General features: G+C 70.5%; 108 protein-coding genes and 3 pseudogenes (1 of these 111 running past the window's edge). 49 read left to right on the forward strand and 62 right to left on the reverse strand.

The genetic code is table 11. The features are described from left to right. Nucleotides 1–300: 300 nt before the first annotated feature. Complete coding sequence (locus FHR33_RS00005; RefSeq protein ID WP_183641650.1) at nt 301–1203, reverse strand: LysR family transcriptional regulator; 903 nt, start codon at nt 1201–1203, stop codon at nt 301–303. A 188-nt stretch (nt 1204–1391) separates the two neighbouring features. Between FHR33_RS00005 and FHR33_RS00010 the strand changes: the two genes are divergently transcribed. Continuing rightward, nucleotides 1392–1697 (forward strand): DUF1330 domain-containing protein, encoded by a 306-nt coding sequence (locus tag FHR33_RS00010; protein ID WP_183641653.1) that lies wholly within the window; start codon nt 1392–1394, stop codon nt 1695–1697. Between the two features lie 1028 nt (nt 1698–2725). Here FHR33_RS00010 and FHR33_RS00015 read toward each other — a convergent pair. After that, on the reverse strand, nt 2726–3664 hold the full coding sequence (locus tag FHR33_RS00015) for a TerC family protein (RefSeq protein WP_183641656.1): 939 nt from the start codon (nt 3662–3664) through the stop codon (nt 2726–2728). 188 nt (nt 3665–3852) lie between these two features. Between FHR33_RS00015 and FHR33_RS51455 the strand changes: the two genes are divergently transcribed. The 3 genes from FHR33_RS51455 (at nt 3853) to FHR33_RS00030 (ending at nt 5460) form a co-directional block, all read left to right on the forward strand. Continuing rightward, complete coding sequence (locus FHR33_RS51455) at nt 3853–4146, forward strand: helix-turn-helix transcriptional regulator (protein WP_221240844.1); 294 nt, start codon at nt 3853–3855, stop codon at nt 4144–4146. A 61-nt stretch (nt 4147–4207) separates the two neighbouring features. Beyond that, the gene (locus FHR33_RS00025) at nt 4208–4582 is read left to right on the forward strand and encodes a transposase (protein WP_183641662.1); all 375 of its coding nucleotides are present in this window, start codon (nt 4208–4210) and stop codon (nt 4580–4582) included. A 299-nt stretch (nt 4583–4881) separates the two neighbouring features. Beyond that, nucleotides 4882–5460 carry a dihydrofolate reductase family protein gene (locus FHR33_RS00030; protein ID WP_183641665.1) on the forward strand — a complete coding sequence of 193 codons (579 nt, stop codon included), beginning with the start codon at nt 4882–4884 and terminating at the stop codon, nt 5458–5460. Here FHR33_RS00030 and FHR33_RS00035 read toward each other — a convergent pair. The 3 genes from FHR33_RS00035 to FHR33_RS00045 form a co-directional block, all read right to left on the reverse strand. After that, nucleotides 5442–6152, reverse strand: coding sequence for a helix-turn-helix domain-containing protein (locus FHR33_RS00035; RefSeq protein WP_183641668.1), 711 nt, complete (start codon nt 6150–6152; stop codon nt 5442–5444). The genes FHR33_RS00030 and FHR33_RS00035 overlap by 19 nt on opposite strands. A gap of 164 nt (nt 6153–6316) precedes the next feature. Further along, the gene (locus tag FHR33_RS00040; RefSeq protein WP_183641671.1) at nt 6317–6664 is read right to left on the reverse strand and encodes a hypothetical protein; all 348 of its coding nucleotides are present in this window, start codon (nt 6662–6664) and stop codon (nt 6317–6319) included. Nucleotides 6665–6693: 29 nt separating this feature from the next. After that, nucleotides 6694–7170, reverse strand: a complete 477-nt coding sequence (locus tag FHR33_RS00045; RefSeq protein ID WP_183641674.1) for a MarR family winged helix-turn-helix transcriptional regulator — start codon at nt 7168–7170, stop codon at nt 6694–6696. A 63-nt stretch (nt 7171–7233) separates the two neighbouring features. On the opposite strand from FHR33_RS00045, the gene FHR33_RS00050 reads away from it, so the two are divergent. Further along, nucleotides 7234–7764: a hypothetical protein gene (locus FHR33_RS00050; protein WP_183641677.1), complete on the forward strand. Its 531-nt coding sequence runs from the start codon at nt 7234–7236 to the stop codon at nt 7762–7764. Nucleotides 7765–7812: 48 nt separating this feature from the next. On the opposite strand, the gene FHR33_RS00055 is transcribed toward FHR33_RS00050, so the two are convergent. The 4 genes from FHR33_RS00055 to FHR33_RS00070 form a co-directional block, all read right to left on the reverse strand. Further along, nucleotides 7813–8349 (reverse strand): transposase, encoded by a 537-nt coding sequence (locus FHR33_RS00055; RefSeq protein WP_246452347.1) that lies wholly within the window; start codon nt 8347–8349, stop codon nt 7813–7815. A gap of 33 nt (nt 8350–8382) precedes the next feature. Further along, on the reverse strand, nt 8383–9492 hold the full coding sequence (locus FHR33_RS00060) for an S-methyl thiohydantoin desulfurase family protein (RefSeq protein ID WP_183659795.1): 1110 nt from the start codon (nt 9490–9492) through the stop codon (nt 8383–8385). Nucleotides 9493–9497: 5 nt separating this feature from the next. Next, nucleotides 9498–11075 carry a hydantoinase/oxoprolinase N-terminal domain-containing protein gene (locus FHR33_RS00065; protein ID WP_183641683.1) on the reverse strand — a complete coding sequence of 526 codons (1578 nt, stop codon included), beginning with the start codon at nt 11073–11075 and terminating at the stop codon, nt 9498–9500. A gap of 66 nt (nt 11076–11141) precedes the next feature. Continuing rightward, nucleotides 11142–12479: a purine-cytosine permease family protein gene (locus FHR33_RS00070; RefSeq protein ID WP_183641686.1), complete on the reverse strand. Its 1338-nt coding sequence runs from the start codon at nt 12477–12479 to the stop codon at nt 11142–11144. A 208-nt stretch (nt 12480–12687) separates the two neighbouring features. On the opposite strand from FHR33_RS00070, the gene FHR33_RS00075 reads away from it, so the two are divergent. Beyond that, nucleotides 12688–14796, forward strand: coding sequence for a hypothetical protein (locus FHR33_RS00075; RefSeq protein WP_183641689.1), 2109 nt, complete (start codon nt 12688–12690; stop codon nt 14794–14796). Between the two features lie 133 nt (nt 14797–14929). On the opposite strand, the gene FHR33_RS52340 is transcribed toward FHR33_RS00075, so the two are convergent. Together FHR33_RS52340 and FHR33_RS00085 are read right to left on the reverse strand one after the other, a co-directional pair. After that, nucleotides 14930–15928: a zinc-binding dehydrogenase gene (locus FHR33_RS52340; RefSeq protein ID WP_312895287.1), complete on the reverse strand. Its 999-nt coding sequence runs from the start codon at nt 15926–15928 to the stop codon at nt 14930–14932. Further along, on the reverse strand, nt 15913–17430 hold the full coding sequence (locus tag FHR33_RS00085; protein ID WP_183641692.1) for a sulfatase family protein: 1518 nt from the start codon (nt 17428–17430) through the stop codon (nt 15913–15915). The genes FHR33_RS52340 and FHR33_RS00085 overlap by 16 nt, the downstream gene beginning before the upstream one ends. A gap of 66 nt (nt 17431–17496) precedes the next feature. Here FHR33_RS00085 and FHR33_RS00090 point away from each other — a divergent pair, with 66 nt between their 5' ends. After that, nucleotides 17497–18090, forward strand: a complete 594-nt coding sequence (locus tag FHR33_RS00090; protein ID WP_183641697.1) for a TetR family transcriptional regulator — start codon at nt 17497–17499, stop codon at nt 18088–18090. A gap of 164 nt (nt 18091–18254) precedes the next feature. On the opposite strand, the gene FHR33_RS00095 is transcribed toward FHR33_RS00090, so the two are convergent. Then, a complete protein-coding gene (locus FHR33_RS00095; RefSeq protein WP_183641699.1) occupies nt 18255–18470 on the reverse strand; it encodes a tautomerase family protein in 216 nt (71 codons plus the stop codon). Nucleotides 18471–18733: 263 nt separating this feature from the next. On the opposite strand from FHR33_RS00095, the gene FHR33_RS00100 reads away from it, so the two are divergent. Then, nucleotides 18734–19966 carry an amidohydrolase family protein gene (locus tag FHR33_RS00100; RefSeq protein WP_221240845.1) on the forward strand — a complete coding sequence of 411 codons (1233 nt, stop codon included), beginning with the start codon at nt 18734–18736 and terminating at the stop codon, nt 19964–19966. 217 nt (nt 19967–20183) lie between these two features. Here the strand turns inward: FHR33_RS00100 and FHR33_RS00105 are convergent, their stop codons facing one another. Further along, nucleotides 20184–21122: a cyclase family protein gene (locus FHR33_RS00105; RefSeq protein WP_183641704.1), complete on the reverse strand. Its 939-nt coding sequence runs from the start codon at nt 21120–21122 to the stop codon at nt 20184–20186. A gap of 276 nt (nt 21123–21398) precedes the next feature. Between FHR33_RS00105 and FHR33_RS00110 the strand changes: the two genes are divergently transcribed. Then, a complete protein-coding gene (locus FHR33_RS00110; RefSeq protein WP_183641706.1) occupies nt 21399–21959 on the forward strand; it encodes a hypothetical protein in 561 nt (186 codons plus the stop codon). Nucleotides 21960–22107: 148 nt separating this feature from the next. Here the strand turns inward: FHR33_RS00110 and FHR33_RS49605 are convergent, their stop codons facing one another. Then, nucleotides 22108–22272 carry a WHG domain-containing protein gene (locus FHR33_RS49605; RefSeq protein ID WP_312895288.1) on the reverse strand — a complete coding sequence of 55 codons (165 nt, stop codon included), beginning with the start codon at nt 22270–22272 and terminating at the stop codon, nt 22108–22110. Nucleotides 22273–23091: 819 nt separating this feature from the next. Here FHR33_RS49605 and FHR33_RS00120 point away from each other — a divergent pair. Both FHR33_RS00120 and FHR33_RS00125 read left to right on the forward strand, forming a co-directional pair. After that, entirely contained in the window at nt 23092–23979 is an 888-nt protein-coding gene (locus tag FHR33_RS00120; protein ID WP_312895989.1) for an IS5 family transposase, read from the forward strand. A 133-nt stretch (nt 23980–24112) separates the two neighbouring features. Next, nucleotides 24113–25111 carry an IS481 family transposase gene (locus FHR33_RS00125; protein WP_183641713.1) on the forward strand — a complete coding sequence of 333 codons (999 nt, stop codon included), beginning with the start codon at nt 24113–24115 and terminating at the stop codon, nt 25109–25111. Here FHR33_RS00125 and FHR33_RS00130 read toward each other — a convergent pair. The 4 genes from FHR33_RS00130 to FHR33_RS00145 all read right to left on the reverse strand — a co-directional run bounded on the left by FHR33_RS00130 (nt 25108) and on the right by FHR33_RS00145 (nt 29857). Further along, a complete protein-coding gene (locus FHR33_RS00130; protein ID WP_183641716.1) occupies nt 25108–26937 on the reverse strand; it encodes a glycoside hydrolase family 15 protein in 1830 nt (609 codons plus the stop codon). The genes FHR33_RS00125 and FHR33_RS00130 overlap by 4 nt on opposite strands. Before the next feature lie 147 nt (nt 26938–27084). Then, on the reverse strand, nt 27085–27363 hold the full coding sequence (locus tag FHR33_RS00135; RefSeq protein ID WP_183641719.1) for an antibiotic biosynthesis monooxygenase family protein: 279 nt from the start codon (nt 27361–27363) through the stop codon (nt 27085–27087). Beyond that, nucleotides 27360–27935 carry a DUF2867 domain-containing protein gene (locus tag FHR33_RS00140; RefSeq protein ID WP_183641722.1) on the reverse strand — a complete coding sequence of 192 codons (576 nt, stop codon included), beginning with the start codon at nt 27933–27935 and terminating at the stop codon, nt 27360–27362. Before FHR33_RS00140 ends, FHR33_RS00135 begins: the two co-directional genes overlap by 4 nt. Then, the gene (locus FHR33_RS00145; protein ID WP_183641735.1) at nt 27932–29857 is read right to left on the reverse strand and encodes a fumarylacetoacetate hydrolase family protein; all 1926 of its coding nucleotides are present in this window, start codon (nt 29855–29857) and stop codon (nt 27932–27934) included. The genes FHR33_RS00140 and FHR33_RS00145 overlap by 4 nt, the downstream gene beginning before the upstream one ends. Nucleotides 29858–29913: 56 nt before the next feature. On the opposite strand from FHR33_RS00145, the gene FHR33_RS00150 reads away from it, so the two are divergent. Further along, nucleotides 29914–30516, forward strand: coding sequence for a TetR/AcrR family transcriptional regulator (locus tag FHR33_RS00150; protein WP_183641738.1), 603 nt, complete (start codon nt 29914–29916; stop codon nt 30514–30516). 13 nt (nt 30517–30529) lie between these two features. Here FHR33_RS00150 and FHR33_RS00155 read toward each other — a convergent pair whose 3' ends face one another. After that, nucleotides 30530–31150, reverse strand: coding sequence for a TetR/AcrR family transcriptional regulator (locus FHR33_RS00155; protein WP_183641741.1), 621 nt, complete (start codon nt 31148–31150; stop codon nt 30530–30532). 140 nt (nt 31151–31290) lie between these two features. Here FHR33_RS00155 and FHR33_RS00160 point away from each other — a divergent pair. From FHR33_RS00160 to FHR33_RS00170, 3 genes and pseudogenes are all read left to right on the forward strand, one after another. Beyond that, a pseudogene (locus FHR33_RS00160) lies at nt 31291–32199 on the forward strand (RNA polymerase sigma factor); the annotation flags it as partial. A gap of 23 nt (nt 32200–32222) precedes the next feature. Next, the gene (add, locus tag FHR33_RS00165; RefSeq protein ID WP_183641747.1) at nt 32223–33161 is read left to right on the forward strand and encodes an adenosine deaminase; all 939 of its coding nucleotides are present in this window, start codon (nt 32223–32225) and stop codon (nt 33159–33161) included. Between the two features lie 42 nt (nt 33162–33203). Further along, entirely contained in the window at nt 33204–34544 is a 1341-nt protein-coding gene (locus FHR33_RS00170; RefSeq protein WP_183641750.1) for an APC family permease, read from the forward strand. 96 nt (nt 34545–34640) lie between these two features. Here FHR33_RS00170 and FHR33_RS00175 read toward each other — a convergent pair whose 3' ends face one another. After that, on the reverse strand, nt 34641–35420 hold the full coding sequence (locus FHR33_RS00175) for an ABC transporter permease (RefSeq protein WP_183641753.1): 780 nt from the start codon (nt 35418–35420) through the stop codon (nt 34641–34643). Continuing rightward, nucleotides 35417–36343: an efflux ABC transporter ATPase subunit, DrrA-related gene (locus tag FHR33_RS00180; protein WP_246451538.1), complete on the reverse strand. Its 927-nt coding sequence runs from the start codon at nt 36341–36343 to the stop codon at nt 35417–35419. Before FHR33_RS00180 ends, FHR33_RS00175 begins: the two co-directional genes overlap by 4 nt. A 57-nt stretch (nt 36344–36400) precedes the next feature. Between FHR33_RS00180 and FHR33_RS00185 the strand changes: the two genes are divergently transcribed. Next, the gene (locus FHR33_RS00185) at nt 36401–36970 is read left to right on the forward strand and encodes a TetR/AcrR family transcriptional regulator (protein ID WP_312895289.1); all 570 of its coding nucleotides are present in this window, start codon (nt 36401–36403) and stop codon (nt 36968–36970) included. Then, nucleotides 36967–37803 (forward strand): NAD(P)H-binding protein, encoded by an 837-nt coding sequence (locus tag FHR33_RS00190; protein WP_183641762.1) that lies wholly within the window; start codon nt 36967–36969, stop codon nt 37801–37803. Before FHR33_RS00185 ends, FHR33_RS00190 begins: the two co-directional genes overlap by 4 nt. On the opposite strand, the gene FHR33_RS00195 is transcribed toward FHR33_RS00190, so the two are convergent. From FHR33_RS00195 to FHR33_RS00210, 4 genes and pseudogenes are all read right to left on the reverse strand, one after another. Continuing rightward, entirely contained in the window at nt 37779–38471 is a 693-nt protein-coding gene (locus FHR33_RS00195; RefSeq protein ID WP_183641766.1) for a class I SAM-dependent methyltransferase, read from the reverse strand. The genes FHR33_RS00190 and FHR33_RS00195 overlap by 25 nt on opposite strands. A 16-nt stretch (nt 38472–38487) precedes the next feature. Then, entirely contained in the window at nt 38488–40215 is a 1728-nt protein-coding gene (locus FHR33_RS00200) for a pyruvate dehydrogenase (protein ID WP_183641769.1), read from the reverse strand. A 132-nt stretch (nt 40216–40347) separates the two neighbouring features. Beyond that, entirely contained in the window at nt 40348–41247 is a 900-nt protein-coding gene (locus tag FHR33_RS00205) for a CocE/NonD family hydrolase C-terminal non-catalytic domain-containing protein (protein WP_376773273.1), read from the reverse strand. Next, nucleotides 41227–42095, reverse strand: a pseudogene (locus tag FHR33_RS00210) (CocE/NonD family hydrolase); the annotation flags it as partial. The gene FHR33_RS00205 and the pseudogene FHR33_RS00210, both read right to left, overlap by 21 nt. A 100-nt stretch (nt 42096–42195) precedes the next feature. Here FHR33_RS00210 and FHR33_RS00215 point away from each other — a divergent pair. The 5 genes from FHR33_RS00215 (at nt 42196) to FHR33_RS00235 (ending at nt 46808) form a co-directional block, all read left to right on the forward strand. Beyond that, nucleotides 42196–43005: an alpha/beta fold hydrolase gene (locus FHR33_RS00215; RefSeq protein WP_183641778.1), complete on the forward strand. Its 810-nt coding sequence runs from the start codon at nt 42196–42198 to the stop codon at nt 43003–43005. Between the two features lie 184 nt (nt 43006–43189). Continuing rightward, nucleotides 43190–43978, forward strand: a complete 789-nt coding sequence (locus tag FHR33_RS00220) for a putative protein N(5)-glutamine methyltransferase (RefSeq protein WP_183641780.1) — start codon at nt 43190–43192, stop codon at nt 43976–43978. Nucleotides 43979–44102: 124 nt separating this feature from the next. Continuing rightward, entirely contained in the window at nt 44103–44468 is a 366-nt protein-coding gene (locus FHR33_RS00225) for an STAS domain-containing protein (RefSeq protein ID WP_183641783.1), read from the forward strand. 111 nt (nt 44469–44579) lie between these two features. Then, complete coding sequence (locus tag FHR33_RS00230; RefSeq protein ID WP_183641786.1) at nt 44580–45923, forward strand: TrkH family potassium uptake protein; 1344 nt, start codon at nt 44580–44582, stop codon at nt 45921–45923. A 45-nt stretch (nt 45924–45968) separates the two neighbouring features. Then, nucleotides 45969–46808 (forward strand): universal stress protein, encoded by an 840-nt coding sequence (locus FHR33_RS00235; RefSeq protein WP_183641788.1) that lies wholly within the window; start codon nt 45969–45971, stop codon nt 46806–46808. Between the two features lie 12 nt (nt 46809–46820). On the opposite strand, the gene FHR33_RS00240 is transcribed toward FHR33_RS00235, so the two are convergent. Further along, the gene (locus FHR33_RS00240) at nt 46821–47741 is read right to left on the reverse strand and encodes a GNAT family N-acetyltransferase (RefSeq protein ID WP_183641791.1); all 921 of its coding nucleotides are present in this window, start codon (nt 47739–47741) and stop codon (nt 46821–46823) included. A 145-nt stretch (nt 47742–47886) separates the two neighbouring features. Between FHR33_RS00240 and FHR33_RS00245 the strand changes: the two genes are divergently transcribed. Next, nucleotides 47887–48309 carry a YciI family protein gene (locus tag FHR33_RS00245; protein ID WP_183641794.1) on the forward strand — a complete coding sequence of 141 codons (423 nt, stop codon included), beginning with the start codon at nt 47887–47889 and terminating at the stop codon, nt 48307–48309. A 5-nt stretch (nt 48310–48314) separates the two neighbouring features. Further along, complete coding sequence (locus tag FHR33_RS00250; RefSeq protein ID WP_183641797.1) at nt 48315–49550, forward strand: RNA polymerase sigma factor; 1236 nt, start codon at nt 48315–48317, stop codon at nt 49548–49550. On the opposite strand, the gene pip is transcribed toward FHR33_RS00250, so the two are convergent. Continuing rightward, nucleotides 49547–50494: a prolyl aminopeptidase gene (gene pip, locus FHR33_RS00255; RefSeq protein WP_183641800.1), complete on the reverse strand. Its 948-nt coding sequence runs from the start codon at nt 50492–50494 to the stop codon at nt 49547–49549. The genes FHR33_RS00250 and pip overlap by 4 nt on opposite strands. Nucleotides 50495–50540: 46 nt before the next feature. Further along, on the reverse strand, nt 50541–51488 hold the full coding sequence (locus tag FHR33_RS00260; RefSeq protein ID WP_183641802.1) for a helix-turn-helix domain-containing protein: 948 nt from the start codon (nt 51486–51488) through the stop codon (nt 50541–50543). A 70-nt stretch (nt 51489–51558) separates the two neighbouring features. Here FHR33_RS00260 and FHR33_RS00265 point away from each other — a divergent pair, with 70 nt between their 5' ends. After that, nucleotides 51559–51879, forward strand: coding sequence for a cupin domain-containing protein (locus FHR33_RS00265; protein WP_183641806.1), 321 nt, complete (start codon nt 51559–51561; stop codon nt 51877–51879). 9 nt (nt 51880–51888) lie between these two features. On the opposite strand, the gene FHR33_RS00270 is transcribed toward FHR33_RS00265, so the two are convergent. Next, complete coding sequence (locus tag FHR33_RS00270; protein WP_183641809.1) at nt 51889–52521, reverse strand: maleylpyruvate isomerase family mycothiol-dependent enzyme; 633 nt, start codon at nt 52519–52521, stop codon at nt 51889–51891. A 60-nt stretch (nt 52522–52581) separates the two neighbouring features. Here FHR33_RS00270 and FHR33_RS00275 point away from each other — a divergent pair, with 60 nt between their 5' ends. After that, a complete protein-coding gene (locus FHR33_RS00275) occupies nt 52582–53007 on the forward strand; it encodes a MarR family winged helix-turn-helix transcriptional regulator (protein WP_183641812.1) in 426 nt (141 codons plus the stop codon). A 129-nt stretch (nt 53008–53136) separates the two neighbouring features. Here the strand turns inward: FHR33_RS00275 and FHR33_RS00280 are convergent, their stop codons facing one another. After that, the gene (locus FHR33_RS00280; protein ID WP_183641815.1) at nt 53137–53763 is read right to left on the reverse strand and encodes a winged helix-turn-helix transcriptional regulator; all 627 of its coding nucleotides are present in this window, start codon (nt 53761–53763) and stop codon (nt 53137–53139) included. 80 nt (nt 53764–53843) lie between these two features. Between FHR33_RS00280 and FHR33_RS00285 the strand changes: the two genes are divergently transcribed. Then, complete coding sequence (locus tag FHR33_RS00285) at nt 53844–54728, forward strand: alpha/beta fold hydrolase (protein WP_183641818.1); 885 nt, start codon at nt 53844–53846, stop codon at nt 54726–54728. 335 nt (nt 54729–55063) lie between these two features. On the opposite strand, the gene FHR33_RS00290 is transcribed toward FHR33_RS00285, so the two are convergent. After that, entirely contained in the window at nt 55064–55855 is a 792-nt protein-coding gene (locus FHR33_RS00290; RefSeq protein WP_183641822.1) for a MerR family transcriptional regulator, read from the reverse strand. A 22-nt stretch (nt 55856–55877) separates the two neighbouring features. Then, on the reverse strand, nt 55878–56753 hold the full coding sequence (locus FHR33_RS00295) for an alpha/beta fold hydrolase (RefSeq protein ID WP_183641825.1): 876 nt from the start codon (nt 56751–56753) through the stop codon (nt 55878–55880). Between the two features lie 319 nt (nt 56754–57072). On the opposite strand from FHR33_RS00295, the gene FHR33_RS00300 reads away from it, so the two are divergent. Further along, complete coding sequence (locus FHR33_RS00300; protein ID WP_183641829.1) at nt 57073–57384, forward strand: hypothetical protein; 312 nt, start codon at nt 57073–57075, stop codon at nt 57382–57384. 2 nt (nt 57385–57386) lie between these two features. Here FHR33_RS00300 and FHR33_RS00305 read toward each other — a convergent pair whose 3' ends face one another. The 4 genes from FHR33_RS00305 to FHR33_RS00320 all read right to left on the reverse strand — a co-directional run bounded on the left by FHR33_RS00305 (nt 57387) and on the right by FHR33_RS00320 (nt 60705). Then, nucleotides 57387–58163: an SDR family oxidoreductase gene (locus FHR33_RS00305; protein ID WP_183659797.1), complete on the reverse strand. Its 777-nt coding sequence runs from the start codon at nt 58161–58163 to the stop codon at nt 57387–57389. 765 nt (nt 58164–58928) lie between these two features. After that, nucleotides 58929–59525, reverse strand: a complete 597-nt coding sequence (locus FHR33_RS00310) for a penta-EF hand family protein (protein WP_183641832.1) — start codon at nt 59523–59525, stop codon at nt 58929–58931. Between the two features lie 320 nt (nt 59526–59845). Next, the gene (locus FHR33_RS00315; RefSeq protein WP_183641835.1) at nt 59846–60022 is read right to left on the reverse strand and encodes a hypothetical protein; all 177 of its coding nucleotides are present in this window, start codon (nt 60020–60022) and stop codon (nt 59846–59848) included. Between the two features lie 224 nt (nt 60023–60246). Further along, a complete protein-coding gene (locus FHR33_RS00320; protein ID WP_183641837.1) occupies nt 60247–60705 on the reverse strand; it encodes a MarR family winged helix-turn-helix transcriptional regulator in 459 nt (152 codons plus the stop codon). A 66-nt stretch (nt 60706–60771) separates the two neighbouring features. On the opposite strand from FHR33_RS00320, the gene FHR33_RS00325 reads away from it, so the two are divergent. Beyond that, on the forward strand, nt 60772–61308 hold the full coding sequence (locus FHR33_RS00325) for an SgcJ/EcaC family oxidoreductase (protein WP_183641841.1): 537 nt from the start codon (nt 60772–60774) through the stop codon (nt 61306–61308). 24 nt (nt 61309–61332) lie between these two features. On the opposite strand, the gene FHR33_RS00330 is transcribed toward FHR33_RS00325, so the two are convergent. After that, complete coding sequence (locus tag FHR33_RS00330; protein WP_183641845.1) at nt 61333–61536, reverse strand: hypothetical protein; 204 nt, start codon at nt 61534–61536, stop codon at nt 61333–61335. Between the two features lie 198 nt (nt 61537–61734). Between FHR33_RS00330 and FHR33_RS00335 the strand changes: the two genes are divergently transcribed. Further along, nucleotides 61735–63162, forward strand: coding sequence for a WD40 repeat domain-containing protein (locus tag FHR33_RS00335; protein WP_183641848.1), 1428 nt, complete (start codon nt 61735–61737; stop codon nt 63160–63162). 82 nt (nt 63163–63244) lie between these two features. On the opposite strand, the pseudogene FHR33_RS00340 reads toward FHR33_RS00335, so the two are convergent. Together FHR33_RS00340 and FHR33_RS00345 are read right to left on the reverse strand one after the other, a co-directional pair. Further along, nucleotides 63245–63394: pseudogene (locus FHR33_RS00340) on the reverse strand (transposase); the annotation flags it as partial. Nucleotides 63395–63705: 311 nt separating this feature from the next. Beyond that, nucleotides 63706–64017 (reverse strand): DUF1330 domain-containing protein, encoded by a 312-nt coding sequence (locus FHR33_RS00345; RefSeq protein WP_183641851.1) that lies wholly within the window; start codon nt 64015–64017, stop codon nt 63706–63708. 74 nt (nt 64018–64091) lie between these two features. Between FHR33_RS00345 and FHR33_RS00350 the strand changes: the two genes are divergently transcribed. Together FHR33_RS00350 and FHR33_RS00355 are read left to right on the forward strand one after the other, a co-directional pair. Then, nucleotides 64092–64538: a MarR family winged helix-turn-helix transcriptional regulator gene (locus tag FHR33_RS00350; RefSeq protein WP_183641854.1), complete on the forward strand. Its 447-nt coding sequence runs from the start codon at nt 64092–64094 to the stop codon at nt 64536–64538. 484 nt (nt 64539–65022) lie between these two features. Further along, nucleotides 65023–65616, forward strand: coding sequence for an MBL fold metallo-hydrolase (locus tag FHR33_RS00355; protein WP_183641857.1), 594 nt, complete (start codon nt 65023–65025; stop codon nt 65614–65616). Nucleotides 65617–65736: 120 nt separating this feature from the next. On the opposite strand, the gene FHR33_RS00360 is transcribed toward FHR33_RS00355, so the two are convergent. From FHR33_RS00360 to FHR33_RS00375, 4 genes are all read right to left on the reverse strand, one after another. Continuing rightward, entirely contained in the window at nt 65737–66795 is a 1059-nt protein-coding gene (locus tag FHR33_RS00360) for a HAMP domain-containing sensor histidine kinase (RefSeq protein WP_183641860.1), read from the reverse strand. After that, nucleotides 66792–67466 (reverse strand): response regulator transcription factor, encoded by a 675-nt coding sequence (locus tag FHR33_RS00365; protein ID WP_183641863.1) that lies wholly within the window; start codon nt 67464–67466, stop codon nt 66792–66794. The genes FHR33_RS00360 and FHR33_RS00365 overlap by 4 nt, the downstream gene beginning before the upstream one ends. Nucleotides 67467–67476: 10 nt before the next feature. Continuing rightward, on the reverse strand, nt 67477–69171 hold the full coding sequence (locus FHR33_RS00370) for a serine hydrolase domain-containing protein (RefSeq protein ID WP_183641866.1): 1695 nt from the start codon (nt 69169–69171) through the stop codon (nt 67477–67479). 150 nt (nt 69172–69321) lie between these two features. Then, on the reverse strand, nt 69322–70014 hold the full coding sequence (locus FHR33_RS00375) for a VOC family protein (protein ID WP_312895290.1): 693 nt from the start codon (nt 70012–70014) through the stop codon (nt 69322–69324). Nucleotides 70015–70131: 117 nt separating this feature from the next. Here FHR33_RS00375 and FHR33_RS00380 point away from each other — a divergent pair, with 117 nt between their 5' ends. The 3 genes from FHR33_RS00380 (at nt 70132) to FHR33_RS00390 (ending at nt 73603) form a co-directional block, all read left to right on the forward strand. Next, nucleotides 70132–71337, forward strand: a complete 1206-nt coding sequence (locus FHR33_RS00380) for a YbfB/YjiJ family MFS transporter (RefSeq protein WP_183641872.1) — start codon at nt 70132–70134, stop codon at nt 71335–71337. A 26-nt stretch (nt 71338–71363) separates the two neighbouring features. Next, nucleotides 71364–72356 (forward strand): GlxA family transcriptional regulator, encoded by a 993-nt coding sequence (locus tag FHR33_RS00385; protein ID WP_246451540.1) that lies wholly within the window; start codon nt 71364–71366, stop codon nt 72354–72356. Between the two features lie 80 nt (nt 72357–72436). Beyond that, complete coding sequence (locus FHR33_RS00390; protein ID WP_183641874.1) at nt 72437–73603, forward strand: glycoside hydrolase family 1 protein; 1167 nt, start codon at nt 72437–72439, stop codon at nt 73601–73603. On the opposite strand, the gene FHR33_RS00395 is transcribed toward FHR33_RS00390, so the two are convergent. Beyond that, nucleotides 73600–75780: a glycoside hydrolase family 3 C-terminal domain-containing protein gene (locus tag FHR33_RS00395; RefSeq protein WP_183641876.1), complete on the reverse strand. Its 2181-nt coding sequence runs from the start codon at nt 75778–75780 to the stop codon at nt 73600–73602. The genes FHR33_RS00390 and FHR33_RS00395 overlap by 4 nt on opposite strands. Beyond that, the gene (locus tag FHR33_RS52345) at nt 75761–76387 is read right to left on the reverse strand and encodes a TetR/AcrR family transcriptional regulator (protein ID WP_312895291.1); all 627 of its coding nucleotides are present in this window, start codon (nt 76385–76387) and stop codon (nt 75761–75763) included. The genes FHR33_RS00395 and FHR33_RS52345 overlap by 20 nt, the downstream gene beginning before the upstream one ends. 122 nt (nt 76388–76509) lie before the next feature. On the opposite strand from FHR33_RS52345, the gene FHR33_RS00405 reads away from it, so the two are divergent. The 3 genes from FHR33_RS00405 to FHR33_RS00415 are packed head-to-tail and all read left to right on the forward strand — an operon-like array spanning nt 76510 to nt 80641. Continuing rightward, nucleotides 76510–78036, forward strand: a complete 1527-nt coding sequence (locus FHR33_RS00405) for an ABC transporter substrate-binding protein (RefSeq protein WP_183641879.1) — start codon at nt 76510–76512, stop codon at nt 78034–78036. A 2-nt stretch (nt 78037–78038) separates the two neighbouring features. After that, entirely contained in the window at nt 78039–78980 is a 942-nt protein-coding gene (locus FHR33_RS00410) for an ABC transporter permease (RefSeq protein WP_183641882.1), read from the forward strand. Next, nucleotides 78977–80641 carry a dipeptide/oligopeptide/nickel ABC transporter permease/ATP-binding protein gene (locus tag FHR33_RS00415; protein ID WP_183641885.1) on the forward strand — a complete coding sequence of 555 codons (1665 nt, stop codon included), beginning with the start codon at nt 78977–78979 and terminating at the stop codon, nt 80639–80641. Before FHR33_RS00410 ends, FHR33_RS00415 begins: the two co-directional genes overlap by 4 nt. A 40-nt stretch (nt 80642–80681) precedes the next feature. Here FHR33_RS00415 and FHR33_RS00420 read toward each other — a convergent pair whose 3' ends face one another. After that, on the reverse strand, nt 80682–81899 hold the full coding sequence (locus tag FHR33_RS00420) for an RNA-guided endonuclease InsQ/TnpB family protein (protein WP_221240847.1): 1218 nt from the start codon (nt 81897–81899) through the stop codon (nt 80682–80684). A gap of 86 nt (nt 81900–81985) precedes the next feature. Between FHR33_RS00420 and FHR33_RS00425 the strand changes: the two genes are divergently transcribed. Then, a complete protein-coding gene (locus FHR33_RS00425; protein WP_183641888.1) occupies nt 81986–82831 on the forward strand; it encodes an ATP-binding cassette domain-containing protein in 846 nt (281 codons plus the stop codon). On the opposite strand, the gene FHR33_RS00430 is transcribed toward FHR33_RS00425, so the two are convergent. From FHR33_RS00430 to FHR33_RS00470, 9 genes are all read right to left on the reverse strand, one after another. Beyond that, nucleotides 82780–84414, reverse strand: coding sequence for a family 20 glycosylhydrolase (locus FHR33_RS00430; protein WP_183641891.1), 1635 nt, complete (start codon nt 84412–84414; stop codon nt 82780–82782). The genes FHR33_RS00425 and FHR33_RS00430 overlap by 52 nt on opposite strands. Nucleotides 84415–84476: 62 nt before the next feature. After that, nucleotides 84477–85217: a glycoside hydrolase family 16 protein gene (locus FHR33_RS00435; protein WP_183641893.1), complete on the reverse strand. Its 741-nt coding sequence runs from the start codon at nt 85215–85217 to the stop codon at nt 84477–84479. Further along, entirely contained in the window at nt 85214–86716 is a 1503-nt protein-coding gene (locus FHR33_RS00440; RefSeq protein WP_183641896.1) for a hypothetical protein, read from the reverse strand. Before FHR33_RS00440 ends, FHR33_RS00435 begins: the two co-directional genes overlap by 4 nt. A 20-nt stretch (nt 86717–86736) precedes the next feature. After that, nucleotides 86737–87432 carry a hypothetical protein gene (locus FHR33_RS00445; protein WP_183641899.1) on the reverse strand — a complete coding sequence of 232 codons (696 nt, stop codon included), beginning with the start codon at nt 87430–87432 and terminating at the stop codon, nt 86737–86739. A gap of 11 nt (nt 87433–87443) precedes the next feature. Then, nucleotides 87444–88433, reverse strand: a complete 990-nt coding sequence (locus tag FHR33_RS00450; RefSeq protein WP_183641902.1) for a MinD/ParA family ATP-binding protein — start codon at nt 88431–88433, stop codon at nt 87444–87446. Nucleotides 88434–88457: 24 nt separating this feature from the next. Continuing rightward, complete coding sequence (locus tag FHR33_RS00455) at nt 88458–89873, reverse strand: hypothetical protein (RefSeq protein WP_183641904.1); 1416 nt, start codon at nt 89871–89873, stop codon at nt 88458–88460. 14 nt (nt 89874–89887) lie between these two features. After that, entirely contained in the window at nt 89888–91669 is a 1782-nt protein-coding gene (locus FHR33_RS00460) for a hypothetical protein (RefSeq protein ID WP_183641907.1), read from the reverse strand. 24 nt (nt 91670–91693) lie between these two features. After that, a complete protein-coding gene (locus tag FHR33_RS00465) occupies nt 91694–92875 on the reverse strand; it encodes a DUF8094 domain-containing protein (RefSeq protein ID WP_183641910.1) in 1182 nt (393 codons plus the stop codon). Nucleotides 92876–93269: 394 nt separating this feature from the next. Beyond that, the gene (locus FHR33_RS00470) at nt 93270–94229 is read right to left on the reverse strand and encodes a helix-turn-helix transcriptional regulator (protein WP_183641913.1); all 960 of its coding nucleotides are present in this window, start codon (nt 94227–94229) and stop codon (nt 93270–93272) included. Nucleotides 94230–94292: 63 nt separating this feature from the next. On the opposite strand from FHR33_RS00470, the gene FHR33_RS00475 reads away from it, so the two are divergent. From FHR33_RS00475 to FHR33_RS00495, 5 genes are all read left to right on the forward strand, one after another. Further along, nucleotides 94293–95546, forward strand: a complete 1254-nt coding sequence (locus FHR33_RS00475) for an epoxide hydrolase family protein (RefSeq protein ID WP_183641916.1) — start codon at nt 94293–94295, stop codon at nt 95544–95546. A 34-nt stretch (nt 95547–95580) separates the two neighbouring features. Next, nucleotides 95581–96675 (forward strand): winged helix DNA-binding domain-containing protein, encoded by a 1095-nt coding sequence (locus FHR33_RS00480; protein WP_183641918.1) that lies wholly within the window; start codon nt 95581–95583, stop codon nt 96673–96675. A gap of 102 nt (nt 96676–96777) precedes the next feature. Beyond that, nucleotides 96778–97134, forward strand: a complete 357-nt coding sequence (locus FHR33_RS00485; RefSeq protein WP_183641921.1) for a MerR family transcriptional regulator — start codon at nt 96778–96780, stop codon at nt 97132–97134. Between the two features lie 97 nt (nt 97135–97231). Then, nucleotides 97232–97858, forward strand: coding sequence for a GNAT family N-acetyltransferase (locus FHR33_RS00490; RefSeq protein ID WP_246451542.1), 627 nt, complete (start codon nt 97232–97234; stop codon nt 97856–97858). A 199-nt stretch (nt 97859–98057) separates the two neighbouring features. After that, nucleotides 98058–98504, forward strand: a complete 447-nt coding sequence (locus FHR33_RS00495; RefSeq protein WP_183641924.1) for a tautomerase family protein — start codon at nt 98058–98060, stop codon at nt 98502–98504. 6 nt (nt 98505–98510) lie between these two features. Here the strand turns inward: FHR33_RS00495 and FHR33_RS49615 are convergent, their stop codons facing one another. Further along, nucleotides 98511–102083 (reverse strand): discoidin domain-containing protein, encoded by a 3573-nt coding sequence (locus FHR33_RS49615; protein WP_183641926.1) that lies wholly within the window; start codon nt 102081–102083, stop codon nt 98511–98513. Nucleotides 102084–102380: 297 nt separating this feature from the next. Here FHR33_RS49615 and FHR33_RS00505 point away from each other — a divergent pair, with 297 nt between their 5' ends. From FHR33_RS00505 to FHR33_RS00525, 5 genes are all read left to right on the forward strand, one after another. After that, nucleotides 102381–103445 carry a sugar ABC transporter substrate-binding protein gene (locus FHR33_RS00505; RefSeq protein WP_183641929.1) on the forward strand — a complete coding sequence of 355 codons (1065 nt, stop codon included), beginning with the start codon at nt 102381–102383 and terminating at the stop codon, nt 103443–103445. Nucleotides 103446–103507: 62 nt separating this feature from the next. Continuing rightward, nucleotides 103508–104482, forward strand: a complete 975-nt coding sequence (locus FHR33_RS00510) for an ABC transporter permease (RefSeq protein ID WP_183641931.1) — start codon at nt 103508–103510, stop codon at nt 104480–104482. Continuing rightward, nucleotides 104479–105255 carry an ATP-binding cassette domain-containing protein gene (locus FHR33_RS00515; RefSeq protein ID WP_183641934.1) on the forward strand — a complete coding sequence of 259 codons (777 nt, stop codon included), beginning with the start codon at nt 104479–104481 and terminating at the stop codon, nt 105253–105255. Before FHR33_RS00510 ends, FHR33_RS00515 begins: the two co-directional genes overlap by 4 nt. 35 nt (nt 105256–105290) lie before the next feature. Further along, a complete protein-coding gene (locus FHR33_RS00520) occupies nt 105291–106172 on the forward strand; it encodes a sugar phosphate isomerase/epimerase family protein (RefSeq protein ID WP_183641936.1) in 882 nt (293 codons plus the stop codon). Next, nucleotides 106169–106858: a nucleoside/nucleotide kinase family protein gene (locus FHR33_RS00525; RefSeq protein ID WP_183641939.1), complete on the forward strand. Its 690-nt coding sequence runs from the start codon at nt 106169–106171 to the stop codon at nt 106856–106858. Before FHR33_RS00520 ends, FHR33_RS00525 begins: the two co-directional genes overlap by 4 nt. Before the next feature lie 73 nt (nt 106859–106931). On the opposite strand, the gene FHR33_RS00530 is transcribed toward FHR33_RS00525, so the two are convergent. The 6 genes from FHR33_RS00530 to FHR33_RS00555 all read right to left on the reverse strand — a co-directional run. After that, nucleotides 106932–107729 (reverse strand): class I SAM-dependent methyltransferase, encoded by a 798-nt coding sequence (locus tag FHR33_RS00530; RefSeq protein ID WP_183641942.1) that lies wholly within the window; start codon nt 107727–107729, stop codon nt 106932–106934. Beyond that, entirely contained in the window at nt 107726–108367 is a 642-nt protein-coding gene (locus tag FHR33_RS00535) for a maleylpyruvate isomerase family mycothiol-dependent enzyme (RefSeq protein WP_183641944.1), read from the reverse strand. The genes FHR33_RS00530 and FHR33_RS00535 overlap by 4 nt, the downstream gene beginning before the upstream one ends. Nucleotides 108368–108393: 26 nt before the next feature. Further along, complete coding sequence (locus FHR33_RS00540) at nt 108394–109650, reverse strand: RNA polymerase sigma factor (RefSeq protein ID WP_183641946.1); 1257 nt, start codon at nt 109648–109650, stop codon at nt 108394–108396. 5 nt (nt 109651–109655) lie between these two features. Next, on the reverse strand, nt 109656–109985 hold the full coding sequence (locus FHR33_RS00545) for a YciI family protein (protein ID WP_246452363.1): 330 nt from the start codon (nt 109983–109985) through the stop codon (nt 109656–109658). 312 nt (nt 109986–110297) lie between these two features. Then, nucleotides 110298–110969: a winged helix-turn-helix transcriptional regulator gene (locus FHR33_RS52350; RefSeq protein WP_183641952.1), complete on the reverse strand. Its 672-nt coding sequence runs from the start codon at nt 110967–110969 to the stop codon at nt 110298–110300. Between the two features lie 9 nt (nt 110970–110978). Continuing rightward, nucleotides 110979–111215: the final stretch of an alpha/beta fold hydrolase gene (locus tag FHR33_RS00555; RefSeq protein ID WP_183641954.1), read on the reverse strand. It continues 462 nt past the right edge of the window; 237 of the gene's 699 nt are visible here — the last part of the coding sequence; its start codon lies beyond the right edge, outside the window; the stop codon is at nt 110979–110981.

Genomic DNA, 111215 nt, shown 5'->3' on the forward strand with positions numbered 1-111215 from the left:
CCAGCAGTGCCAGGCGGCCCAGGCTCGCCAGCCAGGAGGAGACCTCCGGCCGGAGCTCGAGTTCTTCGGCGCTTCGCAGCCCGGCCCGCCGCATCCGCGCGGACTCCGCGTAGTCGCCGGGCCGCGGTGTACGACTCGGATCGGACCTGGGGCCATCATCGGATGCTGATCGGGCGGCGTAGCGAGGTCGTGTCGGACATTCAGCAAGACCGCCGTCGTCGTCATCACCGCGAAGTCCGCCGGGCGCAAGGTCTTCGGCCTCGCCACCGCAGGCGTCCGTCTCGCTTGACCTCTTGCGCGTCAGTCCGGAAGCCAGTGCAGCTCGTGCGCCAGGGTTTTGGCGACGGCACGGATGCGGCGGTGTAGCGGCGACTGCTCGCGTGGGAGGACCAGGTGGATCGTCAGGCTGGGCGCGCCCCGCAGCGGTCGCCAGGTGAGACCGGCCGGTGCTGCCGTGACCGCGGCTTCTCCGGCCGGGGCGAGGGTGACCCCGTCGCGCAGGTCGCGCTGAGACATGTCGAAAGAGACTGCGGGCGTGTGGAATCGGGGGTGTGGTCGGGTGTCTCGGAACAGTCCGGACAGCTGATCGTGGATCACGGGGTTGGCCGCACGGTCCGGGAGTCGCAGCGGATACGCGGCCGCGTCGGCGATCTCGATCTCCGGGTATTCGGCCAGCGGATGGTGCTGCGCCAGCTGGACCCCGACGCGCATACGCCGCAGCAGGAACCGGCGCACGCCACGGCCCGGCTGTTCACCGCGGGTGATCCCGGCATCGATGCGGCCGTCGGCGACCGCGGGGGAGATCTCCGGTGTCGCCATCGGGACCGCGCCGACCTCGAGTCCGCTGTTGCCGCGAATCAGTCTGTCCACCAGGGCCGGTGCCGTCTCGGCCCCGGCGCTGAGGCTGTATCCGATGCGCACCGTGCCCAGTTCACCGGCCGCCGCGCTCCGGGCGGTGTCCCATGCCCGGTCCAGCGCCGCCAGCGCGGGCGGCGCGGACTCCGCCAGAGCCGCACCGGCCGTGGTCAATACGACGCTACGCGTGTTGCGGACCAGCAGGGCCGTACCGAGTTCCGCCTCCAATCGGCGCATCCGGGCGCTGAGTGCGGGCTGTGCGATACCGATCCGTGCGGCCGCGCGGGTGAAGTTCAACTCCTGCGCCAGCACCAGGAAGTACCGCAAGCTCACCGTATCCGGCGCCACGTGCCCTCCCTGCCGATTGATAACGATCCGTTCTGAGTCTATCCCGTACCGATCTTTCCCTCGACCGCACATCAAGCCCTAACCTGCGCATATGACGATTCAACTGACCGCAGTACCCGTCGCCGGGATCGATCGATCTGAGTGTCAATTCGAAGTCGGACGTGTCCGGCCCAACACAGGAGGTTTCCATGGCTAAGGGTTACTGGGTCAGTGTCTACCCCGCCATTTCCGACCCTGAGAGGCTGACTGCCTACGACAAGCTGGCCGGTCCGGCTGTCCAGGCTGGGGGCGGGCGCGTCCTGTCCCGGATCCCGTCCCACGGCGGTCGAGTCGTCGCCCACGAGGCCGGAATCACGCAGCGCGTCGTTCTGATCGAGTTCGACAGCTTTGAACAGGCCGTCGCGGCATACGAGAGCGAGGCATACCAGAAGGCGCTGGTGGCCCTCCCCGGCGGCGTCGAGCGCGACTTCCGCATCATCGAAGGCATCGACTGACCGGCGGGCCCAGCCATCGCTGAGCATCCGTCACCTGATACGTACACGGTGCTGAACGACGACTCACGAGACGAGTTCGAAGCCATGCCCCGCGTCCCAGTTCGTCGTCGACGTCCTCGACGGCCTGATCCCTGTCGGGCGGATCGAAGAAGCGACGCGACGTCCGGGCCAGCTGGACTGTCTCGCTGACCTCGTCGACGAAACTCATCCTCGCCCGAAGCGAACCGCGAACCGCTTCTCACACGACAGATCGGTCCAGCGAGCACAAGGCTTCGATGATCAGGGGCGCATCCTGCATCCATCTGCCGTGTGCCCCGTCGGGACTACTCAGAGTACTGATATTCAGTTTGAAGAACCGCAGGTCAAGTCCTCTTTCGAGGGGTTTCGATCTGCGGTTCTTCTGTTGTTGAAGTAGCCCAGGGGCGCGCCTGGCTGCGCCAGGATGGCGCACTGGAGCCGGCGACGGCGTGGTGCGGTGCGGTGGGCCAGCACCCGCGCCGACCTGCCCAGGGTGCGGGTGTGGATCGGCCCCTACAAGAATCTGCATGGGGTGGTAGAGCCCACCATCCAGTTCAACGACTCCTTCGAGAACGACGGCCAGGGCAAGGACGCCCGATCGGCGAGCTGGCCTCGAAGGGCTCCCGCGACATCCTCGCCAGATGCTTGGCCAACCGTGAGGAGGAAAGCCTATGACGCCGACTTCTTGACGACGAGGAAGACATCGGCGCACTGCGGACGTGCGGAGAGCCCCATCCGACCATCCCCCTCGGGGACTACGGGTACTGCACGCGCTGCCCCTCCACCACGCCCCACCACGTCCATCAGACCGTCAGGGGCGCCCAATGGACCCGCAGCGGGTCCTGACTCCGGGCCCGGCCCGCTACGCGGTCGGCAGGTCGGTGAGGTCGAGGCGCCGGTCCGTGCGCAGCTGGATCTCGCCGTAGGGCGTCATGTTGGTGTGGAACAGCGGGGTGAGGCCGGCTGCTCACCTGACGGAAGGATCGGGCTCGAGCCCGACCCCTTCCGTCTCAACGCTGCAGCTCTCGCCTTTCCGGCGCCGGCTCCCGGGTGGAGAGCCAGCCGGCGGCGACGGTGACGGAGAGGATGGCGGCGACCACCGCCAGGGAGACGCCCGTGGGAATCTTGTAGATCTCCAGCAGCAACATCTTCACGCCCACCCAGACCAGCACCAGGGCCAGGCCGAGCTTGAGGTAGGGAAAGCGGTGCATGAGCCCTGCGAGCATGAAGTACATCGCGCGCAGGCCCAGGATGGCGAAGGCGTTGGAGGTGAAGACGAGGAACGGCTCCGACGTGACGGCGAAGATCGCGGGGATGGAGTCCACGGCGAAGATCACGTCGGTCACCTCCACGAGCACGAGCACGGCCAGCAGCGGCGTGGCCATCCACCTGCCGGCCCGGCGCACCAGGAACCGCTGCCCGTGGTAGTCGTCGGTAACGGGCATCACTCGGCGCAGGAGCCGCAGGGTCAGGCTGCGCCCAGGGTCGATCGTCTCGTCGCGGTGCCTGGCCATGCGGATGCCCGTCAGCACCAGGAAGGCGCCGAAGACGTACAGGATCCACGAGAAGCTCGCGATGAGCACGGAGCCGGCGGCGATGAAGACGCCGCGGAAGACCAGCGCGCCGATGACGCCGTAGAAGAGCACCCTGTGCTGGTAGCGCGGCGGCACGGCGAAGTAGCCGAAGATGATCGAGAAGACGAAGACGTTGTCCACGGCGAGCGACTTCTCGATGACGTAGCCGGCGAAGTACTGGCCGGCGAACTCGGCGCCCTGCCACCACCAGATGACGGCGCCGAACCCGAGGCCGAGAGCCACCCAGATCGCCGACCACAGGGCGGCCTCGCGTATGCCGACCACGTGCGCGCGGCGATGGGTGAACAGGTCGATCGCCAGCATGACGGCGATCACGCCCAGCACTGCCGGCCAGGCCCAGAACGGCACATCCACGGGAATCCTCCTCCGGTCCGTTGACGACCGGAGGTCTCCCTACCGCCCATCGGTGCTACCGCTGGACGGCACCGGAACCGGGCCGTGTGATGCGCACCGGCCGTACTGACGATCCCGACAGTTGAGGTACTCCCCTCCGCCCCTTCATGATACGAAATGTATTTCGTATGTCAACCAAAGGAGTATTCGTGACAGATCCCGGCGAGCTACGCGCGTGGACGTTCCTCAGCAACCACGCCCACGTGCTGGTGTGCATCGGCCGCGACCCGGACATCACCATGCGGGAGGTCGCCGAGCAGGTCGGCATCACGTTGCGGGCGGTGCAGGGGATCGTCGCGCACCTGGTCGAGGAGGGCTATCTGGTGGTGGAACGCCACGGCCGCCACAACCATTACACGCTCGACCGGACCCGTCACCTGCGCCACCCGCTGGAACGGCACAGCACGGTAGGCGACCTGCTGGACGCGTTGTCACGGGACTGAGCAATCGTGGACGCGTGGGTCAGACTGCCAGCAGCCTCTCGAGCTCTCGCAGACCGTCCCCATGATCGCGTTCGCGGTGCCCTCGCCGCGATACCGCGCCGACACCGTCGGCAAAGACTCCCGCGGCTACGACGCCGACAAGAAGGTCAACGGACGCAAGCGGTTCATCGTCACCGGCGCCGCCGGCCTGTTGATCATCGTCGCCGTGCTCGCGGCTTTGTGGCAGGACCGCGACGGCGGTAAGACCGCCCTTCTCGGTGCTTACCTGAGCAGCCCGATCCGTCACGTCTTCGCTGATCAAGGCTTCGCCGGCCGGTTCGTCGACTGGGCGAACACCACGCTCAAGACCACCGTCGAGATCGTGCGCAAACCCGCTGACCAACGTGGCTTCGCCGTTCACCCGCGCCGGCGGGTCGTGGAGAGACCCCTGGCCTGACTCACGGCGCACCGCTGTTGGGCCCGCGACTGCGAACGACACCCCGAGACCTCGGAAGCCGTCATCCGCTGGGCCGCCATCAACGGCATCCTCCGGCGGATCACCCGCGGACAACCGGCCCCCCGTCAGCTCCGCCGCACCTTCACCTGGACCTGATCAACGTCTCACACTGGCCAAGGAAGAGCCGGTCGCGGCGGTGTTCAGGTTTTGGACTCGCTGTCGTTTCCGTCCAAGACGGCTACCGCGGCCGTGATCTAGCGTGGACCTGGCAGCTCGCCCGAGTATGAGGAGACGGCACAGTGCGTAACTTGGTCTACACCGGTTTCATGTCGCTCGACGGCGTCGTGGACTCGCCTGGCGGCGGGCCGGGGGAAGAACACCGCAGCGGCGGGTGGGTGGTCAAGGACCTCGAGTTCGTTCCCGAAGCCTGGTCGCTGAAGGGTGAGGAGCTCACCGACACGGCGGCGCTGATGTTCGGCCGCCGCAGCTACGAGGCGTTCGCGGCGGTCTGGCCTGGCTCGGAGGACCACGCCGGCTACAAGGAGCTGCCCAAGTATGTGGTGTCGAGCACGATGTCTGACGACGCCATCGTCAACGGGTGGGGGCCGACCACGATCCTGCGCTCGGCCGAGGACGTCGCCGCGCTCAAGGAGGGTGAGGGCGGCGCGATCTTCATCCACGGGAGCGCGGAGCTGGCCCGGCGGCTGTCAGACGCGGGCCTGATCGACCAGTACAACCTGCTCGTCTTCCCCGTGCTGCTCGGTGCCGGGAAGAGCCTGTTCGGCCGGGCCGACCGAGACAAGCACATGCTGACGCTGCGGGAATCGGAGAGCTACTCGAACGGGATCCTCAAGCTGGTCTACGAGGTCAAGCGCTGATCCAGGTCGAGGGCGATCGCGCCGCCGGCGCCCTTGCGCAGCTGCCTGACGGTGCGTCCGACGTAGGAGCGCAATGCCCGGGCCAGGTGCGGCTCGTCGAAGTAGTCAAGCTTGGCAACGACGTCGGCGGCCGGGTCGCCAGCAGCCAGCAGCTGCGCCGCCGCGCGGGCCCGCTCGATCTGCCGGACCGCGCCCCGCGTCAGTCCAGTCGCGGCGCGGAACCGGCGTTCGACCGTGCGCCCCGAGACGGCCGGGCGGTGACCCCGCACCACGTCGGTGACGAGCAGGTCACGGACCACGATCCCGGCCCGGACGAGACCCTCGACCAGAGCCTCGGCGTCGTCGGGGCCGGGCGTCTCCCAACGCGCGCCGTCCAGCCGGAACGTCCGGCGCGTGGTGTCGGGGAGCCCGATGCCCCCGTCGACCAGCGCCAGCGTGGGCACGGCCCGCAACGAGGTGCCCACGGCGAACTCGATGCCCGTAAAGGCCGCGCCCTCCGGCACCGGCGCCGTGCCGGTCCGGGTCTCGGGACCGGTGATGCCCGCGTACGCCCGGCCAGCGTGTTGCCAGAACACCAGGCCCCAACGCACCCCTGCGATGGACGTCATTGCAGTGACCTGCTCGCTCGTGCATGTCCACACGGTGTCGACCCACGCCGAGTCCGACTCGCGCGTCTTGAACCGCAGTCCCACGGGTGAAGGATACGTCGCTTCGCGTTCTCCGTGGCTTGCCCGGCTACGCGGCTTTGCGCTACGGCAAGCTGTGCGGGCTGCGCTGAACCGAGCCCAGGACCCGACGATGTGCTGCGAAGCGCAGCGCACGGACGAGGGTGGGCGGGCCGCATGGCCTCCAATGGTCATTCAACGGGGTCGGCGAGGACGAGCACCATGGAGTCGAGGAGGCGGCGCCAGTCGCCTTCGGGCATGTCATCGCGCTTGAGGCCGCGAGCGGCGGCCGCCAACGCATCCACCAGCCGGGCCTGGATCTGGTGCGACTCCTCCTCGCGAACAGCGGCCAGTCTGCGGACCGTCCTTTGAAAGTGGGGGGTCTGGGTGAGCCGGACGAGCGTAGGCGGGAGAGGCGGTTCGGCTGACGTGTCGCTAGTCGCGTTAGGTACCGACGAGGGACTACAACCGTTGCTCGCATTGTCGGCTCCTTCGTCCAGCTCGACGATGCTGATGTCGTGGTCGCGGAGCAGGCGCATGACGGTGGCGGGGGAGGGGTGCCGGCCCCTCATGGCCCCGCATTGGGCGCCCCGGTCTTGGCCTCATCTGCTACCCCTTCGCCCGACAGGAGGCCATCCATGAGGGCCTTGAGCGTCTTGGCGTCGTCCGGGCCGAGCCGGTCCAGCAGGTGACGTCGGGTGGCCGTCTCCAGTGTCGGCAACGTCGCGTCGATCACGTGCCTGCCTGCCGGGCATAGCGCGACCTCCACCCCGTTCGGAACCTTGTCGCGGGCCACGTAGCCGCGGTCGGCCATCCGGGTCAGCAGGTGCGACAGCCGCGTCCGATCCCAGCCGAGGGCGGCGGCGAGGGCGTTCTGCCGCAAACTCCCGCCGGACTCGTGCAGGCAGACCAAGACGCCCAGTTCCGGCTCAGAGACACCGGACGCCGCCGTGGTTTCGGCGATGACGGCGGCACGGACTATCTCATGGGCGCGTTTCCACCGCAGCCACAGCTCAGTCGCCTCACCCGGCCCAACTGTTGACATATCAACAGCCTACTTTCTAGTGTTCGTCCCGACCACATAGCTCGATGTGCAAGGACTTCTCCGATGCTCGATCCTCGACGGCACTACGCCAGCCTGCGCCTGGTGGCGCTACTCCCCCTCCTACTGTTCCTCCCCGCCGTGATCGCCTTCTTCACGGACCCAGACGTAGCGTGGGGAGAATACCTGGGCGTCTTCTTCCACCTCTCGATCCTCTTTCTGGTATCGCGCCTGGAGGCGGCGCCCTGGGCCAAAGCCGCAGGCTACGGCTGGGTGGCGCTCGATGTACTCGCCGGCATCCTCATGATCAACGCAGTCGAGTACGACACAGCTTGGGCGGTCCGGCTCGGCGGCCACGTCCTCGCCGGCGTCTGGATTGTGGCGAGTTCCCTGGTCAGCCGTTACTGGCCAGTCCGCGTGGTCGGCGTCATCACCGGCGTCTGGCTCGCTGGCTACTCCTTCGTCGGTACCCTTCTCGCCGAGGAATTCCTGCGCCCGGCCGGAATCATGATCCTGGTCTGGTTCGCCCTCCTGGCGATTTTCCACCGCGACGATCCCGGGCACCCGGCGGCACCGACCAGCCCAGCGCCGGCCTGACGCGCGGTATACCCACAACCGGCGAGCCCTCGCCGCCGGGTTCGCGTGTCACCCGATGAGCAAATCACCCGCACTTCCTACGTGATCGACCTGATCGCTATGAGGCGCAGAAAACGGCGGGGCCCGCTCCACCAGCGTGCCGGCGTAGGCGCTGTCACCCCAGATGAGGGTGAGCTGCGGATGCGGCATCCGCAGCCGGGCCGGCAGTTCCCGGGCGGCGTCGCGGTCGGGCTGCCCGGCGGCGGTGACCATGACCATCATGAGCAGGCCGAAGGTGTCCACGACCAGGTGACGCTTCCTCCCCGGCACCTTCTTCCTGGCGTCATAGGACCGGGAGCGGCCGGTGACGGTGGCCGCGGCGCGCACCGACTGGGAATCGATGACGCCTGCGACCGGGTTGGGGCAGCGCCCGGCGCGTAGCCGGATGGCGCGGCGAAGCTCGTCACGGACCCGGTTGAAGACCCCGGCTCTGGTCCAGCGGCTGAAGAAGCCGAACACGGTCTGGTAAGGCGGAAAGTCGGCAGGCAGGGCCCTCCACTCGCAGGCGTTGTCGGTCACGTACCTGATCGCGTCGAAGATGTGCAGATGTGATCTCCATAAATGACGAGGTCCAGGGCGTCAGGCGCCGACCTGTGTTCCGGCGGTGAGCTGTTCGACGGGGGTGTAGGGGTCGGGGAGGCCGAAGGCGGCGGGGCCGAAGCAGTCGAGCGCCGCGGGGGTGCGCATGATGTCGGGGGTGGAGATGGCGTAGACGGTCAGTCGCTGGCCGAAGGCCAGTGCCTCCGTGGTCACCGGTGCGCCGGTGTCGGTGTTGAGGGTGCAGATCAGGTCGGGGACGATCGCGACGACCTCGCCGTCGCGGCGGGCGACGAGGTGTTCGTTCTGGAAGGTGATCCGCAGTTGGTCTCCGGGGTCGTCGAGGGCGGCCAGCGTCACGTGGCCGCGGGCGAATCCGTCGACGGTTCTGCGGTCGATGTCGACGACTTTCCCCCTGAAAAGGATCAGGCCGTGGGTGTAGATGGTGCCGGCCAGGGCGGCGGTGAGCGCGTCGAACGGGTCCTCGTGCCGCTCGCGGGCGGTCCTCAGCGCCGCCCCGATCCGCATGCCCAGTGTCAGCGTGCCGGGTACGGCGGTGCGGCGGACGGTGGCCGCGTCCATCGGGTAGTCGCAGATGTAGGCGGCGCCGCCCATCTCGACCGTCATGACGCGGGCCAGCCGTTCCATGCGGACGTTGTCGAGGGCGTCGATGATGGCGACGTCGCCGTGATCGGAGGCGATCGACATGGGGGAGCCCGGCACGCCGTACACGGCGAACGTCTCCATCTGCAGCTCGGGGAAGGCCCTGCCCATGCCGTCGGCGTCGATGACGGGCAGTCCGAGCTGGGCGCCGAGCAGCAGCGGCATCATGCTGTTGAGGCCGCCGCACTCGATGGGCATGGTGGCGGCCGCCGTACGGCCCAGGTGCTCTTCCAGGGCGCGCAGCGCCGCGACGTTGCCCCTGCCCGAGGGGGGCCGCTCGACGAAGACCGTGGGCGCGCCCATCATCGCCGACGGCAGCACGAGCGCGTCGTCGGGCAGCTCGTCGATCGGGATGATGGTCACCCTGCGGCCTTCGCGCAGCTGCCGTTCGACCAGCAGCCTGCCGATGTAGGGGTCGCCGCCGCCGCCCGTGCCCAGGACGGCGGCGCCCTCGGCCAGGTCGCGCAGCGTGGCGACGGTCAGGTCCATGCCTGTCACGCCTTTACCTCCTCGATGGTCGCGGCGCGGCCGACGCACAGCTCGCCGACGGCTTTGACGCGGACGCGCACGGCGTTGCCCGGCAGGTAGGCCACGTGCACCTCGTCGATGTCGACCACTTCGACCGTGTCAGGGTCGGCCCCCGCGGAGACCGCCCGCTCGACGGCCTCGGCTCGGGCCTGGTCGAGGACGTCCTCGCGGGTGCGGGCGGCGGTGATGGCGAACAGCCGGTCGACGTCGCCGCCGATCTGGCCGGTCGCCGCGCCGATGGCGTTGGCCACCGCGTGGTGGGCCGGACGGTGGACGGCAGGCACGCCCGGCAGGTGGTCGGGCATCAGGACACTGCCGCCGCCGACCACGATGACCGGCAGCGGCTGGGCGGAGACGCGCATCTGGTCGACGAGCTCGCCCACCCTGCCGGCCATCCAGGCCACGCCGTTCCTGACCAGGTCCTTGCTGAGGTGGCGGACGAGGGAGGGGTCGCCGATGTCGGCCATGCCGGCGGCGACCGCGAGGTCGGTGGCGGTGAGGACCTGGCCGCCGAAGACCAGGGCGTGGTCGGTCAGCTCGTAGCCGACGCTGTCGGGCCCGATCTCCAGCCTCGGGGTGGTGGCGACGCGGCTGCCGCCGCCGAGCCCGATCGACAGCACGTCGGGCATGCGGAAGTTGGTGCGCACGCCGCCGATGTCGACCTCGCCGGTGGCCTGGCGGGGGTAGCCGCCGCTCAGCACGCCGACGTCGGTGGTGGTGCCGCCGATGTCGACCACGGCGCAGTCGGCCAGGTCGGCCAGGAACGCCGCGCCGCGCATGGAGTTGGTCGGCCCCGAGGCGAACGTGCGGACGGGGTAGCGCCGGGTGTACTCGGCGTCCATGAGTGTGCCGTCGTTCTGGGACAGATACAGCGGTGCGTGGATGCCGACCGCCCGCAGGGCCTCGGCGAAGGCGTCGACGATCTCGTCGGCCAGGTCGCGCAGGCAGGCGTTGACGACGGTGGCGTTCTCCCGTTCCAGCAGCCCCACCCTGCCGATCTGATGGGACATGCTCACGTGCAGGTGTGGCAGCTCCGCGAGCAGGATGTCGGCGGCCCGCTCCTCCAACTCGGCGTTGACGGGGGAGAAGACGCTGCTGATGGCGACGGTGTCGATCTCGTGCGTGCTCAGCTCGGCCGCGATGCGCTTGAGCTGGTCCGGCTTCAGCGGTGAGATCGGCCGGCCGTCGAACTCGTGGCCTCCGTCGCACATGTGGATGCTGGGGTTGATCGCCCTGATCAGCCGGTCGGGCCAGTCGACCAGGGGCGGTAGCGCGGCGGTGGCGGGCAGCGCCAGCCGTACCACCGCGGTGCGGGCCAGTCGGCGGCCGGTGACCAGCGCGTTGGTGAAGTGGGTCGTTCCGATCATCACCGCGGTGATGTGTCCCCGCTCGGCGCCGGAGGTGGCCAGCAGTCGTTCCAGGGCGGTGACGACGCCGCTGGTCACATCGAGGGTGGTAGCGGTCTTGATCTCGGCCACGACTGTGGTCTCGGCCATCAGGACGGCATCGGTGTGGGTGCCGCCCACGTCAATCCCGACACGCACGGGTGGTGCTCCTGTCTGCGTCGAAGGAGGAGAGAGTCGAAGGAGGAGAGAGAGATGGGGCCGGGGTCACGCCACTCGGGCGTTCTCGTCACGCGGCGCACCGGTCAGGCCCAGCCTGCCGGCGATCGCGTAGGCGGCGAAGGCGACCACGAGGGCGTTGAGCGCGGGGATGCCCCACGCGACGTACTTGCCGATCAGCGCGGAGGCGAGCCAGATGACGAGCGCGGCGGGCGCCCAGCCCGGAGCCGTGCCCGGGAGTGTGCCGGAGGCTCGGGAGACGTCGAGGGCCGCTCGCCATCGGCGTACGACGTAGTACTCGGCGACCATGATGCCGGCGACGGGCGGGATGGCGACGCCGAGCAGGACGAAGAAGTCGATGAGGTGGTCGAGGATGCCCGCCGCGGCCAGGCCGGTGCCGATCACGCCGAGCGCGACGGTGACGACGGCCCTGTTCGTGCGCTTGCCGAACGCGGTGTGCAGGGTGTTGGTCATGCCGAGGGAGGCGGCGTAGAGGTTCCAGTCGTTGATCTTCAAGGTGGCGGTGATCAGGACAATCGTTCCCACCACGCCCGAGGTCGTGGTGACGATCGCGATCACGTCTCCGGTGCGCAGCGCGTGGGCGAGCAGAACCCCGACCAGGGCCACGACGTACTCGCCGAGCGTGATGCCGAGCACGGTCTGCTTGACCACATCGGCGGCGCTGCGGTTCCACCGGCACATGTCGGGCGAGATGACCGCGCCGACGATGAACCCGCCCGCGACGATGGTGGCGCCCTCGGCCAGGCTCAGGGCGGGACCCGGTGGCGCCGAGGCGACCAGCGCGCCGAGCGACTGCTTCGACAGCTCGACCGTGATCGCCCAGCCGGCCAGGGCGAGGAAGGCGGGGACGGTGATCCACGCGGTCCAGGCCATGCCGGCGAAGCCGTGCACGACGATCGCGGTCACGGCCAGCCCGGCCATGATGGACCACATCCACACGGGCGGGCCGCCCAGCAGCGAGGCGAGGCCCTGGGCCAGGACGGCCGACTGCACGCCGAACCAGCCGAGCAGGCAGATCGCGATGACCATGCCGACGATGCCAGCGCCGTACCTGCCGAACCCTGCCCACCTGGCCAGCACGGTGGTCGACAGGCCCTCGCGCATGCCCGCGATGCCGATGGCGATCGCGACGACCTCGAGGATGACGGCGCCGAGTGTGATGGCGAGCACGGCGTCCCAGAACGTCATTCCCATGCCGAGGGTGGCGCCGAGCAGGAACTGACTGAGCGCGCTCAGCATGCCGAAGCGCTGGATCGCGACCGTCACCCAGCCGTAGCGGGCCGACTGCGGCACTCGCTGGAGCGCGTAGTCGTCGCGGGCGAGACCCTCGTCGGATAACTCGGTGGTGAGCGCCGCATCAGACATCCGATGCCCTTTCTACGAGTCGATCAGAAACGTGGAGGCGTTGGCAGCGACGCTAGATTCCCCGGCGATCATTGGGAAGAGGTGTGCCGACGAACTGTCGATCGACGCGTCCCTCCTCCAGCCACGGCCGGCGCGTCTGACTACGTTCTCCACCTTTGGTGAGATCTTGTGTTGCCATGAACGTCCGAACCGTGCTAGACGATCTACGGTGACCAAGGACGCCGACGGGAGTACGGCACACGACGCCTTGCAGCATGCGCTCGAACGCCTGCGCGCCGCCGGAGGCGACGGCCGGGCCCTCGGCCATGACCACCTCGCGGTGATCCGCCACCACGCCGTGGCCCGTATGCGCCAGGGCAGCCGCCCAGCCGATCTGGCCGCGGAGTACGGGTTGGCGCGGGCCACTCTCTACCGGTGGCGGGAGCGTGGGAAGGCCGGCGACCACGAACTTGAAGCTCGCCCCGGGGGCCGCACGCCGTACAAGATGCTGCCCGAGTCGCGGCGGGTGCTGCGCGAGGCCCTCCTGGCCGACCCCCGCCGGCTCGGGCTCGGCCGGCCCCTGTGGAGCCGCGCCCTCGTCGCCCGCTACCTGCGCGAGCAGGCGAGGGTCGTCCTCTCCGGCAAGCACCTCCGGGTCCTGCTGCGTCAGCTGGGCCTGTGGCCCGCCAGCGGCCTGCCCACCTACGCCGAACAGTGCGCGAAGGTCCCGGAGTGGTTAGCGGAGGAGTTCGGTCGGGTCCGTGCCCGCGCCGAGGCCCAGGCCGCACCCGTGTTCTTTCTGCAGATCATGCCGCTGCCCGGCGAGCTCCAGCTGATGTCGATCGTGCGCACCAACGGAACCCAGCGCTCATTCGCCGTGCTGCCTGCCGACAACGCCGTGGACGATGTCCACGGCGAATTCCTCGACCGGGTCCTCGCCACCCGTACGGGCCCGATCTTCCTGATCACCGACCCGTTGATCGCGCCTTCGACGCGGGCGGTGGCCGCTGCGGCCCGCCGGCGCAGCAGTCGCCTGACGCTGGTGCACCTGCCCGCACCCCGTGACGCCGGAGTCCGTACGGCCCTGCGGCAGTCGGCGCTGACCGAGCACCGGGCCGTGCACGCCCGACTCAGGGCGGCCGTCGACGCGGTCTGCGAGGAGAGCTCGGCCCTCGCGCAGGACAGGCCGCTCCTCGGCCGGCCGGTGCGCTCGGCCCTCCTCGACGCCGTCCGCCTGCGCCGGCAGGCGCAGGCCCTCCGCGAGAGATGTAGCGCGGTGCGCAAGGCGGCTGAGGCCGTCACGGCGCAGAGCAGGCAGACCGCCAAACAGGTCAGGGCCGAGCTCAACCAGCTCATCGCCGCCTCCCGCCGCAGCGACAGCAAGATCGGCATCACGGAGCTCGCAGCGGCCACAGGGATGACCCGTAACGCGATCAACCTCGTCGTCCGGCGCACCACCGCACTGTCGCCGCAGTACCCCATGTCCGCGCCCGAAGCGATCAACCGGGTTTCCCGTACGGCGGAGCAATGGCGTGAGCTGTCCGCCCAGCATCAGAGCGACCTTCGGCTGGTCGCCCTCGCCAGCGACGTGTTCGACAAGGCAGCCGCCGTCGAGCGGCAGATCGCGGCCGATCGCGATCAGGCCGTCATCGCCTGCCACCAGGCCGGCACGTCCGTACGCGACCTTGCCAGGGACGCCGGAGTCAGCGAGAACCTGATCTACGCGCTGATCGGACCGATCACACCCGGCCGCCACGGCTCGGATCCGCTGCTGGCCCGCCTGGGGGAGGTGGCAGCGCGATGGCGCTCCGCCAGGGACCAGACGGGCAGCGCCCGCAGACGGCGTGCCGAGCAGGAGGAGCTCCGCCGCCAGGCGATCGCGACGGAGACGTCGTGCCGCGCGCGCCGCAACCGGCTCATCGAGCTGTGCGCCTCCTCCGGCTACACGATGACGGAGATCGCAGCATGGTCGGGCATGGACCTCGCGACAGCCGCCGGGTCACTGTCGGCACGACGGCGTCAGGTGACATCCGAAGAAGGACGGCAGGCGCTCCACGAGCTGCGTACGGCGGTCGAGCAGGTGCAGGAGGCCCACTGGGAGGTGGACCGCCAGCGGCTGCTGTGCGAACGGCTGGAGGCTGACCGGCGTCGCCACGCCCAAGCCGAAGACACGGTTCGCCGCGAACGTGATCGGGTGCTGCTGCAGTGCCGTGGTGCGGGCGCCACCATCGCCACGCTGGCCGCCTGTGTACAGGTCGACGCCCACACCATCCGAGAGGCGTTGCGCGCGGCCGCGGGCGACGCGGCGGAGGAGGAAGCACTGGCCACCTCGCGTTGACCAGGCGACGCCCGTTGCCGTCTACGAGACGTCGCCGACGTGAACCACCCTGCGAGGTGGCGCATCTGCGGCGCGTGTTCGTCGGCCATGCGTGCAGTATCTCGTCATCCGCCCTTGGAGATGAGGCGCGTGGTCAGGCGTCGGGCTGGAGGTCGAAGACCGCCTTACCTGTCACGCGCCGGCCGCGCAGCGCGTCGGCTGCCTCGGCGAAGCGTTCCCAGGAGCCGCGCCAGCCGATCTCGGGCACCAGAGCGCCTTCGGCCGTGAGCCACACCAGCTCGGCCAGGTCATCGGCGGACCCGAACTCATTGACGTAGGACATGAGCGTCTTGGGCAGGCCGACGGTGGCGTACGGCGGGAAGACGGCCGGCTCTGCCGAGGTCCACCCGACGGACTGCAGGCTCCCGCCGGGCGCGAGAAGTCCCCAGGCCGTGACCAGATGGGGTCCGCCGACCGTCTCCACGACGATGTCGACGGGCTCTTTGATGTCGTCCAGGCCGACGACCACCTCATCGGCGCCCGCGTCGACGAGGCCGTCGCCTCGCGCGGGGGAGCCGACCGAGGCGATGACGTGCGCCCCGGCGCGGGAGGCGAGTCGCACGGCGTAGCGTCCCACGCCGCCCGAGGCGCCGGTCACCAGCACGCGCTTGTCGGGGGCGATCCCCGCGCTGCGCAGCGAGCGGAGCGCGGCCAGGCCCGCGGTCGGCAGCGCCGCCGCCTCGGCCAGGCCGACACCGTCAGGGACCTCGGCCATCGCTGACACGTCCACGGCCACCCGCTCGGCGAACGCGCCGTCCGCGAAGAGCACGACGCGGGTTCCGGCGGCGGGCCCGGAGCCGTCCGCCGCCCCCTGCCGGACGATCCCGGCCGCGTCGAGCCCCAGCGCCGCCCCGGCCGGAACCCGACCGGAGATCGCGTTGTTGAGGTCCGCGTAGTTGAGCGACGCGTGCACCACATCGACGATCACCTGCCCGGGGCCGGCGACGGGGTCGCCGATCTCTCCGAAACCGATGTTCGCCGGGGCGGACGGGTCGACGATGAGGGCGCGCGTGGGTGTGCGGGCTCCCGGATCAGTCGCGGAATGAGAGGACGGATGGCGCGCACGGTGGTCGGCGGCTATGCCTTCCTGCACGCGATCCCCTTGCAGCCGCTCAGTTCGTTCAGCCGCCTGTCCAGCCGGGCGACCACCTCGGCGTACTTCTGGCGACCGCTCTCCGTGGCCAGCAGGTTGTCGAGCTGGTACGGGTCGGTTGTCAGGTCGTAGAGCTCGTACTCCCGCTCGCCCGCCGCGCGCTCCAGGTCGTACCAGCGCGTATACGTGTAGCGCTCGGTGCGCAGCGAACTCCACGAAGGCAGGTCGATGACGTAGAGCTCTTTCCTGTCGCCCGTGGTGTACTCCTGAAAGATCCCGTCGCGTCCGTCGAGGCCGGAGCCTCCGTACTGGCCGAAGAAGTCGGTCCGCCAGCCCTGGGGAATGCCGCCGCCGAACAGTGGGGTCATCGAGGCGCCGTCCATGTCGGCGGGGACGGGCAGGCCGGCCAGTTCCAGGAAGGTCGGCGCGTAGTCGATGGACGTGACCATCGCCCTGGAGGTGCCGTGCCTGACGCCGGGGCCCGCGATGACCAGGGGCACTCGGATCGACTCCTCGTACGGGGCCATCTTCTGGAACAGGCGATGCGCGCCCATGTTGTAGCCGTTGTCGCTGGCGAAGACCAGATAGGTGTTGTCGTACTCGCCGGTCTCCTTCAGGGTCCGCACGATGTCGGCCACCATGTCGTCGAGGGCGAGCAGGCTGCCCATGCGGTTGTGGTGGTCCCAGTCGTTCGTGAGCGCGACGGTCGCCGAGCGCGCCTTGGCGCTCTGCCGTAGCCACGTCGGCTTGTCGCTGACGTCCTGCTCCTGGAAGTTCTTCGGATGGGGCGCGGCGCCGAAGCGGGTGCCCGCATAGCGGGGCGGAGCGGACATGGGGGAGTGCGGCGCGGTCGAGGCCGCGTACCAGAAGAAGGGCCTGTCGGTGGCGGCGGACTCTTCGATGAACTTCACCGACTTGTCGGCGATGACGTCGACCTGGTAATCGCCTGGCCCGCTGCCGTATTCGACCAGGGTGCCGTTCTCGTTGAGCGTGTAGTTGTAGCCGGTGTAGAGGGATTTGGTGACACCGGCGTTCCAGTCGTCCCAGCCTGGCGGAATGTGGTGGGGGTGGTCCTCCAGCCCGTTGAGGTACTTGCCCGCCATGCCCGTGCGATAGCCGGAGTCGTGCAGGTGCTTCACGAACGTTCTGCTCTCGTTGTCCCCGTTGTTCGCGACGAAGGCCGCGAAGCCTCCCTGGTCCCCCTCGTTGGTGAGCACCTGGGTGTTGTGGCCGTACTGGCCGGTCAGGATCGAGGCGCGCGCGGCGCAGCAGATGGGTGTCGTGGCGAAGGAGTCGGTGAAGGTCAGTCCGCTGTCCTGCAGCAAAGCCTTCGTCTTGGGCATCGACTCCCAGTACGGCGTGGCTCGCTCGTCGAGGTCGTCGGCAAGGATCATCACGATGTTCGGCCGGGGGTCGGCCTCCGCGGTCGAACCGCTCACAGCCAGCGGCACGGCCAGCACGGTCGTCACGAGAAGGCGGGCTGTCCCGCGAAAAAGTGTCATGGCTGACACATTAGTGGGAGAAAGTGTCAGTCATGACAGATTTTTGTCCCGTGGAAGAATGTGGCCATGGTCACCCCGGGGCGGCGCGAACTTCACAAGCGGGCGACGCGGCAAGCCCTGCAGGAGGCGGCCACGCGCATGTTCGAGGAGCGCGGCTACGCCGACACCACCGTGCGCGACATCGCCGAGGCCGTCGGGGTGACCGAACGGACCTTCTTCCGCTACTTCCCCTCCAAGGAGGATCTGCTGCTCGGGGAGGTCCTGGACCTGATCCCTGAGCTGGGCAGGCTGGTGCGGGCCAGACCCGGCGGCGAGGAGCCCTACGCGGCTGTGTGCAACGCGCTGCTCGACCTCGCCGAGCAGCGCGGCATGGGGGTCGGCATCCTTTTCAGCGGCCTTCCCGGACGGGCGTTCTCGCGGTCCGGCAACGGTTCCGTGCTGCTGGACTTCGAGGACGCGCTGATGGAGGCGTTGCGCGACCGGCTGACCACGGCAGGCGTGGAGGCGAAGGGCCTGCGGCTGCGGGCCTCCGTGCTCGCCCGCGCGAGCGTGGCGGCGATGCGCGCCACCGTGGCGGAGTATCACGAGCTGCCGGCGGCCGAGCAGACTCTGCAAGCCGCACGCGGCCTGTTGCGACGCGCGTTCGACATGTTGCGGTAACTGGGCGGCCTGGGCGTAAGCATGGATGCGAGCGGTCGGGCTGGTGGAACGCCAGACGGGCCGCACTCGAATGCCTGCGCGTCGGCGATCGGCGATGTGCCCTCGTGCGAGGGCGGGCGGTCCCGGCGGCGGGATCGCCCGCACCGCCTCACCCCGTCCGCGGGTCAGCCCGCTGCCAGAGCCTTCACGTCCGCGGTGGTCAGGGGCTTCCCCCCGATACCCCAGTCACCGCTCTTGACCTCCTCGACGACGACCCAGGTCACCGGACGCATGTTCTCGCCCTCGATGCTGACCATGGCGTCGGTCAGTTTCGTGACCATCTCGGCCTTCTGGGCCTCGGTGAAGACGTCCTCGATGATCTTGACGTTGATGAGTGGCATGATTCCTCCCCGTTGTTCTGTACGACATGGTGAGGGGGGCGTGTGACCCGTCAGCCGAACTTCATGGTGGCGCTGTGCTCCACGTCGACCAGGAACATCACGCGCTCCTCATCCCGCGGATACGGCCGGCCTGTGTACTTCGCCGACATCCTGCGTATATGGCCAGTCTCACATGAGAATGACCGGATGCCACGTTCGGCGACACCATGGGGCATATCGGACCGCGCACGACTCCGGGCGCCGCACGCCGTAGGGTCGGCAGCGTGGACCTGCTCATCCGCGACGCGACCCTGCGAGCCCGTCCTGGCCGCTGGATGCTCACCGCCGACGCCGGCGTCCTGACCGCGGTGACCCCTGAGGGCCGTGACGCGCCTGGCGATGCCGTCCAGGTGATCGACGCCGAAGGGCGCCTGGTCACCGAGCCGTTCGTCGACGCCCACCTGCACCTGTGCAAGGTCCACACGCTCGACCTGGCGGGCTCGCACGCGCTCGAGGCCTACACCGAGGGCACGATGGGCGCGGCGATGGACGCGATCGAGACCGCCGCCGCCGTCAAGCGCGAGCAGACCACCGCCGCCGTCCTCGAGCGCGCCAGGCGGGCGCTGACCGAGTCGGTACGGCATGGCGTCCGCGTCGTCCAGGCGTTCGCCGACGTGGACCCCGACGCGGGGCTCACCGGGGTGGAGGCGCTGCTGGAGCTGCGCGAGGAGTTCCGTGACCTGGTCGAGGTGCGCGTCGTCGCCTTTCCCCAGGACGGCCTGCTGCGCCGTCCTGGCACCGAGGAACTGATAGCCGAGGCGGTACGGCTGGGCGCCGACGTCGTGGGCGGCATCCCGTGGATCGAGTACACCGACGCCGACGCGGCCGAGCACGTGCGCCGTATGGTCGAACTCGCCCGCCGTACGGGAAGGCGGGTGGCGATGCTGGTCGACGACGCGGGCGATCCCGGGCTGCGCACCACCGAGATGCTCGCCTGCGCGCTGCTGGCCAGCGGTGTGCGCGGCAGCGCCCAGCATGCCCGCGCGATGGCGCTCTACCCCGAGCCCTACCTTCGCAGGCTGATCGGGCTCTGCCGCAGGGCGGGCCTGGGGTTCGTCAGCGACCCGCACACGGGCCCGCTGCACCTGCCGGTCTTCGCCCTCGCCGACGCCGGGCTGCCTGTGGCACTCGGACAGGACGACATCGAGGACGCCTACTACCCTTTCGGCCGCCACAACCTGCTGGAGGTGGCGTTCCTGGCGGCGCACCTGCTGGAGGCGCGCGCCGACGCCCACCTCGACCGGCTGTTCGACATGGTCACGGTAGACGCGGCCCGCGTCCTCGGCCGCCCGGTGCGCCGCCTCGTCCCCGGCGCGCCCGCCGATCTGGTGGTCCTGGAGGGGCGGACGGTCAGGGAGGCCCTCACCCTGCACGCCGCGCCGCGCCACGTCGTCGTCGGCGGGCGGGTGGTCGCGAGCACGAGCACGAGGACGGTGTTCCAGCCGCCGAGCCGTTGACCGGTCTACCACCAGGCGCATGCTTCGTTCAGTGCCGGGCGGCCGGACGGCGGATCCAACGTCAGTCCGGCCGGCAGCCATCGCCCGCTGCGACACCCCGCCTTGAGGCGCTCGTGCCGCCTGGTTCCCGACCAGCACGGTGTGTCCTCACCGACACGACCGCGTTCCAGGCGCGAGCCGGGTCGTTCATGGCGTCGCACCTCCTCGTGAACCGCGGTCAGAAGGTGGCGATCGGGTTGACCGGGCTGCCGGACGTACCGGCGAAGCGGACCGGCGCGACCGCGAGGTGGAAGTCCCACTGGCCGAGTTCGGCGGCCGTCGTCGCGCACGCCTCCAGGTCGCAGTTGTCGAGCATCCACAGACCCATCGCGACGAGGCTCACGGCGTGAACCGGCATCAACACGTCTTCGTACCCCGACGGCTGAACGTCCTGGGGGGTGTCAGCGCCGATCAGCGCGACCTCCCGTTCATGCAGCCACGGCAGGCAGGACGCGTGCCACCCGGCCTGCGTGAAACCGCCAGCGTCACCGGCCTCGTGCCGGACGCGGCCATAGCCGGTCCGCAGGAGTACCGCATCGCCGGATCGCACCCGCACACCCTGGCGACGCTCGGCCTCCTCGAGATCGTCGGGAAACACACCCTGCCCCGGTTCCAACCACGGCACATCGCGGACCCTCGCGATGTCCAGCAGGACACCACGCGTGATGATCCCGTTCGCCGCCGCCGTGACGGCCGCCCACGCCGATCCCGTTGCGGCGTCGACCAGCGAGTGCGACCGCCCGTTGTACATCGTGCCGTCCCAGAAGATGTGGCACGGCGAGTCGACGTGGGTGAGGGTGTTGCCATGGAACGTGACGCCGAGCCGCTCGGAGGAGAAGCCCCAGCGCCGGTCGTTGCGGAATCCGGGCACGGGCATGTCCTCGGCGCCCGGCATGTCGGCGGCGCACGGGCACGTCGTCGTCGACCGCTCCATCTCCTCCGGTACGGCTACCTCCCATGCGCACGACACGCTCCTGCCGTGGCGCACGGCCCGCGCCGCCGCCAGCCTGACGTCGTCGGTGATGTGGTTCAGAGTGCCCAGCTCGTCGTCGTCGCCCCATCGTCCCCAGTTCGACAACGTGTTGAAGTACCCGAGCACGTCGTCCTGTGTGGGCATCGGTCGCCCTGCCGTCATCCCAGCATCGACTCCTCCGGTCACGTGGTTCGAGGCACCGCAGGCAGGCTATCCCGCCCTCTCCTTCGATATGACCTCGCCGGGGCCGGAGAGACGGTGTGAGCGACCTCGATCCAACCCCCGGCGGGGCCCATGTCGATCCCCATCCTGCCTCGGGGATCTCACCACCCGTTACGCGCGGAAAGAGCGTTCGATGGTGCCACCGCCGATGCTGCGGCGAATCGCAACTTTTCGGGAAGATCGACACTCTAATCACGCATGATCAAGACGATGACGGTTGCCGCGGCCCTGGCGACACTCCTTGCCTCGGCCTCCGCCGCTCCGGCTGCGGCGCAGACCAGGACGATCACCTTCGACGGCATGACCTTGACCGTGCCCGACGGATGGATCGTGCGTCGCCTCACCGTCAGCCAGGACTGGCTGACGGTCACGACCGAGAAGTGTGGCAAGAACAAGGTCAACTGTGCGGGATTCGAGCTGGTGGGCGCCAAGATGATCAAGCCCTCGGGTGACATGAAGGAGTACCGCACCGACCGGCCCTTCGCGCCCGGGACCGGCGTGAGCGCCTGCCGGTTCAGGTCGGACACCGACCACGGTGAGCGATTCTCGGACAAGCCCCTGGTGAACGCGTTCCGGCCGCTGGGTGCGCGCAAGGCCCAGTACAGGGAGTGGGCGGGGGAGTGCTACTCCTTCAAGACCGGCAAGACGGTCAAGCGCTTCACCCAGCGCGAGTGGTACCTCCCCAAGTCGAAGGTCCTTGTCGTGGACGGCTGGAACAATCCGGAACTGGCCGGCGTGCTGGCTCGCGCTCGTTGGTGACCACGCGGCAGCTGGTGAAAGGTCTCGTGCGCCGCGGCCTGGACCTGTCGCAGCAAACGCTGCAGGTGCCGTCAGCCGACCACAGCCGGTGCGCGGGAGCAATGGGCGCAGCCACTTCCGGACCCACACCAGGACAACGATCCGGCTGTCAGACAGTCAGGCCCAGCGACCTGACCAGGTCGAGCATGTCGGCGCGGTGCAGGGCGGCCGGGTTGCCCGCGACGGGATGGATGTGGCCGTCGATCTCCAGGGCCACCAGGCCGTGCATCCGTCCCCAGACGCGCAGCGCGAGCGCCGCTGCGGCAGGTGGCACGTTCGGGAGGTCTGCCTGGATCTTCGCGACGTAGTCCGGGTGAAGGTCGGACTAGGAGGCGTCCTCGGGCTGGTGGTGCCGGGCGTGGGGCCACGCGGCGGCCACCAGGCGGGTGAGCTCACGGCACACCCGGCGTGCCGTCTGCTCCACCGGCCCGTCCTCGAGGGGCTGGAGCCGGGGATGGGGTGGCAGTAGAAGAGCCGGAAGCTCTCCGGGTGAGCCAGCGTCCATTCCCTCAGGGCTTGGCCCCACGCCAGCAGCCTGCCGCCGGGGTCGGTGTCGGGCACGGCGTTGCTGGCGGTCTCCACCGCCTCTGCGAGCGAGGCGGCGATTCCGCTGATCAGTGCCGTGATCAGGTCGTCCCGAGTGGGGAAGTAGCTGTAGATCGCGCGAGCGGTCATCCCCATCTCTTGGGCGACGCCGCGCAGTGAGATCGCTCCGGCCCCCCTTCTGCCATCTGCCGCAGCGCGATGGCCTTGATCTCCCGGCTCGTCTGCACCCGCAGCCGCTCCCGGCGGCTCATCACACCCGCGCGTTCGCCCTCGTCGATGCTCACCTTGAACACGCCGCCCGAAGGCTTCTCCCTCGTGGCCTAGCTGGTGCGGTGGCCGGCGAGGGTGGACAGGAAGGCTCGTGGCGGCCGAACGCCTGCACACGGAACTCCCGGCTTCGTCCCGAACGAAACGGTCTAGGCCGTGTTTCCAAAAGGGTCTTTGAGGGCTTGCGGCGTGGCGGTCATCGATAAACGACGAGGCCTCCGGTAGTTGGTTCAACGACCAAGAAGAGCCAAGTACCGGAGACCTCGTGGCCAGCGTAGCGGTGACGAGGCGGCACGACCTGACCGACGGGCAATGGGCAGCGCTGGAACCGCTGTTACCCGCCCCTTCGGGCCGCGGTCGTCCGCCGAAATGGAGCAGGCGGCAGTTGATCGACGGGATCCGCTGGCGGATTCGGACCGGCGCGCCGTGGCGGGACGTCCCTGAGCTTTATGCGCCCTGGTCAACGGTGTATGGCCGGTTCCGCCGCTGGCAGCGTGATGGCACCTGGGCGAAGATCCTGGCAGCGTTGCAGGCGCACGCGGACGCCGCCGGGAAGATCGGCTGGACGGCGAGTGTGGACTCCACGATCAGCCGGGCCCACCAGCATGCCGCTGGGGCACGCCGGGACGGTCACCTGCAGAAGGAACCGCCTGGTGGGGTGCACAGCGAACCGGACGGTCATGCGTTGGGCCGTTCACGCGGTGGGCTGACCACCAAGACACACCTGGTCTGCGAGCAGGGCCGCAAACCCCTGGCCCTGCTGGTGACGGCCGGTCAGCGGGGTGACAGCCCGCAGTTCATCCCAGTGCTGAACAAGATCCGCATCAGCCGTCTTGGTGGTGGCCGGCCCCGGACTCGTCCCGATCGGGTCCTGGCCGACAAGGCCTACACCAGCAAGGCCAACCGCGACCATTTGCGCCGGCGTGGGATCAAGGCATGCATCCCGAGTAAGGCCGACCAGGACGCTCACCGGCGCGCGAAGGGTTCCAAGGGCGGGCGGCCTCCAGCCTTCGACGCCGCCCTCTACCGTCGGCGTCATGCCGTGGAATGTGGCATCAACCAGCTTAAACAGAACCGTGCCATGGCTACGCGGTACGACAAGCTCGCTGTCCGCTTCGAGGCCACACTCACCATCGCTGCGATCAACGAGTGGCTCCGCGGTTTATGAAACACGCCCTAGCTGTACTGCCCAGGCAGGTTGGTTGAGATTGTGTGACGACATGGTCTGAATCTGCGATGACGAAGGCCTCCGGTTGTGGAGTGGAGCTGTCTAGGAACCGCTCCGCCAACAGGAGGCCTTCGTGTCCCACGCTAATGCCGCTTTGACTCCTCGCGCACGTCTTCGGCTGGCGCGCTTGATCGTCGATGACGGCTGGCCGATCGCCAGAGCCGCGGAGCGTTATGACGTGTCCTGGCCGACCGCCAAGCGGTGGGCCGGTCGTTACGCCCAGCACGGTGCGGCCGCGATGGCCGATCGGTCCTCCAGGCCACACCGCAGCCCGTCCAGGACGCCGCAGCCGGTAGTACGCAAGATCGTGCACCTGCGATGGAAGCAGCGTCTGGGCCCGGTCCAGATCGCCGGGCGGCTCGGCATGCCGGCCTCGACCGTGCACGCCGTCCTGAGCAGGTGCCGGATCAACCGGCTCTCACACATCGACCGCGCCACCGGCGAGGCGATCAGACGCTACGAGCACGACCGGCCCGGCGCGATGCTGCACGTCGACGTCAAGAAACTCGGCAACATCCCCGATGGCGGCGGCTGGCGCTACCTCGGCAGAGTCCAAGGCGAGCGCAACCGAGAGGCCACCGCTCGCCGCACCGGCGCCCGCAACACCCGCTATGAGCCCCGCATCGGCACCGCCTTCGTGCACACCGTCGTCGATGACCACTCACGCGTTGCCTACGCCGAAATCCGTGACGATGAGAGAGCCGCCACCGCGATCGACGTCCTGCGCAACGCCGTTGCCTGGTTCGCCGAACGCGGTGTCACCATCCAGCGGGTGCTCAGCGACAACGGATCGGCCTACAAATCCCACGCCTGGCGTGATGCGTGCGCCGAACTCGGCATCCGGCCCAAGAAGACCCGCCCCTACCGCCCTCAGACCAACGGCAAAGTCGAACGCTTCCACCGCACCCTGGCAGACGGCTGGGCCCTGGGGCGCTTCTACACCTCAGAACGAGCACGCCGCAAAGCCCTACCGGCTTGGCTCCATCACTACAATCACCACCGGCCCCACACCGCTACCGGCGGCAAACCACCCATCACCAGGTTGACCAACGTCCCTGGGCAGTACACCTAGCCGAGGGCGCGGTCCAGGTTGAAGGCGGCGCTGATCAGGGCCAGGTGGGTGAATGCCTGGGGGAAGTTGCCGCACTGCTCACCGGCCTGGCCGATCTCCTCGGCGAAGAGGCCGACGTGGTTGGCGTAGGTGAGCATCTTCTCGAAGGCCAGGCGAGCCTCGTCGAGCCGTCCGGCGCGGGCGAGCGCTTCGACGTACCAGAACGAGCAGATCGAGAACGTGCCCTCCACGCCCCGCAGCCCGTCCGGGCTCGCTGCGGGGTCGTAGCGGTAGACCAGCGAGTCGGACACCAGGCGGTCGCCGAGCGCCGTGAGAGTGGACAGCCACTTCGGGTCGGTGGGCGAGATGAACTTCGCCAGCGGCATCATCAGTACCGAGGCGTCGAGGACGTCGCCTCCGAGGTACTGGACGAACGCCTGGTGCTCGGCCGACCAGCCGCGTTGCATGATCTGCCGGTAGATCGTGTCGCGCGTGCGCTGCCACCTCGCCGTGTCGGCGGGCAGGCCGCGGTGGGCCGCCATGCGGATGGCGCGTTCGATGGCCACCCAGCACATGAGCCGGGAGTACAGGAAGTCCTTGCGTCCGCCGCGGGTCTCCCAGATGCCCTCGTCCGGCTGGTCCCAGTTGTCGCAGACCCAGTCGACCAGGCCGCTGACGTAGTCCCAGTCGCCACTGGAGATCGGCTTGCCCCATTTGTCGTAGAGGTAGACGGCGTCGATCAGCGCGCCGTAGATGTCGAGCTGCAGTTGGCCGACGGCGGCGTTCCCTACCCTGACCGGCCAGGAGCCCTGGTAGCCCTCGAGGTGGTCCAGCCGGCGTTCGGGCAGGTCGCTGCGTCCGTCGATGCCGTACATGATCTGCAGGGGACCCGAGTCGCCGGGCGGGCAGGTGCACACGTTCGCCGTCAGGAAGCGCATGAACGCCTCGGCCTCCTGGGTGAAGCCCAGCCTGAGCAGGGCGTACACGCAGAAGGCGGCGTCGCGGACCCACACGTAGCGGTAGTCCCAGTTGCGCTCGCCGCCCACCTCCTCCGGCAGACTGGTCGTCGGCGCGGCCACGATGCCGCCGGTCGGTGCGTAGGTGAGCAGCTTCAGGACCAGCGCGGAACGGTGGACCGTCTCGCGCCACCTGCCGCGGTAGCGCGACGCGGACAGCCATCGTCGCCAGAACGCCACGGTGGCGGTGAACTCCTCTTCGGCCTCGGCGATCGGGCACGAGCGGAGTGCGACACCGTCGCCGACCCGGTCGAGAGCGAAAACGGCATGTTCGCCCTCATGGAGTTTGAACTCCGCCCACATGTCCACGCCGTCGGCTTCCATCGGCACGGTGGCGGTCAGCGCGAGAGAGAGGGAGGGCGACTCGAAGACCGCCTGGCCCTGGGTCAGGCGGAGCGTGTGCGGCTGGGTCCCGTAGTCGAACCGCGGCGCCACCCGCGCGCGGAACGGGAGCGATCCGCGGACGCAGGTCACTCGCCGGATCAGCCGATGACGGCCGGGCTCGGGCGACTCATCGGCGATGGGCATGAAGTCCTGGATCTCACCTACGCCGTCGTTGGCGTAGAACCGGGTGATCAGGACGTTCGTGTCGGGAAAGTAGAACTGCTTCGTCGTCGCCCGCACCTCGGCGGCCAGCTCGAACGACCCGCCCTTGTCGCTGTCCAGAAGGGCGGCGAAGACGCTGGGAGAGTCGAATCTCGGACAGCAGTACCAGTCGATCGTGCCGTTCGCGCCCACGAGCGCCGTCGTACGCAGGTCTCCGATCAAGCCGTGGTCGGCGATCGGTAGGTACTGGGCGTTCGAGACATCCGCGGAGATTCCAGTGCTCACCTCGGCCTCCTCGCCGTGACGACTGGCCCGATGGCCAAAGCCTAGGTAAGCCAACCGCCGGCCGGGGTCTGGCCTTCGCCAAGACTCGGCCGGGTTTCGCGGGCCCGTCGTGAAGGAGAAGGACGCGGGCCCGCGCTCAACCGGAGATCAGCCGGCCACGACGCGAACGATCTCGCGGGGCCGTGCCTCGCGCTCGTCGTAGGCCAGATCGACCTCCGCCGCCTGCACCGCGACCAGCGACGCGGCGCACGCCTCCTCCGACTCCCACTGCACGAGCGAGATCACCGCGTCGTCGGACAGCCAGCATTCGGCCGACAGGCACCCTGGTGCGCCCCGGAACACCTCGGCGACCTGGTGCACCCGTGCGATGAACTCCTCCCGGTGGGAGGCGTGCGGATAGTGGCTTGCGATCATTCCGACCTTCATGACGCTCTCCTCTGCCAGCCGCGTCCGATGAGTCGCACCAGTGCCGGGTCCACGACCAGGTGGCGGAAGGGCCTGATCGCGGCCATGTAGGCCCTGCCGAACAGCCCGTTCGGCTTGACCAGCACGGCCATCTGCCCGTGGTGGCCGCCGGAGGGGCCGGGCACCCAGCCGATGTGCATGACGGTGTGCACGGTCTTGTTGGCCATCTCCGCCGCCCACTCGGTGTCGGTCAGATAGACCGAGGTGAACGGCACGGCGGCGAGGTCAGGCCCGGAAGGGCCGTCACGCAGGTCGGCGGGCAGCCGGTTGCGCAGCGTCTCCACCCGCGCGCCGACGCGGGTCTCGGGCCGGTCCCAACCGAACAGCTCGCCGAGCTTCCAGCGCAAGGCGAACAGCGCCCTGGTGGCACCGGAGAAGCGGCCCTCGCCGGTGGACATCTGACGCACGAGCCGTTCCAGGTCCCCTGGACCGCCGGGTGTGGGCAGCTCCCATACGTCCTCGAGCCGGAAGTCTGGTGCCAGGGTGTGGATCCGCCAGGGGCGTGTGGTGTGAGCGGTGTCGGGAAGCCTCATGAGCGGGTGGCCTGCCATTCGGCCATCAGGGCAAACAGTGCGAACCTATCGATCTCGGGCTGTCCGGGGTGGATCTCCCTGTAGCGCTGGTAGACGTTGACCACGACCCGCTCGGCGTCCAGCCAGTCGGCGTATTCGGCCAGGTCGACCGCGAACATCGCCTCCCGCAGGTCCAGGCCCTTGGCGAGGGCGGCGTCCGCCTGCTCGACGACGTGGGCGAGGTAGTCGCGCACGGCACGGATCCCGTCGGGATCGGTCACCGGCCCGTGGCCGGGCACGACGGTCGGCGCGTCCAGGCCGATCATCGTGTCGCAGGCGGCGATCCAGTGGGCGATGGGGCCGCTCCACACGATCGGCGTGCATCCGACGAACAGCAGATCGCCGGCGAAGAGCACGCCCGCGTCAGGCACGTGCACCACCGTGTCGGCCTCGGTGTGGGCGGGTCCGAGGTTGAGCAGGCGCACCTCGCGACCGCCCACGTCGAGGGTGAGCCGCCGGTCGAAGGTGTGGTCGGGCTCCCGCAGGCGGATGCCGCCGAAGTCGAAGCCGCCGAAACGGTCACGCAGGTACGGCGTGAGCACCGGCCCGAGGTCCATCACCTGCAGAGCCGTCGTCAGCTCCGGGGCCATCTCGGCGCGCATCTCGTGCGCGGTCGCCTCGGCGGCGACGACGCGCACCGAGCCGGGCAGCAGCTGGCCGCCATGGGTGTGGTCACCGTTGGCGTGGGTGAGCACGGCGTGGCTCAGCGGGTGCAGGTCGGTGAGCGGCCGCATGCCGGCGAGCATCTCGGCGGTGAGCGGCAGGTCGTAGAGCGTGTCGACCAGCAGGGACGCGCCGTCGCCCGCGACCAGCCCCGCGTTGCTCCTGCCGTACCCGCCGTCGGGCAGCAGCCACGCCCAGACGCCGGCTCCCACCTGGTGCAACCCTCTGGTGTACGGCACGGCGGAGCGGGCCGGGTTGCTGCGGGGCGGCCTGACCACGGCGGCGGGGTCGGCTCTGGGGGCCAGCGGGTGCGGAGCGGCGCTCGCCCGCACGGTCTGACGCACCTCGCCCAGCCCTTCGGAGCTCAGCCGCACCACGTCGCCGTCCTTGAGCCAGCCATGGAAGGCGGCCAGGTCGCCGAAGTCGAGATGTTCGATCAGGCAGCAGCCGGGCACGGTGCCTGAGCCGAAGACGTCTCCAGGCTGGAGTTCTACGCCCCGGGAGGCGTAGGAGACGACCTCGCCGAAGGACCAGTCCATCGCGTCGGTGCGACCCTGCCCGACGAGGGCGCCGTTGACCTCGGCGCGCACGTGGAGGGCGAGCCTGCCGTCCGGGCCGAAGGGCAGCTCGTCGGGGGTGACCAGCCACGGTCCCAGCGTGGTCGCGCCGTCCTTGCCCTTGGCCTGGCCGATCTTGAGCTGGCTCTCCAGGCCCTGCAGGTCGCGGGCGCTCCAGTCGCACATCAGGGTGTAGCCGGCGATGTGCTCAACGGCCTGCTCAGGGGTCAGGTCGCGGCCCGCGGCGCCGATCACCGCGCCGATCTCCAGCTCGAAGTCGAACCAGGCGCTGCCGGGGGAGATGGGCACGTCGTCGTGGGGGCCGATGACGGTGGCGGGGTTGGCGAAGTAGAAGGCCGGGATCTGGTACCAGGTCGTCTCCAGGACTCCCGGCGCCCCGGTGGCCTTCAGGCAACCGCGCATGTGGTCGAGGAAGCACAGGCAGTCCCTGATGGACGGCGGTCTGGGGATGGGGGCCTTCAGCCTGACGTCGGCCAGCGCCACGACCTCGTCCGGCTCGGCGAGCGCCCGCTCGCCTGCCTGCCGGAGGTCCGGGCCGAGCAGCCCGAGCAGGGTGGTGCCGGGCGGCAGGGCGTGGACGAGCTCACCGTTGAGGACTCCGGCGCGGTCACCGTCATCGGTGCCATAGGTCACGAATCGCATGGCCCTCTCCTGTGTTGGTCAACATAGATTATGATTGTTAGCACAGAGGAGGTGGCGTGACAACACGACGAGAGCAGACCAGTAACGAGAGCCGCGAGCTGATCCTCGCCGCGGCGGCGGAGCTGTTCGCCGAGAAGGGCTACCGGCAGACGACCTTCGTCGACGTGGCCGAACGCTCGGGGATCAGCAGAGGCTCCATCCCGTGGCACTTCGGCAGCAAGGAGGGCCTGCTGCTGGCCGTGCTCGAGCGTTCGGTGGCGATGGTCCGCGACAGCCTCGCCGAGAAGCCGGGAGAGGAGGCGAGTCTCGAGCAGCTGAACCGGGGCGCCGGCATGATGTTCGCGCTCCCGACCACGAAGCTCTTCGTCACGCTCCTGGTCGAGGCGCTGGAGCCGGATTCACCCATCCGTGGCCGCTACGTCGAGATTCACAACACTCTGCGGGAGCACTGCAGGCGCTGGCTCGAACGGCTGCCGCTGCCGCAGGGGCTGTCGGCCGAGGCGCTGGCCGTCACGATCATCGGCGCGGGTATCGGCGTCCACCAGCAGTGGCTGCTGGCGCCCGAGCGGGTCGACCCCGAGCAGGCGCTGGCCGCGCTTCGCGCGCTGGTGGCCGGCATCCTGCCGGCGGGGGAGGGCGCCGCCTCGCACGGGCAGTGAGCGGCGCCAGGGGCTACGGCTTCTCGACGGCGTAGCCGCCGAGCGCGGGCTCCAGCAGGTCGAAGGCGCGCCCGGCCGACTCCTCCAGTGCGGCGGCGATGACGTCGGCGTCCTGGCCCGCCAGCGTGCGCCGCATCAGGTCGGCGAACAGCACCCTGTGCACCCCCGCCAGCTGGGCGGCGGCCACCTTGGCCGTCAGGTCGCCGCCCAGCTCGGCGGCCAGCGCGTCCTCCCGCTGCTCGTGCAGGTCACGCAGGCGCGCCACCAGCGTGGGGCTGTCGGCGATCATGCGGGCGAACGGCGGCGGCGCGAACCCGATCACGGGGTCGCGCCGCCGTACCGCGTCCACGAAGGCCCGTCGCAGCGCCGCCAGCGCGGACTCACCGCTCCGCCGCTCGCGCACGGTCAGCGCCAGCGAGGCCACGAACGCCTCGTGGTGGTCGAACGCCATGTCCTCCTTGCGGGGGAAGTAGTTGGTGACGGTCATCTTCGCGACCCTCGCCGCGGTGGCGATGTCGGAAATCGTGGTCCGCTCGAAGCCGCGCTCCACGAACAGGCGGGTAGCGTGGTCAGAGATGGACTGCCTGGTCTCTCGCTTCTTCTGTTCACGCAAACCCACGGTCTCGATGCTCATGGGCCTCACCCTCTCACAAAATTTTAGGTTCGACATCATTTTAGGTTGACGCCAGGGGCGATCGACCCTAAAGTTATGTCCGTCCCAAGTTTGGAAAGGATCGAATGACGGCCACCTTGGATCTCGACGACGTCCGCGTCGCCACCCGCGACACGGTCAAGGACTACCTCAAGCAGATCGGCAAGGTCCCGCTGCTCACCGCCGAGCAGGAGATCGAGCTGGCGAAGAGGATCGAGGCAGGGCTGTTCGCCCGCGAGCGGCTCGACAGTGAGCCGCTCCTGTCCGCCGAGCTCCGCGCCGACCTGGAGTGGATCGCGGAGGACGGCGAGCTGGCCAAGCAGCGCATGCTGGAGGCCAACCTGCGTCTCGTGGTCTCCATCGCCAAGCGCTACACCGGCCGCGGCATGCTCTTCCTCGACCTCATCCAGGAGGGCAACCTCGGGCTGATCCGCACCATCGAGAAGTTCGACTACACCCTCGGCTTCAAGTTCTCGACCTACGCCACCTGGTGGATCAAGCAGGCGATCTCCAGGGCGATGGCCGACCAGTCGAGGACCATCCGCATCCCCGTCCACATGGTCGAGCTCATCAACAAGGTGGCCTCGGCGCAGCGGCGGCTGGTCTCCGACCTCGGGCGCGAGCCCACCCCCGAGGAGATCGCCGTCGAGGTGGAGCTCCCTCCCGCCAGGGTGGTGGAGGTGCAGCGCTACTCCCGCGAGCCCATCTCCCTGCACACGCCGCTGGGACAGGAGGGTGACAGCGAGCTCGGTGACCTCATCGAGGACTCCGAGGCCCCCTCGCCTGCCGAGCAGGTCTCCTTCACGCTCATGCGCCGCCAGCTGCTCGAGATCCTCGACAGCCTGTCCGACAGGGAGGCGGGCGTCATCTCCATGAGGTACGGCCTGACCGACGGCAAGCCGATGACGCTCGACGAGATCGGCAAGGTCTACGGCGTGACCAGGGAGCGCATCAGGCAGATCGAGGCCAAGACGATGTCCAAGCTGCGCCACCCCTCCAGGGCCGAGGCGCTGCGCGACTATCTGAACTAGGAGTTCTCCCTACAATTGCCCCAGTGAGAGACATCGCGCTGCTGCCGAAGGCCCACCTGCACGTTCACCTGGAGAGCACGGTTCGCCCTGCCACCTTGCGGGAGCTGGGGGTTCATTCGCGGCGGCCTGAGGTCTTCACCGGCTTCAAGCAGTTCGCCGACCACAACGCGCAGGTGCGCGCCGCGTTGCGCACCCCCGAGCACTTCCGCAGGATCGCCCGCGAGTTCTGCGCCGACGAGGCCGCCCAGGGCACCCGTTACGCCGAGGTCACCTTCACCGCGGCCGCCCACGGTGAGCGTCTCGGCGACCTGGAGATGCCGCTGCTCGCGGTCCTCGAAGGGCTGGCCGAGGGAGAGGCCGAGCACGGCATCCGCTGCGCGCTCATCCTCGACCACTCGCGCCGCAGGCCCGCCGACCGCCTGCTGCGGACGGTGAAGCTCGCCGCCGCCCACGAGCAGGTGATCGCCGTCGGTCTCGCGGGAGACGAGAGCCACCCGCTGGCGCCCTTCGTCGACGTGTTGAAGCTCGCCAGGGACGAGGGGCTGCACATGGTCCACCACGCAGGCGAGAGCGCGGGCCCTGCCAGCGTCCGCGAGGCGCTCGACCTCGGCCACGCCGAGCGCATCGGCCACGGCATCCGCGTGCTGGAGGACCCCGACCTGGTCGCCGAGCTGCGCGAGAGGCGCGTGCCGCTGGAGGTGTGCCCCTTCTCCAACGTGCTGCTCGGCCTCGTGCCCTCCTACGCCGAGCACCCGCTGCCCCGCCTGCGTGAGGAGGGTCTGCTCGTCACGCTCAACACCGACGGGGAGACCTCCCTGCTCAGCGAGTACGGCCAGGCGAGGCGCAGCGACGAGATGCTGGCCGAGCTGGCCGCCGCCTCGGTGACGGCCTCGTTCGCCCCCGAGCGGCTCAAGGCCGAGCTCCTGCGCGGCATCGACGAATGGCTCGCCATGCCCGTCTGACAGGTGGTGTCAAAGACGCCCGAGATGGGCACGGGATGAATCATGACAACACCCCCCACCCAGGTGTCGCTGAAGCGCGCCATCGGACCAAAGCTGCTCATCTTGTTCATCGTCGGCGACATTCTCGGCACGGGCGTCTACGCGCTCACCGGGTCGGTCGCGGGCAGGATCGGCGGGGCCCTCTGGATCCCGTTCCTCGTCGGCTTCGTCATCGCCGCCCTCACCGCGATGTCCTACGTGGAGCTGGTCACCAAGTACCCGAGGGCGGCGGGGGCCGCCCTCTACACCCAGCTCGCCTTCAGGAAGCCGTTCCTCACCTTCATGGTCGCCTTCGCGGTCATGTGCTCGGGTCTGACCTCGGCCAGCGCGGCGGCCCGCGCCATCGGCGGCAGGTACCTGCAGGAGTTCGTCACGATCCCGACGGTCGTGGTCGGCATCATCTTCATCGTCGCCGTGGCCGCGCTGAACTACAGGGGCGTCTCGGAGTCGGTCAAGACGAACATCGTCTTCACCCTGATCGAGCTGACCGGCCTGCTGGTGATCATCCTGATCGGCGTCTACGCGGTCGCGACGGGTGCGGGAGAACCGTCGCGCCTGCTGGAGATCAGAGCCGACGAGTCGGGAGGGCTGCTGCTGGCGCTGCTGGGCAGCACGGCGCTGGCCTTCTTCGCCTTCGTCGGCTTCGAGGACTCCGTCAACATGGCCGAGGAGACCAAGGACCCCTCGCGCAACTTCCCCCGGGCGATCTTCATGGGTGTGGCGATCACCAGCACCGTCTACATCCTGGTCGCGCTGACCTCCTCGTTGCTGGTCGACTACCGGGTCCTGCAGGACTCCGACGGGCCGCTGCTCGAGGTGGTCAAGGCCGGAGGTCTCGCCTTCCCTCCGCAGCTGTTCGCGGCGATCGCGATGTTCGCGGTGGCCAACTCGGCGCTGATCAACATGATGATGGCCTCCCGCCTGGTGTACGGCCTGGCCAACGAGCGCGTCGTGCCGAAGGCGCTCGGCATGGTCGACCCGCGCCGCCGTACCCCGGTGGTCGGCATCCTGTTCACCACCGCGCTGGCGATCGGGCTGATCTCCAGCACCGAGATCGCCGGGCTCGGCGAGACCACCGCCTTCCTGCTGCTGTGCGTCTTCGCCGTGGTCAACATCGCGGTGCTCGTGCTGCGCAGGGAGGAGGTCGACCACGCCCACTACCGGGCGCCCACGGCGCTGCCGGCCATCGGCGCGGTCATGGCGCTGGTGCTGGCCAGCCCGTTGACCGGGCGGCCAGGCAACGTCTACGTCATCGCAGGCGTGCTGCTGGGCATCGGCGTGCTGCTGTGGCTGGTCAACTGGGCCTTCACCCGCCGCCAGCGCCATGAGGAGGAGACCGTCTGACGGGCGGGGCCGTGCCGTCCCTCCTCAGCCAGGGACGGCACGGCCGCCTATCCAGAGACGGCACGGCCGGTCAGTCAGGGACGGCACGGTCTCAGGTCAGCGGCTCAGCCGCCGGTAGGCCCGCGCCGACAGCGGCAGGAACACCAGGGTGATCGCCACCGGCCAGGCGACGGCGAGCAGCATCGCGTGCTCCGACGCCCACGAATCACCCACCCAGCCCTTGTTGCCGAACAGGCGCCTGCAGGCGGCGACGGTGGCCGACAGCGGGTTCCACTCGGCCGGCACCGCCATCCAGCCAGGCATCTGGGAGGGCGAGACGAACGTGTTGGCGACCATGGTCAGCGGCAGCAGCAGCATCCAGGAGGCGCCCGCGGCCTCGGGGGTGAGCTTGAGCCCGGCGAAGATGCCGACCCAGATCAGCGAGAAGCGCAGGAGCAGCAGCAGGCCGATCGCGGCCAGCGCGTTGAGGGGCCCGTTGTGCCAGCTCCAGCCGACCGCCAGACCGGCCGCGACGAGAATGGCCAGCTCGAGCACCGAGTTGATCATGTCGGAGATCGCCCTGCCGAGCACCACGCCCGCCTGGGAGACCGGCATCGAGCGGTAGCGGTCGGTGACCCCGTACGAGGCCTGGGTGGTGACGACGACGAGGGTGGAGGTGATGCCGACGGCCATGGTCTGACCGAACATGCCGGGCATCAGGTAGTCGCGGTAGTCGTCGGCGCCGGCCACGGCCATCGCGCTGCCGAAGACGTAACCGAACAGCAGCACCATCACCACCGGGTACAGCAGGCCCGAGGCGATGGCGGTGGGATTGCGCCGCCAGTGCACCAGGTTGGTCCTGGCGATCGTCCAGCTGTCATAGAGCACGTAGGTCATGCGGTCACCTTCAGGAACACCTCGTCGAGAGTGGGGCGGCGCATCGAGATGTCCTCGACCTCGATCCCCTTGGCCTCCATCGCGCGCATCACGTGGCTGAGGGCGCTCATGCGGTCGGTCACGGAGACCGTCAGCCTGCGCGTGTCGGGGTCGACCGCCGGCCGCCCGAAGGCCGCCAGGATGTCGCCCGCCTCGGGCAGGTCGCGGGCGTCTCGTAGCACCAGATCGAGACGGTCACCGCCGATCATGGACTTGAGCCGGTCGGGGGTGCCCTCGACGATCACCCTGCCTTCGCGCAGCACCGCGATCTGGTCGGCGAGCTGGTCGGCCTCGTCCAGGTACTGGGTGGTCAGCAGCACCGTGCTGCCGGCCGCCACCAGGGTGCGGATGGCCTGCCACGCGTCGTTGCGGTTGCGGGGGTCGAGACCGGTGGTCGGCTCGTCGAGGAAGAGCACCCTGGGGGCCTGGATGAAGGTGGCGGCCAGGTCGAGGCGGCGGCGCATCCCGCCGGAGTAGTGCTTGATCCGCTTGTTGCCCGCCTCGGCGAGCCCGAACTGCTCCAGCAGCTCCTGCGCCCTTGACCTGGCCTGCTTGGCGCTCAGGTGGTAGAGCCTGCCCCACATCTCCAGGTTCTCCCTGCCGGTGAGGATCTCGTCCACCGCGGGCTCCTGCGTGGCCAGCCCGATACGCCGCCGGACCTCGGCGGCCTGGGTGGCCACGTCGAGGCCCGCGACCGTGGCCCGGCCCCCGTCCGCGCGCAGCAGCGTGGAGAGGATGCGCACCGCGGTGGTCTTGCCGGCGCCGTTGGGGCCGAGCAGCCCGCAGACCATTCCCTCCCGCACCGCCAGGTCGAAGCCGTCGAGTGCGTGGGTCTCGCCGAAGCGCTTGCGCAGCCCCTCGGCGACGAGTGAATAGGAGTTCATCGCTTCAGAATGGGACATGAATGTCCCAAAAGCAAATCATGGTGTTACACTCTGGGAGTGAGTAGTTCCACTTCAGAGTCCGGTACCCGTCACCGCACGCGCCGCGCCATCCTGGCCGCCGCCGCCTCCACGCTCGCCCGCGACCGCAAGGCCACGCTGGCCGACATCGCCGAGGCCGCGCAGGTGGGGCGCAGCACGGTGCACCGCTACTTCCCCGACAGGAAGGAGCTCATGGAGGCCGCCATCGTCGACGCCTTCCAGGCGGTCGAAGACTCCACCCGCGAGGCCGTGATCGACCAGGGTCCCGCGCTGGAGGCCATGCGCCGCCTCATCTCGGCCCTGGTCGACGTCGGCGACCAGCTGGCTTTCCTGTTCGGCGACCCACGCCTGCTCGAGGAGTACACCGCCGCCTTCGAACCCGACATGACGGTCCCCACCACGATCGGCCTGATCGAGCGGGGCCAGGCCGAGGGCGTCTTCGACCCGTCACTGTCGCCCGAGTGGATCCAGCACGTGCTCTGGGCGCTCACCTACACGGGATGGGAAGCGGCGGAGAAGGGGGAGCTGCCGCGCCACGGCGTCACCGCCGTGGTGATCCGCACCTTCGAGAAGGGAGTGGTGACATGAAGATCCTGGTCACGGGCGCCAGGGGGAACGTCGGCAGGCTCGTGCTGAAGGGGCTGGCCGGGCACGAGGTGCTGGCGCTGACCCGCTCGGCGCCGTCCGCGCCCGGTGAGGTCCGCGGCGATCTGGCCGAGCCAGGCACCCTGCCGCTGTCGGGCGTGGAGGCGATGTTCCTGTTCCCCGTGCCCGAGAGCGCCGAGGAGGTGGTACGGCTGGCCGTGAGAGCGGGGGTGCGGCGGATCGTCACGCTGTCGTCGGGCGCGGTCACCTTCGGCGAGGACGACTCCTTCCATCTTCCGGTCGAGCGGGCGGTCGAGGCCTCGGGCGTGGAGTGGACGCATGTGCGGCCGGGCGAGTTCATGCTCAACAAGCTGGAGCTGTGGGGCCCGTCGATCCGCGCCGAGGGCGTCGTGCGCGACCCCTTCCCCGACCAGGCCTGGTACCCCGTCCACGAGGCCGACATCGCCGACGTCGCGGTGGCCGCGCTGACCGAGGACGGGCACGCGGGCCGCGCCCACACCCTCAACGGGCCCGAACTGATCTCCCATCGCGACCAGGTGGCGGCCATCTCCGCGGCGATCGGGCGCGAGCTCCGCTTCGAGCAGGTCACCCGCGCCCGAGCCCGCGAGCTCTACCTGGCGCAGGGCGGGTTCGCCGCGGCCTCAGCCGACTTCCTGCTCGGCTACGAGGACTACTCGGGCGGCGAGAGCACCGAGGAGTGGGCGCCCGACCCCTCGATCGAGATGACCACCATGAAGGACGTCACGGGCAGGCCTGCCCGTACCTTCGCGCAGTGGGCGAGCGACCACGCTCACGACTTCCTGCGGCAGGTGTAGGCCCCGTAGAGCCGCCGATCGTAGGCCACGTCGAGGATCTCGAACCCCGCCGCCGCGAGCATCGGCTCCAGCAGCCATCGGAACGTGCTGTACTCCGTGCGCACGTGCTCGGCGTAGTCGTCGGCGGTGTAGCCGAGCGCGGGGTCGGCCGAGGCGTCGCGCATCCAGCCCTCGAAGATCTCCTCGGCCTCCTCGGGCCCGAAGTCGTAGATCAGGTCCCGCAGCCGCAGGATCCCGCCCGGCCGCAGCATCTTCGCGATCCTGGCGAGCGCGATCGCCTTGAAGAAGTCGGGCACCTGGTGCAGGGCGTTGCGGGTGAAGACCGCGTCGACGGGCGGGCCCGCGTACTCCCAGGTCAGCAGCCCGCCGCCGACCACCTCCAGGTTGGCGAGCCCCTGCTCGGCCGCCCTGGCCCTCAGGTGGTCGAGCATCGCGGGGGAGATGTCCACCGCCGTGACCCTGTCGAAGCGCAGGGCGGCGGCCAGCGCGAACTGGCCGGTGCCCGCGGCCAGGTCGACCACGGTGGCCACCCCGTGCCCGGCGAGGATGTCCAGATCCTCGCCGGGGTCGGGATGGCCCTGCTTGCGGTCGTATCCCGCGACGAAGGCCGGGTCGAGGTGCTCGGGGCCCGCGTGGGCGCTCTCGTCGAGCATCCAGGCTCTGATCATGACCGTCTCCAGGTTGCTAGAGGTTGCGCAGGTTCGTGCGGGCCAGCTTCCACGCCTCGCCGACACCGCCCTTGAGGACGATCTTGCCCATGGACAGCGCGAAACCTCGCGCCTCTTCCAGCGTGAGGTGCGAGGGCACCTCGAGGGCGTCGGCGGTGGTGACGACGTCGAGCAGGGCGGGCCCGTCGTGGGCCAGCACCTGCCCGACCGCCTCGCGCAGGTCGGCAGGCTCGGTGACCCTCCTGGTGAAGAACCCCGCGCCTGCCGCGATCGCCGCGTAGTCGACCATGTCATGGTCGGTCTCGAAGGGCGGATCGCCCGCCACCATCATCTCCAGCCGCACCATGGCGAGGCTGGAGTTGTTGAAGACGACGACCTTGACCGGCAGCCTGTGGGTCTTCACGGTCAGCAGCTCGCCCATCAGCATCGCCAGGCCGCCGTCGCCCGACAGGGAGACCACCTGCCTGCCCGGCTGGGCGATCTGCGCGCCGACCGCCATCGGCAGCGCGTTGGCCATCGAGCCGTGCACGAACGAGCCGAGCAGCCTGCGCCGTCCGTTGGGCGTGAGGTATCTGGCCGCCCACGTGCAGCACATGCCGGTGTCGGCGGTGAAGATCGCGTCGTCGTCCGCCAGCTCGTCGACGAGGGCCGCGACGTACTCGGGGTGGATGGGCACCAGATGGTCCACGTCGTGGGTGTAGGCCTCGAGGCCGGTGCTGATCGCGTGCTCGTGCTCGCGCAGCATCTCGTCGAGGAAGGATCTGTCCTTCTTCTCGCGCAGCAGCGGCAGCAGCGCCCTGATCGTGTGGCCGACGTCGGCGGCGATGCCCTGGCTGATGGGCGCCCTGCGGCCGAGCCTGGCAGGATCGATGTCGACCTGCACGTTGTTACGGGTCGGCAGGAAGTCGTTGTAGGGGAAGTCGGTGCCCAGCAGCAGCACCAGGTCGGCCTCGTGCAGCGCCTTGTAACAGGCGCCGTAGCCGAGCAGTCCGGTCATGCCCACGTCGTAGGGGTTGTCGTACTGCAGGACGTCCTTGCCGCGCAGGGTGTGCCCGACCGGCGCCTCCAGCCACGCGGCCAGCTGCAGGACCTCCTGCCTCGACTCCGCGCAGCCGATGCCGCCGAAGATCGTCACCCTGCCCGCGGCGTTGATCCGCTCGGCGAGCTCGGCCACCGCCGCCTCGTCGGGCACCGGCTTGGGGCGGGAGGCGACCAGCGCGCTGGCCGGCGGGCTGCCCGCGGAGTCGGCGCCCAGGACGTCGCCGGGCAGGACCAGGACGGCGGCGCCGCCCTTGCCGACGGCGTTCTGGATGGCCGCTCTGGCCGTACGGGCCAGCTGGGCGGGCTGGGAGACCAGCTCGCAGTAATGGCTGGCCTGCGCGAACAGGACCTCGGGCTTGGTCTCCTGGAAGAAGCTCGTGCCGATCTGGGTGGAGGTGATGTGCGAGGCGAGCGCCAGGACGGGCGCGCCCGAACGGTGCGCGTCCATCACGCCCTGAAGGAGATGCGTGTTGCCGGGGCCGCAACTTCCCGCGCACACGGCCAGCCCGCCGGTGAGCTGGGCCTCTGCCGAGGCGGCGAACGCGGCGCCCTCCTCATGGTGCACGTGGACCCACTCCAGCGTGCCGCTGCGCCGTACGGCGTCGCTGAAGGCGTTGAGGCTGTCGCCCACCAGCCCGTAGACACGCGTCACACCCGCTTGGACCAGCACTTCCACAAGATCATCTGCTACGGTGCGGCTCATTGGCCTTGCCTTTCTCTCGGCTCTGCACCTCACCTACCCAGCCCGGCGGGGTGGGTGTGGCGGCGGCGCCACGTCTTCCACCGCGAGGGGTGACCCGGACCCTCTCGCAGGAGGGGCCGGGCGCGACGGAACTCAGCGGGCCGTGGGCAGCGTGAGCGAGGTCCTGGTCAGATCCACCGTGAGGCGCGGCCGCTGTCCGGGCTCGAGGAACTCCCACCAGTCGGTCCCGCCGATCACCAGGCCGAGCCTGTGCCCCTCGGAGACGATGTGGTCCATCGGCGACAGCTCGAAGGTCATGGTGTAGAAGCGGTCAGGCTCGAGCGGCACCCCGCGCCGGAGAGTGGCATGGTGGCCGAGGTCGGCCCAGCCGGTCGCCACGATCTCGTGCTCCACCGAGGTGGTGGCGGTCTCGGTGTCGAGGTAGCAGGCGCTGTCGGCAGGGCCGCTCTGGCCCCAGCACGAGCTGGTGGTCAGGTTGCGGATGCCGCCGGGCTTGGTGATGTCGACGTAGTCCCTGATCGTCGCGGGGCCGTAGTCGACCACGGCGACGCCGAGCCTGGCGACGGGGGTGGAGGACATCACCCTCACGGTGACCCGGCTGGTGCCCGACAGCCGGGCGGCGGAGGTCAGCGGTTCGGAGGCGAACAGCAGCCGGTGCTCCGACGGGCCCTCCTTCGCCCAGTCGAAGCGGCTGAGGTCGGGATCGTCCTGGAAGGTGGCCTGCGCCGGGTCCCTGACGGGAGCGGGGCCGAGGCCGCCGGGGCGCGGCCACCAGGTGACGGGCCTGGCCGAGGGGGCGGGCCAGGTCGCCTCCTCGCTCCACTGGTCGGGGGCGTGCTCGATCTTCACGGCCGGCTCGCGGTCCACCCCGTTGTCGGCGCCGCGCAGCCAGCGGTCGAACCATCGCTCGACGGTGCTCACGTAGTCGGCCCTGCGCAGGTCGAAGGGGTCGACATGGCCGCCCTGGAACAGCCACGCCTTGCGCGGCACGCGCAGCGCCTCCCACCACAGGGAGAAGTTCGAGGCGGGCACGGCGTAGTCGCCGAACCCCTGGGTGAGGAAGACGCTCGCCCGCACCCTGTCGGCCTTGGCAGGGTAGTAGCGCTCCTGCCAGTAGCGGTTCCAGCTGCCGTCGGTGCCCGCCTGCCGGTCCAGCTCCTCCCGCAACGGCTGGCACAGTCGCTCGGCGCGCTCGTTGTACAGCTGGGGCGGCCCGCTGTCCTGCACGTATCCGCGCCAGGCGCCGTTGGCGTTGAAGGTGCGGTAGATGTCGATGTTGCCGGCGATCGACACGACGGTCCTCAGGCCGCGCACCCCCGTGGTGGCGATGCCGTTGGCCAGCCAGCCGTCGTGCGACTTGCCCCAGAGGCCGACCGCCCCGTCGACCAGCCCGCGCTGACCTGCTCACCGCCGAACGGCTTGGTGTAGGCCCGCGCCCTGCCGTTCAGCCAGTTCACGACCTGGGCGCCGGCGGCCACGTCCTTCGGGCCGCCCCTGTCCATGCAGCCGGTCGAGCGGTTGGTGCCCGCCATGTCGACCAGCACCACCGCGTAGCCCTTGGGCACGAAGTGGTTGTCGTAGTAGAGCGGGAACCCGGCAGGCCTGCCCTCGGCGTCGTAGGTCTTCTTCTGCGCCTCGTTGCCCCTGCCGCAGCAGGCGTAGTAGGGGCTGATGTCCATGAGGACCGGCACCTTCACGCCATCCGCCGCAGGCTCCGAGGGGCGGATGATGTCGGCCGCCAGCCGGTCCCTGTGGCCGTCGCGGTCGAGGTCGACGTCGAGTTCGACCCAGGCGGTCTCGCGGATGGCGTTCTCGTAGGAGTAAAGAGGGGCTTCCACCGGTGGGACGGCCACCAGGAGCAGAGCCAGTAATGATCTCACCGGGACAGTGTCACATCCGCCCGTGGGGGCCGCGCCGGCGAGGAAAACTGTCGCACCGCGGTCGTACGCTGAGGCCGTCCCGACTGCTCCAGGAGGTCACGTGAAGACCGACACGCTGGAAGTGCCAGGCGCCCGCCTCTACTACGAGGTCAGGGGATCAGGGCCGGTGCTGCTGCTCATCCCAGGGGGGCCGACCGACGCGGGCGTCTTCGCCGGTCTCGCCGCGGCCCTGGCCGACCGCCACACCGTGGTCGCCTACGATCCGAGGGGCAACTCCCGCAGCACGCTGTCGGAGCTGCCGGGCGACGACCTGCTCGACCTCCACGCCGACGACGCCGCCGCCCTGCTCGCCCTGTTCGGCGACGAGCCCGCCGACGTGATGGCCAGCAGCGGGGGCGCCCTGATGGCGCTCACGCTGGCCGCCAGGCATCCCAAGAGGGTGCGCACGCTCGTGGCGCACGAGCCGCCCGTCGTCGAGCTGCTTCCCGAGGCGGCGAGGCAGCGCGAGATCTCGGCGGAGATCTACGACACCTACGTCCGGCACGGCGTCGGCCCCGCCATGCGGCGCTTCATGGAGGTCTCAGGGCTCGGTGGCACGGCCGAGGCCATGCCCGCCCCTCCCCCCGAGGCGCAGGAGGTGATGGCGCGCAACCTCGACTTCTTCCTCGCGCACACCTGGCGCGCCTTCGACGGTTTCACCCCCGACTTCGACGCGCTGCGCTCGGGCGGCGCCAGGCTGGTCGTGGGCGTGGGGGAGGGCTCCGAAGGCCAGCTCGCCCACCGCGCCGCGCTCGCCCTCGCGGCTCGTCTCGGCGCGCCGCCCGTCGTCTTCCCCGGCGACCACGGCGGGTTCGGCGAGCGGCCCGAGGAGTTCGCCGACCTCCTCCACCAGGTCCTGCGAGGGTCCTGACCCGCTGGGGGGCCGGTGCGCCCACCGTTCGAGCGTGCGGTAGTGTCCCTCTCCAGTAGCGGACCGATCGAGGAGGTGAGACCCATTTCGCCAGATCAGGCTGGGTGCTCCCTCCTCACAGCCACACGGCTCACCCCGCGCGGGTGACCGCGGGAGCGCCCACAGGCATTTCCGGAAGGCGCTCATGTCACCATCCCCTCGCTCGACCATCATCACCAGGCTCAGGGCCGCAGGCTGCGTTTTCGCCGAGGACGAGGCCCGGCTGCTCGTCTCCACCGCCCCCACCCCGGCCGATCTCGAGGCCATGGTGGAACGGCGCGTCGCAGGTCTGCCGCTCGAGCACGTCCTCGGCTGGGCGCAGTTCCGTGGCCTGCGCGTCGCCGTCGACCTTGGTGTCTTCGTGCCGCGCCGCCGCACCGAGTTCCTCGTCGGCGAGGCCGTCGCCCTCGCCAGGCCCGGTGGCGTCGTGGTCGACCTGTGCTGTGGCACAGGCGCGGCGGGCGCGGCGCTGACGGCCGCGCTCGACGGGCTGGAGGTCCACGCCGCCGACATCGACCCCGCCGCCGTGGCGTGCGCCCGCCGCAACCTGCCGGACGCGCGGGTGTACGAAGGCGACCTGTTCGAGCCGCTGCCCGCCACGCTGAGGGGCCGTGTCGACATCCTGGTCGCCAACGTGCCCTACGTCCCGACAGGGGAGGTGGAGCTGCTGCCCGCCGAGGCTCGCGTCCATGAGGCGCGGGTGGCGCTCGACGGCGGGGCCGACGGGCTCGACGTCCTGCGCAGGGTGGCCCTGCAGGCGCCCGGCTGGCTGGCGCCCGGCGGCCACCTGCTGGTCGAGACCAGCGAACGGCAGGCGGCGGGCGCCGTCGAGGCGTTCGTCTCCAGCGGGCTCGTCCCGAGGGTCGCCGTGTCGGACGAGTGGTACGCCACCGTCGTCATCGGCACCAGGCCGGAGGCGGGCTCCAGCGGCTGACCTCGGTGGCGCTGGTGGTGCAGAAGGGGCGATCGGGACGGATGATGTCAGGCGGGGGATAACGGTAGTTTTGCGTCATGTCATGATGGCTGCTGACCGCCTTGCCGTACCGGATGGAGCGATTGTGCCGCTTGACCAGCCCTACACGGTCTCGCTGAGCCTGGGTCTCCAGGGCAGATGCTTGATCGCGAGGCTGTCGGGAGAGCTCGACTTCAACGGCACGCCGATGGTGAGAGATCGCATCGCGCGTGCCATCGAGGCCGCGGACCCGCCGCTGCTGATCATCGACATGGCCGACGTCACCCTGTGCGACTCCGCGGGGCTCTCGCTGTTCGTGAGCGTCCACCGGTCGATCAAGGTGTTGGGCGGCAGGCTGGTGGTCACCGGGCTCCAGGGCAGGTGCCTCGACGTGTTCACGATCACCGGGATGACCAAGTTGCTGGACGTCAGGCCCACGGCCGAGATGGCCATCGACGAGCTCAACCCCTGACGCGCAAACCTGCGCCCTCGTGGTCTACGGTCTGACCGTGCCAAGCTCAACCATCGCCACCTCGCAGCGGGTCCCGCTCCACTCCTCCACCGGCGTCGCGACGGCCCGGCCATGACGCGTCGCTTCCAGAGCGGGCTGCACCATCCGGCGCAGTTCGTGGCCACCGGATTCGGGGCTGCGGTCCTGATCGGCGCCGCGCTGCTGACCATGCCGATCGCCACCACTTCGGGCGAGTCGGCGGGCTGGCTGACCGCACTGTTCACCGCGACCTCCGCCGTGTGCGTGACGGGCCTGGTGGTGGTCGACACCGCCGCGCACTGGTCGGTGTTCGGCGAGGTGGTCATCGCCTGCCTGTTCCAGATCGGCGGCCTCGGCATCATGACCATGGCCACGCTCTTCACCGCGCTGCTGGCCGGCAGGGTCGGGCTGCGCGCCAGGATCGCGGTGGCGACGGAGACGAAGGCCGTGAGCGTCACCGACGTGCGCCGCCTGGTGCGCAACGTGGTGCTCTTCAGCCTCGCCTGCGAGGCGGTCACCGCGGTGGTGCTGACCGCCCGTTTCATGATCGGGTACGGCGAGCCGCTCGGCCAGGCGCTCTACCTGGGCGGCTTCCACGCGGTCTCGGCGTTCAACAACGCGGGCTTCGCCCTCTGGCCGGACAACCTCATGCGGTTCGTGGCCGACCCGTGGATCTGCCTGCCCATCGCGGTGGCCGTGATCGTGGGAGGCATGGGCTTCCCCGTGGTGTTCGAGCTGGCCAGGTCGTGGCGGCACCCGAGCCGCTGGTCGATCCTCACCAGGATCACGACCGTCGTCAGCGTCATCCTGCTGGCCGTCGGCACGCTGTTCTTCCTGGCCGCCGAGTGGCACAACCCGCGCACCATGGGCGCGCTCGACGACTCGGCCAAGCCGCTGGCCGCCTTCTTCGCCGCCGTGATGCCGCGCTCGGGCGGCTTCAACACCCTGGACATCTCCCAGATGAACCCCTCCAGCTGGCTGTTCACCGACCTGCTGATGTTCATCGGCGGCGGCAGCGCGAGCACCGCGGGCGGCATCAAGGTGACCACGTTCGGCCTGCTGGCCTTCATCATCTGGGCGGAGCTGCGCGGCGAGCCCCGCGTCAACGTGGGCCACCGCCGCCTGCCCGAGTCCACCCAGCGGCAGGCCATGACGATCACGCTGATGGGCGTGGTCCTGGTGGCGATCTCGACCTACGCGCTGATGCTGCTCACGCCGTACAGCCTGGACAGGGTGCTGTTCGAGGTCATCTCGGCCTTCGCCACCAACGGCCTGTCGACGGGGATCACCGCCGACACCTCCGTGGCCGGCCACGTGCTGCTCAGCCTGCTGATGTTCGTCGGCAGGATCGGGCCGCTGACGCTGGGCTCCGCGCTGGCGCTGAAGGAGCGGACGCGCCGCTACGAGCTGCCCGAGGAGCGCGTGATCGTGGGCTGAGCGCCGTGTGCTCTCATGGGAAGGGGGGCGACCAGGGGGGACGTCATGATCGTGGTCGGGGTCGATGGTTCGCGGGCGGGGCTGGAGGCGGTCGCCTGGGCCGCCAAGGAGGCACGCCTGCGCGACGTGCCGCTCCGCGTGGCCTACGCCATGCCCAGATGGGCGTGTGAGGACCAGGGCGGCAGATACGCGAGCGTCGCCACGTGGATGCGCGAGGGCGCGGCCACGGTGGTGGCGGCGGGGCTCGACAGAGCCCGCAGGGAGGAGCCGGAGGTGGTGGCCGACTCGGCGCTGCTGCCTGGCGACCCGCGCGCGGCCCTGATCGCCGCCGCCGAGCAGGCGGAGCTGCTCGTCGTCGGCAACCACGAGATGGGCAGGCTGCGCGGCATGCTCGTCGGCTCCGTGGCGTACGGCGTGGCGGGGCACGCCAGGTGCGACGTGGTCGTGGTGCGTGAGGCGCCCCCCATGACGCTGGGGGAGGTGGTCGTCGGCGTCGACGGCGCGGGCACCGGCGAGAACGTGCTCAGGTTCGCCTTCACCGAGGCGCGCCTGCGCGGGGTGCGGCTGCGCGTCGTCCACGCCTTCGGAACGGGTCCCCGCGAGTTCGCCGAGGACAGGCCCGAGCTCGAGCGCCTGAGGGAGCTGCTGACCGGGTGGCGGGAGCGGCACCAGGACGTCGAGGTCGCGGAGGACCTGGTGAAGGGCCATCCGGCCGAGGTACTGCGGCAGGCGGGCGAGCGGGCCGACCTGCTGGTGGTCGGCTCGCGCGGCAGGGGCGGGTTCGCGGGCCTCGTGCTCGGCTCGATCAGCCAGGCCATGCTCCACCAGGCGCCGTGCCCGCTGGTCGTCGTCCGCACCTCCCCCGGCACACCTCACCGTGGATGAGCCGGCGCTCCGTCATCCTCGTCCCGCCCGTCCGACCGGGGCGCGGAAGCCGTACGTCTCGTGGGTGCGGACGAACCCCAGCGACGCGTACAGCGCGTGGGCGGCGGTGTTCTCGGCGTTGTGGTTCACGGTCACCGTGCTCAGCCCGAGGTCGCGCATCCGCCGCATGGCCTCGAGCATGACCGCCCTGCCCAGACCTCGCCGCTGGAAGTCGCGATGGGTGCCGACGGGCTCGAAGTGCCCGACGCCGTTCAGCTCGTCGACCCAGTAGACGGCGAAGGCGGCGATCCGCCCGTCGGGAGCCTCGGCGACGATCTCCCTGGCAGGGTCGTAGCCGGGCTTGTCCATCACCTCCGACCGGTACTGCTCGCCCGTCCAGTCCTCCTCGAAGGAGTGGTTGCGCGTCACGGCGAGCCGGTCGGCGTCCTCCAGGCGGGCCGAGCGCACGCGGAAGCCCTCGGGCAGGGCGGGGGAGGGGAGGGGCAGGCCGAGGTCGCGGTCGTTGACGTGGTCCCAGGTGCGGAAGCGCTCGAACCCGAGCTGCTCGAGCAGGCCGATCCTGGTCGTGTCGCAGTCGAACAGGTCGGTCAGCACGTACGGCTCGGCGGGGTCCATCGCCGCGGCCGTGCTCTCGTAGGCGGCGCGCAGCATCCGCAGCTCGGCGGGGGAACCGCGCAGACAGGGCGCGGCGAAGACGTCGAAGGCCGAGCCGAAGCGCAGGTTGACGGCCAGTCCGACGATGCGGGAGGCGTCCTCCCAGAGGTGGACCAGCGAGCCGACGGGCCGCCTGCCGCGCAGGTTCTCGTAGATGCGGTGGGGAAGCTCGCCGACGTGGTCGTAGCCGCACCGCCCCGCCTCGGCGATCCAGCGGGCGAAGGTGTCCTGCAGGACGGGCAGGTCGGCGTCGGAGTAGGGGCGCATCGACAACGTCACCGGGACATCATGCCGAGCGTGCCATGGGCGGCGCATCGCTATTTTTCTCGCGGCCTTTCTCGCGGACGGATGTCCTGTCCGTGTCGGCGGCTCCGACGTCTCTCGTGAATGGCACCGTGGAGGTGCCGAGGGAGAAGGAGCGACAATGAAGTACATGATCATGCTCTACGGCTCGCAGCAGGACTACGACGTCCTGTCGGGCAAGCCGGGCGACCAGCAGCCCTGGAGGGACGAGGACGTCGCGGCGATGCACGCGTTCATGGAGAAGTGGAACAACGACCTGGTCGAGTCGGGGGAGTTCGTCGACGCGCAGGGCCTGTCCGCTCCCGTCCACGCCAGGCGGATCGAGCTGCGCGACGGCGTTCCCGTGGTGACCGACGGGCCCTACCCCGAGACGCAGGAGGTCCTCGCCGGCTACACGATCGTCGAGTGCGACAGCTTCGACAGGGCCACCGAGATCGCGGCACGGCTGGCCGGCACCCCTCATCCCAAGGACACGGAGCTCGCCCAGGAGTGGTACGTGGACGTGCGGCCGATCATGGAGGGCTTCGGCGACCTGGAAGCGTAGCCACCGTGCCGAACGACGACGTCGAGAACCTGCTGCGCGACCTCGCGCCGCAGGTCCTCGGCGCGCTGGTGCGGCGGTTCGGGCACTTCGCCACCGCGGAGGACGCCGTGCAGGAGGCCCTTCTCGCGGCAGCCGTCCAGTGGCCGGAGGAGGGGGTGCCCGGCAACCCGCGCGGCTGGCTGATCACGGTCGGCTCGCGCAGGCTGACCGACCTGCTGCGCGCGGAGCAGGCCCGCCGGCGCCGCGAGGACACCGTCATCCAGTGGACGCCGCCCGACCAGTGGCTGGCGCCCGCCGCCGACCGCCCCGCCGAGCAGTCCGACGACACGCTCATCCTGCTGTTCATGTGCTGCCACCCCGCCCTGTCGCCCGCCTCACAGATCGCGCTCACCCTGCGGGCGGTCGGCGGCCTGACGACCGCCGAGATCGCCAGGGCGTTCCTCGTGCCCGAGTCGACCATGACCCGGCGCATCAGCAGGGCCAAGCAGCGGGTGAAGGACAGCGGCATCCCGTTCGGCCTGCCGCCCGCCGCCGAAAGGGCCGCACGGCTCGGCGCGGTGCTGCACGTGCTCTACCTGGTCTTCAACGAGGGCTACGCCAGCACGTCGGGGCCGCACCTGCACCGCGCCGAGCTGTCGTCGGAGGCGATCAGGCTGACCCGCACGGTCCGTCGCCTGCTGCCCGAGGACGGCGAGGTCGCAGGGCTGCTCGCGCTCATGCTGCTCACCGACGCGCGCCGTCCCGCCCGCACGGGCCCCGACGGCGCGCTGATCCCGATGGCCGAGCAGGACCGCGCCCTCTGGAACGCCGCCTCCATCGCCGAGGGCGTGGCGCTCATCTCCGAGGCGCTGCCCAGGGGCGCGACCGGCCCCTACCAGATCCAGGCGGCGATCGCCGCGGTCCACGACGAGGCGCCGAGCGCCGAGGCGACCGACTGGCCGCAGATCGAGGCGCTGTACGAGGTGCTGATGAGGATCTCGGACAACCCCGTGGTGGCGCTGAACCACGCGGTCGCCGTGGCCATGGTCCGGGGCCCGCGCGCCGGGCTCGACCTGCTCGGCGAGCTGGAGTCCGACGAGCGGGTCGCCGCGGGTCATCGCCTGCACGCCGTCCGCGCGCACCTGCTGGAGATGGCCGGTGACCCGGTGGCGGCGCGCGCGGGCTACCTGGAGGCGGCTCGCCGCGCCACGAGCCTCCCGCAACAGCGCTACCTGCACGCCAGGGCGGCCCGCCTGGGTTAGCCCGCGAAGCCGTCCAGGGCGGCGAGGATCTCCTCGCGCATCGTGTCGCTGCCGGTGTGCCCTGAGTCGTCCACCACGACGAGCCGCGAGTCGGGCCAGGCCTGAGCCAGCTGCCAGGCGGTCTCCAGCGGCCCGCCCAGGTCGAAGCGGCCGTGGATCAGCACGCCTGGGATGCCCGCCAGCCGGTGCGCCTCGCGCAGCAGCACCCCCTCCTCCAGCCACGCGCCGTTGGAGAAGTAGTGCGCGCAGATCCTGGAGAAGGCCAGCAGCGAGGCCGGCGGCCTGTCGCTGTAGGCGTTCGGCTTGCCGTTGACCTCCAGGGAGATCACCGCGTCCTCCCAGGTGGTCCAGTCCTGGGCGGCCTTGGCGCGGACGGCGGGGTCGGGGTCGGACATCAGCCGCGAGTAGGCGGCCAGCAGGTCGCCGTCGCGCTCGGCCTCGGGAACGCCCTCACGGAAGCGCTGCCACTGCTCGGGGAAGAAGCGGCCGACGCCCCGGTAGAGCCAGTCGATCTCGGAGCGGCGGGTCATGGTGACGCTGACGATGACCATCTCCGAGACGCGCTCGGGGTGGGCCTCGGCGTAGGCGAGCATCAGCGTGGAGCCCCACGACCCGCCGTAGAGCAGCCACCTGTCGATGCCGAGGTGCTCGCGCAGCCGTTCCATGTCGGCGATGAGGTGCTGGGTGGTGTTGGTCGACAGGTCCGTGGCGGGGTCACTGGCGTGCGGCAGGCTCCTGCCGCAGTTTCGCTGGTCGAACAGGACGATGCGGTAGCGCTCGGGGTCGAAACTGCGGCGCTGGCCAGGGGTGCAGCCCGATCCGGGGCCGCCGTGGACGACGAGCGCCGGCTTGCCCTCGGGGTTGCCGCAGACCTCCCAGTAGACGAGATTGCCGTCACCGGTGTCGAGGTGCCCGTGGTCGTAAGGTTCGATCGCTGGATACATGGCTCCAAAATACAACAGCGCTGTCATATTCGCGACCGTGACGGTGTCACCTGCCGAACGAGCGCCGGTAGGCGGCGGGCGTGGTGCGCAGCGCGGAGTGGAAGCGCCGGCGCAGATTGGCCGCCGACGACAGCCCCACCCTGGTGGCGATCGTCTCGACGGGCAGGTCGGTCTCCTCCAGCAGGGCGCGCGCCGCCGCCACCCGCTGGGCGAGCAGCCACCTGCCGGGGCTGACGCCGAGCTGCTCGGCGAACCTGCGGGCGAGCGTGCGGGCCGAGACTCCCGCCCGGACGGCGAGAGCGTCGAGGTCGAGACGCTCGTGGAGCCGTTCGGCCGCCCAGTCGAGGACGGGCGCCAGCGACTCGGAAGGCCGCTCCGAGGCGGGCGGCACCGCGTACTGCAACTGCCCGCCCTCCCTGTGCGGCGGCATGACCATGTGCCTGGCGACCTGGGCCGCGTAGGAGGCGCCGTGATCGGCGCGGACCAGGTGCAGGCACAGGTCGACGCCGGCGGCGGTGCCCGCGCTGGTGGCCAGGTCGCCCAGATCGACGTACAGGACGTCGAGGTCCACCTCGACCTCGGGAAAGCGCGCCGCCAGGTCGGCGGCCATGCGCCAGTGCGTGGTCGCCCTGCGCCCGTCGAGCAGTCCGGTCTGGGCCAGCAGGAAGGCGCCCGAGCAGATCGCGACGAGGCGGGCGCCGCGCTCGTGCGCCCGCCGCAGCGCGGCGATCACCTCGGGTGAGGCGGCCTCCTCCGGCCGCTGCCAGCCGGGGATCACGACCGTGTCGGCCGTCTCCAGCGCCTCCAGCCCCTCGCCCACGGTCATGTCATAACCGGCGAGCGTGGGCACCGAGCCCGGCCGCTCGGCGCACACCCCGAAGGCGTAGCGGGACGGCAGGCCGGGACGGCCCACCCCGAAGACCTCGGCGGCGCACGCCAGCTCGAAGGAGGACTGCGGCGGCAGGACTAGGGCGAGGACGCGATGAGCGGGCATGGCAGGAAAGTACCTGACAACGTCATGTAAGACACTCGAAGCCGGAGGCCCGCTCGGCCAGGATGAAGCCATGACGGAACACGGCGACATCCAGATGCTGCAGGTCGATGAGGTGGAAGCGGTGGAGGTGGCCACCGGGATCGTCCGGAGAGGGCTGCCCGTCACCGAATGGGCCCGCGGATGGATGTACGACTTCGCGCCAGGGGCCGAATGGCCCGAGGTGGACGTGCACGAGGGGGAGGAGCGCTACTACGTCGTGTCGGGCGAGTTCATCGACAACGGCAGGCGGCTGGGGCCGGGCAGCTACGTGGTCTTCGCGCCAGGCAGCGCCCATCGCCCTCGGACGGAGACGGGCGCACGCATGCTGGGCATCAGCATCCTGCCCAGGTGAAGGCGGGATTCACGACAGTCGTGCGGTCAGCCCCGCCGTGCCCGCGCCGCTGAGATCGGGCAGGGCCGCAGGGCGCCCGCCCACCAGCAGCAGCAGCGCCTGGATGGATCCCCGCACCACCTCTCCTTCGCCTACCGACCAGTCCACGTCGGTGGCGACCAGGCGCAGTCCCCGGAAGCGCCGCTGAGCGAAGAAGGGGAAGCCGCGGTGCCAGATGTGGTCGGCGGCGGCGCGGGCCGGTTCGAGCGGCATGACGCGCTCGATGCCCAGCGGCACGGCGATGTCCTGCCCGTGCACGAGCGCGTCGAACAGCGGGTCGAGCGGCTTGGTGGAGGGCGCGAGCCGGCGCGAGACGGCCGACGCGCGGATCTGCTCGACGATCTCGGCGGTCGGCCGCCGGGCGTGCCGTACGGCGGTGTCGTGAATCATGCGGTCGAAGCTGCCGCGCGCCCTGACCAGCTCGACGAGCGCCCGGCCGGTCGAGACGCTCGGGGCGAGCGCGAGGTGGGCGGCCACGTCGCGCACCCGCCAGCCCGCGCACAGGGAGGGTCGCTCCCAGTCGCCGGGTGACAGTGCGCCGAGCAGGTCGGCCAGGCCGTGGCGCTCGGTTTCGACCGCCGCCCAGATCTCTTCCCTGTTCATCGTGAACCTCCTTGCTAAGGTAACCTGAATATAATGCTGCCTTAGTAATGGGAGTAGTACTTGGCTGCGACTCATCCGCCGCACATCGTGGCCCTGCTGTACGAGGCCTACCTGCGCCTGTCCGACGTCGTCTTCCAGGCGGGCAAGGCCATCGACCCGCGCATCAGGCCCGCCCACTCCGCGGTCTTCTTCCACATGGAGCACGACGGCATCCGGCTGAGCAGGCTCGCGGAGAAGGCGCAGATGACACCGCAGGCGATGGGCGAGCTGGTCGACGACCTGGAGAAGCTGGGCTACCTGCGCAGGGTGCCCGACCCCGCCGACCGCAGGGCCAAGCTCATCGTCTTCACCGACCGCGGCGACGACGCGCTGAGGGCGGGATACGCCGCGATCGACGACGTCGAACGCCGTCTCGCGGTCCTGCTGGGCGAGGACGGCCGCAGCAGCCTGCACGCCGCCCTCACCCGCGTCATCACCGACTTCTGAGACCCAGACGATCACGGGCACCCCCCGTCCGATGTGCTCCAACAGCGCGACGACCCCTGGCGCTCGGGCGGGTAGCCGCGCCACGAGTTCCTCGCGGTTGCCGCCACCGCACGCCTGACGGAGCGGCCGTCAGGCGGCGAAGACGGTGCGTATGACGGACTCGTCGCCGACGATCTCGACCAGCCCGAGGGCGCGGGCGTCGCTGAGGGTGAGGGCGCCGGCGGCGAGGCCGAGGATGGAGGCGGGGTCGGCGCGGACGGTGGCGTCGAGGTCGCGGCCGTCATGCGGGCCGACCTCGAAGCCGGAGCGCGTCGCGCGGAGCTGGAAGGGCGGGCCGCCGATCTCGAGGCCGACCGTCGCCGAGGGGCGGACCTTGACCCGGGTGTCGAGTAGAGCGGGCAGGGCGAGGGCGAGCCACTCCGGGCGGAAGGCGTCGCCGTCGCGGCCGCGGACCATCAACGGGGTGGACCAGCGGATCAGGCTCTCGATCGGCTGGCGCAGCTCGGCACCCCACGGCGTAAGGGCGTACTCGACCACGCTGCCCTCGCCGGCCAGGCGCCGCTCGACCACGCCAGCGGCCTCGAGGTCGCGGAGCCGGTCGGCGAGCAGGTTGGTCGCGATGCCGGGCAGGCCGTCGATCAGGTCCCTGTAACGGGCGGGGGAGATGAGGAGTTGGCGGACGATGAGCAGGTTCCACCTGTCGCCGACGACTTCGAGGGATCGGGCGAGCCCGCAGTACTGGCCGTAGCTACGCATTGCACCCCTGTACTTGACCATCTCAAGTGCACTTGACAAACTCAAGTCTACCGCACGACCGAGCCGAGGAGGGGGCCGCCATGGCCGAGGCCATCGAGAGCACGCGGCCCGCCTGGGTCGACGACGACCTGTTCCCCTTCGAGAGCCGCTTCGTCGACATCGACGGGCACACCGTGCATTACGTCGACGAGGGGTCAGGTCCCACACTGCTGCTCCTGCACGGCAACCCGACCTGGTCGTTCCTCTGGCGCGACGTGATCCGCGCGCTGCGCGACGACTTCCGGTGCATCGCCCTCGACTACCCGGGCTTCGGGCTGTCGACGCCGAGGCCCGGCTACCGTTACCTGCCCGAGGAGCACGCAGACGTGGTCACCGGGTTTGTCGACGCGCTCGGCCTCAACGGGGTCACTCTGGTCGGGCAGGACTGGGGCGGCCCGATCGGCCTGGCAGCCGCGCAGCGGCGGCCAGGCGTCTTCGATCGGCTGGTACTCGCCAACGCCTGGGCCTGGCCCGTCAACGGCGACCTCTACTTCGAGGCCTTCGCTCGCATCGCCGGCGGACCCCCGATCCGTTTCCTGGCCCGGCGGCTCAACCTCGTCGTCAACGCGTTCATCCCCATGGGCCACCGAAGGCGGAAGCCGACCGCAGCCGAGATGACCCACTACCGCCGCGCGCTGGACACACCCGAGCGGCGACAGGCCTCCGCCGTACTCCCCGGCCAGATCATCGCCAGCCGGGCCTTCTTCGCCGTGGTCGAGGCCGGCCTTGCCGACCTCGACCACCTGCCGACACTGATCGTGTGGGGCGACGCCCAAATCGGCTTCCGCCCCCAGGAGCGCGAACGCCAAGAAGCGATCTTCCCCGACCACAAGACCGTGATCATGGAGGGCGCCGGCCTCTACGTGGAGTCCGACGCGCCCGAGGAGTTCGTCGCCGCGATCCGCGACTGGGCAGCGACGCAGTAAGGGCGAGGGGGACCGAGCGCACCACCCCCCACCGTAATCGGCCTGATACAGCTTCACCCGGTTGATCTGCTTGATGCGCGTTCCACATGCGGCGACCGGGTGACGGCGAAGCCAGGCTCGGATTCCCCATGCGAGTCCCCGGTCGACGGGCGCGGCCTGACCCCGGCATGTGCGCCCTACGGTGAGGTGCGCCTTGATCTGAGCGCTCGGTTGAGCATCGGCGCTCTCGGCGGTGCATGAGGCAAGACGTCGCTGAGTTGTCGTTGCGATGGGACCAAGCCGTCGCCGCGCCCGGCGGATCGCCGCACTGTGGCGTCTTCCTGCGCGTACTGGTGCTACTGGGGAGTCACACCCGCTGTGGGGACCACGCGCTCGAGCTTGGTCCAGCCCGTCCAGCCTCGCTGCTTCAGCAGTTCGATCAGCCGACGCGCCGGTGGCACCGTGGCGAACGCCATCGTGTCCATCAGCTTGACGAGCGGTAGCTCGATATCGGTGTCGTCGACATAGTCCTCGCCCCGCTCGTCGGCCATTCGCGTGATGTAGGCGGCCAGTTTGTCGGCCAACTCCACCAGTCGCGGGTCGTCGTCGGCTCGGTCGAGAGCCTGGCTCAGGGTGAGGTAGAAGTCGACGAGCTGCGGGTCGGCGATCTGCTCCCGCTTGCGTGCCATCCACTCCGGGACCCGCTCGGGTGAGTGCGCGGCCAGTGGGATCCAGCCGTCGCGCTCGGCCTGGACGATCCGCTCATCGACCCCCAGCGCCCGCAGCCGGTCGAGATACTCGACCACCTCCGGAGGCAGCACCAGGTGCTCCCCGGCAGCGAGGCGGGCGATCCGCTCGCGATGCCGCTGCCGCTCACGGATCTCCGTCCGAAGCCTCCTGTCGATGTCCGCGATCGCCGCGGCGAACTCCTCCTCGCCGGCCCGCAGCAGATCTCGCACCCGCGCCAGCGGGACCCCGGCCTCGGCGAGGGTCCGGATCTTGATCAGCTCGACCACGGCGCCGGCGTCGTATCTGCGGTAGCCGGAGTGGTCCCGCTCGGGCTCCGGTAGCAGCCCTTTGGCGTGGTAGTGCCGCACCGCGCGGACCGTCACTCCGGCGTACGACGCCAGCTCGCCGATGGTCAGCATCAGATCAGTCTCCAGAGGTTGCTCAAGAGGTCACCTCCGTGTCGCGGATGATCTGGGCGACTTCCGGGGCATGGGTGAAGACCAGCTGGTGATCGGCGTCGAGCCAGGTGGTGGCGATGTGCGGGTGCTCGCGGACAAGCCGCTCGACGCCCGCACGCCAGTTCTGGTTGAACCGAGGCGCGTGTCCTTCGCCGCTGTCGCCGGCCATAGAGGTCGACATGATCATGGTGATGGGCCGGTCAATCTTGCTGTACCGGTCGAGGATCCCGGACCGGATCACATCGATCTCGAGGTTCAGGTCGAGAATCTCCTGGGCGGTGAGCAGCACCTGACGCGCGGTGCCCCGCTTGGCGTCCTGCTGCGTCGCCATGTCCTCCCACATGGCGCGGAACTCCGGCAGGACGGCCTCGGTGAGGAACGGTTCGGGCACCGGGTTCGCCCCGTCGATGAGAACAAGCCCGGCGACGGCGTCAGGATGCTCGGAGGCATAGTGCACGGCCAGGTCAGCGCCCAACGAGTAACCCACCAGCACAGGCGCCGCAGGCAGGTCGCGGTTTCCCAGCTCCGCCATCACCGCGTCCAGATCGCTGAGGAAGGCCTCGAAGGAGTACCGGTCGGCGGCCGAGGCGAGGCCATGGCCCCGCAGGTCGAAGGTCACCACGTCGTGGTCGCGTCTCAGCAGCTCGGTCAGCTCGCGCAGGTCGGCCTGGGTCGAGTTCAGGCCAGGGCACAGGACCAGCGGTCGTCCCCGGCCCTCGTGAGACACCGGGATCGTGACGCCGTCGTGGTGGATGGTGAAGTGCCGGATCGTCCTGTCGCCTCTCTCCGCTCGCTCTCCATCATTGTCGTGCTCGTCGTACAGCCCTGCGACCTCGATCGCACTGGTTTCCTTGGTCATGCCACCATGCTGAAAGCTTGCCCCTGCGTCAGGGTCAAGCGGTGACCTGACGTCCATCCCTACGGTCGACGCCACCGTGGAGGCCGTCGCCCATCTGGTCGGTACTCCGACGCGTACGCGCTGAGCGTCGCCTTCAAGCGCGTCCTCGGCGTCAGGCCGGGCGAGCACCGCGCCGCCGGCAGGCGGCAGGGCATGCCCGACCGGCGGAGAGCGAGCTGACAAAGGCGACACCTCCGCCCGGCCAGATGCGGAAACGGGACAGGAGGAGCGCGGGGAGAGAAGATGGGACGGCGAGCGTCGAGATCAGAGGAGCGTCGGGATGGATTCGTTCGGGCCGTACGACAGCGAGGCGCAGACCAGGCGAGAGCCGCTCGCGACCGAGATCCGCGCGCTCCACGAGTCCGGGCAGCTGAGATCGGGCGACCCCGACAGGCTCGTCGACGCCGTCCAGAAGAAGCACCTGCTCGACTTCTGCGAGCAGGCGGGCATCGACCTGGGCGTCTACGACGTGCGCGTGCTCGCCTGGCTGGCGGGGCGGGACCCGAGCGCGGTCCAGGTGGTGCTGGGCCTCATCTCGAGGGCGTACGAGGCGGGCAGGAAGGCCGACACCGTCGCGGGAGCCGCCCCATGACCTCAGGCGAAGCCGCCGTTGCTCATCAGGAGCTGGCCGTTGACCCACTGGCCCTGCGGTGAGCAGAGGAAGTCCACGAGGTGGGCGGTGTCCTGAGGCGTGCCGAGGCGGCCGAGCGGTGTCCTGCCGACGCAGGCGGCCCGCAGCTCGTCCGACATCCAGCCGGTGTCCACCGGCCCGGGGTTGATGACGTTGGCGGTGACGCCCAGGTGGGCGAGCTCACGGGCGGCGGCCAGCGTGATGCGGTCGAGTGCGCCCTTGCTCGCGCCGTAGGGCAGGTTGCCGACGGTGTGGTCGCTGGTCAGGCTGATGATCCTGCCGCTTCCGTGGGCGAGGGCGAAGCGCGTGCCGTACTCCCTGATCAGCAGCCAGGTGGCGCGCGCGTTGACGGCGAAGTGCCGGTCGAAGCTCTCGACGGTGGTGTCGAGCAGCCCTGAGTCGACCGACTCGCAGTGGCACATCACCAGGGCGGTGACGGGGCCGAGCAGCCGTTCGGCCTCGTCGAAGACGCGCGCAGGGGCTTCGGGGTCGGCGAGGTCGGCCTCGATCGCCGCGCCGGCCGCTCCGTGCTCGGCGAGGGCGGCGGCGGTCGCCTCGGCCGCCCCCTGTTCGACGCCCCATGCCATGCGCTCGTCGTAGGGGGTCCAGTAGGTGTAGGCGATGTCCCAGCCCGACGCCGCGAGCCGGCGGGCGATGCCCGCCCCGATGCCGACGGTACGGCCCACGCCCGTGATCAGCGCGAGAGGACGGGAGGTGGCGGGGAGGCGCTCGGTGGTCATGCTCACGGGAGGGAATCGTCGAGGATCGGCGCGACCCGGGGCAACCGCTTTGTTCCCGCCGCCGTCGCCGGAGGGGAGTCCTGAGTCCTCCCGAGGCGCCGCCCTGTCAGCAGGGACGGCAGGCAGATGGCGCCGACGCGGATGGCGATGACCAGGCCGGGGGCGTCAACCTGCTCGAATCCTGCGCCAGGTCATAGCGGCCCGGAACGAGCGCACAGCGGTCGCGCCCAGGTGTGATCCTCGGGCTCCTCTCACGCTTCGACGCGCAGCCGCTGGAGATCCCTTGGCCTTCACGCCGATGGTGCGTGAAAGGCCAAGGGAAGTGGGTCACATCTCGCCGGCTACGCCACCCTGGCGCAGGTGGTGTCGTTGAGGGTGAAGGCGGCGGGTACGCCGTTGGTGCTCTGGGTGGAGGAGCCGTTCAGGCCGTGGTACCGCCGTCGCCGCCTTCCTCCTCGAAGGGCTGGAAGATGGCGTTCCACCATTGCGTGCGGTCGACGTTGTGCACGTAGAACTAACACCCACAACAAGCATGAATACTTCGTCGGCTTCATCGCACCTGGTCAGGTGTGGCGCTAGGTAGAGCCGCATTGGTCTCCTGATCGCGGGGCCAGCGCTCGTGTCCGCAGGCTATGGCCTGACCTGGCCTGGGTGGCGTTGGTGAAGGAGAAGTCCGCGATGCCGAACACCGGAGCGCTCGACCGCCTGCTCACCCCTGCACACCGCGCCTTCCAGGCCGACGCTGGTCGAGATGGCCCTCACTGCTCAGTAGACCTCGCTCTTGTTGTTGACGATCTCGTCGAGCAGGGTGGTGGCCTCGGAGTACCGCTGAGCCGTCGAGCTGTTGACCGGCAGGGCCAGGGTGGCGAAGCCGTATCGGACGGCTTCTCCGACCGTGCGCGTCCCGAGCTTGCGGGTGAGCTTGCTGTCGATCTGCGTGGAAGCGTTGATCTGCCGCGCGGCAAGGTCGAACAAGGTCGCCAGCAGCTGGAACCTGGCGGGACCCGGCTGCGGCCCGCTCGCCGACAGCACGGCCCCGGCCTCGGAGTTGTCCAGCGCCCCGTTTCCCGAGCTGTCGAACTGCTGGTAGGTGGCCTGAACCCGGGCCAGCAACTCGGCTGTGCGCGCCTCCGGGTGGGTCTTCCAATAGCCGTGCGAGCGCGGGTCTCGGGTCGGCGTGACCTCGGTGATCGTCGTGGTGGCCGTCGCGGTCACCGGCTCGTAGGTGCAGCCGTTGGCGTTGCCGTACGTCGCAGCGGCTTGGTCGGTCAGCTTGGCCCCGGCGGTGAACAGCAGGCTGGGCCTGGCCGTGAACCGCACGGACCAGTCGGCGGACGCGGCCACGTCGCCCAGCGACCACATCAGCGTCGTCGTCCCGTCGGCGTTGCGGGTGACCTTGGTCGGAAGCGCAGCGAGTGAGGACTTACTCGTCTAGGCCGCTGACCGTGGCCTCGCCGCGGCGGCGAAGGCCGCGCCCTGACCAGCTGGTCAGGTCCTCCTGGCCCGTCGCCAGCTCGTGGCTGGCGACGGGCTTTCGTTTTCTCGAGAAGGTCCAGATCGGCGCGGTAGGCGCGCAGCGCGTCCAGCCGCTGCCCGGCGCACCAGCGCAGGTAGCCGGTCAGGTCCGCGAGGTAGGGCGGCGGTGGTGGCCGGCGAGGGCCGGGTGTGCAGCCAGACGGCGGTCAGCCGGTGCAGGCCGTAGCGGTCGGCCAGCCGCAGCGGCCCAGGCCGGGCAGCGCGGCGACCGCGGCGGTGACCGCCTCGCGCCGGTCGGCGGCCGGCTGGCGGGCCAGTGCGGCGGCGCTGAGAGCCACGGCGTTCAGCCCGGCCGTCACGACCGCGCCGACCCTCTCGTCCACACGCGCCGACGCGGCGAGGTCGGCGGAGGCGGGGTGCGGGGCTGGTCGAGGCGGCCGTCGGGCGCGGGGTAGCGGGTGCGGCACCGTACTCCGGGTCGTCGTACTCCATAAGAGGCAAAGCACTGTTCGTGGCAGTAGTGCATGAGCCGCTCGCGCACCTTGGTCAGCGGATGCATGCTCGGTCTGTCACCGCTGGCAGACAGTCAGTGTTACCCGGTTCCAGCTCAGGACAGGGTCCTGACGCGGGCGGTCTGCTCCTCTTGGACTCTGCGGGCGGTACGCAGGAAATCGAGGATGATGGCCAGTTCGTCCGGCCCGTACTCCTGCAGCGCCTGGGCGCCCGCCTGGCCGACCGGGACGAAGATCTCGGTCTCGGCCGAGCGGGCGGCGTCGGTCGCGGCGACCAGGACGCGGCGGCGGTTGCCCGGATCGGGGGAGCGGAACACCATGCCTGCGCGTTCCAGCCGGTCGATGACCGTGGTGGTGGCTGCCGGGCTGAGCTTCAGCGCGAGGCTGATCTGGCCGGCGGGCACTGGGCCGTCGGCCAGCACCACGTCGAGGCAGCGCAGGTCGGTGCGGTTGAGGCCGAGCCGGGCGGCGGCCGCCTCGTCGAAGACGTCGAAGCTCTGCTGCAGCTGCCGGAGCTCCATGGCGATCTCTCCAATGACGACACGTTTCGACATTCGAAGCTTTCTGTTATCGTACATTTCGCTAGTCGAAACGATGATAGCATCTGCGGAGGCACCACCATGCGCTCAATCACTCCCACCGGATCTACCGCCAGCACGCGAACCGGCGACACCGCTCAGATCGAAAGACTCTTCATCGACTTCCTGGCGGCCTGGACGGCGGGTGACGCCGAGTCGTTCGGCGCGCTGTTCACCGACGACTCCGACTACGTCTCCTATGACGGCACCATCGCCCGCGGCCGCCGCGAGCACCAGCACAACCACGACAAGCTCTTCCGCGGCGTCCTGGCCGGCTCGGCGCTGGTCGGTGACCTGGAGTCGGTCCGCTACCTCACGCCGGACGTGGCGATCGTGTACGGCACGGCCTCCGTCCTGATGCCGTGGCGATCCAGGCTCCCCAAGCGGCGGCTGTCACGGCAGACCATCGTCGTGGTGCGGACGGAAGCCGGCTGGAAGATCAGCGCCATTCACAACGGCCGCGTCCGCCCCGTCACTGTTCCCGAGCCCGACGCGTTTCCTTCCAAGATGTCCCAGCTGATGGCGCGTATCGCCCACCGCGTCAAGACGCCCGCGACCATAGACCCGACAGTGCACTGATTCTGTCCAGTCTCTTGTTCCGTATCAACGGATGAAAGGCCAGAACGCTGTGGGCGTTCTGGCCCTCCAGACCTTCGAGAGGACGGGCGTATTAGCGGTCTTGCGGCGCTGGTCAGGGCTGGGCAGCTCGGCGACCGGGGCGAGCACGTCGCCTTGGATGCGCTTGTGCCGCATGCGCAGCTGCCGCCAGGCGGTCACCCATCCGAGATTACGAACATTTCGGCTCATGGCCGCTTCCGGCCGCATCTCGGCCGGACCCGCTCTTGGCGTCCAGCTCCAGCCGGATGGTCCCACCACCCCAGTCGTCCCGACACGTGCCAATAGGCGTGTGACAAGGCGATAGGTCCAGGGGTCACGGCGAATCCGGTAGGCAGGGGATAGGACGATTCGATATATAGGACCTTTCATCCCTGAGCTGGAGTCCTGATGTCGGAAACCGATTCTCCCGAAGTGCGATCGCGGCGAACTGGCCGAGGTGCGCACCTGCTTGCCATAGGCGTGGCGGTGGCCCTTCTCGCCGTGGGGGTGGTGGCGGTGGTCGGGGTGAACAAGTGGTGGAATGTGCGGGGCATTTCCTCGGCCCGTGAACTCGCGCTGCGCGGCGTGGCAGCCAGAGGCGATGATCGAACCTCTGCGGTGGTGCTGGGCGCGGCGGCGGTGGCGGCCCACCCGGACAAGCTCAACCGATCGGCCTTGGGGGAGACCCTACTGTCCGGTCGCCGTGGCGTCGCCGCGCCGGCCGGGGCCATACGGGCGATGGCGTTGAGCGACGACGGTCGGACAGCCCTGATGTCGATCGTCGACCAGGGGGTCACCTGGCGGAGCCTGGATTCTCCCATCCAGGAGGAGGTCCCCCTGAAGCTTGGCCTTGATGAGGAGGCGCTGGAGGCCTCCATCGAAGAGGAGGGCCGGAAACGGGAGGCCCCGTTCGTGGCGAGCATCCCCTTGGAGGGCGAGGCCAGCGCCACCGCACTGGAGGTGTCGTCCGATGGACGACAGGCGGTCATCGGGGCTCTTGACGGGTCGCTCGGCCTGTGGCGGTTGGATGACTCCGCCAGGCCGGTGCGGGTGGCCAAGGTGCCGGGCCAGAACTCCTTCATGGTCGCGAGCGTGGCGCTCGCTGCGGACGGCAGGACCGTCCTGGCAGGCTACGAGCGTGGCAGCGTGCTCGTGTGGGATCTGTCCAGGGGGGAACAGCTGGCCACGCTCCCGGGGCACAGCTCGTGGATCGGCGGGGTGGCCTTGAGCGACGACGGACGGGTCGCGGTCACGATCAGCCGAGGCAGCGGATATGTCTGGAATCTCGCCGATCGGAGGAGTCCGGTCCGGGTCGGCGCCATCCCGCGGGCAGGAGTCGACGGGGAGGGGCTCGACCTCAGTGCGGACGGCCGGACGGCCATGATCGGTGGCCAGCTCTGGAACCTATCGAACCCGGCCCGGCCCACGCTGGTGAATCCCGTGGCCAAGGAGGTGGATGGCGTCTCCCTCTCCTCGGACGGGCAGGTCGCTCTGACCACAGACGGCGCCGGGAGCGCGACGCTGTGGCGGATCGCGGACCCGGCGCGGCCCGTCAAGGTCGCCGAAGTCGCCGGAGTGGGGGAACTGGACTTGGACTACCTCACGATGTACGACGTCAAGGAATCGCCAGGCTCAGCGATGCTGAGCGGGGACGGCGGGACGGTGCTGGCGGTGAGCGCCGAAGGCGGGGCGCTGTTCATGGACGTCGCGGGGCTCAGCGGCGATCCGCTCCGGGATGCCTGCGCGGAGATCGCGGAGGATTCGACGGCGGGCTTGGTCAGCATGAGGGAGCGACTGGCCGGCGGGAGCTTCGTCGAGCCGTGCGACGGTGGGTGAGCGCCTACGGCCGGTTGTTCGGCAGGCACCAGTGGGTGGCGGCTCGTAACATCAAGACGACCGTCATCGCCCCGGACCGGAACCTGTCGTAGACGGTGGACCACGGCCCGTACTCGATGGGCAGGTCCCGCCACGGACTGCCGGTACGAAACCGCCACAGCACCGCATTGAACTGCCGCCGCAGGTCCGGGATCGGGCCCCGCTCACGCATGGGTAGGTTGGGCTCGATCAAGGACGGCGTAGCAGCCTCCGGGGAGCCAGAGCGGGGGCGATGAGCGCGTCGGCGTCCTTGCTGGAACGGCCCGTTGTCTGGGTCTTGTCCGAGATCCTTCGATCGCGGCCCTGGCCGCCGATGCGATCATCACGCTGGCCGCGTACGGGGAACCGCCCGCGGCCGACCTAGGCCGGGCCGTGGGCCACATGGTCCGCGGCGGGCAGGTCAAGCTCAATCGGATCACCGGCATCCTCGACGAGGTCATGGAGGCCGGGCGCGGCCCTCCCCATGATCAGCAGGATGACCAGGGATCCTCGAGACTGCTCCCGCTAAGCATCCAGCAGGTCAGAGGGAGCGGTCTCGAAAATGATCGCGTTCGCCCGCGACCCGGCCTGCCGCAATGCCTTGAGCTCACGGTACTCAGGCGAGTCGTACCACCGGTGCGCGGTCTGCAGATCAGGGAACTCGATCAGCACCGGATACCCCAGCATCGCCGTCCCCTCGAGCACGTCCACCTGCCCCCCGACCGCCCGGTAGGCGCCGCCGTAACTCTCCACGACAGCGCGCACGCGCGAGGCGTACTCGGCCAGCTTGTCCGGGTCGGAGACCTCGATGTTGTCGAACAACGCATATGCAGCCATGACAGGCTCCTCAGCTATATAATCATCCCGTTCGGGACAGTCCCGACATTACTACCGATCGGGACAATCTCGCAATGAGCGATTTGTTCACCGACCCCCGCTGGGAGTCGTACGGCATGCTGCGCGAGGCCTACCTGGCCGTGACCACGCGTATCGATGCCGACGTCAGTCCGGAGGGTGACCTCGACGCGGCGATCTCCGACATCCTGTTCCGGCTCGCCCGCACCCAGGGCCACTGCCTCCGTACGGTGGACATCACCCGCGCGCTGGCGACCAGCACCACACGCACGACCCGGTTGCTGGACGCGACGCAGGCGCGCGGCCTGGTGGAACGCGGACCGCACCCCACGGACCGCCGCGCGATCATGGTCACCCTGACCGAGGAAGGCCTGGCCGAAGCGCGCAGAAGGGGAGAGCTCGCGCTGGCCTCGGCGCAGCGCCACATCTACGACACGCTCACGGCGGACGAGGTGGGCACGATGATCGCGCTCCTGCGCAAACTCCGGGACGCCAACCAGTAGGTGGCTTGGTTGTGCCCCGACCGCATGATGGGTGATCCGGGGCACGCCGCCGTTCGCGTCGCTCCGGGCTATTCGTCAACTATGGGTTGACGCTCTCCTCATCGTCAACCTATGGTTGACGAATGATCGATCGCAACCGCCTCGTGAGGCAGGTCTTCAACGTCACCCTGGTGGCGTTGATCCTGGCGAGGATGACGCTGTCAGTGCTGTGGTGACCGGGACGCCGACGGCGGTCCGGGGCGGGCCGAGGGTTTCAGCGGAGGACGCGACCGGTCGGCGCGGTTCGGCTTCGATCTGACCGCCGACTTCACCTGCGCGTTCTTCAAGCCATACGCCGTCCCCTTCGACTACGGACGCATGCGCTGTCCGTCGGTCGCGACGTCGAACGGTAGGCCGGGCCCGGACGCGGTGTTGGCACGAAACCCGCGATAATCGGTGGTCCGGCCACTGTTCGATGGAGCGCGGCGTCGCCAGACTGCTTGCCATGACCGACGCACCCACCGGCCGTACGGCTGCCTTCCATATCCTCGCCACCGGCTACACCGCCTCCACCGGACCCGGCGTGGCCGCGACCGTCTCCTACGTCACCGAGGGCGACCTCAGGATCGTGGTGGATCCCGGCATGGTCGCGAGCCAGTCGGTGATCACCGACGCGCTCGCCGACCTCGGCCTCAAGACGGACGACATCACCGACGTGGTCCTCAGCCACCACCACCCCGACAACATCCTCAACGTCGGCCTGTTCGGCCAGGCACGCATCCACGACCACAAGGCGATCTACCAGGGCCACCACTGGACCAGCAGGGACGCCGAAGGGTACGAGTTCTCCCCGTCGCTCAGGCTGATCGCCACCCCCGGCCACAGCGCCGAGGACATCACCCTGCTGGCCGGCACCGCCGAGGGCGTCGTGGCCTTCGCCGGCGACCTGTGGTGGCGGGCCGACGGCCCCGCCGACGACCCGGTCACCACCGACCGCGACGTCCTGCGGGCCAGCAGGGAGCGCGTGCTGGCCGTCGCCGACGTCATCGTCCCCGGCCACGGCGCGCCCTTCACCCCGACGGCGACCACTCCCCGCTGACGACGCGGCCGTGGCCCGGGCCGCTCGTGGACCGTTCGGGCGGCGGGGCAGCTGGTGACCCAGACCCCCGGCGGGACCTACTACCACGGCTACCAGCCGAAGAACTGAAGGCCGGACCGCTCAGCGGCGCAGGGTGAGACGGAAGGCGCAGCCGTCGCCCGAGGGGCCAGGGGAGGTGACGACGAGGTCGCCGCCGTGGGCCAGGGCGATCTGCCTCGCGATCGGCAACCCGAGACCGGTGCCAGGGACGTCGCGCCTACCGCGCCAGAACCGCTGGAAGATCCACTCCCGCTCCTCGGCGGCGATGCCGGCGCCGTGGTCGGTCACGGTCACGGCGACCTCGGCGTCGGCGGCTTCGATCGCGATCTCCACGGCCGTGCCTGGCGGGGCGTATCTCACGGCGTTGTCAATCAGGTTGGACAGGGCGCGACTCACGGTGGGCTCGTCGATGGAGCACTCGGCGACCGCGGGCCCGCTGACGGACAGCGCGATCTCCTTCCCCGCCGCCAGCGGCGCGGCGTGGTCGACGACGCCGCCCACGACCGCCACCAGGTCGGACGGCCTGCGGTCGATGGCGCGGGCCCGGCCACGAGCCTCGGCCAGCAGCTCGTCGATCGTCGTCTGGAGCCTGGCGGCCGCGGTCTGCGAGCGCAGCAGCCCCCCGCGGTAGACCTCGAGGGTGGGGGAGGGGTGGGCGAGCAGCACCTCGGCGTTGGTCATCAGCACCGCCAGCGGCATCCGCAGCTCGTGGCTGGTCTCCTCGATCAGCCGTCGCTGCGTCGCGGCGGCCTGCTCCAGCCGGTCGAGCATGGCGTCGAAGCTGGCCGCCAGGGCCACCACCTCCGCGGGCCCTCCGACGAGCGCGATGCGCCGGCCCAGGTCCGTGGCGCCGATGTCCTCGGCGACCGCCCGCACCGTGTCAAGGGGTCGTACGGCCCTGCCCGCCCACCACCAGGCCACGGCCGCGGCCGCGGGGGCCAGGGCCACAATGGTCCAGGTGGGCCAGGCGGACCGGTGCGCGGACACGCTCCTGACGCTCTCGACGCCGTCGATCGTCTGGAAGGTCGTCTCGGTGTCGGTCACCAGGACCACGCCGAACAGCAGGAGAGCGGGAAGGTAGATCGCGAGGAAGCCGAGGACGGCGAGCCCGGCCCGCAGCGACCGCCAGGGACGGGTCACGACGGCTCCGCCCTGAGCCGGTAGCCGGCGCCGGTGATCGTGACGATCAGCGCGGGCTCGCCCAGCTTCCTGCGCAGCCGGCTGAGGATCACCCGCACCGAGGCGGTGAAGGGGTTGGCGTGGGAGTCCCATACGTGCTCCAGCAGGTCCTCGGCCGACAGCACCTCGCCCGGGTGGTGCATGAAGTAGCGCAGCAGCGAGAACTCTCGCGGGGTGAGATCGAGTTCGGCGCCGGAGCGCCAGGCCGTGTGCGTGGCGAGGTCGAGCGTCAGCTCGCCCACACTGAGCGTCGTTCCGCGGGCGTCGCCTCGACGGCTCAGCGCCCGCACCCTGGCCACGAGCTCGGCGAAGTGGAACGGCTTGACGAGGTAGTCGTCGGCGCCCGCGTCGAGCCCGGCCACCCGGTCGGCGACGGCGTCGCGGGCGGTGAGCACGATCGTGCGCCTGGGCCTGCGCAGCTCGGGGTCGCGCGTCAGCCTGCGCAGCAGGTCGAGCCCCTCGCCGTCGGGCAGGCCGAGATCGAAGCACGCCACGTCGTAGGCGGTGGACAGGAGGGACTCCTCGGCCTCGGCGTACGTCGTGGCGAGATCGACCGCGTACGACTCGTTGCGCAGGCCGAGGGCGACGAGCTCGGCCAGGTCGGGGTCGTCCTCGATGAGCAGGATGCGCATGAGCGGCCGGTCAGCCGGTCGCACGGGCGACGGAGGTCCCGCGGTGCCCGCCCGAGCGGGTGATGCTCATGCGCCGGTCGCGGAAGGCGACCGACACCTCAGGGCCGGTGCCCGCCGGGTCGTCGGGACGGTATCGGCCGCCCCCGTCGGGCACGAGCGTCAGCCGCGGCGGCTCGGGCCGCAGCTCGGCGGCTTGGATGCCGCCATGCTCGTTGACGGCGTACCAGGCGGTGACGGGCTGTCTCTCCGTGCTGATGGTGACGTAGGTGCGCACCTCGCCATCGTCGACCACGCTGCCCGCGAGCGCGACACCGGTGAACGCGCCGAAGGCCTTCTCGAGGTTCGCGCGTTCCTCGCGGCCCTCCTGCGTCCGGCCGTCCAGCAGGGCGAGGACGCGCCGTTCGTGCGCGCGGAGATCGACGTCGCCGCGCGGAGGGAACAGCGCCGTCACGGCGTCGGCGCCCCTGGCGGCGATTGTCAGCTCGCCGTCCTTCGCGCTCACCTCGTACGAGCCTCCTGTCTCCAGCTCGTACGACCCGGTGGCGGCGGCGAGATCACCGTCGCCGGCGCCGGCGGCAGCGTCGGGTATGGGCACGGGGCGACCAGCGAGCAGCGCGGGGCCCACCGCCTGCAGCAACTCCTCGGCGCTCACCCGCGCCTTGTTGGACGCGACGGCGATCACCCGCTGCTGTCCAGGAACCCACACGACCACAGCGTTGTGCCCCACCTCGCCGCCGCCTCCCGCGGTGCTGAGGAACGGCTCGCCGTACACGGAGCTGTCGAAGGCGACCCACCCTGGCGTCTCGGCGCGGCCGCCGCCCAGGTCGTGGCCAGGGGCGGCGATGAGCTCGGCCGCCCTGCGCGAGACCAGCCCCCCGGTGAACAGCGCGTGCGCCCAGGACGCCAGGTCCGCGGTGGTCATGGCGAGGCCGCCGTTGCCCTCCATCCCCCAGTACGGTCCACGGAAGTCGCCGCGTTCGCCCGTTCGCCCGTCATCGTGATAGCCGACGGCGCGGGGCCCCTGCGCGGCGGGCTCGCCGCTCCAGAACCCTCCCGCGAGGCGACGGCCGGGCAGCCGCAGGAGGTTCTCGGCCACGTACTTCCTGTAGCTCGTGCCCGACGCCTTCTCGACGATGAGCGCGAGCAGGGTGTATCCGGCGTTGGAGTAGACGTATCCGGAGCCCGGTGCGAAGGCGAGCGTCAGCCTGCCGATCGCAGCCACGGCAGAGTCCCTGTCGAGCGGCTCGTAGTCCCTGCCGTGCGAGCCGTTGAGGCCGCTGGTGTGCAGCAGCAACTGCCTGATCGTGGCCTTGGCGACGGGACCGTCCAGCTCGGGCAGGACCTTCCCCGCCCGGTCGTCCAGCGACAGCTTCCCCCCGTCGAGGAGGCGGAGGACGGCCGCGGCCGTGAACGCCTTGGTGATCGAGCCGATGCTGAAGACCGTCTCGGGGGTGTTCGCCCTGCCCGCGGCGTCGTCCGCCGACCCGTAGGCGGCCAGGCACTCGAACCTGCCGGCCTTCGAGATCGCGATGGATCCGCTGAACCCCGCCTCGGCCCAGGCGCCGAACGCCTCGTCGAGCCCGGGCTCGCACCGTTCGGCCGCGGCGGCGGCCGGTCCGCGCCGAGGGACGCCCTGATCGGCGGTGCACGCGGCCAGGACGGTCACCACCGTCGCGGCGGCGATTGCCAGAAAGGACCTTTGCATGGGGCGAACCTAGACGGGCCCCTGCAAACCTGATGTGAACGACGAGGCCGTTGTGATCAGCGGGAGGGGCCCGCTCGTGTGCTGCAGGATGTCGCCCGCGGTGCGTCGGCGCGGGCAGGGGAGCCGTCGCCGGTGGCGCGGTAGGACGGCTCAGTCCCTGCCCTGCCAGGTCGTCACGCACACCTCGTTGCCCTCCGCGTCCGCCAGCACCCAGAAGGCAGGCGCCGCGGTGTCGGACAGCAGCACCCCGCCGGCGGCCAGCGCGGCCCCGATGCGCCGGGCGGCCTCGTCGTGCGGGACGGAGATGTCGAAATGGATCCGGTTGCGCTGCGGCCGCGCCGCGTCCATCTGCTGAAACCAGATCGCCGGCCCCTGAGCGGCGGGGTCGACGAGCGGATCCTCTGGGCCGTGCGCCTCCGCCTCGTCGCCGTATCCCATGACCGCCTTCCAGAACGGACGGATCGCGGCGATGTCGAGCGCGTCGATCGCGATCTCGACCATCTGGACCGACCGAGGCCCCTGGCCGCCGGTCCCGGGGTCCGTGCGCAGCCCGAGTTCGCTCACGGCCGCGGTGACGCGGTGGGCGAGCTCGAGCTCGAGCGCGCTCACCCAGCCGGTGGCGAGCGACTGCAGGGTGAGGATCACCTGGTCCTTCCGGACGTCCAGCCAGAGGCTCGCCTCGCCCTCTTCGCCGGCCGCGGCCACCGCGCGCGCGGCGACCTCGGCCGCCTGCGCGAGCGAGGTGACGGGCACGGAGGTGCGGACGACCCCGAGGACGAAGCGCCACCCCAGGCCGTCGACGGCGTCGGAGATCTCCTTGCGGCTCAATCTCTTCTGGTTCACCCCGACATGATCGCAGAAGCCATGGCCGGATCCGAGGGACGCACGTCCAGAACCACGGCCATGGCAGGGAGCGGTCTCCGACTTGATGAGAGGTGACATCCGACGAAAGGAGAGACCATGACCGCGATCTCCGCCGAAGGGCGGACGAGCAGGGCCGGGCAGGCGCTGGTCGCGCTCGGCCTGGCAGCGGGACCTGTCGTGGCACTCGGATTCACCCGCTTCGCCTACGCGTTGCTGCTGCCGCCCATGCACAGGGAGCTGCACTGGAGCTACGCCCAGGCAGGCGGCATGAACACCGCCAACGCCCTCGGATACATCCTGGGCGCCGCGAGCGCCGCCTTCTGGGCCAGGAGGAGCGGAGGCAGGTCCGCGTTCCTGTGGAGCCTCGCGATCAGCGCTGTCGCGCTGCTCGCCACCGCGGCGACGGCGGACCTGACGGTCCTGCTCGCCCTGCGGTTCGCCGGAGGGTTCAGCACCGCGGTCGCCTTCGTGGTGGGCTCGGCGCTGGTCTCGCGCATCGCCGTCGGCGCTCCGCAGCGCCGTTCGGCGTCGCTCGTCGCCGTCTACATGGCGGGCGTGGGCATCGGCGTGGTCATCTCGGGCCTGGTCGTTCCCGCCGCGCTGTCCTCGGGCGAGGCAGGCTGGCGGATGGGCTGGCTGCTCATGGGCGTGCTGGCCGTGATCGCGCTCGTCCCCGCCTGGCTCGGCGCCAGGGCGGTGCCCGAGGCGAGCGGCGCCCACGCGAGCACGCTGCCTGCCGCGCAGCTGCGCCGCCTCGGGCCGACGTTCGTCTGGTACGTCCTGTTTGGCGCGGGCTACGTCAGCTACATGACCTTCGTGGTCGCGCTGCTGAGGTCGCAGGGGCTCGGCGCGTCGACGACCGCGCTCTTCTTCGTCGTCCTCGGCCTCTCGTCGGTGGTCGCCACGCTGACCGTGTGGGGCCGTCTGTGCGGGTTCCTGCGCGCAGGCCTGGCGCCCGCGCTCGTCGCCGTACTGGTCTTCCTGGGCGTCCTTCCCGTCCTGCTCATGCCGCCCGGCCCGGGCGCCGCGCTCCTGTCCGCCGTCGTCTTCGGCGCGGGCTTCATGGCGGGCCCCACGGCCGCGACCGTCATCGCGCGGCGCATGCTGCCTCATGCCGTCTGGACGGCGGGCATCGCCCTGCTGACCGTCGCCTTCTCCGTCGGGCAGGCCGTCGGCCCGCTGCTGTCGGGCCTGATGTCGGACGGCGAAGGCGGTATCGCCCGCGGCCTGTGGCTGTCGGCCGGGCTGCTCGCCCTGGCCGCGCTCGCCGCGCTCCTGCAGCGCGAGCACCCCGCCTCCTGATCGCGGCGACCGGGGGCGAGCGGGGTATGAATCCCACCATGGAGCGGGCAGGTGGCACCGTGGTCGTCATCGTGTACGACGGCGTCCGCCTGCTCGACGTGACCGGCCCGCTCGAGGTGTTCACCGTGGCGAACGAGCACGGCGCGGGCTACCGGCCGCTCGTCGCCTCGCCGGGCGGCCGTGACGTCGTGACCAGCGGCGGCGTCAGGATCGGCGCCGACGTCGCCATGGAGGACGTCCACGGCGGCGTCCACGTGCTTCTCGTGCCTGGCAGCCCTGACGTGGGCTCGGCGGCCGCCGACCTGTTCCTTCTCGACCAGGTGAGACGGCTGTCGGGCGAGGCGGAGCAGGTGGCCTCGGTGTGCGCGGGGGCCTTCGTCCTGGCGGCCGCGGGGCTGCTCGACGGACACAGGGCCGCCACCCACTGGGATCTGGCCGAACGCCTGGCCCGCGACTACCCGACGATCAGCGTGGACGGCGACGCCATCTTCGTCAGGGACGGCAAGGTGGTCACCTCCGCGGGCATCAGCTCGGGCATCGACCTGGCGCTCGGCCTGGTCGAGGCCGACCACGGCAGCGACCTGGCCAGGACCGTCGCCAAGCACTTGGTCGTCTTCATGCAGCGCCCAGGCGGCCAGTCGCAGTTCAGCGTCAGGTTGAACGCGCCCGCTCCGCGGTGCGAGCCGCTGAGGGCGGCGCTCGACGCCGTCGTGCTCGACCCCTCGGCCGACCACGGCCTGGAGGCGATGGCGGGCAGGGCGGGGATGAGCGTCCGCCAGCTGACGAGGCTGTTCGGCAAGGAGCTCGGCACCACGCCCGCGCGCTACGTCGAGAGGGCGCGCGTGGAGCGGGCGAAGAACCTGCTGGAGACGGGTGACCAGCCGCTCGACGTGGTCGCCCGCAGGTCGGGGTTCGGCTCACCCGAGACGATGCGCAGAGCCTTCGCGCGCGCGCTCGGTGTGACCCCCGCGGCCTACCGCGCCCGGTTCAGGAGCACAGGCGACGGCTGCTCGTCCTGACCTCCTCGACACGCGATCTCCCAAAACTAACCACGTGGTAGATTTTGCGCGTCATACTGTGAGACAGAAGGGCAGGCGGGATGGAACGCTCATTCCCGAAGGGGTTCCTGTGGGGGGCGGCGGGAAGCGCTCACCAGACCGAGGGCAACAACGTCGCCAGCGACCTGTGGGCCCTGGAGAACCGTCCCGGCACGTTCTTCGCCGACCGCAGCGGGGACGCCTGCGACAGCTACCACCGCTGGCCCGAGGACCTCGACATCGTGCGGGAGCTGGGCCTCAACTCCTACAGGTTCAGCCTCGAGTGGGCGCGGATCGAGCCGGCGGAGGGGCGTTTCTCGAACGCGGCGCTGGCGCACTACCGCCGGGTGATCGAGGGCTGCCTGGAGCGCGGCCTCACTCCGGTGGTGACGCTGCACCATTTCACCAGCCCGCTGTGGTTCCAGCAGGACGGCGGCTGGCTGTCGGGCGAGGCGGTCGGACGCTTCCGCCGCTACGTGCGCGCGGTGCTGCCGATCCTCGGCGGCGTCGAGTGGGTGTGCACCATCAACGAGCCGAACCTGCTGGCGATGATGGCGAACCTGATGAGGGACAAGGAGCGCACCGAGGGCGTCGCCGGCGCCATGCCGCCGCCCGACCAGCGGACGGCCGAGGCTCTGGCCGCCGCCCACCTGGCCGCCCGCGAGGAGCTCGCGGGGCTGAGGTCGGGCTGGACGATCGCCAGCCAGAACTTCGAGGCGGCCGAGGGAGCCGTCGCCGAACGCGACGCGTGGGCCCGGCCTCGCGAGGACCAGTTCCTGGAGGTGGCCAAGGACGACGACTTCGTCGGCGTGCAGGCCTACACCAGGGTCATCATCGGCAAGGACGGCGCGCTGCCCGTGCCGGACGAGGCCCGCCGTACGCTCACGGGCTGGGAGTTCCACCCCGCGGCGCTGGGCGACGCCGTGCGCTACACCGCGGCCAGGCTGCCAGGCGTGCCGATCCTCGTGACGGAGAACGGCATCGCCACGGCGCGCGACGCCGAACGCGTCGAGTACACCCGCGGCGCCCTGGCCGGGCTGCACGAGGCGATGGCCGAGGGCGCCGACGTGCGCGGCTACCTGCACTGGTCGCTGCTGGACAACTACGAGTGGGGCTCCTACGAGCCCACCTTCGGGCTGGTGTCGGTGGACAGGGAGACCTTCCAGCGCACGCTCAAGCCGAGCGCGCGCTGGCTGGGCGAGATCGCCCGCTCGGGACGGCTGGACTAGCCGTCCCCGCGGACGGCGGCGACGAGCCCGTCCACCACCTCGGAGGTGAGACCGATCCCGAAGGTGGCGAACTTGGCCAGCGGGATGCCCATCGCCAGCCTGAGCAGGGCGGGATCGGTGCGGTCGAGGCCGGGCGCGCCCTGGAGCAGCTGCTTCAGCGCCCGGCTGCCCTCGGGGTGGGCCAGCCATTCGCCCAGCGTCGACATGCGGTCCAGCGGGGCCGCGTAGCCGTCGCCCCCGCTGGTCAGCTCGGCGCGCAGGCGGATGTCGCGGGAGGAGGCGCCGACCTCCACCGTGAAGGCGCCCGCGTCGATCCGCCATCCCTTGCGGCTGACCGACCACTGGGCGATGTCCCTGCCGGTGAGGGCGAAGCGGACCCGCTCGCTGTCTCCTGGCTCGAGCCCCACCTTGGCGAAGCCGCGCAGCTCGTGGCGCGGGCGCGAGGGGCGCTCCTCGTCGAAGGCCACGTAGAGCTGGACGACCTCGTGCGCGAAGCGCTCGCCCGTGTTGGTGACGGTGACCTCGACGCTCCACTCGTCGCTGCCCGTCTCCCGGGCGTCGAGGTCGGAGTAGGTGAAACGCGAGTAGGTCAGCCCGTGGCCGAAGGGGTAGGCGACGTCGGCGTCCAGCGTGTCGTAGTGCCGGTAGCCGACGTAGCGGCCCTCGCCGTAACGGACGTGCCCGTCGCCGCCGGGGAAGTGCAGGTGCGAGGGGACGTCGGCGAGGCGGTTGGGAATCGTCTCGGTGAGACGCCCCGACGGGCTGTGCGCCCCCGTCAGCAGGTCGGCGAGGGCCGAGCCGCCCGCCTGGCCGAGCAGCCAGCCCTCCAGGATCGCCGAGGCGTGCTCCTGCCACTCGGCCACCGAGACGACGCCGCCGTTGGCCAGCACGACCACGATCTTCGGGCAGACCTCGGCCACCTCCCGCAGGAGAGCGACCTGGACGGCGGGCAGCTCGATGGTGGTGCGGTCGAAGCCCTCCGACTCGGCGGCCTCGGGCAGGCCGAGGAAGACCAGCGTCACGTCGGCCTCGGACGCGGCGGCCACCGCCTCGCGCGAGAGGCCGGCGTCGGGCTGCCCGTCCAGCCGGTATCCCGCGGCGAAGGCCGGCCGTCCCAGCGCCTCCCATGCGTTGTCCAGGCGCGTGGGCACCACGTGGGAGCTGCCGCCGCCCTGGTAGCGCGGGGTGCGGGCGAGCTCTCCCACGACGGCGACCCGCTGACCCTGCCGCAGGGGCAGCACGTCGCCGTCGTTCTTCAGCAGGACGGCCGAGGCCCGAGCCGCTTCGCGGGCGAGCTCGTGGTGGGCGTCGAGGTCCCACCCTTCGAACGAGGCTCTGCCCTCGACCCGCCGTACGAGCTCGAGCAGGCGGCCCGCGGCCAGATCGAGCACCGCCTCGGGCAGGCGGCCCGAGCGCACCGCCTCGACGATCTCCTCGTCGGTCCCCGTCGGGGGCATCTCCAGGTCCAGGCCCGCCTCGAGCGCCGCGACGCGGTCGTTGACCGCGCCCCAGTCCGACATCACCAGCCCGTCGAAGCCCCACTCCTCGCGCAGCACCTCGGTCAGCAGCCACCGGTTCTGGCTCGCGTGCACCCCGTTGATGCGGTTGTAGGAGCACATCACCGTGTACGGCTTGGCCTCGCGCACGATCCGCTCGAAGGCGGGCAGGTAGATCTCCCGCAGGCTCTGCTCGTCGACGTCCGCGCTGACGCGCATGCGGTCGGTCTCCTGGTTGTTGACCGCGAAGTGCTTGACGCACGCCCCGACGCCCAGGCTCTGGATGCCGGTGACGACGGCCGCGCCCATCACGCCGGTGAGGTGGGGGTCCTCGGAGAAGTACTCGAAGTTGCGTCCGCACAGCGGCGAGCGCTTGATGTTCACGCCGGGACCGAGCACGACGTCCACACCGAGCGCGCACGCCTCGCGGGCCAGCGCCGCGCCCACCCGGTGGGCCAGGTGGGCGTCCCACGAGGAGCCGAGCGCGACGGCCGGAGGGAAACAGGTGGCGGGCACGCTGTTGCCGAGCCCGAGGGCGTCGCCCCGCTCGGCCTGGCGGCGCAGCCCGTGCGGTCCGTCGGACAGGGTGAGGGCGGGCACCGCCTCGCCGATGGGCGTGGTGTGCCAGGTGTCGCTCCCAGAGGTGAGCGAGGCCTTCTCCTCAAGGGTGAGGTCGGTCATCCGGTTCCAATTCCAATCCGAGCTGGGTGAGAAAGGCGACGACGGAGGCCCGCATGTCGACCTGCTCCGGATCCAGCAGCCACTGGGTCTGCAGGCCGTCCACCAGGGCGAGGAGCTGCTGGGCGACGGCGTCGGGGTCGTGCTTGATCGGCGGCGTGGCGCGGTCGAACAGGACGGACATCAGCCATGCCGTCCGTTTGCGCAGGCGCCGGTAACGCTGGACGAAGTAGTCGTGCGCGGGATGGGCGGGGTCGCTCGCCTCGCCCGAGACCTTCACGAACAGCCCGACCAGACCTGGTGTCCCCATGTTCAGGGTGATCTGGTCGAGGTGGCGGGAGAGGAGTTCCTCGGGCGCGAGGTCGGAGTCCGACGACAGCGCCTGCTCCGCGGCGACCTGCTCGCGGCGGGCGAGCACCTGGATGAGCAGGTCGTCCTTGCCGGGGAAGTGGTGGAGCAGCCCCGCATGGGTCATGCCCGCGTGCGCGGCGATGTCGCGCAGGGAGACGGCGTAGAAGCCCGAGCGCGAGAACAGCTCCATGGCTGAGTCGAGGATGCGTGAGCGGGTGCGCTCGCCCTTGGTCCCTTGACGGGGAATCGGTGCGTTCACCGACCAGCCTTTCTGCGATCCGAATGCCTGTTGAGGGCGAGACTAGCGCGGCTCACACTAAATCTACCACGTGGTTAGTTTTGCATGTATGCTCGCCGAAAATCCGAGACGGAGTGAGCGTCATGAACAGATCCCCCGCGCTAATCGCCCTCCTTACCGCGGCCACCGTGCTCGCGGGCTGCTCGGGCGCCGACGGCCAGGCGCCGGGCGAGGGTTCGAGGACCCTGACCATCGCGACGATGACCCTGCCGCAGAGCCTCGACCCCAACGACGCCAACGGCAGCGCCATGCCGTTCTTCCAGGCCGTCTACGACACTCTCGTGAAGCGCGAGCCCGACGGGCGCTACAGCCCGATGCTCGCCTCGGAGTGGAAGTACAGCGACGACCAGACCGAACTCGCCCTCACCCTGCGCTCCGACGTCAAGTTCGACGACGGCACCCCCTTCAACGCGCAGGCCGTGAAGGCGAACATGGAGCGCTTCCGCAAGGGCGGCGGCGCCCAGGCCAAGACGCTCAACGACGTCAAGGCCATCGAGGTGGTCGACGACACGCACGTGACTCTTCGGCTCTCCCAGCCCAACTCCGCGATGCTCTACTACCTGAGCGACGCGGCGGGCCTGATGGCCAACCCCGCGGACTTCACCAAGGGCGAGGCGCTGAAGACCAAGCCCAACGGCACAGGACCCTACGAGCTGGACCCGAGCCAGACCGTCATCGGGACCAAATGGGTGTTCAACCGCGCGGCCGGCTACTGGGGCGGCAAGCTGCCCTATGACACGGTCGCCATCAGCTACTTCGACAACGAGACCGCGATCGTGAACGGCGTCAAGACCGGGCAGGTCAACGCCGCCCTCATCCAGGAAGCCGACCAGCAGATCAGCGTCGAGGGCCACCCGAACGTCAAGACGACCAAGCAGGACTTCGACTTCCAGGGCATCCTGCTCTTCGACAGGGCCGGCGCGGTCACCCCCGAGCTGCGCGACCCCCGCGTGCGACAGGCGCTCAACCACGCCATCGACCGCCAGACGATGCTGGCCAAGATCCGCCAGGGCCGCGGAACGGTCACCAGTCAGGTCTTCGGCCCCACCACCGCCGCCTACAAGCCCGAACTCGACACCTACTACACCTACGACCAGAACAAGGCGCGCGAACTGCTCAAGGAGGCCGGCCACGCCGATGGCTTCACCCTCAAGCTGCCGCGCATCCCCGCGATCGTCTCCGAGGCGCTGGCCGCCTCGCTGCAGACCGACCTCGCCGCCGTCGGCGTGAAGCTGGTCTGGGACGACGTCGACCAGGGCTCGGCCGTCCAGCGCATCTTCAGGGACCGCGCCTTCTCCGGCATGGTCATGAACATGGGCCAGGCCTCGACAGACTGGGTCGTCGTCGGCGAACTGGTGCTGCCCGGCGCGTTCAACATGTTCGGCTACACCGACGCCACCGTGAAGAGCCTGCTGCCCAAGATCCAGAGCAAGCCGGCCGCCGAGGCGAAGGCGGACCTCCAGGCGCTCAACGAGCACCTGGTCAAGGACGGCTGGTTCCTGCCCTTCTACCGGATGACCTACCTGCACGTCTCCGACGGCAGCGTGAGCATCACCCCCCAGGACGGCATGGCCGTGCCCTCCATCTACAACTACGCGCCCGCCGCCTGATCATGCTGAGCTTCATCCTTCGCAGGATCGCGGCGGGGGTGGCCCTGCTGTTCGTGATCTCCCTGCTCTCCTACACCCTGCTGTCGATCCCGCACATCGACGTGGGCCGGCAGCTGCTCGGCCATGGCGCGGCCCAGGACCTCGTCGACGCCAAGAACGCGGCGCTCGGCCTGGACCGCCCCGCCCTGGTGCAGTACCTGGACTGGCTGGGCGCCGCCGTGCGAGGCGACTTCGGCACGTCCTGGTTCACCAGCGAGAACGTGCTCAGGGCGATCGCCAACCGGCTGCCCGTCACCCTCAGCCTGATGATCGGCGTCACTCTCGTCACCGCCGTGCTGTCGTTCCTGCTCGGCGTGTGGGCAGGCGTGCGGCGCGGCGCGGTCGACAGGTTCGTGCAGGTCTTCGCCGTGCTGGGCTACGCCCTGCCCGGCTTCCTCGTCACGCTGGTCATCGTCCTGGTCTTCGCCGTACGGCTGAACTGGTTCCCCGCCATCGGCTACATGGGGCCGAGCCAGTCCTTCACCGGCTGGCTCTCCACCGTGACGCTTCCCGTCATCTCGCTGTCGATCGGCTCCATCGCCGGGGTCGCACAGCAGGTCAGAGGGTCGGTGATCGACGTCATGCGGCAGGACTACGTGCGCACCCTGCGCGCGAGGGGCCTGCCGCCGTGGCGGATCGTCTTCGTCCACGTCGTCCGCAACGCCTCGGCCCCCGCGCTGGCCGTGCTCGGCATGCAGTTCGTCGGCCTGCTCGGCGGCGCCGTCCTCGTAGAGCAGATCTTCGGGCTGCCCGGCGTCGGCAGCATGACCGTCACCTACACCACCCGGGGCGACGTCCCGATCATCATGGCGCTGGTCATGTTCACCGTGATCGGCGTGATCCTGATCAACCTGGTCGTGGACATCCTGATCGGCTGGCTCAACCCGAAGGCGAGGATCGCATGAGGCTGCTCAGGCACCCGCTGGGGCTGATCTCGGCGCTCCTGCTGGCCGCGGTGGTGCTGGCCGTGCTGCTGGCCCCCGTGCTCAGCCCGCAGCCGCCCGGCCTGTCGAGCCTGCGGCTCGCCTTCGAGGGCCCCGCCGCGGGACATCCACTCGGCTTCGACTCCGCGGGCCGCGACATCCTGGCCAGACTCCTGTACGGCGGGCGCAACACGCTCGGCGGCGCGGTGATCGCCCTCGCGGTGGCCCTGGTGCTGGGCGTGCCGAGCGGCCTGCTCGCGGGATACTACGGCGGCTGGTTCGACTCGGCGGCCAGCTGGGTCGTCAACCTGGTGATGGCGCTGCCCGCGATGGTGGTGCTGCTGGCCTCGCGCGCCATCCTGGGCTCCACCGTGTGGGTCCTCATGGTCGTCCTCGGCTTCCTCGTGGCGCCCAGCTTCTTCAGGCTCGTGCGCGGCATCGTCGCCAACGTGCGAAGAGAGCTCTACGTCGACGCCGCCAAGGTCTCGGGCCTCAGCGACACGCGCATCGTCTCCCGCCACATCCTCATCGTCGTGCGCGCCCCGATCATCATCCAGGTGGCGCTCGTCGCGGGGATCGCCATCAGCCTGCAGGCGGGGCTCGAGTTCCTCGGCATCGGCAGCGGCGACTCACCAACCTGGGGCGCCATGCTCAACGAGGCGTTCAAGAACATCCAGCGCGCCCCGCTGCTGATGCTGTGGCCCGGTCTCGCCCTCGGCCTGACCAGCGGCGCGCTGGTCCTGCTGGCCGCCGCCCTTCGCGACGTGCTCGAAGACCGCGCCACGGCGCCCTCGGCGTCACGCACCGCCCCCGACGCCCGCGCGACGTCGAAGCCGGCTGCGGTGGAGGCGGGGGAGCGCGCCCACCTGCTGTCCGTGCGCGATCTGGCCGTCGCCTATCCGGGGACCGGCGAGGTGGTGCGCGGCGTCGACCTCGACGTGCGGGCGGGAGAGATCGTCGGCCTGGTCGGAGAGTCCGGCTCGGGCAAGACGCAGACCGCCTTCTCCATCCTCGGCATCCTCCCGGAGAAGGGCCGCGTCTCCCGCGGCAGCATCTCCATCGAGGGCCAGGAGATCGTCGGCCTGCCCGAACGCGCGCACCGCGCGCTCAGAGGCACACTCGTCGCGTACGTTCCGCAGGAACCGATGAGCAACCTCGACCCCGCCTTCACGATCGGCAGCCAGCTCGTCGAGCCCATCCGCTACAAGCTCGGCCTGCGCAGGGCGGAGGCGACCAGGCGGGCCCTCGACCTGCTGCGCCTGGTCGAGATCACCGACCCCAGGCGGACCTTCGACTCCTACCCGCACGAGATCTCGGGCGGCATGGCGCAGCGCGTCCTCATCGCGGGGGCCATGTCCTGCGAGCCGAAGCTCCTCATCGCCGACGAGCCCACCACCGCGCTCGACGTCAGGGTCCAGGCGGAGGTCCTCGGTCTGCTGCGCAGGCTGCAGCGCGACAACGACCTCGGAGTCCTGCTGGTCACCCACAACCTCGGCGTGGTCGCCGACCTGTGCGACAGGGTGGCGGTGATGCGGGAGGGCCGCATCGTCGAGCGCGGCACGGCCGAGCAGGTCCTGAGCACGCCGAGGGACCCCTACACGCGCGAACTCCTCAGCGCGGTCCTGCCCTTGGAGGTCAATTGACATCCTCTCCCACTGCAAGGCGGGAGATTCCAGCCCGTTCCTACACTGAGAGGGGGTCAGGGTGAGGTTCGCGGTTCGTCCGCCCCGGCAGTCCGGAGCGTCCCCGCGCAGCCACCGCATGCCCTGCGGCGGTATCGCGTATGTTCCTGGCCGCGTTCACGTCGGCGTTGGCGGCGTATCCGCAGGATCGGCACCGAAAGGCGGCTTGGCTCTCGCGCGCCTTCGCATCCACGATCCCGCATGCCGAGCAGCGCTGGCTCGTGTATGCAGGGTTGATCTTCACGACCCGTCCGGGTGCCTTGTGCTCCAGACGTTCCACGAGTCGGCCCCAGCCGGCCGCCAGGATGCCCCGGTTCAAGCCCGCCTTGGCCGCGATATTCCGGCCGGGCGCCTGCAGGGTGCCTCTGGCAGACCTGGTCATGCTGGAAATATTGAGATTTTCGACGGCGATCACGTCGAAACGCCGGGCCAGGTCCGTGGTGGCCTTCTCGATCCAGTCTTTGCGCCGGTCGCTCTCGCGGGCCTTCAGCCGGGCGACCGCCAGCTTGACCTTCACTCGGCGGTTCGATCCGCGCTTGGCCCTGGACAGCTTCCGCAGAAGGCGCGCAAGCCGTTCCTGCTCCGCCTGGCGCAGGGTGGGCGCAGTAAGCAGCTCGCCGGTCGACAGCGCCGCCGACACGGCGACACCACGGTCTATACCCACCACCTCACCCGTGCCTGGGGCGGGGATCGGCTCCGGAATGGCGGCGAAAGCCACATGCCAGCGCCCGGCCGCATCTCGCGTGACCCGGTGCGACTTCGCGCCATGAGGGACGGAGCGGGACCAACAAAACCGTACCCACCCCACCTTTGGGATCTTCACCTCGCCCACCTTGCGGGAAAGGCGCCGCACATCTCCGGGTCTGACCGCGACGATGCGGAAGCCTTCGTTCTGCCCGCGCTTGCGCCACGTCGGTTTGCGGTGGCTTTGGCCGAAGTAGTTGGCCATTGCCTGGGCGAAGTCTTTGAGTGCCTGCTGCTGGACGGTCACGGATCCGGCGCGCAGCCACGCGGACTCCGCACGTGCCTCTGTCAGCTGACGGCACTGCTCGGCGAACCCCGGCGCGCTCGTGCGACCGGGCTTCCAGTGCCGGTGCTGCTCTACGGCCAGGTTCCACACGAATCGGGCGTGCCCACAATGCTCAGCCAACATCTGCTCCTGGGCAGGCGTCGGTTGGAGACGGTAGCGGGACATGCCGATCAGATTATCGACCGTCACAGACAAAACAGGGAGACACAAGTGCCCCGCGGTTCCACGTTTCCTCCGGGCCCCGAAGGACGGGGCCTCAGCACTGTAGGTCTTCGGTGAACGCCCTGCTCACGGTCGAGGACCTGCGGGTCTCCTTCCCCGGGAAGGGGTGGGGCGCCCGTCGGGTCGAGGTGCTGCGAGGGGTGAGCCTGGACATCGCTCCCGGCGAGACCCTCGGACTGGTCGGCGAGTCCGGATCGGGCAAGACCACGATCGGCAGGGCGATCCTCGGGCTGGTGCCTGTCCAGTCGGGCGCCATCACCTTCGGCGGCGAACGCCTCGACCGGGTCAAGGCCAGGCGCAGGCGCCAGCTCGCCCGCGACCTCCAGGTCATCTTCCAGGACCCCTACACCTCGCTGAATCCGTCCAGGACGATCGGCGACACGCTCTCGGAGCCGCTCCTCGGACAGGGGATCGGCTCCCGTGAGGCCAGGTTGAGGGTCGGCAGGCTGCTCGACAGGGTGCACCTGCCCGCCGACGCCGCCGGGCGACTGCCGAGGGAGTTCTCCGGCGGGCAGCGCCAGCGGGTGGCGATCGCCCGCGCGCTGGCGATCGACCCCAAGCTGATCGTGTGCGACGAACCGGTCTCGGCGCTCGACCTCACCACCCAGAAGACCGTCCTGGACCTCCTGCTGGAGATCCAGGAGCAGACGGGGGTCGCCTACCTGTTCGTCTCCCACGACCTGGCCGTGGTGCGCTTCGTGAGCCACCGCGTCGCGGTCATCCATCGGGGCGAGATCGTCGAGAGCGGCCAGGCGGCCACCGTCACCACCCAGCCTCGACACCCCTACACCAGGGGGCTGCTGCTGGCGGCTCCGGTGGCCGACGTCGCCGAACAGCGCGCCCGCCGTCAGGCCTTCGAGCTGGAGTACGGCGGGCCGAACAGGACCGCCGAGCGGTAGTAGCCCTCCCAGCCCAGCCGATCCCACCACGGACCGTGGGCGCCCACCCTGTCCCGGTAGTGCGCCCACTCCGTGGCCTGGGGCGTCCACGCCTTCTCCGCGATGCCCGGCAGTCTCGGCAGCAGCAGGAACGCCAGGTCGTCGAAGGAGGTGACGCTCTCGCACCAGATCGCCGCCTCCACCCCCGCCAGCCGCGCCCCCGCGGGGATCTCGGCCAGCTCGGACGGCCGCCAGCCGAACAGCTCCTCGCAGGTGCGCGGCGTGTAGGAGGCCATGCCCACCCTGGTGCGGCGCTCGTTCTGGTCGGCTCGCGTGGACTCCTCGGCGTAGCGGCGGTCGAGGTAGAACACGCTGCTCGGCGAGGCGAGCACGTACGCGCCGGCGGCGACCGCCTGAGGGGTGTCACGGGAGGCGTGCTCGAAGGAGCCGGCCACGATGTCGATGAGCGGGTGGTACTCGGCGGGAGCGCTCTTCCTGGCGGCCTCGGGGTCGAACGCGTCGCCTTCGCCGACCCAGCACTGCGCCACGTCCTCGGGTTGAAGGGCGAGGGATCGGGCCGCCTCCTGCCAGGCGACCACCCGCTTGCCCGTGGCCCTGGCCAGCTCGAGCGACCTGGCGACGAACTGCGCGTACAGCTCCGGCGGCATCCCGAACGCCTCGTCGCCGCCGATGTGCAGGAACGGGCCAGGGGTGAGCGCGGCCACCTCGCCGAGCACGTCCGCCACGAAGCCGTCCGTCGCCTCGGCCCTGGGATCGAGGTGGCGCAGCAGCGGGTGCGCGGGCTCGTCGGCGCCCGCCAGTTCGGGGTAGGCGCGGACGGCCGCCTGGGTGTGACCTGGCATGTCGATCTCGGGCACCACGGTGACGAAGCGGGCCGCCGCGTAGGCGACGATCTCCCGGAAGTCGTCGTGGGTGTAGAACTGCCTGCCTTCGCCGTTGCGCGAGCCCTCGTCGCCCGGCCAGTTGCGCGGATCCGTGAGCCCGGGCCTGCCGGAGATCTCCAGCCGCCAGGCCTGGCTGTCGGTGAGGTGCAGGTGCAGCACGTTGAACTTGTACAGCGCCAGCAGGTCGACGACCTTCTTGACCTGGTCGACGGGGAAGAACCTGCGCACCACGTCCAGGGACAGCCCGCGCCAGCGCAGGGCGGGCCCGTCGAGGACGCGCACGCCGGGGGCCACGAGCCCCGGCTCCTGTCGTGTCAGCAGCTGCGCGAAGGTCGTCGCGCCACGGAACAGCCCCTCGGCCGAGGAGGCCGTCACCGTGGCCGACCTCTCGCCGATCGCCAGCTCGTAGCATTCGCGCGTCTCGGCCTCCTGGTCCAGCGGGTCGAGGCCGCGGGGCATGACCAGGCCCTCGAAGCCCCTGTCCTCGTGGTCGAGGACGAGGAGCAGGTCGGCCTGGCCGGCGACCTGGACCGTCGGCTTCACGTCGTGCAGCAGGGCGAGCAGCCCGGCCACGACCTCACCGAGCTCGAGCAGGTCGACGGAGGACACTCCGATACGCGGCCGGCCCTCCAGCCGGAGAGGGGCCGCTACGGGGATGATCCGCTGAGGGTAGGGGACGAGCGGAGGGGTCGGCGACATGGCGCTCCCTGCGTGACGAAATGAGCTGACCCCCATTTCCTACCACATGGTAAGTTTTGGCATCAGGTCAGGGCGTAGATGCGCAGCCAGTCGACCTCCATCCACGCCTCGCCCTCGCTGCCCTCGCCGGGGAACCAGTCGAGCTGGAGGCAGGCCGACATCGGCGTCGTGACGGCGATGTCGGACCTGAACCACTCCTGGCCGTCGATGTAGCCGACCACGCCCTCGGGAGAGGTCTCCACCGCGTAGGTGTGCCAGGTGGTCATGTCCAGGCTCGCGTGCGCCTCCTGCCTGCCCTGCGGCGAGTGCATGAAGAAGTTCGGCCGCTGCCGTTCGGGGTCGTCGATCACTTCCAGGAAGTCGATCTCCTCGCCGCCGTTCGGCTTCACGCCTCCGCCGCCGCCGGCCGGCCACAGCAGCGCGACGGGGTGGTAGGAGCCCGCGCCCGGATAGAGGCGGATGCGCGTCTCCCACCGCCCGTACTGCTGCGTGTACCTGGCGGCAAGGCCGGCGGTGGTGCCGTCGGGGGTGCCGTACAGGAACAGGGCGCCGTCGCCGAGGAAGAGCTGGCCCGGTGAGCGGCGGCCGTTGCCGGCGTGGCCTGGCGAGTCGTAGACGGCCCACTCGTTCGGATCGAGGAAGTCGTCGAACTCCGCACACCACACGGGCTGGCCCCACCCTCGCTGGTCGTCGAGTTGCGCGCACGGCGCGGCCGTCGCGACGCCGACGAAGCCGGGCGTGCTGGAGCACAGCACCGCCACCAGCCCGACGACGGCGATGCGCGAACGCGTTCTGGACATCATGGGGCACCCTCCTCCGCCCTGGCACAACCGGCCGCGGGCCCGAATACCCAGCACATCGTAGGCATGAGCCCTGCCTGAACAGGGGTGGTCGCCCGCGACGCGCCGGTGCCGGTCCGCGACTGAGCGGCGGGGGATGCCGCGGGGGCTGCTGCGGGGGTGTCGGCGGGGGCCGCCGACGGAGGGGCCGCGAACGGCTGGGCGGGAGCGGGCGGGACGAAGGCCCACCTGGGCTGCGCCACCGAGGAGGAGGTTCCCCAGCACGTGGCGCTGTTCATGGTGAGGCAGGAGTTCCCCGTGGAGGGGGCGTAGGGCGCGGCGAGCGCGGGCAGCGGCAGGACGGTCCTGGTGCCGAGGGCGTTGAGCGGGTTGAGCGCGAGCACGCGGGCGTCGGAGATGTCCTTGCCCTGTCCCGAGCCGGGGGCGGGTCCCCTGTCGGGCGCGGTCACGCCGGGATCGGCGTTCACGGGCGCGGACGGCGGCAGCGTCGGCTCCCGTGCGGGAACCGACGCCTGGGCGGGCGCGGGCCCCGCGGTGGGCACAGTGGAAGGCACAGCGGTGGGCACAGCGGTGGGCACAGCGGAAGGCACAGCGGAAGGCACAGCGGAAGGCACAGCGGAAGGCACAGTGGCGGGCGCTTCGGTGGGCACGTCGGCGGGCCGCCTGGCGGGCGCCGTGGGGGGCGGTGTGGCGGGAACCGATGCCCTGGGGGGCGTTGAGGCCTTGGCGGGTTCTGGAGCCCTGGCGGGTGCGGACGGCTTGGCGGGCTGGGAGACGGCCGGTGGCTGCTTGACGGCGGTGGTCGGCCTGGCGCTCGGCTGAGCGGTGCTCCTGGGCGCGGGCGGGCTGGCGGGCGTGCTCTTGGGCGCCGCGCTGGCGGTGGGGGCGGGTTTGGCGGGGGCGCCGGCCGTCGGGCTGCTCTTGGGCGTGCTCCTGCCCTTGGGGATGACGATCTTGATGGGTTTGAGCTTGGGGATCTCCAGTTTCGCGGCGTGCGAGGCGGTCGGCTTCTCGCTGGGTTTCGGCTCCTCCGAGGGCACCGGCTTGGGGTCGGGCTTGGGCGCGGGCCTCGCGCTAGCTGGAGGCTTCTTGCTCGCGGGCGGCTGCGAAGGGCTCTTCTTCGGGGAGGCGGTGGGCTCGGGGGTGCTGGAGGCGGAGGTGGTGGGCGCGGGCTCCTCGGGCGCGGGCTCTTTCGGCGCGGGGTCCTCGTCCGTCGGAGCCGTGGTGGGCTCTGTCGTCGGCTCCGTCGTCGGTTCGGACGTGGGCTCGGGAGCGGGCTCGGCTGTCGGCTCCTCGGTGGGCCGCGGTTCCTGTGGCGGCTCGGGAGCCGGCGCGGGGGCGGGTTCGTGTGTCGCGACAGGACCCCCCTCGGGTAAGGAGGGCTCGACGTCGGCATGGGAGATCCACGGCTGGGCGAGCGCGCCTCCGCCCACCACGGACACGCATACCAGCAGCAGGCCCGAGGCGAGGGAGAGGGGCCGGGAGGGACGGCGTGGGGTCATGAGGTGGTGTCTCCTGGACTTCACTCGGCGGGATCGGTGTGGGCGATGGGCCGCCAGCCGGCCGCGGTGAACTGGGGGGTGCCCGGAGCGGCCGCGGGTGGCGCGGCGACGGGCCTGGTGTCGGGGGTGTTGACCCAGTCCCCGCCGCGCAGGGTGGGGTGCCAGGTCATGAGCAGGTTCATGGCGTAGGGACTGGAGTACAGCGGGCCCGCGTCGCCCTTGGTCGCCGACACCTGGACGAGGACGGAGACGAGGATCTGGTCCTTGGCCCGCTCCTGCCAGCGGATGCCGATCGTGCTCGACCTCATGGCCGCGCCGGCGGGCAGGGAGCCCTCCTCGGGCAGGCCGAGCGTGCGCCGCCAGCCCTTGGTCGCGCTGACGGCGCCCTCACGGGCCGCCGCCCGCTGCTCGGGCGCCGCGTACAGCTCGGCGGCGGCCATCGCCTGGACGTCGTCGAGCGTCCACGCGGCCTCCAGAGTGGCGGCGGCGGCCGAGGCGGCGCCCAGCTCGGTGTGCGGGAAGCCGACGGGGAAGCCGGCCTCGCCGTGATGCCCCGCGGGCTGGGCGAGCGTGACGGGGCCGGCGTCCGAGCCTGGTCGCAGGATCCAGGCGGCGACGGCGACCGCGAGCACCGCGACCACCACGATCGCCACGCGGCGCAGGCGGTGGCGGCGCCGTACCGGGCCGAGGTCCCAGCGCAGGGCCGGGTCCTCCATCACAGGCGACACTAGTGACCCCGATCGGAGCGCAGGCTGAAGGCCTGCCCCGCCGCGGCGGCGAGGCGCAGGTACGCGCCCGCGGTGGTGGGCCGCAGCCGCAGCAGGTCCACCTCGGCGCCCTCCTTCAGGTGCGGGTCGTACGGCACGCGGATCACGGTCCTGCACCTGGCGCTGAAGTGCTGCTCCAGCAGGTCCACGTCGACGTCGCAGCGCTCCTCGACGGCGTTCAGCACCACGATGGCGTTCTTCACCAGGTCGGCGTGGCCGTGCGCGGTGAGCCAGTCGAGCGTGGCGGCCGCCGAGTTGGCGCCGTCCACCGCGACCAGGCTGACCAGCACGATCTGGTCGGCCATGTCCAGCGTCGCGCCCATGGCGCCGTGCAGCAGCCCGGTGCCGCAGTCGGTGATGCAGATGGAGTAGTAGCGCTCGATCAGCCCTGCCACGGTGCGGTAGTCGTCGGCGGCGAACGCCTCGCTCACGGCGGGGTCGGTGTCGGAGGCGAGCACCTCCAGCCGCGCGGGCGACTGGGAGGTGAAGGCGCGGGCGTCGGCGTACCTGACGATGTGCTCGGCCTCGGCCAGCAGCGTGCGGATCGTCGCGGCGGTCTCGGACTTGACCTTCAGGCCCAGCGTCCCCCTGTCGGGGTTGGCGTCGATGGCGATGACCCTGTCGCCCCTCAACGAGGCGAGCGTGTTGCCGAGCGCCGCCGTGGTGGTGGTCTTGCCCACGCCGCCCTTCAGGCTCATGACCGCGATCCTGTGATGGCCGCTGGCCACGGGCGTCTGCGCCTGGGCGATCAACTTGCGCCGCTCCACCTCGGCCGACGACTCGGGGGGCAGGTACCTGTGGCCCGACAGCTGCCAGACCAGGCGCCGCCATCCGGAGGAGGGCTCGGGCCGCCTGTTGGTCAGCAGGCGCTCGGCGGTGAGCGGGATGGACTGGTCGAACTGCTCGGGCGAGGTCGCCGGCTTCTGCAGCCTGGAAGGGGTCTCCGTCATGGCAAGGGGTCCTTTCGCAAGGGGTCAGCAGGTCTTCCATCGGATGCGGGTGGTGAGCGAGTCGGAGGGGCCCTGGACGGTCAGCACGACCTCCGTCGGTGACGGGTCTCCGCACCAGTGGCGAAAGCGCAGCGCCCGCACCCGGATGACGGCGGGGTCACCGTCGCCCGAGGTGCCCGTGGACGGGGTGACGGCCAGCCCCGGCGCGGTGATCCGCCAGCTCACCGGCTCGCCGGGGACGTTCAGCGTGATCGTGCCCCTGCCGAAGTCGTCCAGCGCGATCGAGGGGGGAAGCGTCAGCCGGCCCGCGAGGGCGTCGTCGCCCGCCGAGGGGGTGAACGTGGTCTCGGGGGGAGACTCCGGCGAGGGGCCGAGGACCTGCAGGCCGGTGATCATGCCTGCCGTACCGGCGACGAGCATGATGGCGACCTTGACGGCCGTACGGCGGGTGCGTGCGCCCGCAGCGGCCAGCGCCTCGGGCAGCCGGGACTTGGGCCTCGGCTCGGGCGGCGGCGAGACTGCCTCGGCCGGCTCCTCCCGCGCGGGCCGGCCGGGCGGCGGGCTGGTCGCCTGGTCGGTGGGGGAGAGGACCTCACGGGCCCACACCCTGGAGGCCAGCGCGTTGAACAGCGGGGTGTCCTGGCCGGGGGTCGGGATGGCGGGGGGTCGCACGTCGAGGTCCTGCCCGGCGGGCCGTCCTTCCGAGTCGGCGGGGGCGGCCTGGCGGGGGACCACGGGGGGAGCGGGGTCGGGCGCGGAGGGCAGCAGGCTCAGCACCTGCTCCCTGCGCGCGAGGCTCAGCGGGGCCACCGGCACCTGGTCGATCATCTGGGGAACGGTGTAGTGGATGTTGAAGGGCCGGTTGCAGGCCGAACACTCGATCATGTGCGTGAGCAGATCCGAGCGCGCGGAGGCGGACCCGTCGGGGAAGGCCGCCGCCGCCAGAGGGGGCAGCACCTCACAGGTGGGCCTGCCGCGCGAGAGCGCGTCGAGCCCGCTCACCAGCGTCTCGATGAGGTCCTGCGTCCTGGTGACCAGCCGGTGCGCCTCCGCCTCCTGCAGGCCCAGCGCGTACGACAGGTCGGCCAGGGTCAGCTCGTGACGGAACAGCAGCAGCAGCGCCTCCACGCCGAGCGGGTCGACCACCGCCCACGCCCGCTCCATGAGCTCGGCGTCGGGCAGGCCCGCCCCCGTCCCCGGGTGGTAGCCGTCGCGGCAGGCGGGATCGGCCAGGCAGACGCGGCGCAGCGCCGCGATCAGCAGGCCGCGCTCGGAGACGCTCTCCGGCACGGCCTGCCAGTTCGACGCGCCGAGCGCGGCGGCGACCGCGGCGGGCGCGGCGGCCTCGCCCAGCCGGTGGACGGCGTAGTCCATGAGGTGGCCGCCGTGCTCGCGCACCCATGCCGCCGCTCTGTCAGGTCCGAGGATGGCGCTTCCCATGTCGTGAAGGGAGCTCATGGCCCCGGGTCCGGCTCGACGACGCCCGGCGAGCTCTCCGTCGAAGGGGCGCTACCCCTGGTGGGATCGACCACCACGAGCTGTAGGTTCCGGTCGGGCAGACCGGTGAACTTGGTCCAGTTGCTCACCTCGCCGTCGGCCGGGTCGGCGTACAGCCACCGGATGAACGCGGGCCACATGCAGGAGTCGCGTGGCAGGTTGGCGGGCGAGGCGGCCGAGACGCCCATCGCCTGGAGCTGCTGCTTGCTGTAGTCGCGGCACTCGGGGGTGCCCGGTGGGGCGATGGTGAGGTCCCATTCGCCGTTGGCGTCGGTGTAGGTCCTGGTGCCGTCGAGGCCGAGCGCCTCTTCGGCGCGCCGCATCAGCTCGGGGTCCTGGAAGATCGGCAGGCTCTCGCCCTCGGCGGTGGCCGGGCGCAGGGTGGTGCCTTGGGGGGCGCGCGGCCCCGAGGTGGCGGCGGCCGTGCCCCGCGGCTGGGTGGGCCTGCCGGTGGCGGCGGGCCGCAGCGAGGTCGGCATGGACGGCTGTGAGGGCGTGGCCCTGGGCTTGACGCTGACCCTGGTGCTGGCCCTCGCCGAGGGCTGCGTCGACCTGGCGGGCGGAGGGCTCTTCAGGGTCGGCGGGGCGGGCCTGGCCGTGGGCAGCGCGGTCTGCGCGGGGTCCTCGCAGCCGGGGGCGATCCCTTCGCGGACGGCCGGCCGCAGCGCGCTGCCGTCGGGCCCCGTCAGCAGGCACTGGCGGTCGTCGGGGGGCCGGAGAGTGGGGGTGCCGCCAGGAGGACGAGCCGTGGGGGCCTGGTCAGGCGGCCTGACCGTCGGCCTCTGGCCGGGCTGGCTCTGACGCGGCTGGTCCGGAGGGTTCTGGCGGGGCAGGTCCGGCGGGTTCCTGCGCGGCTGGTCCGGAGGATTCTGACGCGGCTGATCGGGAGGGCTCTGGCTGGGCCGGCGCGGCGGGCTCTGGCTGGGAGGGCGCTGGACCGGTGAGCTCGCGGTGGGCGGGCTCCCCGTCGCTCTGGCCCGGTCCTGGCCGCTCTGGCCCGACCGGCTCTCGTCGGCGGGACGGGGGCGCACCGGTTGGAGCGGAGGACGGCTGGGGACGGGCTCGACGGCCCGCAGCGTGCCCTTGGGGAAGGAGGTGGCGGGAGCGTCGGCCAGCTTCGGCGTGCCGGTCTCGATCGTGTCGTCGTCCCTGCCGGTCTCGGGCTTGCGTTCCCTGTCGGGCTCGCTCCTCCTCGTCGAGGCGGGGGTGTCCTGCGCGGGAGGGCGAGGAGCGGGCTGTCGCGGCTCGTTCATCCGCGTGGGCTGCGGCGCCTCGCTCCTCCTGGGCGCGGGGTCGGGCCGCTCCGACTTCTTCGGTTCCTGCGGCCGCTCCGACGGGGTGGACCGGTCCGCGGGGTTGCCGGGTCTCAGCAGGGGCGGCGAGGTCGTCGTCCCGTTGCCCAGCAGGGGGATGGACGCGCACGCCTCACCCGTGGCCTGGACCGCCAGCCAGTCGACCGTGGCCGCCAGGCACACCGGAGGGCCCGCCGCGCCGCCCGACAGGGTGCTGCCGCCGTCCGCGCCGGTGAGGGAGCGGGCGGTGAGCCCTCCCGAGGCCGACGTGGCGGACTGCCCGTCCAGCTGGTAGGTCCCCGCCGCCAGGCGCAGGACCTCGGTCCTGGGCTCGGAGGCGCGGTCGTGGAGTACGCTGCCCAGCCCCGCCCCGGCGCCGAACACGCCGATCGTGAGTGCTGTGGTGACGACCGTTGACCTGGAAGGTCTGCGTGGGGATGTCGCCATGGTGCTCCTCTTGTCTTCGGTTCGTCAGGTGCCGTGGCTCTCCAGTACGTCTGTCCAGTCGCCCATGACCCTGATGGGCTCGGCCGAGCCGATCGGCGGGACGTGTGCCAGGTACATCCGCCCGTAGGTGGCGCTCGCCGTACGGGCGAACGAGCGGTTGCCGGTGCGGACGGCGGCCGGGCCCTTCAGCGTCACCGTGGTGCCAGGCCGCTCGGCCGTGCGCACCTCGGTGGAGCGGGCGGAGTACCAGACCAGCGCGCCACCGTCGGTGGTCCTCAGCGCCCTCACCTGGCCGGTCAGCCGGTAGGACAGCTCCAGCTTCCAGCCGGCCTCACGCAGCTGGGCGCGCTCGCGCTGCCAGAGCTTCACCGCGGTCGACGTCCACGGCCCTTCGGCGAACCGCCCGTCCTCGGTGGCTCGTTCCAGGCTCCTCAGGTGCGCCAGCGCGATCTGTTTGGGCGTGCCGCGCAGGCCGGAGGTGAACTCGTCCAGGCTCGTGGCGTAGCCCTCGGGGTCGACGGCGATGGCCGGCAGGTCAGGCGCGGGGTCGCGGGTGTCGGCGGTCGAGACCGCGAGCCGCCATCCCTTGCCGGTCCTCACCATCAGGTCGGTCACGCGCGCGACGCCCGGCTCGTGCATGGCGGCCACGAACCATTCGCCCGCCTCCGCCGTACGGCGCGGCACCCACACCTTGGTGCCCGGCCAGATCCCCGCGGGGACCTCGCTCTTCCGCAGCCTGGCGGTCTCGAAGCTCGCCTTGGTCATCTCCAGCGCGAGCCCCTGTTCGAGCGCGTCGACGGCCTTGTGGTCCAGCTTGAGCTGGGCCGCCGACAGCTCGTGCTGGAAGCGGTCGTGCACCCGCTTGGCCTCGGCGGCCGTGACCGCCGGCTTCGCCCCGTCCCCTCGCGACGGAGCGGCCGACGTGGCCGGGTCGACCGGCTGACCGGTCGACCCGGCCCGTGCCGATCCTCGATCGGGATCCGCCGCCGACGCGGTGGCCATGGGAACGGCCACCCCCGGTGAAGGCTCCCTCGAAGATCGAATCGCGCCGAGCCCGATCCCCACCGCGGCCAGCACGACGAATACGGTCCCCGCACCGATGATCAGCCGCCACGGGCCGGACGACAGCCGCTCGGGCTCCCACTCGGACTCCGGCGGCTGAGGCTGCGATCTGTGCCTGGCCATCGGGGGTGTGGGCGCGGTCATGGCTGTGTCATCGGAGTGGCCGGGCGGCCAGACCTGCCTATCGGGCAGGTCCGATGGATCATGGGACACAAACCCCGATATTAGACTTACTGCACGTCCTTTCAAGGGTCATAAATGTAGTAATCGAACTTTCCGGATCGCATTAGAACTATATTTCGCAATATCTATAGAGAAGTACGAAAAAGTATAATTCGCGGCCTTGACTGGATCCTGACTACGGGTTATGGCCTGCGGGCCCGGTGGGTCCAGCTTCGGACATGCGATTGACCCGACAACGGCTGACCGGAATTCCGTCCGGCAGCCCTCCCCTCGGCGGCAGGGGGAGTGGCGCATATCGGTCCTCGCCTGAAAGTCGGCGCGCCGTGGAAAGGGTTATCGGTGCATTGTCGGCTCGCTATGTCGGCCGCACGGCACGCAGGCACCGCGCGGCCTGGGCGCGGAGAGCCTCGGCGAGCTCGGGCGGTCCGCTGACGAGGGTGAAGTCGGCGTCCACCGAGGTGATCATCCACACCAGCGCGGAAGGGGTGTCGGCGCCGACATGGAACAGGCAGTTGTGCTCGTCGACCGCCTCGACCACGCCCATGCCGGGCCAGATCCTGTCGGCGACCGCCTCGGCGGACTCGTGCAGGGTCACGGTCGCCTGGCACGGCCACGTCCGCGACGACAGCTGGTGCGACAGGTAGGTCGCGACGTCGCCGTCGGGCGGCTGCCTCGGCGCGAACCGCGGGCCGTACGGGGTGCGGGGGGTCAGCCTGTCCACCCTGAAGGTGCGCCAGTCGTCGCGGTCGGTGTCCCAGGCGACCAGGTACCAGTGCCGGCCGAAGCTGACGAGGCTGTGCGGCTCCACCGAGCGGGTGGTGACGCCGCCGCGAGGGCTGGCGTAGTCGAAGCGCAGTCCTTCGTGGCGGCGGCAGGCGTCGGCGATCGTCATCAGAGTGTCGGGGCTCACCGCCGGCCCTGTGGCGCCGACCCTGACGGTCGCCGTGTGCAGCGTGTTGACCCGGTGCCGCAGCCGCGAGGGCAGCACCTGCTCGAGCTTGGTCAGCGCCCGCAGGGAGGTCTCCTCGATCCCGGCCACCGAGCCGCCCGCCGCCGAGCGCAGGCCGACCGCCACGGCGACGGCCTCCTCGTCGTCCAGCAGCAGGGGCGGCAGCGCCGCGCCCGCCCCGAGCCGGTAGCCGGCGCTCCCCTGGGTGGCGTGCACCGGGTAGCCGAGCTCGCGCAGCCGCTCCACGTCGCGGCGGACCGTGCGTGAGGTGACTCCGAGCCGCTCCGCGAGCTCGCCGCCCGACCAGTCGCGATGGGTCTGCAGCAGCGACAGCAGCCTGAGCAGGCGTGCGGAGGTCTCGAGCATGTCCGCCAGTCTGCCGGACGCTTAGGACCGAATCTTTCCTAAGCGGGTCCTAGCGTCGTCGGTATGACGAACCCGCAGGGCATCAGGCCCTTCCGTATGGACATCCCGCAGGCGCAGCTCGACGATCTGCGCGCCAGGCTGGCCAACACCCGCTGGCCGGAGGAGCTGCCGGGAGTTGGCTGGAGCAGGGGTGTGCCGGTGGGCTACCTGAAGGAGCTCGCCGAGTACTGGCGCACCGGCTACGACTGGCGGGCGCACGAGGCGACACTCAACGAGCACCCGCAGTACCTCACCACCATCGACGGGCAGAACATCCACTTCCTGCACGTGCGCTCGCCCGAGCCCGACGCCATGCCGCTGATGCTGCTGCACGGCTGGCCCGGCGGGGTCGTGGACTTCCTCGACGTCATCGGAGCGCTCTCGGACCCCCGCGCGCACGGCGGCGACCCTGCCACGGCCTTCCACCTGGTGATCCCCTCGCTGCCGGGGTTCGGCTTCTCCACGCCGCTGGCGGGGCCCGGCATGAGCGCGGCCAGGATGGCAGGGCTGCTGGTGCGGCTGATGGCCGAGCTGGGATACGAGCGCTACGGCGTCCAGGGCTACGACACCGGCGCGTGGGTCGCCCCCGAGATCGGCAGGCAGGACCCCGATCACGTCGTCGGCGTCCACCTCAACGCCATGCTCACCTTCCCCGTCGGCGCGGAGGGCGAGATGGACGCTCTCACCGAGGCCGAGCGGCGGCGCTGGGAGTCGATGCAGAACTTCAACGACGGCTACCTGCAGTGCAACTCCAAGCGGCCCCAGACGGTGACCTACGGGCTGCACGACTCGCCCGTCGGCCAGCTCGCCTGGATCGTGGAGAAGTTCAAGGAGCTCACCGACCCTGAGGAGGGGCTGCCCGAGGACAGCGTCGACCGCGACCGCATCCTGACCGACGTCTCGCTGTACTGGCTGACCGGCACGGCGGGGTCGGCGGCGCAGATCTACTACGAGGAGATCTCCGCCAACGCCTGGAGCGCCTCGGCTGACGGAGCGAGCTGGAACGACGCCGCCTCGGGGGGCGGCTCCGGCGATGCCGGCTCCGGGGATGCCAGCTCCTGGAGCGAGGGCGCGGGCGACTGGGCGGCCGCTCAGAGGGGGACGGTGCCCACCGCGGTGCTCGTCTCCGCCCACGACGTGACCGTCCGCCCCTGGGCCGAGCGCGACCACAACGTCGTGCGCTGGACCGAGCTCGGCACGGGCGGCCACTTCCTGTCGATGGAGGCGCCGGACCTGCTGGTCGCCGACGTCCGCGAGTTCTTCGCGAAGGTGGGCTGAGGTGGGCGCCCGCGGGCCGCGTTCAGGCGCCGCTGTGCTGAGCCCGCGGGCGCTCAACCGCGCGGCGCTGGAACGGCAGCTGCTGCTGCGTCGCGCGGACCTGCCCGTGAGCGAGGCCGTCGAGCGGGTGCTCGGGCTGAACGCCCAGGACCCCAACCTGCCCTACCTCGCGCTGTGGAGCAGGCTCGAAGGGTTCGCGATCGAGCATCTGACAGCGGCGATCGAGGATCGGTCGCTGGTGCGCTCGACGATGATGAGGGCCACCCAGCACGTGATGTCGGTGCGCGACTTCCGCCTCGTCCGGCCGGTGCTCGCGCCGTTGCTGCGCAGGGTGCAGCGCAACGCCTTCGGACGCCGCACCACGGGGATCGACCTCGACGCGCTCGTGGCGGAGGCTGGTGAGTTGCTCGCGGGCGGGCGGGTGCTCACCAGGCCCGAGCTGGGCAGGCTCCTCGCCGAGCGGCGGCAGGGCGCCGACCCTCTCGCTCTCGGCTGGAGCGTGCAGTACCTGCGGCCGCTGGTGCACCCGGCTCCCAGCGGCACCTGGAACGTCCGCGGCGCCACGCCCTTCGCCTGCGCTGGCTGGACCGGCATCCGGCCGCAGGCGACGGCCGAGGACGTGCGCCAGATGGTCCGCCGTTACCTGGCGGCCTTCGGGCCCGCCTCCGTGTCCGACGCGCGGGCCTGGTCCGGCGTCGGCGGCCTGCGCGAGGTGTTCGACCAGCTGCGTCCCGAGCTCCGGGTCCACGCCGACGAGTCGGGCAGGGAGCTGTTCGACCTCCCTGACGCGCCTGCGCCGCAGGAGGACCTGCCCGCACCTGTGCGGCTCCTCCCGGAGTTCGACGCGCCACTGCTGGCCTACGCCGACCGCACCCGCGTCATGCCCGACGAGGTCCGCCGCCAGGTCTGCGTGGGCGCCGGCGTGGCGGCCACCGTCCTGGTCGACGGTACGGTCGCCGCCACCTGGACGGTGTCCCGCAAGGGCGCTGTCGCCACGTTGACCGTGCACCCGCTTCGCCACCTGCCGCCCGCGGCCCGCGACGAGATCGAGACGGAGTCGGCCCGCCTGCTCGCCTTCATCCACCCCGACGCCGAGGAGCGCCGCATCCACCTCCTGCGATCCGCGTGACCTGCGAGCCGCCCGAGGCCACGCGAAGGCCGCAATCCTCGGGCGGCCGTGCTGAGAATCCGGCGCGCGCTAAGGTGTCACATCGGTGTGAAGGAGGGGCACGTGCGCATCGGGGATCTCGTGCAGGCGACCGGGGTGAACCGGCGGCTGCTGCGCTACTACGAGGAGCAGGGCCTGCTCCACCCGGTACGGCTGGCCAACGGCTACCGCGAGTACGCCGAGTCGGACGTCGTCGTGGTGCGCGCCATCCGCACCCTGCTGGCCGCCGGGCTGCCGACCGCCGTCATCGCCACGTTCCTGCACTGCGTCCACGACCAGGACGAGCCGGTGGTGCCGCGGGCCTGCCCGACCGTGATCTCCCACCTGCGGCAGGAGCGCGCCCGCATCACCGAGACGATCAGCCGGCTCGAGACGTCCCAGCGGGAGATGGACGCCCTGCTGGCGGCCGCCCTCCGCTGACCGGCCTGACCGCCTGCGTTTTACCTCGGCGGCGCGGAGGCGGCTGGGGCTTTGATCGATTTCCTCCCCTCGACGAGCCGCGATAGCGTCGCATCTCATGATCGAGGGGCACGGTGACGAAGGGACCGCGCGGACGGCGGCGGCGATCGAGGCGTTCATGGCCGGCAGAGAAGGCTCCTCCCGCGTGGCCCTGCGCCCGCTCACCCGCCACGACCAGGACGAGTTCGTGGAGCTGGTGCGCGCCAGCGCGGACCTGCACCACCCGTGGATGTCCCTGCCCGCCACGCCGGAGGCGTTCCAGAGCTACCTCGGGCGATTCGACCACGCGACCGCCCAGAGCCTGCTGATCTGTGTGCGCGGCACCGGAGCCATCGCAGGCCTCGTCAACATCAACTCCATCATCCGCGGACGCCTCCAGAGCGCCTCGCTCGGCTACGCCGCCTTCACCCCCGCCGCGGGCAGGGGCTACATGTCCGAAGGCCTGCGCCTGGTGCTGCACTACGCGTTCGAGCAGCTGCGGCTGCACCGGTTGGAAGCCCAGATCCAGCCAGGCAACCACGCCTCCCTGAAGCTGGTCGAGCGCCTCGGCTTCCGCAAGGAGGGCTTCTCGCCCGAACTGCTGTTCATCGACGGCGGCTGGCGCGACCACGAACGGTGGGCCGTCACCGCGGGCATGATCGGCATCACGTCATGGGATCCGCATCCGACCCTGCCCGTCCGCTGACCGTCCCACCCGCCGGATCGGCCTGCTGAGCGCGCGTGCGGCTCGCCAGGGCCGGACGGCGCCGATGGCCAGGGAGGGTCCACGCTGTGATCCGTCGCGCCGTCCCTGCGGGCCCCTGTCTCCGCAGGGGCCGGGTTGAGATTCTGAACTCACTCGCCTAGTCTCGAGTACAAAATCTGTACTGACAGAGGAGTGGGACATGCCTTTCGTGGAACTGTTCGCCCCCAAGGGAGCTCTCGACGGCGAGCGCGGCCGGCGGGTCAAGGAGCGGCTGGTGGCCGAGGTGATGCAGGCCGAGGGCGCGCCCGACAACGAGGCCGCGCGAGAGATCTCCTGGCTCGTGGTCAACGAGCCCCAGGAGTGGTTCGTCGGCGGGCGACCGATCGCCGGCCAGGAGCAGCCCCGCTACGTCGTCAGAGTCAGCGTCCCGGCCGGCTCGCTCGACGACGACAAGCGAGCCGACATGATCCAGCGCATCACCCGGGTCCTCTCCGAGGGGGAGGAGGACCCGCGGCGGCTCCACGACAAGCCGGTCGCCTGGGTGCACCTGATCGAGATCGCCGATGGCAACTGGGGCGCCATGGGTAAGATCTTCCGCTTCTCCGACATCATCGAGTACGTGATCGGCGCGCCCGTCCCGGGCTGACGGGCCCTACGGGGTGACCGGGATGTTGGTCAGCCCCGTCGTGGCGTTGGCGACGGTGTTGGAGGCGTGGACGACGTTCAGGACGCCCGGGCACTTGGACGTGGAGGTGATCTTGATGGCGTACTGGCCGACGCCGCCGAGGTCGGAGCGGTTGTCCCGCCAGACGTTCCCGCACCCGTTCCGGAACGCCGGGGTGGTGGAGGGGTTGTGCGTCTCGTACCCGTTGGCCAGGGTGCCGGGAGCGGTGAAGGTCCCGGTGTTGCCTTCGATCAGGTAGCCGACGCCCTTGGCGTCGATCCAGGAGTCCGCCGAGTTCTGGCCGCTGAGTCCGGTTCCGTTGAACGTGTTGCCCCTGATCACGCCGTCGAAGGTGCCCTCCTTCACGTCGACGTGCTCGGCGGTGACCTGGGGGCCGAGCTGGTTGTTCAGCACCTTGACGCGGTCGGAGCGGTCGGCGCCGCCCGAGTTGCCGTGGCAGCCCCAGTTGGAGCCGGCCGAGCCGATGTACACCGCCTCGCCGTAGCCGGGCTGGACCAGTCCGGTGTGCGTGATGCGGGAGTTCTGGATCACCCCGTCGGCCGACGACCTCCTGAAGTGCACGGCCTCGTCCTCGACGTGGTGCACGTACACCCCGTCGATCGTGACGTGGTGGGAGTTGTCCAGCACGATGCCCTTCTTGGAGTCCTTCACCGTGAAGCCGGTCAGCTTCCAGTGGGGCGCGTCGTACAGCCACAGGCCGTAGCCGGAGTCCCATCCGCCTCCAGGGGCGGGGCAGGAGGGCGCGGTGCCTGAGGGACCCTCGTTGACCAGGACGGCGTTCGACGGGCCTGTCAGGGTGATGGGGGCGGCGGCGCTGCCCGCGCGCTGGGTCACGAACGCCCCGCGGTACTCGCCCGCCGCCAGCCTGATGGTCTGTCCCGGCCGGGCGGCGGCCAGGGCGGCGGTCAGCCCGGCGGAGGTCGAGACGTCCACGACGGCGCCGGGCGCGCCGCCGTCCGTGGTGCCGTAGATCTCGAACTCCCACAGCGAGTAGCCGTACGGCGTGCCGCGGGTCGTGCCGTACATCCGGACGTAGCGCCCGCTGCCGGTGACGGCCAGGTCGTCGACCGCCCCGTCGCCCGTGCTGGTGGAGTGGACGTCGGCCCACGTGGAACCGTCGGCGGACGTCTGGATCGTGTAGGCCCTGCCGTAGGCGGCCTCCCAGGAGAGCCTGACCCTGGTGATCGTGGCCGTGGAGCCGAGATCGATGGTGATCCACTCAGGGTCGTGGCCTTCCACGCTGGCCCAGCGGGTGGCGCCGTCGCCGTCCACGGCCTTGCCCGCGGCGAACTCGGCCGCCTCCACGGAGGAGGAGGTGGCGGGTCTGCCCCGCGACAGCAGCCTCTCCTCTCCACCGGGACCGGCCTGGGTCGTGGCGGTGACGGCGGTGCTCGCGGGGGAGGTGTTGCCCGCGGCGTCGCGCGCTCTGACGGTGTAGGTGTAGCCGGTCGAGGGGGTGAGCCCGGTGTCGGTGTGGGCGGTGCCGGTGACGGTGGCCGCCAGGGTGGTGCCGCGGTAGAGGTCGTAGCCGCTCACGCCGACGTCGTCGGTGGCGGCGTTCCAGGCCAGCGACACGCTGGTGGCGGTGGCGCCGGTCACCCGCAGGCCGGAGGGGGCGCTCGGCGCCGTGACGTCCTGGCCCGAGCCGGGGGCCTTGAGGAAGAGCGAGCCCGACGGGTCGGTCATCGAGGCGTGGACCCCCGAGCCGGTGTAGTCGAGCGTCTCCCCACCCGCCCAGTCGAGGATGGTGTTCCCGCCGGTGGCCAGATGCTGGAATCTCGTGGGATCGGCGGCGGAGCTGCCGAACTGGTAGACCCGCTGCCGGTCGGGATAGTAAGCCTGGTAGGCCCCGCCCTGCGTGGTCTGCTTGGTCAGCTGGTTGTTGTAGAAGACGTTCTGCGGGCCGCTGGAGCCCGACCACTTGGCCGCCTTGGGCCCCGCGCCCCACCAGATCGGCCACCACGTCGAGTCGTCGACCCCGCCGCCGCCCTCCTCGCCGCAGTTGGCCCGGCAGTTCTTCGAGGCGTGCTCGTACGGCACCGCCACCCTGTTGCTCTCGAACAGGTTGCGCCGTTCCCAGCCTCCGTGCAGGTTGAGGTCGGAGTCGAAGTCGTTGCCGATCGCCACGTTGCCCGAGGCCGACCACTGGAAGGTGAAGTGGCGCAGGTTCCTGCTGGTGTTGTACGCGTAGAGAGAGTCCCAGACGCGCGAGCCGCGGAAGTAGCCGTTGCCGCCCTTGCCCTTGTTCCATGAGCCGTTGAAGTGCGACTCCTGGACCTGGATGTTCTTGGCGTTCTCGGTCACGACCGCGTGGGAGCCGGTCATCCGCGTGCCCACGCGCCTGATCCAGACGTTGGCCGCCCACTTCAGCACGATCCCGTGCTGGGCGTACTCGGGCGCCATGTTGCCGTAGTTGTGCACGGCGTCGGCCTCGTCGAGATCGTGGACACCGCCGCCGAGCTTGGGCATGCCCGTCATCTCCTGGGTGAGGGTCAGGTCCTCGATGCCCACGCCCTGGACGACCTTCAGCGGGGTGACCCTGCTGGGGTAGACCGTGCCGCCGATCGCGGCCGAGCCGTCCGAGGTGGAGTTGACCGGCAGGTCGTACTCCAGGGGCTTGTCGATGACGAGAGTCCTGCCCGCCGGGTCGACCGAGGCGATCTGGAAGATCTGCTGGCGCATGTGCAGGTTCGTGTGGCGCGCGGTGTCGGTCACCGTCTGCTGCTGGTAGAACTTCACGCTGTTGGCCGCGCCGACCCAGAGGAAGCCGCCGGCCCTGAAGCGCGACATGTCCGCGCTGGTGGCGAGCTTGATGAGCGTGCTGCCCGCGGCCGACGACTCACGCAGCGGCACGCCGCCCGCCCAGTGCTGGTTGACGCTGCCCTCGAAGAGGTCCTTGCGGTTGGCGGGGGCGGAGGCGTGGTCGCTCGCGTACCTGGTATGCACGTCGCGGGTCTGGACGCGCAGCAGGCTGCGGCCCGGCCAGGTCCAGCCGCCCTTGCCCGCGCCGTGGGTCATGCCGTCCTCGTCCCAGTCGCTGCCGTCCTCGGTCAGGGTGTCGTAGCGGGTGTTCGCGTCGGGACGGAAGGCGAGGACGGTCTGGCCCATGCCCGCGCCTCTGAGCACCAGATAGTCGGCGTCCAGGGCGAGTTGCCGGGTGACCAGGATCCGGCCGGCGGGCAGCGTGATGGAGGAGAGCCTGGTGTAGCCGGCGGTCGGTGTGCAGGTCGTCCTGATCGCGTCGATGGCCGCCTGCAGGCCCGTGGTGGCGTCGCCGCCGTCGGCGCGCACGCCGTACTGCCCGGCCAGTTCGGCGGGCGTGACGTGGCATGCGGCGTCGGGGTGCGCGTCGGCAGGGCCGGGTAGGGCGGCGCCGCCCCGGTAGCCCGCCCTGCTCCAGTCGGGCAGGCCCGCCACGGGAGCCCGCCTGTTGGCGCTGCTCAGGTCGGGGATCGCGGCGGCGGACGCCGGGGGGTGCTGGGCGACCACGGTGGACAGGACGACGGCCCCAATCGCCAGCCATCGGGGGAGGTGCGACATCGGCAGTCCTTCAGGGGGTGGATGCGCTCATTAATTAGGAAAATTTCCTAACTATACGGCGGAGGGTAGACATCCTGAGGCGCCGATGCAAGGCCCAAACCGGCTGTCGCGAAGGCGGCGGCGTGCCGCGGGACCGCCCAAGGATGTCGCCCGCACTTATGTCTGTAGGACCGCTATAAACAGGCAACATGCTGGGCGCAATTCACGAAAGTTTCGATTTTTAACGTCAAAAGATGGGTTGTGTTATTTCACAAGGGAACCTTACGGTCATTCCATCGACGCTGAAAGGGGCATCCGATGCACGCGAACAGCAGGAATGGGCGCGCCGCGGCAGTGGGCGCGATCGTGGCCCTGGAGGCGCTCGTGCTGGCAGCATGCGCTTCCGGTGAGCCGGCCGGCCCCGGCGTCAGGGTCGAGGCGGCCGCGGCCGGCGGTCCGGCCGGTCAACCGAGGATCGCCGCTGTGATCAAGGGTCTGGACAACCCGTTCTTCCAGGCCATGAAGCAGGGCATCGACGACCAGGCCCGCGCGGGGGGCGTGACGGTCACGGTCCAGGCGGCCAACTCCATAACCGACACCACGGGCCAGGCCGACAAGCTGAACGGCCTCGCGGGGCAGGACTTCTCCTGCTACGTGGTCAATCCGATCTCCGGTACCAACCTGATCCAGGGCCTGGCCAGGCTCTCCATGCTGAACAAGACGGTCGTCAACATCGACAGCCCTGTCGACCCGGCCGCGGCCAAGAGCGCCAACGTCAAGCTGGCCACCTACATCGGCACCGACAACGTCGAGGCGGGCAAGATGGCCGGCCGGCGGATGACCGAACTGCTGCCCTCGGGCGGCGACGTCGCGGTCATCGGCGGCATCGCGGGCGACGTCACCAGCGGCGCCAGGGTGCAGGGATTCCAGCAGGGCATCGGGCCCAACCTCAAGGTCGTCCAGACCGTCGCGGCCAACTGGGAGCGTCAGATGGCGCTCACCGCCGCGACCGACGTCATGCGGGCGAACCCGAACCTGGTGGGGTTCTTCGTCGCCAACGACGACATGGGGCTCGGGGTGGCACGTGCCATCGCCAACAGCGGCAAGACGGGCAAGGTGAAGGTCATCAGCGTCGACGGCAACAAGGACGCGCTGGAAGCGGTCAAGGCCGGCACACTCGACGGCACCGTCTCCCAGTACCCGTACGCGATCGGTCACATGGGAGTCGAGGCGTGCCAGGCCGCCGCGGCAGGCAAGACGCTCCCGCCCAATGTGAAGGCACCGGTCGAGATGATCACCAAGGACAACGCCGACCAGGCGCTGGCATCCACGCCCAAGCCGTTCGGCGCCTACGACGACCCGTTCAAGGCTCTCATCCAGTAGCGGCTACCACGTCGCGGCGATCCACCGGCGCAGGCCGGGGGCGGCGCGGCCAAGGGACAGACATGGCAAACGCAACGCTCGCCGCAGGCGATCGAGAAGCCTGGTCGGCCCGGCTGAAGGATCTGGGTTTCTGGGCCGAGTGGGCCGCCCTCGTGGGGCTGGTCGTCCTCGTGATCGTCTTCCAGGCGCTGAACCCGACGTTCCTGAGCGCGGGAAACATCGCGTCGATGCTGGTCGCCGCGGCGATCCTGATCATCCTGGCGGTGGGCCAGACCTTCGTCATCGCCACGGCGGGCATCGACCTGTCGATCGCCTCCACCATGACGCTGGGCGCGGTCGCCTTCGGCCAGGCCTACGCGGCGGGGTGGGGGCTGCCGCTGTCGTGCCTGCTGGGGATCGTCGCCTCGGCCCTGGTCGGGGTGGCCAACGGCGTGATCATCGCCCGCGGCAAGATCACCGACTTCATCGTGACGCTGGGGACGCTGTCGGCGGCCTCAGGACTCGCGCTCATCCTGGCCGACGGCAAACCCGTGACGATCATCGACCCGGTCCTGCTGGGCCTGTCGACAGGCGGCCTCGGGATCTTCGGCTGGTCGTTCGTCATCGCGGTCGTGGTCGCGCTGGTGGCGCACGTGATGCTCTTCCACACCCGGTTCGGCACCCACCTGCTGGCCACCGGAGGGGCGCCGGAGTCCGCGACGGCCATGGGGATCAGCACCGAACGCATCAAGATCGCCGTCTACACGATCAGCGGCACGCTCGCAGGACTCGGAGCGATCCTCCTGGTCGCGCGCATCGGCGCCGCCGAGCCCGCCGCCAACACCTCCTTCCTGCTCAACTCGGTGGCCGCGGTCGTGCTCGGTGGCGTCAGCCTCTTCGGCGGGCGGGGCACCATCATCGGCCCCTTCATCGGCGCGATGCTGCTGGTGGCGCTGGTCAACGGCCTGACCCTGCTCGGCGTCTCGCAGTTCTACCAACCCCTGGCCGTCGGCATCGTCGTGGTGCTGGCCGCACTCCTGACGAGGTTCCAGCGATGACCGCCCGACCCGATCCCGGCACCTCGACCGACGGCGCGCTGCTGCGCTGCGAGAACGTCTCCCTGTCCTTCGGCAACGTCCGGGCCCTCGTCGAGGTCTCGCTGACGCTGCGGCGGGGCGAGATCACCGCCCTCGTCGGCGACAACGGCGCGGGCAAGTCCACACTGGTGCGCTGCGTCTCCGGGATCCACCGGCCGCAGAGCGGACGCATCGTCTTCGACGGCGACGAGATCGACTTCCACTCTCCCGAGGACGCCCGCGAGGCGGGCATCGAGACCGTCCACCAGACCCTGGCCCTCGTCGAGGACCTGACGGTGTGGCAGAACCTCTTCCTCAACCGCGAGATCGTCCGCCGTCTGGGCCCCGTCGCCCTCCTCGACCGGCGGGCCATGCAGTCCCGCTCGAAGGAGATGGTCTCCACGCTTGCGGTCAACGTGCCCGCGGTGCGCTCACGCGTCCGGCGGCTCTCCGGCGGCCAGCGCCAGGCCGTCGCCATCTGCCGCGCCGCGGGTTTCAGCTCCAAACTCGTCATCATGGACGAGCCCACCGCGGCCCTCGGCGTCCAGGAGACCGCCCGCGTCGAGGAACTCATCTCCAGGATGCGCGAGGAGGGGCACTCCGTCCTGCTCATCAGCCACAACTTCATCCAGGTCATGCGGCTCAGCGACCAGGTGTGGGTCATGCGCGCCGGCCGCTGCGTCGGCGGGCGCCGTACGGCCGAGACGTCCGGCGAGGAGATCGTCGCCCTCGTCACCGGCGCCGCCGGCCAATGAACACGACCCCAGCACCACGAGAAAGCACCCAACTCATGACCACTGACACCAAGACCAACCAGATCGGCGTGCACGCCCTGGTGTGGGCCGGCGACACGAGCCCGTCCTCGCTGGCCTCCGCGATCGAGAAGACCAAGGCCACCGGTTTCGACCTGCTGGAGATCTCCCTGCACGACTCGGCGAACCTCGACGTCGTCGCCGCGCGCGACGCCCTGCGCAAGGCCGACCTCGGGGTGGCGTGCTCGCGAGGCCTCGCCTTCGACGCCGACGTCTCCAGCGACGACCCGTCCGTGGTGGAGCGCGGCGAGAAGCTGCTGCACGACTCTCTCGCCGTGACCGGCGCGCTCGGAGGCACCCACTTCACCGGCGCCCTCTACAGCGCCCTGGGCAAGTACGACCACCCACTGACCACCGCTGGGCGCCGCAACGTGGTGTCGGTCCTGCGCGGGCTGGCCCAGGAGGCCCAGCGGAAGGTCATGACGCTCGGCCTGGAGATCTGCAACCGGTATGAGACCAACGTCATCAACACCGCCCGCGACGCGCTCGTCCTCGCCGACGACATCGGTGAGGACAACGTCCTCATCCACCTCGACACCTACCACATGAACATCGAGGAGGACGACCTCGTACGGCCCGTGCACGAGGTCGGAGACCGGCTCGGCTACGTTCACGTCGGTGAGAACCATCGCGGGTACCTCGGCTCCGGGCACCTCGACTTCACCTCCTTCTTCCACGCGCTGGCAGACATCGGCTATGCCGGGCCCATCACCTTCGAGTCCTTCTCCTCGGCGGTCGTCATGCGGGGCCTGTCCAACGATCTGGCCATCTGGCGCAACCTGTGGTCCGATGGCGAGGACCTGGCACGCCACGCGCATGCCTTCATCACCGAGCACCTCCACACGAGCCGATCACGATGACGACACTCGACGAACTGGCGAACCGGGCCCGCTCCCTGGTCCGTGGCGGTCACCGCGCCCTGCTGGGCATCGCGGGCGAACCCGGCTCTGGCAAGACCACGCTCGCCGAGAACCTGGTCGCGCTGCTGCGGCGCGCGCCGCCGGTCGGCCTGCCGCAGGGGGAGTGGGTGGCGTACGTGCCGATGGACGGTTTCCACCTGGCGGACGTCGAACTCGACAGGCTCGGGCGGCGCGACCGCAAGGGAGCTCCCGACACCTTCGACGCCGCAGGCTACGCGGCGCTGCTCGGGCGCCTCCGGCAGGACGAGGAGGACGTGGTCTACGCGCCCGCGTTCGAACGCGATCTGGAGCAGCCGATCGCCGGGAGCATCCCGGTCGAGCGGGCGGCCAGGCTGGTCGTCACCGAGGGCAACTACCTGCTGCTCGAGCAGGGCGACTGGGCGCGCGTGCGGCCCCGGCTGCACGAGGTCTGGTACTGCGATCTCGGCTCGGACGAGCGCGTGCGCCGCCTCGTGGCCCGCCATGAGCGGTTCGGCAAGGACCATGACGCAGCCGTGGCATGGGTGCTGGGCACCGACCAGCGCAACGCCGACCTCGTCGCCACCACCCGCGCCCGCGCCGACCTCGTCGTCCCCGACACCCTCCTGCGCTCGATCGGCTACCGGGACCGGGCATTGATCGACTGACGACCGCACTCGCTCCAGGCACGCGGGTGCCGTCCGCCACGGCTCCCACTCCGACGGCCGGCCGGGATCGGGGCTACCGGCGGAGGGCGACGATCAGGCGGGCGTGCGGACGGTGATGCCACTCACCGGCGGGGGCGCGGCTCAGGAACTCCTCGCGCAGCCGGTCGACGAACGCCTCTCCTCGGGCGGTGGCGAGCGCGCGCAGGGGCCCGGAGCGGACATAGGCGTCGAAGACGGTCGGCGCGTCCACGTGGGACATCGGGTACGGCACCCGCTCGTCCCTCTCGACGGCCGCGCCGGCGGCCGTGAGCGCCGCCGTGAGCCGCTCCTCCCACGAGCCGTCGCCCGGCGGCACGTGCCGGCCGAGCACGTCCTTCATGAGCGCGAAAGGCCCGTCGAGCTCGGTGACGTCGGGCCAGAAGACGACAGAGAGCCGGCCCGCGGGACGCAGCGCCGTCACCCATGACCGGACGGCGAGCTCAGGCTCGGGAAGCTGCTGGAGACCGAACACCGACACGACGGCCCCGCACCTGCCCGACCAGCGTGGGTCGAGCGTCGAGGCGTCGCCCTCGACGACGCTCACGTTCGGCCACGGGGCGGCCCGCTCACGCGCCCTGCGCACCATCCCCTCGGACAGGTCGATCCCGACGATCTCACGAAGGGGAAAGTGCTCGATCAGCGCGTCGAGCTCGGGAAAGGTTCCGCAGCAGGGCACCAGGACCGGCCCCTCGGGCGGCTCGGAGGTCGTGACCGCCTCCACCGCCGCCTCGACCCAGGGCGCGAAACGAGGGACGAAATAGGCGTCGTAGCCCTCGGCCGCCTCGTCCCAGCCTCTGGCCACCCGGGCGAACCGTTCGGCGTGATCCTTCATCGCCCGCCCAGCCTAGCGGCGATCCGCTGAGTGCCTGACCCCGACAGGGCAGCCAGCCCGCTCACCCGCCCCGTCGCCAGGAGGAGCAGGTCACCCGCCGGCCCCCGCACCTCGTCAGGACCCTCGCCTGCCGACCAGTCCAGGTCGGTCGCGACCAGCCTCGTGCCGAGGAAGCGCTTGCGGGCGCCGTAGAACGAGCTGTCGTGGACGTGGGCCAGCGCCGCCATGACCGGTCCTTCCGGCATCTCGCGCACGCGGCCGAGCGGCCGCGCCACGTCCTGCCCGTGCACGAGCGCGTCGACGAGTGGGTCCAGCGGCCCCGCGCCGAGCGCGCGACGCGGCGAGCCCGCCGTCTGCCTGAACTGCGCGACGAGCTCGGCCGGCGTGAACCTGGCCGCCCGCTCCCTCGCCTGGTCGGCCACCATCGTGTGGAAGTCGCCGCGCGCCCTGATCACGCCCCTGATCGTGCCGAGCAGCGTCGAGCGCGTGGACATCGTCAGGTGAGCGGCCACGTCGTGCACCGTCCAGCCGGGACACAGGGAGTCCGTCTCCCACTCGTGCGCGCCGAGATCGTCCAGGAAGTCGGCGAGGCTGAGCCGTTCGGCCTTCAGCCAGGAAAAGATCTTGTCTCTGTCCACGTTCGATTCTCCTCGTCGGATGAGGTTCAGGCGCCGGGCGTCTCGACGGCGTGCAGTCTGCGCCGCAGGTGCGCCCGCTCGGGTTCGGTGCCGGCCAGCTCCAGCGCCTCCCTGTAGGCGGCCGCCGCCTCGGGGAAGCGGCCAAGCCTGCGGAGCAGGTCAGCCCTTGCCGTGGGGTAGGGGTGGTAGCCGCGCAGCCTCGGCTCGTCGGCCAGCTCGTCGAGCAGCGCCAGGCCCGCCTCGGGGCCGTCGCGCATGGCGAGCGCCGCGGCCCTGTTCAGCGCGACGACGGGGGAGGGCGCGAGAGCGACAAGCACGTCGTAGAGCGCCACGATCTGCGGCCAGTCGGTGGAGGCGACGTCCGCGGCCTCGTCGTGCAGAGCGGCGATCGCCGCCTGCACGCCGTACGGGCCTGGCGGGCCGCCGGTCAGCGCGACGAGCACCAGGTCGCCGCCCTCCTCGATCATGGACTGGTCCCAGCGGTCGCGGTCCTGCTCGTCGAGCAGCACGATCTCGCCGTCGGGACCCGTCCTGGCCTCACGCCTGGCGTGGATCAGCAGCATCAGCGCGAGCAGGCCCGCGACCTCCCGCTCGGAGGGAAGCAGCCTTCGCAGGATCCAGGCCAGCCTGATGGCCTCCTCGGCGAGGTCGAGCCGCTGCAGCCGAGCACCCGAGCTGGCCGCGTAGCCCTCGGTGAAGATCGAATAGATGACCTGGAGCACCCCTGGCAGGCGCTCGGGCAGCTCGTCCGCGCCGGGCACGCGGAACGGGATGCGGGCCTCACGGATCTTCTTCTTCGCCCGCACGATCCGCTGGGCCATCGTCGCCGGCGGCAGGAGAAAGGCCCGCGCGACCTCGGCGGTCGTCAGCCCGGCCAGGCAGCGCAGAGTCAGGGCGCCGCGGTCCTCCGCCGCGAGAGCCGGGTGGGCGCAGGTGAAGAACAGCTGCAACCTCTCGTCGGGCAGATCGCCTCCGGCGTCCGCGGGCGGGGCGGGCGCGGCCCGGTCCGCCTCCACCTGCAGGACGGCGAGCCTGGCCGCGTAGGCCTGGTCCCGCCGCAGCCGGTCGACGGCCTTGCGGCGCGCCGTCGTCAGCAGCCAGGCCCCCGGCCTGTCGGGGACGCCCTCGACAGGCCAGTGCTCCAGCGCCGCCTCGATGGCCTCGGACGTGACGTCCTCGGCCAGGTCGAGGTCGCCGAAGCGGCGGACGAGAGTGGCCAGCAACCTGCCGCGCTCCTCACGGAACACCCACTCCACCGACGACTCGACAGGCCGCTCGTCCATGGCCGTCAGAGCCCGAAGTCGGCGACCGGCCGCACCACGACCGACCCGCCGCCGCGCGCCCCCGGGCAGCGGGCGGCCCAGTCGAGCGCGACATCGAGGTCGGGCACGTCGATGACGTAGTAGCCGCCCAGGACCTCACGGGTCTCGGCGAACGGCCCGTCCGTGACGGTCCGTTCCCCTGCGGGGCCGACCGTGACCGTCGTGGCGGTGGTCAGGTCCGCCAGCGACTCCGACGAGACCCTGATCCCCGCCTCGCGCACCGCCTTGTCGTAGGCCATCCAGTCCTCGACACCGCAGGCGGGATCGGTCGTCGCGCCACTGTAGATCAGCAACATGTACTTCAAGGCAGGGCTCCTTTGTCTACTGCGTGTCCTCGCCTGGCGAGGCGCCGTACGGAATGACGACGAACGGGACCCGCCCCCATCGACACAGGCCCCCGAATTTTCTCAGCACGAGCTTTCTGTGACGCCGGCGGTCAGGGGATCTCGGCGATGCGGGCGGCGCGACAGGCCACAGACCGACCGAGGCGAGGGTGTGTCATCCCTCGACGAGTGCACGACCCGGCCGCGGGGATTCGGGCGCTACCGGACGGGCGATCCGGCCGCGTCAGCCGGCGCCCCGGGAGTCGATCGGCCGGCCTACAGGGATCAGGCCTTCCTGGCCTGCGCGCGTGGCAGGCGGAACAGCCCTTGCAGCCTGCGCAGAGCCTCGCGGTCGCCGGAGGCGGACGCGGCGCCGCCCTCGACCACCTCGGCGAGAGTGAGGCCGTGTCCGGTCAGGTCGAGGAACGCCTCCTCGCCGATCGTGATGATCACATCAGGGTGCTGGGCTGGACCGTGCAGCGTCTCGATCGTGCCGTCGTCGATCCTGGCGTGGAAGACCTCGTCGTCGACGCGGAACTCATACACCGCGCGGAGCCCGTCGGCGGCCTCGGCGTCGAAGCAGGCCCGCAGGCCGAGCACCGCCCAGCCCGGATGGAACGTCTCGCTCTCGCGTCGTTCGCCCATCGCCCACTTCAGGCCCCACCGTGCCAGCGCCAGGACCGCGGGGCCGAGTTCCTCGCCGGACTCGGTGAGGGCGTAGGCGGGAGTCCTGGCGGGCGGCGGCAGCGTGATCTTGTGCGCCAGTCCTTCGCGCTCCAGATGCTTCAGCCGGGCGGCCAGCAGCCCGGTCCCGAGGCCTCGCAGGCTGGCCTGCAGGTCGCCGAACCGCTTCGGCCCGGTCAGCAGCTCACGGATCAGGAGCAGCGTCCAGCGCTCGCCGACAAGGTCGAGGGTGCGCGCGGTCGCGCAGTACTGGTTGTAGGTTCGCTGCTCCACTTCAACATCTTAAACTTCGAGCTTCCCCTTGTTGAACGAGCGACTCTCCAGGAGTATCCGGGCGAGCGGCTCCGGACGGGTGAGCATCACGTCGTGCGGGCCGTCCAGGCCGAGCGTCCGGTACCCGAGGGCTGCGCCGAACCGGTCGAAGGGGTAGGTCTGCGGTCTGCAGTAGACGGCCGTTCCTGGAATCCGGTCGACGGCCCCGCTCAGGCGGGTCCGCTCGGTGAACGTGCGCAGCGGCTG

Origin of the sequence: Nonomuraea dietziae (assembly GCF_014195505.1) — a bacterium.
GTDB lineage: Bacteria > Actinomycetota > Actinomycetes > Streptosporangiales > Streptosporangiaceae > Nonomuraea > Nonomuraea roseola.

Excerpts from the sequence above, each read along its gene's own strand:
- FHR33_RS00010 (WP_183641653.1), top strand. The coding sequence starts at position 1,392 with ATGGCTAAGGGTTACTGGGTCAGTGTCTACCCCGCCATTTCCGACCCT.
- FHR33_RS00025 (WP_183641662.1), top strand. The coding sequence starts at position 4,208 with ATGATCGCGTTCGCGGTGCCCTCGCCGCGATACCGCGCCGACACCGTC.
- FHR33_RS00040 (WP_183641671.1), bottom strand. The coding sequence starts at position 6,664 with ATGCGCCTGCTCCGCGACCACGACATCAGCATCGTCGAGCTGGACGAA.
- FHR33_RS00045 (WP_183641674.1), bottom strand. The coding sequence starts at position 7,170 with ATGTCAACAGTTGGGCCGGGTGAGGCGACTGAGCTGTGGCTGCGGTGG.
- FHR33_RS00050 (WP_183641677.1), top strand. The coding sequence starts at position 7,234 with ATGCTCGATCCTCGACGGCACTACGCCAGCCTGCGCCTGGTGGCGCTA.
- FHR33_RS00060 (WP_183659795.1), bottom strand. The coding sequence starts at position 9,492 with ATGGACCTGACCGTCGCCACGCTGCGCGACCTGGCCGAGGGCGCCGCC.
- FHR33_RS00070 (WP_183641686.1), bottom strand. The coding sequence starts at position 12,479 with ATGTCTGATGCGGCGCTCACCACCGAGTTATCCGACGAGGGTCTCGCC.
- FHR33_RS00085 (WP_183641692.1), bottom strand. The coding sequence starts at position 17,430 with ATGACACTTTTTCGCGGGACAGCCCGCCTTCTCGTGACGACCGTGCTG.
- FHR33_RS00090 (WP_183641697.1), top strand. The coding sequence starts at position 17,497 with ATGGTCACCCCGGGGCGGCGCGAACTTCACAAGCGGGCGACGCGGCAA.
- FHR33_RS00095 (WP_183641699.1), bottom strand. The coding sequence starts at position 18,470 with ATGCCACTCATCAACGTCAAGATCATCGAGGACGTCTTCACCGAGGCC.
- FHR33_RS00105 (WP_183641704.1), bottom strand. The coding sequence starts at position 21,122 with ATGCCCACACAGGACGACGTGCTCGGGTACTTCAACACGTTGTCGAAC.
- FHR33_RS00110 (WP_183641706.1), top strand. The coding sequence starts at position 21,399 with ATGATCAAGACGATGACGGTTGCCGCGGCCCTGGCGACACTCCTTGCC.
- FHR33_RS00135 (WP_183641719.1), bottom strand. The coding sequence starts at position 27,363 with ATGAAGGTCGGAATGATCGCAAGCCACTATCCGCACGCCTCCCACCGG.
- FHR33_RS00140 (WP_183641722.1), bottom strand. The coding sequence starts at position 27,935 with ATGAGGCTTCCCGACACCGCTCACACCACACGCCCCTGGCGGATCCAC.
- FHR33_RS00145 (WP_183641735.1), bottom strand. The coding sequence starts at position 29,857 with ATGCGATTCGTGACCTATGGCACCGATGACGGTGACCGCGCCGGAGTC.
- FHR33_RS00155 (WP_183641741.1), bottom strand. The coding sequence starts at position 31,150 with ATGAGCATCGAGACCGTGGGTTTGCGTGAACAGAAGAAGCGAGAGACC.
- FHR33_RS00170 (WP_183641750.1), top strand. The coding sequence starts at position 33,204 with ATGACAACACCCCCCACCCAGGTGTCGCTGAAGCGCGCCATCGGACCA.
- FHR33_RS00175 (WP_183641753.1), bottom strand. The coding sequence starts at position 35,420 with ATGACCTACGTGCTCTATGACAGCTGGACGATCGCCAGGACCAACCTG.
- FHR33_RS00180 (WP_246451538.1), bottom strand. The coding sequence starts at position 36,343 with ATGAACTCCTATTCACTCGTCGCCGAGGGGCTGCGCAAGCGCTTCGGC.
- FHR33_RS00190 (WP_183641762.1), top strand. The coding sequence starts at position 36,967 with ATGAAGATCCTGGTCACGGGCGCCAGGGGGAACGTCGGCAGGCTCGTG.
- FHR33_RS00195 (WP_183641766.1), bottom strand. The coding sequence starts at position 38,471 with ATGATCAGAGCCTGGATGCTCGACGAGAGCGCCCACGCGGGCCCCGAG.
- FHR33_RS00200 (WP_183641769.1), bottom strand. The coding sequence starts at position 40,215 with ATGAGCCGCACCGTAGCAGATGATCTTGTGGAAGTGCTGGTCCAAGCG.
- FHR33_RS00220 (WP_183641780.1), top strand. The coding sequence starts at position 43,190 with ATGTCACCATCCCCTCGCTCGACCATCATCACCAGGCTCAGGGCCGCA.
- FHR33_RS00230 (WP_183641786.1), top strand. The coding sequence starts at position 44,580 with ATGACGCGTCGCTTCCAGAGCGGGCTGCACCATCCGGCGCAGTTCGTG.
- FHR33_RS00235 (WP_183641788.1), top strand. The coding sequence starts at position 45,969 with ATGATCGTGGTCGGGGTCGATGGTTCGCGGGCGGGGCTGGAGGCGGTC.
- FHR33_RS00245 (WP_183641794.1), top strand. The coding sequence starts at position 47,887 with ATGAAGTACATGATCATGCTCTACGGCTCGCAGCAGGACTACGACGTC.
- pip (WP_183641800.1), bottom strand. The coding sequence starts at position 50,494 with ATGTATCCAGCGATCGAACCTTACGACCACGGGCACCTCGACACCGGT.
- FHR33_RS00260 (WP_183641802.1), bottom strand. The coding sequence starts at position 51,488 with ATGCCCGCTCATCGCGTCCTCGCCCTAGTCCTGCCGCCGCAGTCCTCC.
- FHR33_RS00265 (WP_183641806.1), top strand. The coding sequence starts at position 51,559 with ATGACGGAACACGGCGACATCCAGATGCTGCAGGTCGATGAGGTGGAA.
- FHR33_RS00270 (WP_183641809.1), bottom strand. The coding sequence starts at position 52,521 with ATGAACAGGGAAGAGATCTGGGCGGCGGTCGAAACCGAGCGCCACGGC.
- FHR33_RS00280 (WP_183641815.1), bottom strand. The coding sequence starts at position 53,763 with ATGCGTAGCTACGGCCAGTACTGCGGGCTCGCCCGATCCCTCGAAGTC.
- FHR33_RS00285 (WP_183641818.1), top strand. The coding sequence starts at position 53,844 with ATGGCCGAGGCCATCGAGAGCACGCGGCCCGCCTGGGTCGACGACGAC.
- FHR33_RS00290 (WP_183641822.1), bottom strand. The coding sequence starts at position 55,855 with ATGCTGACCATCGGCGAGCTGGCGTCGTACGCCGGAGTGACGGTCCGC.
- FHR33_RS00295 (WP_183641825.1), bottom strand. The coding sequence starts at position 56,753 with ATGACCAAGGAAACCAGTGCGATCGAGGTCGCAGGGCTGTACGACGAG.
- FHR33_RS00300 (WP_183641829.1), top strand. The coding sequence starts at position 57,073 with ATGGATTCGTTCGGGCCGTACGACAGCGAGGCGCAGACCAGGCGAGAG.
- FHR33_RS00305 (WP_183659797.1), bottom strand. The coding sequence starts at position 58,163 with ATGACCACCGAGCGCCTCCCCGCCACCTCCCGTCCTCTCGCGCTGATC.
- FHR33_RS00310 (WP_183641832.1), bottom strand. The coding sequence starts at position 59,525 with ATGTGGTCGCTGGGCGACGTGGCCGCGTCCGCCGACTGGTCCGTGCGG.
- FHR33_RS00320 (WP_183641837.1), bottom strand. The coding sequence starts at position 60,705 with ATGTCGAAACGTGTCGTCATTGGAGAGATCGCCATGGAGCTCCGGCAG.
- FHR33_RS00325 (WP_183641841.1), top strand. The coding sequence starts at position 60,772 with ATGCGCTCAATCACTCCCACCGGATCTACCGCCAGCACGCGAACCGGC.
- FHR33_RS00330 (WP_183641845.1), bottom strand. The coding sequence starts at position 61,536 with ATGAGCCGAAATGTTCGTAATCTCGGATGGGTGACCGCCTGGCGGCAG.
- FHR33_RS00335 (WP_183641848.1), top strand. The coding sequence starts at position 61,735 with ATGTCGGAAACCGATTCTCCCGAAGTGCGATCGCGGCGAACTGGCCGA.
- FHR33_RS00345 (WP_183641851.1), bottom strand. The coding sequence starts at position 64,017 with ATGGCTGCATATGCGTTGTTCGACAACATCGAGGTCTCCGACCCGGAC.
- FHR33_RS00350 (WP_183641854.1), top strand. The coding sequence starts at position 64,092 with ATGAGCGATTTGTTCACCGACCCCCGCTGGGAGTCGTACGGCATGCTG.
- FHR33_RS00355 (WP_183641857.1), top strand. The coding sequence starts at position 65,023 with ATGACCGACGCACCCACCGGCCGTACGGCTGCCTTCCATATCCTCGCC.
- FHR33_RS00365 (WP_183641863.1), bottom strand. The coding sequence starts at position 67,466 with ATGCGCATCCTGCTCATCGAGGACGACCCCGACCTGGCCGAGCTCGTC.
- FHR33_RS00370 (WP_183641866.1), bottom strand. The coding sequence starts at position 69,171 with ATGCAAAGGTCCTTTCTGGCAATCGCCGCCGCGACGGTGGTGACCGTC.
- FHR33_RS00380 (WP_183641872.1), top strand. The coding sequence starts at position 70,132 with ATGACCGCGATCTCCGCCGAAGGGCGGACGAGCAGGGCCGGGCAGGCG.
- FHR33_RS00385 (WP_246451540.1), top strand. The coding sequence starts at position 71,364 with ATGAATCCCACCATGGAGCGGGCAGGTGGCACCGTGGTCGTCATCGTG.
- FHR33_RS00390 (WP_183641874.1), top strand. The coding sequence starts at position 72,437 with ATGGAACGCTCATTCCCGAAGGGGTTCCTGTGGGGGGCGGCGGGAAGC.
- FHR33_RS00395 (WP_183641876.1), bottom strand. The coding sequence starts at position 75,780 with ATGACCGACCTCACCCTTGAGGAGAAGGCCTCGCTCACCTCTGGGAGC.
- FHR33_RS00405 (WP_183641879.1), top strand. The coding sequence starts at position 76,510 with ATGAACAGATCCCCCGCGCTAATCGCCCTCCTTACCGCGGCCACCGTG.
- FHR33_RS00410 (WP_183641882.1), top strand. The coding sequence starts at position 78,039 with ATGCTGAGCTTCATCCTTCGCAGGATCGCGGCGGGGGTGGCCCTGCTG.
- FHR33_RS00415 (WP_183641885.1), top strand. The coding sequence starts at position 78,977 with ATGAGGCTGCTCAGGCACCCGCTGGGGCTGATCTCGGCGCTCCTGCTG.
- FHR33_RS00430 (WP_183641891.1), bottom strand. The coding sequence starts at position 84,414 with ATGTCGCCGACCCCTCCGCTCGTCCCCTACCCTCAGCGGATCATCCCC.
- FHR33_RS00435 (WP_183641893.1), bottom strand. The coding sequence starts at position 85,217 with ATGATGTCCAGAACGCGTTCGCGCATCGCCGTCGTCGGGCTGGTGGCG.
- FHR33_RS00440 (WP_183641896.1), bottom strand. The coding sequence starts at position 86,716 with ATGACCCCACGCCGTCCCTCCCGGCCCCTCTCCCTCGCCTCGGGCCTG.
- FHR33_RS00445 (WP_183641899.1), bottom strand. The coding sequence starts at position 87,432 with ATGGAGGACCCGGCCCTGCGCTGGGACCTCGGCCCGGTACGGCGCCGC.
- FHR33_RS00450 (WP_183641902.1), bottom strand. The coding sequence starts at position 88,433 with ATGACGGAGACCCCTTCCAGGCTGCAGAAGCCGGCGACCTCGCCCGAG.
- FHR33_RS00455 (WP_183641904.1), bottom strand. The coding sequence starts at position 89,873 with ATGGGAAGCGCCATCCTCGGACCTGACAGAGCGGCGGCATGGGTGCGC.
- FHR33_RS00460 (WP_183641907.1), bottom strand. The coding sequence starts at position 91,669 with ATGGCGACATCCCCACGCAGACCTTCCAGGTCAACGGTCGTCACCACA.
- FHR33_RS00465 (WP_183641910.1), bottom strand. The coding sequence starts at position 92,875 with ATGACCGCGCCCACACCCCCGATGGCCAGGCACAGATCGCAGCCTCAG.
- FHR33_RS00470 (WP_183641913.1), bottom strand. The coding sequence starts at position 94,229 with ATGCTCGAGACCTCCGCACGCCTGCTCAGGCTGCTGTCGCTGCTGCAG.
- FHR33_RS00475 (WP_183641916.1), top strand. The coding sequence starts at position 94,293 with ATGACGAACCCGCAGGGCATCAGGCCCTTCCGTATGGACATCCCGCAG.
- FHR33_RS00490 (WP_246451542.1), top strand. The coding sequence starts at position 97,232 with ATGATCGAGGGGCACGGTGACGAAGGGACCGCGCGGACGGCGGCGGCG.
- FHR33_RS00495 (WP_183641924.1), top strand. The coding sequence starts at position 98,058 with ATGCCTTTCGTGGAACTGTTCGCCCCCAAGGGAGCTCTCGACGGCGAG.
- FHR33_RS49615 (WP_183641926.1), bottom strand. The coding sequence starts at position 102,083 with ATGTCGCACCTCCCCCGATGGCTGGCGATTGGGGCCGTCGTCCTGTCC.
- FHR33_RS00505 (WP_183641929.1), top strand. The coding sequence starts at position 102,381 with ATGCACGCGAACAGCAGGAATGGGCGCGCCGCGGCAGTGGGCGCGATC.
- FHR33_RS00510 (WP_183641931.1), top strand. The coding sequence starts at position 103,508 with ATGGCAAACGCAACGCTCGCCGCAGGCGATCGAGAAGCCTGGTCGGCC.
- FHR33_RS00515 (WP_183641934.1), top strand. The coding sequence starts at position 104,479 with ATGACCGCCCGACCCGATCCCGGCACCTCGACCGACGGCGCGCTGCTG.
- FHR33_RS00520 (WP_183641936.1), top strand. The coding sequence starts at position 105,291 with ATGACCACTGACACCAAGACCAACCAGATCGGCGTGCACGCCCTGGTG.
- FHR33_RS00525 (WP_183641939.1), top strand. The coding sequence starts at position 106,169 with ATGACGACACTCGACGAACTGGCGAACCGGGCCCGCTCCCTGGTCCGT.
- FHR33_RS00530 (WP_183641942.1), bottom strand. The coding sequence starts at position 107,729 with ATGAAGGATCACGCCGAACGGTTCGCCCGGGTGGCCAGAGGCTGGGAC.
- FHR33_RS00540 (WP_183641946.1), bottom strand. The coding sequence starts at position 109,650 with ATGGACGAGCGGCCTGTCGAGTCGTCGGTGGAGTGGGTGTTCCGTGAG.
- FHR33_RS00545 (WP_246452363.1), bottom strand. The coding sequence starts at position 109,985 with ATGTTGCTGATCTACAGTGGCGCGACGACCGATCCCGCCTGCGGTGTC.